This is a genomic window from Lentzea sp. NPDC020367, assembly GCF_044387305.1.
Lineage (GTDB): Bacteria > Actinomycetota > Actinomycetes > Mycobacteriales > Pseudonocardiaceae > Lentzea.
In genome coordinates this window covers 171040-286382 of the sequence record NZ_JBIRVV010000011.1, presented here as the reverse complement: position 1 = coordinate 286382, position 115343 = coordinate 171040, and the positions used below count along the sequence as shown (strand labels likewise).

Here is a 115343-nt window from a genome sequence, read left to right as displayed (position 1 = left end):
CGGTGAGCTGGGCGAAGCGTTCCGGGGTGTCCGGGCGGCCGGTGGGGTAGGGGAGGCCCACGGCGGAGGTGTCGCAGTAGATCGGGTTGCTGTCGCCGACGCCGCGAGGGTCGTAGCCGACGACGTCGAACCGGGCGAGCACCTCCTCGCTGAAGACCTTCGGCGCGTCCTTGGCGTACTGGGCGGCGGATCCGCCGGGGCCTCCGGGGTTGACCATCAGCACGCCGATGCGGCGGGCCGGGTCGGTCGCCTTGCGGCGCGCGACGGCCAGTGCAACCTGCGGGCCGTCTGGGTGGTCGCGGTCGACGGGCACGGTGAGCGTGGCGCAGTCGGCTTCGGGAACGTCAGGGCACGGCTGGAACCGCAACGCGGGAGTCGCTGACGCCGGGGTGATCGGGATCAGCGCCAGGGCGAGGGCCATCGCGAGAATCTTCATGTCCCGCAAGACGATCGGGGTCCCGGCCGAGGTTCTGAGATGTGACTCTAGTCACTATTGCTTCAGTGGTGACCGAATCAAAGCGTAGGCGGTCGTACCTGCCATGCCGAACGCCACCGCTGACCACATCGCCGCGACGGAACCAGTCGGGGCGAGCAGCCAGCTGTCGGCGAAGAACGTGACGGTGAACCACGCGAACGGCAGCGTCCACGCCAGATGGCCCCCGAACAACGCGGCACCCAGCGCCGCGAGTCCGGCCAGACCAACAGATCCGCGCAGCACGAACGGCAACGGCGCGATGGAGCAGACGAGTGCGGTCGTGACGGCGACGATCGCGACGACGTGCGCCGTGCGGTACACCGGCCACGGCCAGGCGGACGTGGCGTCGAGGTCGGCGTCCTGTCCGCTGAGTCCGACGGCGAAGGCGGAGACGGCGGTGGTGATCGCCAGCGCCGACCACCGGGCGTCCGCGACGGGAGCCACGACGTGCACCAGCAGGCAGCAGAGTGCTGCTACCGCAACGGATGCCGGGATCTGACGGGATCGCGCGAACAGCAGCAGCGCTCTCACCCCGCGCTGCCCGTGAGCACTGAGAGCTGGTCGCCCTGGCAGGACAGACCGACCTCGCGGGCGGCGTTCACCCGCGCCAGCTGCTCGTCGGCAGGCAGAGAACGCAAGGCCGCCAACGCACGACCGGCGGGCTCGGCCGCGCCCTCGCGGATGAAGCGGAAGTCCGGCAACGGCTTGAACTCGCCGGTGAACCAGGCGGCGACGGCTGTGCGCGCGGCTGCCTCGCGGATGACCCTCTCGTGGCCGTCGAGCCCGCTGAAGCAGGTGGGCGTGCCGCCGCCCGCCAGGAGTGATGCGAGCCAGTCGCCCGGTGTGGCGAGCGTGAACGTGTCCCCGTTGAAGTGCACCGGCACGACGTCGGCGGTGCGCGGAATGCCGCCCTGGTTCATTGCGGGATAAGGAACTTCGCGGACGGAGGTCGGTGCGTGAGGCAGTTTCGCGAGTAGCCGCAGAGCCTCCTCGGCCACCGGTGCGAACGCGTCCAGTGTGGACTCGCGCATCCGGCTCAGGCACACGTTTCCCCGGCACACGGCGGCGGACGCGGCCTCGTTGAGCACGAACGTCCTGGCCGGCAGGAGTGGAAGCGCGATGGCGGCGGAGACGACCACGGGCACCAACGCGAGCACTCGCAGGCGCGTCGTGGCGGCGGCGTACAGGCCGAAACCGGTGAGCGCGAGGCCGGTGAGCCAGATCGCCTGGCCTGTGTTCGCGGCCGTGGCGACCGTGTCGTAGACGTTGCGCATCGCGCCGAGCGCGGGGGAGAGCAGCGTGATCTGGTTCGGCACCACGACTTCCGGCTCGCTGACCGGGTCCTGGGAGAGGGTCAGGAACACGAGTGCGATCAGTGAGCTCAGGGCGAGCAGTGGCGGTGTGAGCACCGAGGGGAAGACGCGTGCGACACCCATGCCGAGCCAGCCGCCAGCGACGACGGCGAGTGCGCCGACCGCGGTGATCGGGAGCCAGGCGAGGTGGAAGTAGCCGCCGTGCGCCACGACGAGGGTGGCGCCCAGCGCGAACACCAGCAGGTACGCGGCGACGAGGCAGAACGCGAGCGCGCCCGCGGTGGCGGCGGCGCGCTGCCAGGCGGGGCGCGCGGTGGTGGCGAGGAGGTCCTCGGTGCCGGCGCGGTGGTCGCGCAGGCCCGCGATCGCGCCCGCTCCGACGACCATCGGCCACAGGAACACCAGCAGGAAGCGCACCCACTGGGCGGCCGAGTGCCACTGCTCGTCCCACGCCTCCAGGCCCTTCCACCACGGCGCACTCAGCGAGTAGAGCAACGTCACCGCGGCGCCGACCAGGACCATGCCCGCCCACGGCGCGACTGAGCGGCGCAGCTCGACGCGCAGTGCCCTCACCACGAACCCTGTCGCTTCGGGGCGGCGAGGAGCGCTGTGTAGCCGCGTTCGATGGAGCTGGCACCCGCGTGGTCGTCGGTTCCGGCGGCGGCGAGCTGGGTGGGCGTGCCCTGGAAGACGAGTTTGCCGTCGGCGAGCAGGACGACGTCGGTGCACGCGGTGGCGACGTCCTCGACGAGGTGGGTGGACACGATCACGCAGGCGTCGGTGCCGAGTTCGACGAGCAGTTCGCGGAACCGCATGCGCTGCGCGGGGTCGAGCCCGGCGGTCGGTTCGTCCAGCAGCAGGATCTCGGGGTCGTTGACGATGGCCTGGGCGATGCCGGCGCGCCGAACCATGCCGCCGGACAACGTCTTCAGGCGGTCGTCGGCGCGGTCGGCGAGGCCCACGCGTTCGACGGCGCGCTGGACGGCGGCGGGGATGTCGCGGGCAGGCATCTCCTTGAGCCAGGCCATGTACTCGACGAACTCGCGCACAGTGAACCGCCGGTAGTAGCCGAACTCCTGGGGCAGGTAGCCGATGCGGCGGCGCAGTTCGCGCTGGTCGAGGCCACCGAGCAGGGTGAGCGTGCCGGACGTGGGGCGCAGCACGGTGGCGAGGGTGCGGATCAGCGTCGTCTTGCCCGCGCCGTTGGGGCCGAGCAGTCCGTGCACGCCGCGGCCCATGGTGAGGGTGACGCCGTCGACGGCCATGCGCCTGCGCCCGACCCTGACCGCGAGGTCGTGGGCGGCGATCTCCCAGGCGTACGTGGTGGGGGTGGTCATGTCGTTCCTCATCGGTTGGCCCGCAGGCGGGTGAAGTCGGTCCTGCGCAGGGCGATCACGAGCAGGCCGAGCGCGAGCGCCGCGGCCCACACCGGGACGGCCGCGGGCGCGAACGCGACGGACGTGCGGCTCAGCACCACGGTCGGGGCGACGATCGCGACGGCCCACAGCGCGATCAGGGCGATCGCCGCGCGGGTCACGCCGACCAGCCCGCCGAGCGCGAGGGTGCCCGCGGTGAACGCCAGGCACGGCAGCAGCCATTGCGCGAGCGAGGCACCGCTGGACCACCCGGCCGCCAACAGGCCCGGCACCATCACGGCGAGCACGGCGGCGGTGCGGCGCAGGACCAGCGGCAGTCCGGCGCGGGGCGTGGCGGTGGCGAGCTCGTACGCCGGATCCAGCGCCCTGCTCCAGGACGCGGCGACGCCCAGCACCGGCAGCACCGGGGCGACGAGCAGCACCAATGAGACGCGATCGGGCGAGAGAGAGGTGAGCCGGTCGAGCAGCACGGCGATGAAGGTGACGACGAGGATCATCGCGAGCCACGGTCCGGCGGCGGGCGACACCCACGCGGCGAGGCGGCGGCGCCAAGGCCGTGTGGGGGCCATCTGCGGTGTGTGGTCGAGCAACGGCGCGAGGTCCAGCCACACCGCGTCGGCCACCGGTTCGGGTGCGAGGCGGCCCCGGCACGGCGCACAGGTCTCCAGGTGCGACTCGACGGCCCACAGCTCGTCGGCGGGGATGTCCTCGTCGCCCCGCGCGTAACGGAGCAGCAGGTGCTCTCCTGGGTGGTGCGCGGTCATGACAGGGCCTCCCGCATCGCGATCCTCGCCCGCCTGGCGCGGGTCTTGACGGTGCCTTCCGGCACCCCGAGCAGCACCGACGTCTCCCGGACGGTCAGTCCGTCGAGCACCATCGCCTGCAACACCTGCCGCAGTTCCGGGGCGAGCCTGCGCAACGCGTCGCCCACCTCGTCGCCGACCACGCCTTCGAGCACCTCGTCCTCGGCGGCACGGGCGGCGGGTTCGGCGGCTGCGGCGCTCGGCGGCTGGGCGTGGTGCGCGCGTCTGCGGAACGCGTCGATCAGCCTGCGGGCGGCGATGGTCCACAGCCAGCCGACCGCGGTGCCGTCGGTCGCGCTGCCCGCGAAGGCACTGGCCGCCCGCCACACCGCGAGGTAGGTCTCCTGAAGCACCTCGGCGACGATCTGCTCGTCGGAGCACCGCCGCCGCAGCCGCACCGTCAACCAGGGCGCGCTGCGGCGGTAGAGCTCCTCGAACGCAGCACGGTCACCTCGTGCGACACGGCGCACGAGCTGCTCCTCGTCGAGGTCGGCGGGCTTTCCCCGGATCGCTCTCACACTCCGCAAGACGTCGGTATCGCGCGCGAGGTTCTCACATCGCTGTGGCGTGCGTCACAAATCCGCTCCCGGAGAACCGGACCCGGCGGCGTCGCCGTCTGGCCGCTCGAACCCCGGAGAGAGCGGAGCCTGTGCGATGACAGTGTCCCCAGTGGAGGTTCGCGGGGCGGTTTCGTCCCACGAACTGGTGAAGGTGTACGGCAACGGCCCGGCCGCGGTGCGGGCGTTGAACGGGGTGAGCACGGAGTTCCGCGCCGGAGAGCTCACCGCGATCATGGGCCCGTCCGGGTCGGGTAAGTCGACGCTGCTGCACTGCCTGGCAGGCCTGGACACCGCCGACTCCGGGACCGTCCACCTCGGCCGCACCGAGCTGACGTCGCTGGGCGACAAGGCGCTCACCCGGCTGCGGCGGGACCGGATCGGCTTCGTGTTCCAGTCGTTCAACCTGCTGCCGACGCTCACGGCCGAGGACAACATCCTGCTCGCGTTGCGACTGGCCGGCCGCACCGCCGACCGCGAGTGGTTCGCACGGGTCGTCGACATGCTCGGCCTGCGGGACCGGCTGCGGCACAAGCCGAGTGAACTGTCCGGCGGCCAGCAGCAACGCGTGGCGTGCGCACGGGCGTTGGTCGGCAGGCCGGACGTGGTGTTCGCCGACGAACCGACCGGCAACCTCGACTCCCGCACCGGCGCGGACGTGCTGGCGTTCCTGCGCGCCTCGGTGAGCGAGCTGGGGCAGACCGTGGTGATGGTGACCCACGACCCGATCGCCGCGTCCTACGCCGACCGCGTGGTGCTGCTCGCCGACGGCGGGGTGGCGGGCGAGATCTACTGGCCGACGCAGGAGTCCGTGCTGGCCGCTCTCTCGACGTTGGGGGCGTGATGCTGCGAACGACACTGGCCGGAATCCGGGCGCGGTTCCTGCGCCTGGTGCTGTCGTCGATCGCCATCGTGGTCGGCGTGGCGTTCGTGTCCGGCACGATGGTGCTGGCCGACGCCCTGCAGGCCACCATGCGCGACGAGTTCGCACGATCGGCGCGCGGCGTCGACGCGGTGGTCGAGCCGGAACGCGAGGCGGTCCTGGACGTCGCGGCGATCGCGCGCGTCGACGGGGTCGCGGCCGCTGCTTTGCGGCAGCCCGTCGCGGTGCCGATCGTGGGCGCGCAGGGCCGTGCCGACGAGGCCGACCTGCTGGAACTGGCGGCCGATCCGTCGCTGCGTGCGCAGGAGGTCGTGCAGGGCGCGTTCCCCGCAGCCGGGCAGATCGCGGTGAGCGAGCAGACCGCCCGCGACCGGAACCTGAGCGTGGGCGCGGAGGTCGTGCTGCTCGGTCGGAACGAGGCGCCGGAGCGGTTCACGGTGAGCGGCGTCTACGACACGGGCACGGCGGAACGACCCGGCACGGCAGAGCTGCTGCTGCCCGGTATCGCACGGTTTGTCGACCCGGCCGAACCCCCGTACGGCGCGCACGTGGTCGTGCGTTCGTCCGGAGTGGACCAGTCCGTGCTGGTCGAACGCCTGCAAACGGCGCTAGGGCAAGACTTCTACGTGTCCACCGGTGCGACGTACACGGGGATGCTGCTCGCTGCTCAGGGCGGAGACGACATCGCCATGGCGATGAGCCTGTTCGCCGTGGTCGCGCTGGTGGTGGCGGCGATGGTCGTGATGAACACGTTCACGATCCTGATCGCCCAGCGCACCCGTGAGCTGGGGCTGCTGCGCAGCATCGGCGCGGGACGCGGGCAGGTCTTCCGCTCGGTGCTGCTCGAGGCGGCGGTCATCGGGCTGGTCGCGTCCGTGCTCGGCCTGGCCGCGGGCGTGGGGCTGGCGGCCGCGCTGCAGTCGGTGCTGGGGTCGTCGCCCGTGCGGCTGCCGGTGAGCGGCCTGGCGGTGGCCGCCGCGTTCGCCGTCGGGCTCGGCGTCACGCTGGTGGCGGCGTTCCTGCCGGCGCGCCGGGCGACGAGGGTCGCGCCGATGGAGGTGCTGCGGACGCAGGTGGACAGCCGCGAGGAGGTGGCGCGCACCGGACGGGCCCGCGTCGTCGTGACCGGGGTCCTCGGCTCGATCGCCGCGCTGTTCACCGTGCTGGCGCTGACCCAGTCGTCGGGGCCGAAGCTCGCGATGGCGTTCGCGATCGGCGCGGGCCTGTTCCTGCTCGGTGCCGTGGTGACGGCGGGCCCGCTGCTGGTCGGCCCCCTGATCCGGGGGCTGGGCGCGGTGCCCCGTGCGTTGTTCGGGGTCCCCGCCGCACTCGCCGCGGGCAACGCCGGGCGCAACCCCCGCCGCACCGCCGCCACCATGTCGGCGCTGCTGGTCGGTGTCGCGGTGGTGTCCATGCTGACGGTGCTGGCGACCTCCGTGAGGGACACCAGTGACAGCACGTTCGCCGAGCAGTTCCCCGCCGACTACGAGGTGAGCAGCTCGGTGCACGACCGGCCGCTGCCCGCGTCGTTGCTCGACCGCGTCACGGCGCGTCCAGGCGTCGAGGCGGCCGGTGCGGAACGGACGGAGCACCTGGTCGTCGCGGTGGGGGACAGGAAGCTCACGATCGGGCTGGCGGCGGTGACGCCGTCCTCGCTGGGCACCCTGATCCGCCCGGAGGTGGTGCGCGGGGACCTGGCCGCGGTGCGCGGCGACGGCATCGCGCTGACCGAGGAGGTCGCGCGCTCGCTCCGCGCCGACGTGGGCACGGTGGTCACCTCGACCGTCGGCACGGTCTCGCACGACCTGCGCGTGGTCGCGCTCACGAAGTCCGGACCGGGCCTGGACGCCTACAGCGACCTGGCGACGTGGCCGGGACAGGGCGTGCAGACGATCTCGGTGAAGATGGCTCCCGGCGTGGACGGCAGGACGGTGCTGAACTCGGTCGTCGAGTCCGTGCCGACCGCGAAGATCACCAGCTTCGCCGACACCCGGGCCGAGTTCACCGCCCAGATCGACCGGCTGCTCGCGTTCGTGTGGGCGATGATCGGGCTCGCGATGCTGACCGCGTTGCTCGGCATCGCCAGCACCATGACGTTGTCCGTGTTCGAACGCACCAGGGAATCGTCCTTGTTGCGCGCCTTGGGTTTCACGCGCGCGCAGCTGCGGCGGATGCTCGTGGTCGAGTCGATCCTGATCGCGTTGTCGGGCGCTGTGCTGGGCGCGGTGGCCGGAGCGGCGTCGGCGGCGTTGCTCGTCGTGGCGGTGTCGCGTGACGACGACCTGCGGATGACGGTGTCCGTGCCGTATGGACAGTTGGCGGCGTTGTTCGTGGCCGTCGCGGTCGCCGGGGTGCTCGCGGCGCTGTTGCCGGCCCGGCGCGCGGCTTCGGCATCGATCGTCGCGGGCATGTCCGACCGGTGAGGAGCCTGCCGGAATTGTCGGTGCTGTCTCGTATGCTCCCTGGCGACGAATGAATCGCCTGGGGGAGTACATCGTGAACAAGAAGCTGAGACCCTTCGTGCTGTCCGTGGCGCTGGCGGCGGGCGTCGCCACGGCGGTCACGACCGGTGCGGGCACCGCGTCCGCCGGGCTGTGCGGTGCCGTGTCGAACATCTTCACCATGCAGGCGGACGGCGACCTGTGGCTCTACCAGCACTCCGGTCCGAGCAGCGGTGCCGCCACCTGGGCCGGCGCCAGGCAGGTCGGCTGGGGCTGGGGCGGCAAGACGTTCGCCGGGCCGAACGGCTGGCTGTTCAACATCACCACCGGCGGTGAGCTGCGCCGGCTGCGGTACAACGGCAGCGGCTGGGACACGTTCCCCGGCGGCGGCCAGTACGACACCATCGGCTGGGGCTGGCAGAAGTTCGTCGAGACGGCGAACCGCGGCAAGATCACGGTCGACTCGGACGGCTCGATCTACACGCTCGAAGGCGACCACTTGCGCTGGTGGTTCTTCGACCAGCAGCAGCGGGCGTGGACGCCGGACAGCGGCCGCGTGATCGACAAGGGCTGGAGCCGGTTCACCACGATCGCCGCGAGCGGCCAGGGCGGACTCAAGGCCCGCGACAGCTCCGGCGTGCTGCACCACTTCCGCTACGACCGGGTGAGCGAGCGGTTCGCGCTCTACGAGACCTGGCAGCACAACCTGACGTGGCAGACGGGCACCAAGCTCTTCTCACCCGGCGGCGACATCTACTACACCGTCCGCCTCGGCACCGGTGAGCTGATGTGGAACGACTACTCCGAGTACTCGAGCGACGGCTGGCGGACCTCCGCGGGCGCGGTGATCGGCTACGACTGGGGCACCGACGTCGACATCACGGCGACCACCTCGGACTGCCGGCAGAACGGCTACTGGTTCCCGAGGAACCCGGTGGTCGAGGACCAGAGGGCCATGCCGGTCGCGTACGTGAGCCCACGCGGCGCCGCGCACCTGGTGCGGGTGCTGCCCGACGACCACCTCACCGACCTGCGCGACACCGGCCAGGGTTACTGGATGTTCGAGCCGTTCAGCGGCGAGTTCACCGGCGTCTCGAACGTCGTGCCCGGCGCAGAGCCCGGCACCGAGGTGTTCGGCAGCACCCGGCGGCCGAGCGGCGACGTCGCGCTGATGACGCTGGGCAACGACGGCCGGTGGAAGACCCAGTCGCTCAAGGGCGCGATGAGGGTGGCTCCCTCGCTGGTCCGGCGCCCCGACGGCACGCTGGTCGTCTACGCGATGGGGGACAAGGCGAGCGACGGCGGCCCGTGGGAGGGGCAGCTCTACTACCGGGAGCAGCTCGCCAACGGTGACTTCCTGGCGTGGAAGCGGTTCGGCGACGGGCTCCACACGGAGACGGTGAGCGTGATCAACCGGGGCGACGAGGTGACGATCGTCGGACGGACCGTCGGCGGCTTCACCAACTGGTACCGGACCGGGGCAGACGGCGTGCCCGTCGATCAGGGTCGGCTGCCCTACTTCGTGAGCCCGAGGCCGAAGCTCGTGGCGACCGCGCAGAGCCGCATCCTGCTCGTGGACGTCAGCGGGGTTCCGGGTGAAGGCGTCTTCGTGCTGCCGGAGTGGCCTGACCGCGCCGGTTTCGTGACGACCAGGACGAACTTGCCGGCACTGCCCGGCGCGCCTGCTTTGGAGGGCAGCCAGGTCGACGCGGTGGTGCTGCCGAACGGAGCGCTCGCTGTGTCGCTGACGGCCGCGGGCAAGGTCTACGTGACCACGTCGAAGGGCGCCGCGGACGGCACCGAGTTCCACCCGTGGCAGCAGGTGAGCGCCGAAGGGCTGGACATCGAGTTCACCGAGCCGACCAGCATGCGGATGGACACCGGGTATCTGTCGGTGGTGGCCGTGACGAGCACGGGCTCGTACTGGCGGTTCGCCGCCGGGGTCCCGCAGGACTCGGCCGCACCGCTGTCGTGGTTCACCGGCAGGCAGCTGGCCTGACCTGATGAGGCCCCCAGGTCTGACCTGGGGGCCTCCGCTTCGGTTATTCGGTGCCCTCGAAGGTCACCGCCGCGTCGGTGCGGGCGGGCGTGCCCCAGACGAAGTCACGGGCGGCCGCGTCGCCCGCCAGGTAGTGGCGGAACCACGAGGTGAGCACCCGCTTGGCGGCGACGAGCTGAGCCGCCCTGGTGACGGAACCGTTGTCGCAGAACAGCCCGGACGAGTCCATGAAGCCGCAGTGGAACCCGCCGGTGACGGTGCGGAGCTGCTTCGACGGTGGCTTCGCCGCGAACATCGGCTGCTGGTGCTCGCCGACCGGCGTGATGGTGTCCTGCGAACCGGCGAGGAACTGCGCGGGTGCCTTCAGAGTGGCCGCCGCCGCCTTCGCGGACGGGTTCGTCTCCGCCGCCGCGTAGGTCGAGATCGCCGTGATCTTCGGGTTGCGCGCGGCCGCGAGAACGGCGGCGCCTCCGCCCATGGAATGCCCCGAGACACCCAACGCCGTTGTGGTGATGTGGTTCTGGAAGCGGGAACCCGCGGTGCCGTCCTGCGCGACGAGCCAGGTGAGTCCGGTGTTGAGGTCGTCGGCGAAGGCGCTGTGACTGGGGCTCAGGCCGCCCTGGGTGGTGGGTACCACGACGACGAAGCCCCACGACGCCAGGTGGTTGCTGGTGCTGGTGTACTTCGACGGGGCCTGGAAGAAGCCGTGTCCGAACGCGATCGCGGGGAACCTGCCGGTGGCGACCGGCTGGTTCACGCCCGCCGCCGTCGCCGGGTAGTGCACTCGCGCCGGGACGGACCTGCCGCCCGCGACGGCCGTGACATCGCTGTACGCCACCGGAAGCGAGCCGGGCAGGCCGTAGTCCGGTGGCGCGGCTAACGCTGCCGGCGTGGCCAGGGTGGAGGCCATCAGGGCGAGCGTGATCGCGAGAACTCGCATGAGCTGCTCCTCGTGATATCGGTCCGCGCGGCACTTGTGGTGCCGCGTCGTCAGGGTGAGCCGAATCGCATGTGCAGGTCGGTGACGTACAGGTGCAGCCGCGGCTTGGCCGCGTTCAGCCAGCCGAGCGCGTTGCCCGGCGTGATGTGCCAGCGCAGCCGGGTCAGGCCGGCCCTGGCGGAGGTGCGCAGTTCGGTGCGCTTGCCACCGGACTGCCAGACCGAGGTGGTCAGCCGGACGGGAAACCTTCGTGACGACCGGCGGGTCTCGTCCGCGGCGGCGATGAGCTCGTCGTCGTGCGCTGTCGCCGCGAGCGGTTCGGTGGAGAAGGTGAAGCCCGCCAGCAGCTTCGGGATCGCCCACATCGCCCGCGCGCCCAGCTGGGACGTGACGTCGTCCACCCAGATGTCCAGAATGGACAGACCGGGACGGGCCTTGCGGCGCACCAGGACCGCGGCCATCAGCTCGTGGTAGGCCAGCACGCCGGGCGGCTGGTAGTCGACGAACGCCGACACCACGACCACCCTGCCGAACAGGGTCAACGGCACCACGTCCGGAGATGGCAGGGAGATCGCCGAACGTGGTGCCGTCCACACGGTGAGCCAGCCCCGCCCGTGCAGGTCCCACGGTTCAGCAGGCCACTCACTCGACATCGGACACCTCCAAGCGCAGCGCACCGGGCGCGGTGTGCGGAACGACCGGGCTCCACGGTGCCACGGCGGCCACGCGCCGGTACGCGGCACCGGGTTCCGGGCGTGGATCGGGCTCGCCCTTGTTGGGCCACAACGACATCGCCCGTTCCGCCAGCGCGGTGATGGTCAGCGCCGGGTTCACGCCGAGGTTGGCGGGAATCGCCGAGCCGTCCACGACGTGCAGGCCGGGGCAGCCGTGCACCCGCTGGTACGGGTCGACCACGCCGGTCGCGGGGGAGTCGCCGATCACGCAGCCGCCGATGAGGTGGCCGGTCAGCGGGATGTTCGCCAGGTCGGTCCACGCTCCTCTGGCGGCGCCGCCCGCCTTGGTCGCGAGCCGCCGCGCCACGTCGTGCCCGGCCGGGTTCCAGGACGGGTTCGGCGCGCCCTCACCCTGTCTCGTGGTCATCCGCCCGCGCCGGGACACGGTGGTCAACGAGTTGTCGAGGCTTTGCATCACCAGCAACGCGATCGTCTCCTCCGACCACGCGCGGGGAGTGTGCATCCGCAGCACCGAGCCGCGTTCCCGCACCAGCTGGGCGAGTCCGCGGCGCAGCCTCGCCGGGCCGCCGTCGACGAGCGTCGTCATGAGCAACCCCATCAGGTTGCTGCCCCTGCCGTACCGGACCACCTCGACGTGCGTGTCGGCGTCCGGGTGGATCGACGAGGTGATGGCGAGGCCGCGGGAGTTGTCCACCCGCCCACTGGGCACCCGTACCGCCACCACGGCCTCGGAGTTGGTGCGGCACAGGAAACCGAGCCGGGACGACAGGTTCGGCAGCCCGCCGCGATCGCGGATGCGGTGCAGCAGGCGCTGCGTGCCCAGCGAGGCTGCGGCGAACACGACCTGACCGCTGGTGAACGTGCGCGTCGCCCGTCCACCGGTGCGCCGGGCCACGACCCGGTAGCCGTGCAGGTGAGGCCGCACATCGACGACCGTGGTCAACGGCCACACCTGCGCGCCGGCCCGTTCTGCCAGGTGCAGGTAGTTCTTCGGCAGCGTGTTCTTCGCGTTGTGCCGGCACCCGGTCATGCACGCGCCACAGCCGACGCAGGTGCCCCGCCGCGGACCGGCGCCGCCGAAGTAGGGGTCCGCGCCGCTCGGTCCGAAGTGGACTCCCACGCGGGAGGACCGGAACGTCGCCCCGACACCGAGATCCGTCGCCACGTCGTGCAGGAGCCGGTCGCCGGGGGTCCGGCACGGGTTGTCGACCACCCCGAGCATCCTGCTCGCCTGGTCGTAGTGCGGTGCCAGTTCGTCCTCCCAGTCGGTGATGTGGCCCCACCGGGGGTCGCGGAAGAAGGGCGGCGGTGGCCGGTACAGGGTGTTGGCGTACACCAGGGATCCGCCGCCGACGCCCGCGCCGCTGAGCACGGCGACGTCGCGCAGCGGGGTGATCCGCTGGATGCCGGTGCAGCCGAGGCGTGGGGCGAACAGGTAGTCGCGCACCTGCCAGGACGTCTCCGGGAACTCGTCGTCCGCGAAGCGCCGCCCGGCCTCCAGCACGCCGACGCGGTAGCCCTTCTCGGTCAGCCGCAACGCGGTCACCGCGCCACCGAACCCCGACCCGATCACCAGCACGTCGTAGTCCACGGGTCACACCTCCGCTGCCGTGCGGGCCGATTCGTGGTCCGCCGGCCGCAGGCGGGTGCGGCGCAGGTACTCCAGGGTCCCGCCGGGCCAGTTGGTCGTGATCTCGCCGTCGTCCGTCCGGTACCACGACGAGCAGGTGCTCCACACGCTCTTGGTCAGCCTGGCGGTCATCTCCTCGTCGAACGCCGCCGCGACGTCGCGCCGCACCTCCAGCGTCGCCGCACCGGTCTCCGCGAGGTGGCGCACCGCCGACACCACGTACCGGCACTGCGCCTCGATCATGGTGATCACCGAGTTGCCCCCGAGGTTGGTGTTCGGGCCGTAGATCAGGAAGAGGTTCGGGAAACCGGGCACGGTGAGGCCCAGGTGGGCCCGCGGGCGTCCGGCCCACGCCGCGGTGAGGCCTCTGCCGTTCCTGCCGGTGATCCGCGCCGCCGTCCCGAAGCCGGAGACCGCGAACCCGGTGCCCCAGATCAGCACGTCCGCGGAGTGGTCGCGGCCGTCGGCGGTGCGCAGGCCGTGCTCGGTGACCTCGGTGATCGGCTCGGCCACCACGCCGACGTTCTGCCTGGTGAGAGCCGGGTACCAGGCGTTGCTGAACAGCACCCGCTTGCAGCCGGGCTGGGTGTCCGGCCGCAGTGCCGCCCTCAGCGCGGGGTCGCGGACCTGGAACCGCCGGTGCGTCGCCGCGATGGCCGAGACCAGGTGGCGCGAGAGGCGTCCGGCGGTGAGCAGGCCGGTCAGGAGTTCGCCGGCGAGCCACACACCGGCTCGGGCGGCACGCAGTCGTGCGGGGTGCGACAGGCCGGACAACCGGGCGTCGGGTTTCGGCAGCACGTGCGGGGCCGACCGCTGGAAGACCGTCAGGTGCCCGGCGAGAGGCGCGATCTCCGGCACGAACTGCGCCGCGCTCGCTCCCGTGCCGACCACGGCCACCCGCCTGCCGCGCAGGTCGAGGTCGTGCCGCCAGCGGGCGCTGTGGAACACCTCCCCGGTGAAGCGGCCGAGTCCGGGCAGTGCCGGGATCGACGGGGTGGTGAGCTGCCCGGACGCGCAGACCAGCACGTCGGCCTCGACGACCTCGCCGTCCGCCAGAGCGACGCTCCACCGGTGACGCGACTCGTCGAACGTCGCGGCCACCACCTCCGCGCCGAACCTGATCCGGTCGCGCACCACGGCAGCGGTGTCGCGCAGGTAGCGCAGGATGTCGGGCTGCGTCGCGTACCGGCGCGGCCACGAGGTGCTGGGCGCGAAGGAGTACGAGTAGAGCGACGACGGCACGTCGCACGCCGCGCCCGGATAGGTGTTGTCCCGCCACACCCCGCCGACCTCGTTGGCCCGCTCCAGCACGGTGAACCGCTCGAACCCGGCTCTGCGCAAGGACAACGCCACGCCCAGCCCGCCGAATCCGGCACCGATGACGACCACCTCGGGGTTCGCTGTCACCTCACCGAAGCTAGGAACAACCACCCGTTCGCACCAGGACAACACCGGCCGCGAAGTTGACAATCGCGGCCATGACGTCGTTGGCCGAGCCGGTCGTCCGGCACTGGGACTTCCCGCGCGGCATCGCGAGTGTCGCGCTGCTGGTGCGCTTCGGCGCCGAGCACGGGGTGCCGCTGGACGGCCTGCTCCAGGGCAGCGACCTCGACCCGGCCCTGCTCGCCGACCCGGTCGCCGAGATCGAGGCCCACCAGGAGCTCACGGTCGTGCGCAACCTCGCCGCCCGGCTGCCGCACGCGGGCGTCGCCGTCGGACGGCGTTACCACGCCACGACGTTCGGCGTGCTGGGCTACGCGTTCCTCAGCGCGGCGACCCTGCAGGACGCGATCACCACCGCCCTGCGCTACCTCGATCTCAGCTTCGCGTTCACCGCGCCGTCCGCCGTGATCGACGGCGACCGGCTGGTGCTGGCGCTCGACGCCGGCGCGGTGCCGGGCGACGTGGCCGCGTTCCTCGTCGAACGGGACCTCGCCGCGATCCACACCGTCGTGGGGGAGCTGATGACCGGTGCCGTGCCGGTGCTGGGCGTCGACTTCAGGCACGCACCACCCGAGGACGTGCGCGAGCACCAGGAGGTCTTCGGTGTCCGCCCGCGGTTCGGGGCGGACACCGATCGGTCCGTTGTGGACGTCGCCGTGCTGACCGAGGCGCTCCGGCTCGCGAGTCCGGAGACGACGGCGGCGTGCGAGGAGCAGTGCCGCGCGCTCGCCACCCGCCGCAGGGAGAGCCCCGGGGTCTCCCAGGAGGTGCGGCGGCTGCTCGAGTCCTCGGCGAGGTTCCAGGAGACGATGCCGGTCGTGGCCCGCGCGCTGGGCATCAGTCCGCGCACCCTGCGCCGCCGGCTGGCGACGTCCGGCACGAGCTACCAGGCACTGCTGGACGAGGTCCGGGCGAAGCGGGCCGTCCGGCTTCTCGCGCGCGGCGAGATGTCGGTCGAGGCGGTCGCCGACCAGCTCGGTTTCGCCGAGGCCGCGAGCTTCATCCACGCGTTCCGGCGCTGGTTCGGGGTGACTCCGAGCAGGTACGGCCGACCACGCCGTTAGACCATCGCCGGTGCGACGACGGGTTCCACCTTCTGCCGTTCGGCCCGGACCGACGCGATGCCGCCGAGGATCAGCAGGCCACCGAGCAGCTGCAACGGCGCGAGCCCCTCGCCCAGCAGGAGCCAGGCGAACAGCGAGGCCGAGACGACCTCCAGCAGGGCGATGAACGACGCGAGCCGCGACCCGAGGATCCCGGAGGCGGTGATGCCGCTCGCGTAGGCCAGCGCCGTGCCGACGACCGCGACGACGAGCAGCGGCACCCACCAGGCCGTGGGAGTGCCGAACAGGGGCACGTCGCCGAACGTGGCGGTGAACGGCAGCAGACCCGTCGCGCCCACGATGGCCAGGACGGGCGCGGCCAGCAGCAGTCCGGCCCCGGCCAGCGCCACCGGCGGTAGGCCGTTGTTGGGGCGCGCGGCGACCACGAAGTAGACGGAGCAGCCGATCGCGGCGCCGAACGCGGCCGCGAGGCCGATCGGGTCCACGGCCTGGATCGCGCCGGGGCCGATCACGAGCACGAGACCGCCGACCGCGAGCACCGAGCCGACCAGGACGACCGGCGCGGGCGTCTTCCGGCTGACCGCCCAGGTGAAGCCGACCAGGATGAGCGGCGCGAGGAACTCGATGAGCAGCGCCGTCGCGACCGGGATCCGCTGGATGGCGGCGAAGTAGAGGACCTGGGTGATCGCCACGCCGACCAGGCCCATGCCCAGCACGGGCCAGCGGGCCTGCCACAACAGAGCCCATCTGCCGCGCATCAGGACGATCACGAACGGCAGCAGCACCAGCCCGGCGGTGAGCGCGCGGGCCGTGACGGCGGCGGCGGGGGACCAGCCGGCCTCCAGCAGGGGTTTGACGAACGCGCCCGAGGTGCCGAACGAGATGAACGAGACCGCGGCCGCGATCAGGCCGGTGGACTTCGACGGACTCCCCATGGTTGCCTCCCGGCTCCGAACGATGTCATGGCCTAATCTGCCTGATACCCCTGACGCTAGGCCGGTCTCGGTAAGGAGTCAATTTGCGTTTTGCCCCTGACACGGAGGAGTCGCTGGCGTTCGTCGTAGCGCTGTGCAACACCGACCCGTCAGCGTCGCGGACCAGCGAGGACGAGCTCGGCACCGTCGCGCAGTTGCAGGCGCTGCTCGGCCAGTTCCACTACACGGGCCGCATCGACGGTGACGAGGCAGAGCTGAAGGACGTCCATCGGACCCGCGCGCTGCTCAGGCGCGTGTGGTCACTCGAGCGCGACGACGCCGTCGAAGCCGTCAACAAGATGCTGCGCGACGCCAAAGCGCTGCCCCACCTCGTGCGGCACGACGACCTCGACTGGCACATGCACGCCACCGAGCCCAGCTCGCCGCTCGCCGAACGGATGCGGGTGGAGGCCGCGCTCGCCCTCATCGACGTGATCCGCATGAACGAGACGGACCGCCTGCGGGTCTGCGCCGCGGACGACTGCGAAGGCCTCCTGCTCGACCTGTCCCGCAACGGCCTCAAGCGGTTCTGCAGCGTGCGGTGCGGCAACCGGATGAACATGATCGCGTTCCGCGAGCGGAAGGCGGATGGCCGGTGATGCAACCGGACATCGACGCCGGCGACAGGCTGATTTTGCGTCCGTGGCGGGAAAGCGACGCCGACGCCGTGCTGAAAGCCTTCAACTGCACCGAAATCCAACGGTGGCACGTGCGGCGGATGGACACGCGCGACGAAGCCCGTGACTGGATCGCGGGCTGGCCGGTGCGCTGGGACGACAGGACGGCCGCCAGCTGGGCGATCAGCCGCGACGACGAACCGGTCGGCCAGACCGGTCTGCGGAACCTCTCGCTGCACGAAGCGTCGGCGGCCCTGTCCTACTGGGTGTTGCCGGACGCCCGCGGCGCCGGGATCGCCGCTCGCGCCGCACAGGCCCTGACCGACTGGGCATTCGAAACCCTTGGCCTGCACCGGGTCTCGCTGGAGCACTCGACGGCCAACACGGCGTCGTGCCGCGTGGCCGGCAAGCTCGGGTTCCCGGCCGAGGGGACGTTGCGGGGGTCCGGACGGCACGCGGACGGCTGGCACGACATGCACCTGCACGCCCGCCTGCGGACCGACGTCAGCCCCGGCGCATCAGGCGTTGGGCGAGACGCGCGCCCAGGCCGGTGAACGGTGGCTGGGCCAGGCGGAGCGTGTCGAGCGCGAGCGGCTTGCGCAGCACGGGCTTGAGGTGCGAGAAGGCACGCCACGAGTAGGGGCCGTGGTACGCGCCGATTCCGCTGGCGCCGACCCCGCCGAACGGCAGGCCGGTCGCGGCCACGTGGATCAGGCCCGCGTCGTGGACCACCGCACCGGACGACGTTCGTCGCTCGAACAGGCGGCGGGTGCGGGCCGACGAGCTGAACACGTACAGCGCGAGGGGCTTGTCCCAGTCGTTGACGACGTCGATCGCCCGCTCGGCCGACTCGACCGCGACGATCGGCAGGATCGGGCCGAAGATCTCCTCGCGCAGCACCGGATGAGTCGCGTCCGGACCGACGGCACGGCCTTCGGTGACGACGACCGTGGGTGCGATGTACCGCTCGGAACGGTCGTGCTCGCCGCCGACCACGACGTCCGTGCCGTCCAAAAGGGACACGAGTCGGTCGAACTGCCGTTCGTTGACGATGCGGCCGTAGTTCTCGCTCGCCCTCGGATCGGAGCCCCACAGGTCCTCGATCGCCCTGCGGAACGCCTCGACGAGCGCGGGAACCCGGTCCGGCGTGGTCATCACGTAGTCGGGGGCGACGCAGGTCTGGCCGGCGTTGGTGAACTTCGCCCACACCAGGCGCCGTGCGGCCTGGTCGAGGTGGGCGTCGTCGTCGAACCAGGCAGGCGACTTGCCGCCCAGCTCCAGCGTCACCGGGGTCAGGTGCTCGGCCGCGGCCCGCATCACGATCCGGCCCACCGCGCCGCTGCCGGTGAAGACGATGTGGTCGAACCGCTGGGCCAGGAGTTCGGTGGTCTCCTCGACGCCGCCCTCGACCACGCGCACGGCGCCGTCGGGGAAGTACGCGGGCACGAGCCTCGCGATCAGCGCGGACGTCGCCGGCGCCAGTTCGCTCGGCTTGAGGACGGCCGTGTTGCCCGCGGCCAGGATGCCGACGAGCGGGTCGAGCAGGAGTTGCACCGGGTAGTTCCACGGCGCGATCACCAGCACCACGCCGAGCGGTTCGGACACCAGCCGCGCCCGCGCCGGCCACAGCGCGAGAGGCACCGGGCCGCGCCGGGAACGGGTCCACCTCCGCAGGTGGCGCAGCGTGTGGTTGATCTCCGCCAGCACCACGCCGATCTCGGTCAGCTGCGCCTCGCCGGCGCCCTTGTGCAGGTCGCTCCACAGGGCGGCCTCGAACTCCTGCTGGTTCTCGGTGACCAGCGCGCGCAACGTCTGGAGGGCGGCGGCGGGGGAGCGGGTGGCGCCGGACTCGAAGACCTTGCGTGCGTCGGACACGAGCGCGGGGATGGCACCTGTCGTCGTGGGCATGCCCCCACCCTAGCGCATTCCGAAACAGATCCTTTTCGTTTCTCGACCGGTACAGTGGACCGGGTGACGACGAAGGCCGCGCAGGGGCGCCCGAAGGACCCGAGGGTGGACGCGGCCCTGATCACCGCGGCGATCGAGGTCCTGAACGAGTCGGGCTGGGCCGCGTTCACGACCACCGAGGTCGCCCGGCGGGCCGGCGCCTCCACCGCGTCCCTCTACCGCCGCTGGCCGTCCAAGCAGGCACTGGCCGGAGCCGTGGCCCGGCACATCACCCAGGCCGAACTGAGCGGGATCGACACCGGCGCCCTCGAAGGCGACGTCCGGGAGCTCCTGGCGCGCAAGCGCAGGATCCTCGAAGCGGCCACCGGCCCCGCGCTGCTGTCGCTGATGGGCCAGGCCGCGCACGATCCGGAGCTGCGGCAGATCCTGCACGACGACGTCTACCTCGCGGTCCGCGAGCAGTTGGGCGCCCTCATCGCCGCAGCCGCTCGCCGCGGGGAGGTGGCCGGGAGCATCGACGCCGCGCAGGTCGACGTCCTCACGCTCGTGCTGATCGGCACCGCCCTGGCCCGATCGGTCTTCATCCAGACCGACGCCCCGCACGCCGCCGAAGCCGAGCTCCGCATGCTGCTCGCCGTGATCACCGGGGCCTGACCCTCAGCAGTTCGCCCGCAGCAGCACGCCGGTGGTGCCGGGCAGGCTGACCGAGGTGACGGACTTGCCGTCGTGGTCCTGGTAGGTGCGGTTGAGCGAGACCGCGGTCTCGGGGCTGCCGGTCGGGTTGGCGTTGACCAGCGCCATGCCGCAGGTGAAGTCCCTGCGGTAGACCTTGTCCGCGATCGCCCGGTAGGCGCCGGCCGGGTGCCCGAGGTTCCAGTCGTACTCGGGGTGCCACGGCGTCGGTCCCGCGTAGCCGTCGGTCTTGGCGATCTCGGCGATCGAGGCGTGTCCGTTGGTCGTCATGAACAGGCTGGCCAGCGCGTACCGGAAGGCCTTCGTGTCGCCCGCGTCGAAGTGCGGCTGCACCCAGGTCATCTTGCCGCTCGTCTCGTTGGCGGCGATCTCGGCGACCTGCCTGCGCCAGCCCTCCGGGTAGTCCTCCAGCAGCCGGTCGCTGGAGAACGTCAGCCACCACTCGTCGAACCCGCCGTCGAGGTAGGCGCCGTACGCTTCCCAGCCGCCCGCGTGCAGGCGTGCGTTGGTCAGGTTCGCGACCGAGAGCAGTCCCGCGGCCGTGAAGCCGGTCCGGATCTCGGCGAGCATGCCCTTGTAGGCCTCCTGGAACGACGCGTTGTCCGGATACTTCACCGGGCACACGCCGGGATGGTGGGCGTCGCAGGTGTACAGAGCGTTGTCGAGGAACACGCCGTCGAACCCCGTGGATTTGGCGCTCGTCACGACGCTGCTGACCCAGGCTTTGCGGTAGCCCGGATTTCCGACGTCCATCTGTTCGTGGCCTTCGTAGCCGGCGTAGGAGAGTTCCTCTCCGTCCGGTCCTTTGAGGAACCAGTCCGGATTGGACGCGCGGACGGCGCAATAACCCAGTCCGGTGGGCAGATCGGCGTCGTCCTTGCCCTGTTTGCACGCGTAGGACCGCGTGGACGAGAGGTCTTTGTAGACGTACACCCTGACGTTGGGATTCGCGGCTTTGAGCTTGCGCAGGAGATCGCCCTCCCACGCGTTCAGCACGACGTGCGCGCGGCGTTTGGCCTCGGTGGTGATCGTGGCGTCGTCCACCGGCGTGCTGTTGAGGTGCAGCCAGAAAGACCGGGTGCGTGCCACGGGTGCGGCCTCGCCCGTGGGGGCGGTGAGACCGAAGAGAAGCGCCACTATCGGCAGAATTCCCCGTACTTTGCCTGCTTTCTCCAGCATTGTTCCTCCCGCTCGGAAGATCTGCGGGTGGAGTACCCGTTCCGAGACGCGGTGGTGTCGCTGAAGCCGGAAATCACCTGTTGCGGTGCGAAGTGGTGAAGAAATGACACCGTGCGTGCGACCGTCCGACCTGGACGGGTGACCGTCAGCCGAGGAGTTCGGCGAACGTCCTCGCGAACAGGTACGCGTCGCCCGGCCAGCGCGCCGACACGTAGTCGCCGTCCCGCACCACGAACGCGGGCCCGTCGTCGGTGGCGGTGCCGCGCCTGCTCAGCTCGACCGGCCCGCGCTCGAACAGCGCGCCCGACGCCACGACCTCGTCCTGCACGTACGCGGGGTAGGTCCGGTAGTACCGCCCGCGCAGCCACGCCGTCGAGAAGTACGCGGCCCGTTCCATGTACTTCGGCAGACAGGTGGTGCGCCGCCCGTCCAGCACTCCGGCGCGGGCGAGCACCAGCACGCCGTGACAGATCGCGCCGACCGGCCGCCGCAACGCCCAGAACCGCGCGACGACCTGCTGGAGTTCCACGGACCCGAGGTACTGCCGCATGCCGGGCGCGTGCCCGCCGGGCAACACCAGCCCGTCGAACTCCTCCGGCACCACCGACCCCCACGCGACCGGCGCGCGGTAGGCGGGGGAGTCGAGCAGGTCGCGGTAGAACGCCTTCGGTTCGGCCTCGGCGCCGAGCTTGCCGAACACGACACCGCTCAGCAGCAACGGATCGGCCTGGGGCGCGGTGCCACCGCGTTCGGTCGCGAAGACGACCTCGTGCCCGGCGTCGGTGAGCACCCGCCACGGTACCGCCACCTCGGTGACGTCGAAGTCCTGGTCGGGCAAGGGAAGCAGCACGCGCATGGGCTGATCCTGCCAGTCGCCGGGTCAGGCCTCGGGGTTCACCTTCGTCGCGAGGAAGCCGAGGCCGGCCGTGGCAGCCAGAAATCCTCCGGCCAGTTCGCTGCTGCCCCGGAAGTAGATGACGATGGTCGCGACGAAGCTGGCGGCGGCGAGCACCGTCAGGACGACGCCGCCGATCCGATGGGACGGCGGCAGCGGAACCGTGCCCTCCGGAAACCCCCAGTAGGGGAACGGCCCTGGCCGGAACCGCCAGCCTTCCTCCCGGTGCCGCACGACGTCCGGGTGCTGCCGGGCGTACCGCAGGCGGCGAGGTGCGAGCCTGCCGAACGGCAACCAGGCCTGCCGGATCGCGATCCACGCGGCGGCGGGCAGCAACGCCACCGCCGCCCAGATCGCCGCGCCACTCTTCTCGCCGGACGTGATTACCAGCAGGTGGTCCAGCTGACCACTGGCCGCGTACGCGATCACCGCCGCGATGGCGAGCACCAGGGCGAGCTGTTCGATCATGTGGCCGGTGTGGCAGCGGGCGCAGCGTGGCACGAGCACGACGTCGCTCTGCCACCTCGTGCGGATCACCACGACCCAGCGGGTGAGGCCGGTGTCGACGTTCTTGTGGAACCCGATGGCGCGGTCGTGCCCCCGGTGGTGGGCGGTCCGCCCGCAGAACCAGCACTCCGGCGTCACTCGCTTCACCCTGGTCAGGGCAGGCTGGCGATCACGGCGCCGTGGTCGTCCAGCACGCGAATGCTCGGAACGTCCTGTGCGTCGACCGAGATCAGGATGCGAGGCCGGCCCTTCGAGTCGTTGAGCGCGAGCACCGCTCCGTCCGCCGTGGACCAGACCAGCTCGACCCTGGTCGGCATCGGCGGGGTCTGCTCGACGGGCAACCGGGGGTCCGGCATCTGCTTGAAGAACAACGCCGTCGCGCCGTGCTCGCCCTGCCACGTGGTGCCGAGCGTGAGTGCCTGCGCGTTGACGTAGTCGAGCGAGAAGCTGGCCGCCGACGCCCCGGCGACGACGCCGCCCCGTTCGTCGCCGTTCTCGTCGTTGAAGATCAGATAGGTGCCGCGCTCGGGTCCCTGGCGCTGATCGGCCGGGATCACCTTGCCACCGATGAGCACGGGCGGGCGCCTCGTGTCCGCGAGCACCCGTTGCCGGCCCCGGTTGTCGCGCACGGTGAAGGAGTCGCGGACTTCCTCGCCTCGGGACTCGGCGGCCTGCGAGGCGGCCGGAGTGGCGACGGTGGCCGCGGCGGCGATGGCGGCGCCGCGCAGGGCGGTGCGCCTGGACAACGGTGAGGTCATGCGGGCAGTCAACCGGCGTCGGCGCTGATGATCACTGGGGCGTACCCGAGTCGTCGTGGTGGGGCTGCCCCCAGTCAGGGATGAAGTCCCGGGCCGTGCTCCGCGTGGGGGGCGATGGGGGTGGGGCTGAGCGCGGTGTCGTCCTCGCCCTCCTCCAGCAACGTCGCGGCGGCGCCGACGACGCGCACGTCCGGGGTGCCGATCACGCCGGAGTCCTTGTCGGCGTAGTCGAAGCGGGCGAGGACGCTGCGCATGGCCTCGATGCGGGCCCGTTTCTTGTCGTTGCTCTTGACCACCGTCCACGGCGCGATCTCGGTGTCCGTGGAGCGGAACATGGCGACCTTGGCCTCGGTGTAGTCGTCCCAGCGGTCCAGCGACTTGATGTCGTTGGGGCTGAGCTTCCACTGCCGCACCGGGTCGATCTGGCGGATGACGAACCGGGTCCGCTGTTCCTGGCGCGACACCGAGAACCACAGCTTCACCAGCAGCATGCCGTCCTCGACGAGCATGCGTTCGAACTCCGGCGCCTGCTGCATGAACAGGTCGTACTCGGCCTTGGTGCAGTACCCCATGACGTGCTCGACGACGGCGCGGTTGTACCAGGACCGGTCGAACAGAACGATCTCTCCGGCGGTGGGCAGCTCACGGACGTAGCGCTGGAAGTACCACTCGCCGCGTTCCCGTTCGCCCGGCTTGTCGAGGGCGACCGTGCGCGCGCCGCGAGGGTCGAGGTGTTCGGTGAACCGCTTGATGGTGCCGCCCTTGCCGGCGGCGTCACGCCCCTCGAAGAGGATGACGAGGCGCTGCCCGGTCTCGGCGACCCAGTGCTGCAGCTTCAGCAACTCGATCTGCAGCAGCCGCTTGAGCCGCTCGTACTCGGGGCGGGGCATCCGTTCGGTGAAAGGGTAGTTCTCCCGCCAGGTGAGCACCTCGCGTCCGTGCGCGTCGCGCAGGACAGGCTCGTCGGCGTCCGGGAACTCGGCGGTGTAGCCCTCGGCGAGCAGTTCTGCGGAATCGACAGTCACGAATTCGTACATACCCGACGTAACGCCGGTGAAACTACGCGGCGCGGCGGCGGTGCCTGGCGGCGTACGAGCGCAGCGCGCGCAGGAAGTCGAGGTGCCGGAAGCCGGGCCAGTGGACGTCGCAGAAGTACAGCTCCGCGTAGGCCGCCTGCCACAGCAGGAAACCGGACATGCGCACCTCACCGCTGGTGCGGATCACCAGGTCGGGATCGGGCCGCCCGGTGCCGTGCAGGTGTCGCGAGATGTCGTCCGCGGTCAGCGACGAGGCCAGTTCCTCGAGGCTCGTCCCGGTGGTGGCCTTGTCGTCGAGCAGGGAGCGCACCGCGTCGACCAGTTCGTGACGGCCGTCGTAGCCCACGGCCATGGTCAGGTGGAACTCCGCGGCACGGTCCCGGGTGTCTTCGACGGCGAGCTTGAGCGCGTTCCTGGTGGAGTCCGGGAGCAGGTCCAGGCGGCCGGCGACGTGCACCTGCCAGCGGTCCGACTCGACGGCCCTGCGGACCACGATCCGCTCGATGACGTCCAGGAGGAACCGCGTCTCGTCGTCGTCGCGTTTGTGCAGGTTGTCGGCCGACGCGAGGTACACGGTCATGTGGTGGACGCCGATGTCCTCGCACCAGGCCATGACGTCCTGCACGTGCTCGGCGCCGTGCTGATGGCCCAGGCTCGCGTTGGCCAGGCCTTCCTGCCTGGCCCAGCGCCGGTTGCCGTCCATGATCATCCCGACGTGCCTCGGCAGCGGCGCGTGTCGCAGCTGCCTGCGGAGCCGGCGGGTGTAGAGATCCTGCAGCACGTCACGGATGATCTTCACGCGATTCAAGCTAGCACCGGGTGCGCCCGCGTCCAGTCGTCGACGTGGAAGGACGACGTGCCGTCCGGCGTGGCGGTCGACGCGTGCGCCACGATCTCGGCCGGCAGCTGTCCGTCGGTCATGGCGAGCCGGTCGCGGTAGTCCGCGACGAACGCCGCGGCGACGTCGTCGGCGGTCAGCGCGGGGACGTAGTCGGCCAGGCCCGCGATGGAGCTCTGCCGCAGGTCGTAGCCGAGCGCCTCCGACACGTCCGTGATCACCGCGCGCACCCGGTCCGAGACGGCAACCTGCACGACCGTGCTGAACAGGGAACCGGTGGCGGTGACGCGCTGCGCCGAGCCCACGACCTTCGTGTCGCCCTCGACGTTGATGCTGAACTCGCCGGGGCAGTACTCGCCGTCCACCTCACCGATGCGCGCGTCGACGTCGCCGAGTCCGCGCAGCACCCGGACGTGGCTGTCGGCGTTCGCGGCGAAGGTCGAGCGGCCGGCCTGGCGGATGTCCGTGGTGGCGTCGAGGTGGTCGATCACGACGGCGCCGCTGTCGTAGGCGACCATCCGCCCGCCCGGCGACCGGACCACCGGCTCGAAACCGGCTTCAAGGGCCAGCTCGGTGGCCTTGGCGATGCCGGGCGAGCGGAGGTCACGGCCGCTGAACGCGACGGTCGGGCTTCGCGGCACGTAGATGTGGACGAGCTGCGACCACGCCACGTTGGGTGTGCGCAGCAGCAGTGCCGGGATCACCAGTTCGGCGACGGCGCCTCCGGTGCTCCCGGAGACCAGCAGACGTGAGGTCACGCCGTGATTCTCGACCACGACCAGCTCAGCCCGCCTCGCGGTACGCCTTCCCCGCCTCGTTCGGGGTGCCGCCAGGGGCGTAGAGGCCGGTGCCGGGCTTCTCGGCGGGCAGCGCGAACCAGGCGTAGCGCTCGACGTACGGGAGGCCCTCCATCATCGCGCTGGAGCCGAGGGCGAACGCTGCGAGCTGGGCCTGGGTCGGAAAGCGAGCCGTGCCACCCGAGAAGTCGATGAGCGCGTACTCGGTGAGCCACACGGGTTTGCCGTACCGCGCGTGCACCGCTTCGAGGTAGTTCTTCAGGTGACCGACGGCCGCGTCGCTGAAGTCCGAGCCGTACCAGTGCACCGCGATGAAGTCGACGCGAAGACCACGCTGGGCCGCGCCGGTCATGAACCGGTCGAGCCAGCCACCCGCCTTGTCCCCGCTGTGCGCGACGGCGGGGCTGCCGAGCCGCAGACCGGTCGCCGCGAGCTTCGGCCACAGGTCCAGCGCCTGTTCCGGGGTCATGTTCGCCTGCTCGGGGAAGTCCGGCTCGTTGAACCCGAGCAGCACCTTGCCGTTCGCCTTGGCGCGGGCGAGGGTCGCGTCGTCGGTGAACTTCGTGCCCCAGATCATCGGCACGAACTCGACGTTCGGCGGCGTCGCGATGCCGTCGGTCTGCGCCGCCCAGTTGTAGTACCAGCCCGCGCGGACGTCCGTGAGCGCCTTGCCGACGCCGTCGAAGTTCCAGGTGCTGACGCCCTTCTTCACCGACGCCGTGACGGGAACGGCGGGCGGTGGGGGCTGCACGGCCGTCGACGTCGAGGGTGGCGCGGAGGACGAGGCCGACGACGGGGGAGCGCTGGTGGGAGACGGTGGTGTGGACGTGGTCTGGGTGACGGCCGGGATCGCCCGTGCGACCGGTTCCTCGCCGGACGGCAGCACGGCGACCACGACGCCTGCGATCAGAACCGTGGCCGCCGCGGCCGCGATCGACTTGGCCAGCGTGCCCTTGAGGAACAGGCCGATCTTGCCGCCGGTGGCCGGGGTCGTGCTGACCGGGGAGACGACGAGCGTGGACGGCTCGAACCCGAACCCGAACGCGGCGGGCAGCGGCACCAGCGGCAGCCGGGCGAGCAGCCCTTCGACCGCCGCCAGGTCGTACCCGCACCGCTCACAGCGGACGCACTCCCGGCTGTGCCGGGCGATCCGCTTGCGCCACAACGGGCTGGCGGCGCCGTCCCACTCGGCGACGACCTCGGCCAGGTCGGGACAGCGCGGCGTGCGTTCCAGCGTCCGCACGACGATGCGCGCGGCGTCGAGCTGGGCCTTGACCCGCTGCACCCGCACGGCGGTGTGCTGCGGCGTCAGTTCCAGCGCGTCGGCTACCTCCGTGCGGGTCAGCCGCCCGGCCGCCTCCAGCCACCACAGCGACAGCAGTTCGCGCTCGTCCTCGCTGAGCCACCGCGTGGCCGCGACGACCTCGCGGCGCTGCCCGGACAGCTGCAGGCGCATGATCGTGAGGTCGACGAAGTCCGCGCCGGGGTCGGCGACGTCCTGCGGGACCGGACCGGTGACCGGCACGCGCTGACTTTCGCGGTGCCGCAGGCGGATCTGGTTCATCGCGATCACGACGAGCCACGACCGGAACCCGGCGGGATCGCGCAGCCCCGGCAGCCCGTGCACGGCGCGCAGCATGGTCTCCTGGACCACGTCGTCGGTGTCCGCGTGCCCGCCGAGCGCGTGCCCGACGATGTTGTAGACCAGGGGCAGGTACCCGCTCACCAGGTCGTCCAACGCGCGCTGGTCGCCGTCGCGCGCGGCCACCACCGTCGCGACGCCGGGTTCCTCCGGTGCTGCCATGCCCACCTCACTTGCCGGTCCGGGGTCCTCTGACCAGGAGATGTCCCCTGCGTCCGGCGATAACAGAAACTTCCTGGGCTTTCTAGCCGACGGCGGTGGTTCGGACCAGTGCCGGGTCGCGGACGCCACCTCGTGCGGCCGCGGCGAATTGCCGGTTCCGTCCCACGATCAGCGCTGCCACCAGGCAATTGAGCGGGCTAACGTAACGCGATGTGCGGCGAACAGGTGGCGAGGTAAAGATCCTTGGGCCGGTCGAGGTGTGCGGCCCGCACGGCCGCGCGGTGCTGACCGGTGCCCGGCAGCGCAGCATCGTCGCGGTGCTCGCTTTGCACGCGGGCACGCCGGTCGCCGTCGACCGTCTCGTCGACGTGCTGTGGGGAGACGATCCGCCGCGCACGGCCGTGAGGTCGTTGCACAGCCACGTGGCGCGCGTGCGGCAGGCTCTCGCCGACTGCGGGATGCCCGGCGCGCTGATGACCAAGCCGGGCGGGTACCAGCTCGACGCGTCCGTCGACGCGGCGGCGTTCGACCGGACCAGGGACCTGAGCCTGTGGCGCGGCGAGCCGCTCGCGGGCACCGAGCTGTTCGGGTGGGGCCGCGCGGAGATCGATCGGTTGCGGGAGCAGCGGATCGCCGCGCTGGAGGCGTACTGGGGTGACCGGCTCGACCGGCCGAACGCGATCGAGGAGCTGGAACGGCTGGTGGTCGGCCATCCGACCAGGGAACGGCTCGTCGGCCTGCTGATGCGGGCGTTGCACCGCGACGGCAGGCACGCCGACGCGCTGGAGGTGTTCCGAAGACTCAGAGACCGGCTCGCCGACGAACTGGGCGTCGATCCCGGGCCTGACCTCCTCGCGCTGCACACCGCGATCCTGCGCCGCGATCCCGTGCTGCACAGCGCGAAACCCGCCCAGTTGCCGGCCCGCGCCGGGCACTTCACCGGCCGCGAGGCCGAGTTCGCCGCCCTCGCCGGCCTGCCGCCGATCGTCGTGGTGTCCGGTGTCGCGGGGGTCGGCAAGACCACGTTCGCCGTCGAGTGGGCGCGGCGCGTGGCCGACCGCTTCCCGGACGGGCAGGTGTTCCTGGACCTGCAACGCCTCACGCCCGCTCAGGCGCTGACCGAGATGCTGCACAGCCTCGGCGTTCCCGCGGACCGGGTCCCCGCCGATCCGGCCGCGCTGTACCGGACCCTGTTGCACGGCAAGCGTGTTCTCATTCTGCTCGACGACGTCCGCCGCGCACGGGACGTGCTGCCGCTCGTGCCCGGCGACCAGGGGAACCTGCTGCTGATCACGAGCCGCGACGCGCTCTCCGCGCTCGGCACGCGCCACGCCGTGCACACGGTGAGCCTCGACCTGCTCAGCGAACCGGAGGCGCGTGACCTGCTGGCCGACATCCTCGGCGAGCCCAGGGTGAGCGCGGAGTCCGCCGCGACCGCGGACCTGGTAGTCCACTGTGGACGGCTGCCGCTGGCGTTGCGCATCGCGGCCGCACGGCTCGCGATCCGGCCGGGCAGGCGGATCGCCGACCTCGTCCGCGAGCTGACCCGCAACGACCCGCTGGACGTGCTGACGGTCGACGGGGACGACCGCACGGTCCGCACCGTGTTCGCCAGCGCGCACCGCACGCTCAGTTCGCAGGCGGCCCGGCTGTTCCGCGTGCTCGGCGAACATCCCGGGGCGAACTTCCCCGCCGACCTCGCCGACGCGATGGGGCCGGGTCTCGACGAACTCGTGGCGTCGCACCTCGTCAGCGAGATGGGCAACGGCCGGTACGCGCTGCACGACCTGATCCGGCTGTTCGCCCGGCAGAGCGGCGACCTCGGTGACGGGGTGGAGCGCCTGCTCGACCGCTATCTCACGATCGCCCACGCGGCGGGGGAGGTCCTCAACCCGCGCCACGACCTCGTGACCCGGCCGCACTGCGACGACCTCCCGTTCGCCGCCGACCGCGTCGAGGTGCTCGCCTACCTAGACGCCGAACGCGACAACGTGCTGCACGTGATCCGGATGGCGGCACGGCTGGGCCTGCACCGCGAGACGTGGCAACTGGCATACCTGCTGACGAGTTACTTCGAGGCACGCGGCAACTGGGCGGCGCGCGTGGAACAGTGCGAGCACGCCGTGAAGGCCGCCCGCGCGATCGGTGACCAACGAGCCGAGGCCGAGATGCTGCGGGGACAGGGCATCGCGTTGCAGATGACCTCCCGCATCGCCGAAGCCATGGTGGTGCAACGGCAAGCGCTCGTCCTGGTGCGCGAGGCCGGCGACCTGCGCGGGGAAGCACGGCTGCACAACAACATCGCCAACGCGCACTCCGAGCTGCGGCAGTTCGACCTGGCGCTGGAGTCCTACCGCGCGGCGATGGAGGTGCACGGCGCGGCGGGGGACGAGGTGGGCGTGGCGCTGGCCCGCCGCAACCTCGGCTACACCTACGTCCGGATGGGCAAGGCGGACCTGGCGGCCTCACCGTTGTTCGCGGCCCTGGAAACGTTCCGCGCCAAGGAGAACCCGCGGCTGGAGGCGGCGACGCTGATGTCGCTCGGCAACGCCTTCCACCAGTTGGCCGACCTCGAACCGGCGCTGCGCTTCTTCGGTGACGCGCTGCGGATCAGCCGCGAGATCACCGACCACCGCTTCGAAGCCGACGCGTTGACAGGCCTCGGCGTGACGCAGCTGGCGCTCGGAGATCCCGCGGTGGCAAGGGAATGCCTGAGCGGCGCGCTCGTGGTGTGCCGCGCTCTCGGTGATGGGCACCGCGAGGCGTCGACGTTGCGCGAGCTGGCCGAGGCCGACCTCGCGCTCGGCGACCTCACCGCCGCCCGTGACCACCTCGCGGCCGCGCTGACGGCCAGGACCCAGGCGCCCGACGAGTTCGAGCTGGCCCAGGTCCACCGCACGTTCGCCGGCCTGGAGGGCCGGAGCGGGCGGTGGACCGAGGCCGCACGGCACTGGGCTCAGGCCGTCACCCTGTTCACTTCCTGCCGGCGATCGTGAACACGGCGACGCGCTTGCCGATCTGGCCAGGCTGCACCGACGTGATCTCCAGCGTGAACTTCTTCTGCTGCTCCGTCACGCGCAGCACCTTGTACGGCACGCCGGCCTGGCTCTCGCCCGCCTTGATGGTGACCGTTCCGCGTGGCGCGGCCTGGTAGTCCTCACCGAGCTTCGCGGTGCCGTCGACGAACCTGTACGTCACCTCGATGTTCTGCTTCGCCTTGCCGTCGCGCAGTTTCAGGACCGCCGTGTACGAGTCCGCCGACTCGTGCACGGGCCCGTCTATCGCGTCCACGACGTCCGGGCAGTCCGGCGGCTCGCAGTCCGCTGCTCCGTGTGCGGGCACGATCCCCAGCAGAAGCAGCAACAGCACCATGATGGTCTTCATTGACAACCCTTTCGGTGGGTCCGTCTCCGAACAACGGAGACGGACCCACCGCGGTTGATACTCAGTCCTTCTCGTTGATCAGGTATTGCGCTCCACCGAGATCCGTGCCCTGGACGTCGACCTGGCGCACGTGCAGCTCGGCCGGACCGGCCTCCCTGTCGGTCGCGAACGTCAGCGCCGTCTCGATCCGCTCGTCGCCCTTGAGCACCAGCCCGTCGATGCTCGCCTTGGTGTCGACGAGCTGGAACTGCGTCTCACCGACCTGCTTCACGCCGGTGAGCCTTCCGCCGGCGGCCTTCCAGCGTGCCGTGAGCTCCTGGCCGAGGTCGATCGTCGCGGTGCCGGCGAACGGCCGGGGCTGCTCGAAGATCAGGTTCTGCCTGGCGTCGGTGCGCTCCGGGTTGCCGATCGTGTACGGCACGCGGATGGGTTCGAACGGGCGGACCCGCACGGAGTCGACGTTGCGCCACGCGATGTTGTTGTTCCGCTGCGCGTTTTGCTGGGTGTTGGCGCCCTCGGCGAACGTCATCGGGTCGGCGTTCGACACCCAGCGGGCGAGCAGGCAGAAGTGCGCGGGGCCGGGCACGTTCCAGCCGGGCCAGGTGATCATGACGGTGGTACCGCCGACCGGCACGGACGAGCCGGCGGTGCCGATGTAGGTCCAGCCGCCCGGCCACGCCGTGCCGCCGCCGAGGTTGCTGCGGTACAGGTGGAGGTTGCCGTCCACGAAGCCGATGCCACCCGGCTTGCGTCTCAACGTGACGAACACGTAGTTGTTGACGCCCACGACCGGGTTCTGGGACACCGCGCAAAAGACCGGCGTCGAGCACACCCTGATGTCCGGACTGTAGTAGATGCTGCCGGCACTGGGCTCGTTGCCGACGTCGCTGACGTTGTCGCGCACGAAGACGTCACGTTGGTACGGCGTGGCGCTCGCGGCCGGTGCGATCAACGCCGCGATCGCCAGCAAGCCCGCCAGCGCCGTTGCCAGTTTGGCTTTCACCATGTCCTCCATCGGTTGTGGTCTGCCGATGAAGGAGTACCGCCGTGCTGTTGTGGCGAGGTTGTCGTGCTGTTGTCCGCGGATTCAGCCGACCAGGCGGCGGCGCCAGTCCAGCGGCGTGACCGTGATCGACCGGCCTGGGTCGCGGTCCCATCGAGTGTGCAGGCCGGCAGCTTCGAGGGCGGCCACGACCTCGTCGCCGATGGCTGTGGTGGTCTCGGACGAGCCGTCGAAGCCGCCGTAGAGGAGCGTCAGCCCGTGACCGGCCGCGGCGGACTCCGTGCACTGCGAGTGGAAGTAGACGAACCCGCGGGCGTCCGGCCCGGCCTCGGCGCCGATCTCCGCCTGGCCGCAACCGCGGCAGCAGGTGAAGTTCTCGCGGGCGGTGATGCCGTTGTGCTGCAGGGCGGTGAACGCGCGGGTGAGCCGCTCGGGGTCGGTCTCGCCCTGCCACGACCGCTGTTGCGCGACCCGTTCCAGCCACAACCGGTCGGCCAGCGCCTGTGCCTGCTCGCGGGACACCGGTCGGCGGTCCTCGGTGACCAGGTACTCCTCCGCGAGCTCGGCCAGTTCGGCACGGGAGCAGTAGCCACCGGCCAGCGACTCGCGGACGCGGGTCTCCAACTCCTCGTGCTCCTTGTCGTCGAGGTCGAGTGGCGGCGCCTCCTGTACGGGCGGCAGGTTCAGCGGCGACCAGGACAGACCGCTGTCCCACCCGGCTTCCCGGCGGGCCCAGCCGGTGAGCGCCGCGATCACGGTGGCGGGCTGTTCGGCCGTCGTCTCGAAGTGCCGGTCGGCGCTGCCGTCGCGGTGCTCCACCGAGTAGTCGCCGCCGGCCTCGTGCCAGATCTGGGCGAAGACGTCGGGCAGGTCCGGCACCCGCTGGATCACCAGGAACCGGTCTCCGTCGCCGCCGATGCGCTCGACCAGCCCGGCCAGTTCCTCGGCGGACACGCGGACGTGCCGTTCCCCGGTCTCCGTCCGCACCACGATCTCCAACAGCATGCGGAGACTCTAACGTGATCGGCTTTTCTTATCGGTCCGATTGGAAGTATTTATTTTAAGGCTATAGCACATTGTGGCGGCCAGGCGGCGTTCAGCGAGCGGCCATCTCATTTGGCCTTGAGTGGTGCAAAGCCCTGCGAAATGAAGTTGTCGTCGTGTAGTGGCCGAAAGTCGATGTATTTTTCTTCGGTGATCACTACGAGTGTCCGGTCGAGTGCGGGACGTGACGAAATGACCTGGTGGTTACCCGTGCGTGTATGTGTGGGTTGATGAAGTTTGTATGATCAAAATTGGACTGTTCGGCGGATTCGTGCTGGTTGTGGCCCTGGTTAATCTGCGTCAGTCCACTTCAGGTGGCACGGGGGTTCTTCGGGGTGGGTGCTTGCTGCGGTTGAACGAAAATGGTGCCTGGAATTCGCGGTAGGGCATCGCGTCGTTCAAGTCCGTGTTTCGGAGTGCTCCTCCGTTCGCTGTATCTACGACCTCAGTGTGTGCTCCGTGGTAGCGGGGCGGGTTCTTACTTCGGAGGAGCGGTTTCAGTGGTCGAGGGGGGTGCGCCTGGCGTTCGGCACTCGCTGACCGCGGCGCAGGTGGACATGTGGTTGTCGGCGGAGCTGTCGGGGGACGCTCCGGAGTTCAACCCTGCTCAGTACGTGGTGCTTCGCGGTCCTCTCGACGAGGAACTCCTGCGCGCGAGCGCCCGTGTCGTGGCCGGGGAGACCGATGCCTATCGGCTGTACTTCGGCGAGCACTCGGACGGTGCGCCATGGCAGGCATTCGCGGATGAACTGCCCGCCGACGTCATGCCGGTGGTGGATCTCCGCGGGCAGAACGATCCGGCGGCCGCGGCGCGGGCGTGGATGCACGCCGACGGCGCCCGGCCGATCGACCACCGGACGGCACCGCTCTGGCGGTGGACGCTGCTGCACCTCGCCGACGGCGAGAACTGGTGGTACCACCGGGCGCACCACCTGATCTCGGACATCTTCTCGTTCAACCTGCTCACGCAACGCGTGGCCGAGGTGTACTCCGGCGAGCACCGGCCGCGTTACTTCGGTGCCTGGGCCGATGTCGTGGCCGGGGACCAGGCGTACCGGCGGTCCGCAGACCGGGCCGCCGACGAGCGGTACTGGCTGGACTCGGTCGCGGACGTGATCGGTGACCGCCAGGACGAACGCCGCCCCGAACGGCAGCGGCCCTCACGGCGGCGCACGGTCGCGGTCGACGAGGCCCTGCGTGGCGCCGTTCTCGCGCGCTGCGCCGAACTGGGTCTGCGCGTCCCGCACTTCCTCGTGTCGGCGTTCGCCGCCTACCAGCGGCAGCTGACCGACCGCGACGACGTGGTGTTCAGCCTCCCCACGGCTTCCCGCCGCAGCCCGCTGACCCGCGCGACCCCTGGGCTGCTGGCCGGCGTCGCACCCGTGGTCCTGCATCTGCCGGACGGCATGACGATTCGGCGGCTCGCCGACGCGACCACCGCGCGGCTGGCCGAGATCACCGCCCACTCCCGGTACCGCGGCGAGGACCTGGCCCGGCAGCTCGGGGTCACCGGCACCGGCGCCTGGTTCGGTCCCACGCTCAACGTGGTCGACTTCAACCGGCCGCGCTCTTTCGGTGCCGCCGTGCACGCCGAGGCGCCTCGCAACCTGGCGGTCGGTCCCATCCGCGACCTGACCGTCACGACCTACGGCTGGTCACGTGGTGACCAGGCTTGGCTGGACGTCGACGTCGAGGACGGCGTGGCCGCCGACGCCGAACTGGCCCTGCACGAGGAACGGTTCCTGGACGTGCTCGACCGGCTCGCGCGCGGGCCGGTGGACAGTGCGGTTTATTCGTCCACTGTGGACCTGCGCCGCACCGGGCAGTGGGGAGCGGGGGTCGCTGCGGACCGCACCCCGAGCGTTCTCGACCTCATCGCGGGCCACGTCGCGGCACGGCCTGAGCAGCGTGCGGTCGTGTGCGGCGAAGACCAGATCTCCTTCGGCGAGCTCGGAGAACGGTCCGGCGCGCTCGCCGCCCGGCTCCAGCAGGCCGGAGTGACTGTGGCATCACCGGTTGCCGTGCTGGTGCCGCGCGGGCTTGAGCTGGCGGTGGCGTTCCACGGCGTGCTGCGTTCCGGTGGCGTGTACGTGCCGGTCAATCCGGGGCTTCCTGCTGAACGGCTGGCGTTCTTGCTTGCTGATGCCGGTGCGGTCGCCGCGGTCACGACGTCGGCCCTGGCTGGGGAGCTGACCGGGTTCGCCGGCGCCGTGCTGGTGCTGGACGACCTGTCTCCGGCTGATGCCTTGTCGGTGCCGATCGATCCCAGTGCGCTGGCGTACGTGGCTTACACGTCCGGTTCGACGGGGCGGCCCAAGGGTGTGGCGGTCACGCACGCCGCGTTGTCGTCGTACGTGGCCGGCTGGCGCCACGCGCTCGAACCGCTGGGCGGGCCCGGCACCGTTCTGTCGATGTCGGGTCCTGGGTTCGACGTCTCCATCGGCGACATGACGCGGGCGCTGGCGTTCGGTCAGACCGTGGTGTTCCTGCCGCACGACGAGGTCGTGTCCGTCGAGTCCCTGCACCGCACGTTGCTCGACCACGAGGTCGAGGTCGCCGAGATCGTGCCCGGCATGCTCCTGCGCGACCTCGCAGCCCACTGCCGGGAGGCGGGGCCGGTCGAGTCGCTGCGCCTGGTCATCTCCGGCACCGACATGTGGACGTACGACGCACTCGTGTCCGCCGTCGCGGACGTGGCGCCCAATGCCCTGCCGGGCAACGTGTTCGGTGTGACCGAGGCCGCGATCGACTCGATCTTCCACCCCGTGACGGCCCGGCCGGAGCACGAGGGCGAGATCGTCCCGGTCGGCGGGCCACTGGCCGGTGTCGACGCCTTCGTCGTGGACGGCCTGCTGCGGCCGGTGCCCGTCGGCGTCGAGGGCGAGTTGCTGGTCGGCGGCGCCGGTCTGGCGCAGGGTTACGTGGGGCGCCCGGATCTGACCGCGGAGCGGTTCCTGCCCGACGTGTTCGGCGGGTCCGGTGGACGGTTGTACCGCACCGGTGACCGGGCGCGGTGGCGTGCCGACGGAGTGCTGGAGTTCCTCGGCCGGGTCGACGAGCAGGTGAAGATCCGCGGCTATCGGGTCGAGCCGGGTGAGGTCGAGGTCGTCATCGGCGATCACCCCGGTGTGCGTGATGTCGTTGTGGTGGCAAGGGATGGCGGTCCGTACGGCGGTAAGCGTCTGGTCGCCTACGTGGTGGCCGAGGACGCCAGCGGTCTGGAGCTGCGCTCGTGGTTGCGGGAGCGGGTGCCGGATTACCTGGTGCCGTCGGTGTTCGTGGCCCTGGACAGGCTGCCGCTGACGCCGAACGGCAAGGTCGACCGCCGGGGTCTGCCCGACCCCGAACCCGAGACGACCGAGGCCTACGAGGCGCCGCGAACGTCCGTTGAGGACACTCTGGCGGCCGTGTGGTCGCAGGTGCTGGGCGTCGACCGCGTCGGTGTGCACGACAACTTCTTCGAACTGGGCGGCGACTCGATCCTGAGCCTGCAGATCGTGGCACGTGCCCGTGCCGCCGGTCTGGGGCTCGGCGTCGCCGAGGTGCTGTCCCACCAGACGGTCGCCGAACTGGCGGCCGTCGTGCGCGACACCCCTGTGGTGACGCTGGCGGAGCAGGGCGTGGTCACCGGACCGGTGCCACTGACGCCGATCCAGCACTGGTTCCTGGCGCAGGACGTCAAGGACCGGGATCACTGGAACTGGTCGGGCGTGTTCGAACTGGCGCCCGGCACCGACCCGGATCGACTGAGCCGGGCACTCGATGCCGTGGTGGCGCAGCACGATGCGCTGCGGATCCGGTTCACGCCGGAGAGCCAGTACAACGCGCCGGTCAGCGGCAGTTTCCTGCGTGTCGTCCAAGGTGATGTGGTCGCGGAGATGACCGCGGCGCAGAAGTCGTTGCGCCTGGCCGATGGACCGCTTATGGCGGCGGTGTTCTTCGATCGCGGTTCGGAGCCCGCGTTGCTGGGGCTCGTCGTTCACCACCTGGTGATGGACGGCGTGTCGTGGAACGTGCTGCTGGAGGATCTCGGCACCGTCTACCGAGGCGGAAAGCTGGGGCCGAAGACCACCTCGTTCCGGCAGTGGGCCGAGCAGCTCCAGACGTTCGATGCCAGCGGCGAACGGGACCACTGGGTCGCGGCGATGTCGGACGTGGTCGCGGTGCCGGTCGACGGCGACGGGCCCAACGACGAACCATCCGCCCGGATTCACACGACGTTGCTGGACGCCGGGACGACCGCCGCGTTGCTGGGCGACGCGCACAAGGCGTATCGCACGCAGGGCAACGATCTGCTGCTGGCGGCCCTGGTGCGCACGCTGGGCCCGTGGGCGGGCACTGACGAGCTCACCATCGACCTGGAGAGCCACGGTCGCGAGGGGATCGCCGACGGGATGGACCTGTCGCGCACGGTCGGCTGGTTCACGTCGATCTTCCCGGTGCGGCTGAGCCGGCACGAGGATCTCGGCGAGACGGTGAAGGCCGTCAAGGAACAGCTGCGCGCTGTGCCGCGCCGCGGTGTGGGTTATGGCGCTTTGCGTTGGCTGCAAGGCGAGCTGGCCGACGCGCCGGAACGGCCGGTGCTGTTCAACTACCTGGGATCGGCCGCGGGCACCGGGGATCTGCTGCGCCGTGAGCTGCCCGCGACCTTGCGAGGCGCCGCGAACGCCGGGCGTGGCACCCGGTCCCACGTGCTGAACCTCGAGGTGACGCGCACCGCCGACGGGCAGCTTCAGGTCGAGTGGCACTACAGCGCCGGCCTGCACGAGGCGGCGACGGTCGAGCGGTTGGCCTCGGCGTACCAGCGGGAACTGGAGGTGCTGGTCGCGCACTGCCGGTCCGGGGTCTCCGGTGTCACGCCGTCGGACTTCCCGCTGGCGTCGTTGGCACAACACGAGATCGATCGGCTGGCGACGCGGTTCCCGGGGCTGGTGGACGTGTACCGGTTGGCGCCGGTGCAGTCGGGCATGCTGTTCGGGGTCGTGGGCGCGCCGGTCGAGGAGGACGGGCTCTATTGGGGCCAAGGGATCTACGAGCTCACCGGCACCGTGGACGCCGACCGGCTGGCCGGCGCGTGGCGTTCGGTCGTCGCCCGGCAGGCGGCGTTGCGCAGTGGGTTCGTGTGGGAGGGCGTCAGCGAACCGGTGCAGGTCGTGCTGGCCGATGTCGACGTTCCGTTGGAACTGCGGGACTTCTCCGGGCTGGACTCGGACACCCAGCACGTCCGGCTGCGTGAGTTGCTGGCCGAGGATCGGGCGCTGGGCTTCGATCTGGCCGCGCCGCCGCTGACGCGCCTGTACCTCGTCGATCGCGGTCTGGGGCAGTACTGGCTCGTCTGGGGGCTGTACCAGGGGTTGTGCGACGGGTGGAGTCTGCCGGTCGTCCTGGACGAGGTGCTGGGCGCCTACGACGGCTCACCGCTTGCTCCGGTGCGGTCGTACCGGGAGTTCATCTCGTGGCTGGACCGGCGTGATCCGGACGAGTCCGAAGCGTTCTGGCGGTCCTGTTTGGACGGTTTCGAGGCGCCGACGCCGTTGCCGGTGGATCGCTTGGCGACCAACCACTACGCGCAGGACCGGCGGCGGACCGCACTGACCGCGGACGTCACGGCCAAGATCGTCGACCTGGCTCGTAGCGAGCGCGTGACCTTGTCCGCGGTGGTGCAGGCGGCGTGGGCGAAGGTGCTGTCGGCGACCTCGGGTGAGGACGACGTGGTCTTCGGCCTCACGGTGTCGGGCCGCCCGCCCGAGCTGGCCGGTGTCGAGTCGACCGTGGGCCTGTTCATCAACACGTTGCCGGTGCGGGTCGTGGTGCCTTCGGACGTGCCGTTCACGTCGTGGCTGCGCGAGTTGCGGGACAACCAGGGTGCCCTGCAACGGTTCGAGTACACGCCGCTGGTCGACGCGCAGCGCTGGTCGTCCGTGCCGGGCGGCCGTGCGTTGTTCGACAGCATCGTCGTGCTGCGCAACTATCCCGGCGGCCAGACGCGCGTGGCCGACTTCGAGTTGTCGCCGTTGCTCGACTCGGTGGAGCAGGGCAACTACCCGCTCACCTTCGCGGTCGACGTGGACACCACGCTCAAGATCGAGGCCGAGTTCTCCACCGCCGCGTTCGACGCCGCGACCGTCGAACGCGTCCTCGACCAACTGATGGTCGTGCTCACGGCCGTGGCGGAGCGGCCTGACCTGGCCGTGCGGGACGTCCCGTTGCAGCGTCCGGAGCAGGCCGCCGAGTTGGTGGCGTGGGGAGAGACTCCCGAGCCCGCCACCGAACGGCCGGTGCCGGACCTGATCGACGACTGGGCCCGCATCTCGCCCGAGGTCGCCGTGGTGTGCGGTGCGGAGAGCCTGACGTTCTCCGACCTGGGTTTCCGGGCCGAAGCGCTGGCCGGTCGGCTCCAGGACGCCGGGGTGACGGTCGGTTCGAAGGTCGCCGTGCTGGTGCCACGGGGGATCGAGCTGGCGGTCGCCTTTCAGGGCGTGCTGCGCAGCGGTGGCGTGTACGTGCCGATCAACCTCGGGCTTCCCGCCGAACGGCTGGCGTTCCTGCTGGCCGACGTCGGCGCTACGGTGGCGGTCACAACTTCGGCCCTGGCCGGTGAGCTGGCCGGGTTCGCCCAGGTGCTGCTGCTGGACGACGGGTCTCCCGGTTTCGGTGCGTTGCCCGTGCGGATCGACCCCGATGCGTTGGCGTACGTGGCTTACACGTCCGGTTCGACGGGACGGCCCAAGGGTGTGGCGGTGACGCACGCCGCGTTGTCGTCGTACGTGGCGGGATGGCGGGAAGGGCTCGCCGACCTGGGCGGTCCGGGCACGGTGCTGTCGATGTCCGGTCCTGGGTTCGACGTCTCGATCGGGGACATGACGCGGGCGCTGGCGTTCGGCCGGACGTTGGTGTTCCTGCCGCACGACACGCACGTGACGGTGGAGTCGTTGCACGAGACCTTGGTGGATCACGAGGTCGAGGTCGCGGAGATCGTGCCGGGCATGCTGTTGCGCGACCTGGCCGCGCACTGCCGGGAGGCCGGGCCGGTCAAGTCGCTGCGGCTGGTGATCTCCGGTACGGACATGTGGACGCACGACGCGTTGACGACAGCCGTGGCCGAGGTGGCGCCGAACGCGGTGCCGGGCAACGTGTTCGGTGTGACCGAGGCGGCGATCGACTCGATCTTCCACCCGGTCGGTGAGGATCATCCTGCCGCCGTCGTGCCGATCGGTACGCCGCTGGCCGGGGCTCGGGCCGTCGTGGTCGATTCCACGATGCGGCCGGTGCCGGTGGGTGTTCCCGGTGAGCTGCTGGTCGGTGGTTCCGGTGTGGCCCAGGGATATGTGGGCCGGCCGGATCTGACGGCGGAGCGGTTCGTTCCGGATGTGTTCGGCTCGGCTGGTGGCCGGTTGTACCGGACCGGTGACCGGGCTCGGTGGCGTGCCGACGGAACCATCGAGTTCCTCGGCCGGGTGGACGAGCAGGTGAAGATCCGTGGTTATCGGGTCGAGCCGGGCGAGGTCGAAGTCGTCATCGGTGATCACCCTGACGTGCGTGATGTCGTGGTGGTGGCTCGTGATGGCGGTCCGCACGGAGGTAAGCGCCTTGTCGCGTATGTCGTCGCGGAGGGTGAGTTCAGCGGGTCGGTTCTGCGGTCGTGGTTGCGGGAGCGGGTGCCGGATTACCTGGTCCCGTCGGTGTTCGTGGCCCTGGAACGGTTGCCGCTGACGCCGAACGGGAAGGTCGATCGGCGAGGTCTGCCCGACCCCGAGCCCGAGACTCTCGCCGAGACGTATGTCGCGCCCCGGACCGCTGTCGAGGAAACTCTGGCGGCCGTGTGGAGTGGTGTGCTGGGCGTCGAACGTGTTGGTGTGCATGACAACTTCTTCGAGCTGGGTGGCGACTCGATTCTGAGTCTGCAGATCGTGGCTCGTGTTCGCGCGACTGGGTTGGGTGTCGACGTGGCGGACGTGTTCGCCCACCAGACGGTCGCCGAACTCGCTCTCGCCGTGCGTGAGACGCCTGTGGTCTCGTTGGCGGAGCAGGGAGTGGTTACCGGACCGGTTCCGCTGACGCCGATCCAGCACTGGTTCCTGGCGCAGGACATCCCAGATCGCGATCACTGGAACTGGTCGGGCATGTTCGAACTGGCTCCCGGCACCGATCCTGCCCGGTTGGAGCAGGCGCTCGACGTCCTCGTCGCGCACCACGACGCGCTGCGGATCCGGTTCGGTGCCGACCAGCACAACGCTCCCGTCGGCGGCGGTGGGTTCCTGCGTGTCGTTGCCGGGGACGAGAACGTTGTTGCGGAGATGATCGCAGCGCAGAAGTCGTTGCGGTTGGCCGATGGTCCGCTTCTGGCGGCAGTGTTCTTCGATCGCGGGTCGGAACCTGCGTGGTTCGGTTTGACCGTGCATCACCTGGTGATGGACGGCGTGTCGTGGAACGTGTTGCTGGAGGACCTCGACACCGCGTACCGCTCGGAAGCCTTGGAGCCCAAGACGACCTCGTTCCAGCAGTGGGCCGAACACCTGCTGGAGCTGGAGGCCGGCGGGGAACGGGACCACTGGGCCGCGGCGACGTCGGACGTGGTCGCGCTGCCGGTCGACGGCGACGGCCCGAACACCGAGGCGTCCGGTGCCGTGGTGAGCACCTGGCTGGACGCCGACACCACCGCCGCGCTGTTCGGCGAGGCGCACAAGGCGTATCGGACGCAGGCCAACGACCTGCTGCTCGCCGCACTGGCGAACGTGCTGGGAGAGTGGGCGGGCACCGATCACGTCACGGTCGACCTGGAGAGCCACGGTCGGGAAGACCTGGACCTGTCCCGCACGGTCGGCTGGTTCACGTCGATCTTCCCGGTGCGGCTCAGCCGGTACGCGGACGTCGGTGCGACCGTGAAGGTGGTCAAGGAGCAGCTGCGTGCGGTGCCGCGCCGTGGTGTGGGTTACGGCGCTTTGCGCTGGTTGCAGGGTGAGTTGGCCGATGCTGTGGATCGGCCGGTGTTGTTCAACTACCTGGGCGCGTTCGACGCCGTCGACTCCGTCGGGCTGATCTGCCGAGAGCTTCCCGCCGAACTGGCCGGCCCGATGCAGGGGCCTGGCGGGACGCGGGCCTACCCGCTGCAGGTGGAGGTCGTCCGCGCGGACGACGGCCGGTTGCGGATCGACTGGCTGCACAGCACGAACCTGCACGACTCGAGCACCGTGGAGCGGGTCGCTGCCCGGTACGTCGAGGCGTTGCGCGTGTTGGTGGCGCACTGCCAGTCCGGGGTTTCCGGAGTCACGCCGTCGGACTTCCCGTTGGCTTCGTTGACGCAGAACGAGTTCGACGGACTGGCCGGGCGTTATCCGCTGACGGACGTGTACCGGTTGTCGCCGGTGCAGTCGGGCATGTTGTTCGGTGTGGTCGGCTCTCCTGTCGACGGCCTCTACTGGGGGCAGAGCGTCTACGACCTGGCCGGTCCGGTCGATGCCGAGCGATTGGCGCAGGCGTGGCGTTCGGTGGTCGGCCGGCATGCCGCTCTGCGCAGCGGGTTCGTGTGGGAGGGTGTCAGCGAACCGGTGCAGGTCGTGCTGGCCGATGTCGACGTTCCGTTGGAACTGCGCGACTTCTCCGGGTTGGATCTAGACGCTCAACACGTCCGGCTGCGTGAGTTGTTGGCCGAGGATCGGGCGTTGGGCTTCGATCTGGCTGCTCCGCCGTTGATGCGGTTGTACCTGGTGGATCGCGGCGAGGGCCGGTTGTGGCTGGTCTGGGGGCTGTACCAGGGTTTGTGCGACGGGTGGAGTCTGCCCGTCGTCATGGACGAGGTGCTCGCGGCGTACGACGGTGCGTCGCTCGCTCCGGTGCGGTCCTACCGCGAGTTCATCGCGTGGCTCGACGGACGCGATCCGGACGAGTCCGAGGGGTTCTGGCGGAAGAACCTGGACGGGTTCGAGGCGCCGACGCCGTTGCCGGTGGATCGGTTGGCGGCCAGCCACTACGCGCAGGACCGCCGCAAGACCGTGCTGGACGAGGGCGTCACCACCAAGCTGGTGGAGCTGGCACGGCGTGAGCGCGTGACGTTGTCGACGGTCGTGCAGGCGGCGTGGGCCAAAGTCCTGTCCGCGTCGTCCGGTGAGGACGACGTGCTGTTCGGCCTGACCGTCTCCGGACGTCCGGGTGAGCTGGCCGGCGTGGAGTCGATCGTCGGGTTGTTCATCAACACGCTGCCGGTGCGGACCGTGGTGCCTTCGGACGTGCCGTTCACGTCGTGGCTGCGCGAGCTTCGGGACAACCAGGTCGCGCTGCAACGCTTCGAGTACACGCCGTTGGTGGACGTGCAGCGCTGGTCGGCGGTGCCGGGTGGTCGCGCGCTGTTCGACTCGATCGTCGTGTTCGGCAACTACCCCCACCGGGAACTGCCGGACGACCTGTCCGCTGTCCCCGACGGCTACGCCAGCGTCGACTCGGTGGAGCAGGGCAACTACCCGCTGACCTTCGCGGTCGACCTGGAACGCACGTTGCGGGTCGAGGCGGAGTTCTCGACGGCCGCTTTCGACGCTGTGACGGTGGAACGGATCCTCGACCAGTTGGTGGTCGTGCTCACGGCCGTTGCGGAACGGCCGGAGCTGGTGGTCGCGGACGTGCCGTTGCAGCGCCCGTCGCAGGCCGCGGAGTTGGTGGCGTGGGGCGAGACCCCAATCCCGGTCGCCGAGGCGCCCGTGCCCGAGCTGATCGCCGGGTGGGCCTCGGATGAGGTCGCGGTGGTCTGCGGTTCGGAGAGCTTGACGTTCGCCGAGCTGAGCACGCGGGCCGATGCGTTGGCCGCTCGGCTTCAGCAGGCCGGTGTTGCGGTGGAGTCGCCGGTCGCCGTGCTGGTGCCGCGCGGGCTTGAGTTGGCTGTTGCGTTCCACGGCGTGTTGCGTTCTGGTGGCGTGTACGTGCCGGTGAATCCTGGGCTTCCTGCTGAACGGCTGGCGTTCCTGCTGGCTGATGCAGGTGTGGTGGCACTGGTCACCACGTCGGCTCTGGTGGGGGAGTTGGCCGGCTTCGGCGGGGAAGTGCTGCTGGTGGACGGTGCGGCCGCAGACTCCGACTGGTCACCCACCCCGATTGATCCCTCCGCACTGGCGTACATCGCCTACACCTCCGGCTCGACCGGCCGTCCCAAGGGGGTGGCCGTCACCCATGCCGCTCTTTCCTCCTACGTGGCGGGGTGGCGCGATGGCCTGGCCGCGTTGGGCGGGCCTGGTCCGGTGTTGTCGATGTCCGGTCCTGGATTCGACGTGTCCATTGGGGACATGACGCGTGCCTTGGCGTTCGGTCAGCGGGTGGTGTTCCTGCCGCACGACGAGCACGTGTCGGTGGAGTCGCTGCACGCGACGCTGCTGGAGCACCGCATCGAGGTCGCCGAGATCGTGCCGGGCATGCTCCTGCGTGACCTGGCGGCGTACTGCCGGACCGCAGGTGCGGTGGAGAGCCTGCGTCTGGTGATCTCGGGTACGGACATGTGGACGCATGACGCGTTGACGAGCGCGGTTGCCGAGGTGGCGCCGAACGCGGTGCCGGGCAACGTGTTCGGTGTGACCGAGGCGGCCATCGACTCGATCTTCCACGCCGTCACGGAGGACCATCCTGCCGCGGTCGTGCCGATCGGTACTCCGCTGGCCGGCGCTCGCGCGGTCGTGGTCGACTCCGCGCTGAGGCCGGTTCCCGTCGGGGTTCCCGGCGAACTGCTGGTCGGCGGTGCCGGTGTCGCGCGTGGCTACCTGGGACGTCCTGACCTCACGGCCGCGCGGTTCGTGCCCGACGTGTTCGGCGCCGGAGGCCGGTTGTACCGGACCGGTGACCGGGCTCGGTGGCGTGCGGACGGGACAATCGAGTTCCTCGGCCGCGTGGACGAGCAGGTGAAGATCCGTGGCTATCGGGTCGAGCCGGGCGAGGTCGAGGTTGTTATCGGTGACCATCCCGGCGTGCGTGATGTCGTTGTGGTGGCTCGCGATGGCGGGCCGCACGGCGGTAAGCGCCTGGTCGCCTACGTGGTGGCTGAGGACGCCAGCGGTCTGGAGCTGCGCTCGTGGTTGCGGGAGCGGGTGCCGGACTACTTGGTGCCGTCGGTGTTCGTGTCGCTGGACCGGCTGCCGCTGACGCCGAACGGGAAGGTCGATCGGCGTGGCCTGCCCGACCCGGAACCTGAGGTGACGGGGGAGGCTTATGTCGCGCCGCGGACCGCCGTCGAGGAGACGCTTGCCGCGGTGTGGAGTGGCGTGCTGGGCGTCGAACGTGTTGGCGTGTACGACAACTTCTTCGAGCTCGGTGGCGACTCGATCTTGAGTTTGCAGATCGTGGCCCGTGTTCGTGCGGCTGGTCTGGGTGTCGAGGTGGCGGACGTGTTCGCGCACCAGACGGTCGCCGCGCTGGCGGGCGTCGTGCGTGACACACCTGCGGTGACCCTGGCCGAACAGGGTGTGGTCACCGGACCGGTTCCGCTGACGCCGATCCAGCACTGGTTCCTGGCGCAGGACATCCCGAACCGCGACCACTGGAACTGGTCGGGCATCTTCGAACTGGCTCCCGGAACGGATCCCGTCCGGCTTGGCCGGGCGCTCGATGCCGTTGTCTCCCATCACGACGCGTTGCGGATCCGGTTCGGCGCCGACCAGTACAACGCGCCGGTCGGCGGTGGCGGGCTCCTGCGAGTCGTCCAAGGAGACGTGGTCGCGGAGATGACCGCGGCCCAGAAGTCGTTGCGGCTGGCGGACGGACCGCTCCTCGCCGCCGTGTTCTTCGATCGCGGGTCGGAGCCCGCGTGGTTCGGGTTGACCGTGCATCACCTGGTGATGGACGGCGTGTCGTGGAACGTGTTGCTGGAAGACCTCGACACGGTTTATCGCGGCGGCAAGCTCGGGCCGAAGACGACCTCGTTCCAGCAGTGGGCCGAGGTCCTGCAGGACCTGGACGCACGGGCCGAGCGGGAGATCTGGCAGGCCCAGACCGCTGACGTCGTGGAACTGCCCCAAGACCGCCAGGGCCTCAACACCGAGGCGTCGGCCGGCGTCGTGCGGACGTGGCTGGATGCCGGCACCACCGCGGCGTTGCTGAGCGACGCCCACCGCGCCTACCGCACCCAGGGCAACGACCTGCTGCTGACCGCTCTCGCCCAGGCGTTGGGGGAGTGGGCGGGCACCGACCACGTGACGGTGGATCTGGAGAGCCACGGCCGTGAGGCGGTGGCGGACGGCGTGGACCTGTCGCGCACCGTCGGGTACTTCACGTCGATCTTCCCGGTCCGCCTCACGCACGAGAGCACTCCGGCGGCTGCGATCAAGGCCGTGAAGGAGGAGCTGCGTGCGGTGCCGCGCCGCGGTGTCGGCTACGGCGCTTTGCGTTGGTTGCAGGGCGAGTTGTCTGATGCCGTGGATCGGCCGGTGTTGTTCAACTACCTCGGTGCGTTCGACGCCGTCGACTCGGTCGGGCTGATCCGCCGGGAACTTCCCGCCGACCTGGCCGGTCCGAGCGAGGGACCGGGCGGGACGCGGTCGCACGTCCTGCAGATCGAGGCCCAGCAGGACGAGGACGGACGCCTGCAGTTCGAGTGGCACTTCAGCCACAACCTGCACGACACCGCCACCGTTGAACGGGTTGCGGCTCGGTACGTCGAGGCGTTGCGCGCGTTGGTCGAGCATTGCCGTTCTGGGGCTGCGGGCTTCACGCCGTCGGACTTCCCGTTGGCGTCGCTGGCTCAGCCCGAGATCGATCGGCTGGCCGAGCGGTATCCGCTGGTGGACGTGCACCGGTTGGCACCCGTGCAGTCGGGCATGTTGTTCGGTGTCGCGGGTTCTCCCGTCGACGGCCTCTACTGGGGCCAAGGGGTCTACGACCTGACCGGTCCGCTGGACTTCGCGCGTCTCGCCGATGCCTGGCGGTCGGTGATCGCTCGGCATGCGGCGTTGCGCAGCGGGTTCGTGTGGGAGGGCGTCGGCGAACCGGTGCAGGTCGTGCTCGCGGATGTCGACGTTCCGTTGGACCTGCGCGACTGGTCTTGTCTCGAGGACGTTGAACAGCAGGAACGACTGCGTGAGCTGCTGGCCGAGGATCGGGCGCTGGGCTTCGATCTGGCCGCTCCGCCGTTGATGCGGTTGTACGTGGTGGATCGCGGCGAGGGCCGGTTGTGGCTGGTCTGGGGGCTGTACCAGGGTTTGTGCGACGGGTGGAGTCTGCCCGTCGTGATGGACGAGGTGTCCGCCGTTTACCAGGGCAAGTCGCTTGAGCCAGTGCGGTCCTACCGGGACTTCATCGCGTGGCTGGGCCGGCGTGACTCGGCCGAGTCCGAAGGGTTCTGGCGCACCTACCTGAGCGGTTTTGAGGCTCCTACGGCACTTCCGGTCGATCGGCTGGCCGCGAGCCACTACGACCAGGACCGGCGGCGCACGCACCTGGACGAGACCGTCACCGCCAGGCTCGTCGAGTTGGCCCGCCGCGAGCGCGTGACGTTGTCGACGGTCGTGCAGGCGGCGTGGGCGTTGCTGCTGTCGACGTACTCGGGTGACGAAGACGTGGTCTTCGGCTTGACCGTGTCGGGTCGTCCGGCTGATCTGGCCGGGGTCGAGTCGATGGTCGGGTTGTTCATCAACACCCTGCCGGTGCGGGCCGTCGTGCCGACGGACACGCCGTTCTGCGCGTGGCTGCCCGAACTGCAGGACAATCAGGTTGCGCTGCAACGCTTCGAGTACACGCCGCTGGTAAACGTGCAGCGGTGGTCCGCCGTACCGCACGGCCGGGCGTTGTTCGACTCCATCGTGGTGTTCGGCAACTACCCGCAGGAGGAACTGCCGGAAGACCTGGGCGGGGTGCAGGCCGCGGACTCGGTGGAGCAGGGCAACTACCCGCTGACCTTCGCCGTGGACCTGGAGCGCACGTTGCGGGTCGAGGCGGAGTTCTCGACGGCCGCTTTCGACGCTGTGACGGTCGAACGGATCCTCGACCAGCTCACGGTGGTGCTGACCGCGGTGGCGGAACGGCCTGAGCTGGCTGTGCGGGACGTGCCGGTGCAGCGTCCCGAGCGGGCGGCGGAGTTGGTGGCGTGGGGCGCTACCCCCGTGCCTGCCGCCGAACGGCCGGTGCCTGAGCTGATCGCCGGATGGGCCTCGGATGAGGTCGCGGTGGTGTGCGGGGATGAGCAGCTGACGTTCGCCGAGCTGGGTGCTCGGGCGGATGGTCTGGCTGCTCGGCTTCAGCGGGCCGGTGTGGCGGTCGGTTCGTCGGTTGCCGTGCTCGTGCCGCGTGGGCTCGAGCTGGCGGTGGCGTTCCAGGGTGTGATGCGTTCTGGTGGCGTGTACGTGCCGGTCAATCCTGGGCTTCCTGCTGAACGGCTGGCGTTCTTGCTGGCTGATGCCGGGGTGGTGGCGGTGGTCACGACTTCGGCTTTGGCGGGGGAGCTGGCCGGGTTCGGCGGGGACGTGCTGCTGGTGGACGACGTGTCCGCTAACGCCAGCTTGCCGCCCACCCCGATCTCCCCGTCCTCGCTGGCGTACATCGCGTACACGTCGGGTTCGACCGGCCGCCCGAAGGGTGTGGCCGTCACCCATGCCGCTCTCTCGTCCTACGTCGCTGGTTGGCGTGACGGGCTGGCGGAATTGGGCGGGCCCGGCACCGTTCTGTCGATGTCCGGCCCCGGTTTCGACGTGTCCATCGGGGACATGACGCGTGCCTTGGCGTTCGGCCAGCGGGTGGTGTTCCTGCCGCACGACGAGCACGTGACCGTGGAGTCGTTGCACCGCACGTTGCTCGACCACGAGGTCGAGGTCGCGGAGATCGTGCCCGGCATGTTGTTGCGCGACTTGGCCGCGTACAGCCGGATTGCCGGCCCCGTGGAGAGCCTGCGTCTGGTGATTTCGGGTACGGACATGTGGACGCACGACGCGTTGACGAGCGCCGTTGCGGAAGTGGCGCCGAATGCGGTTCCGGGCAACGTGTTCGGTGTGACCGAGGCGGCCATCGACTCGATCTTCCACGCCGTGACCGACGATCATCCGGCGGCGGTCGTGCCGATCGGTACTCCTTTGGCCGGCGCACAGGCGTTCGTGGTGGATGGCTCGTTGCGGCCGGTTCCGGTGGGTGTGCCCGGTGAGCTGCTGGTGGGTGGTTCCGGTGTGGCCCAGGGGTATGTGGGCCGGCCGGATCTGACCGCGGAGCGGTTCGTTCCCGACGTGTTCACCGGCTCCGGCGATCGTCTGTACCGGACGGGTGACCGGGCTCGGTGGCGTGCGGACGGGACGATCGAGTTCCTGGGACGTGTGGACGAGCAGGTCAAGATCCGTGGCTATCGGGTCGAGCCTGGCGAGGTCGAAGTTGTCATCGGCGATCACCCCGGTGTGCGCGATGTGGTTGTGGTGGCACGGGATGGTGGACCGCACGGCGGTAAGCGGCTTGTCGCTTATGTCGTGGCCGAGGACGCGAGTGGTCTGGAGCTGCGCTCGTGGTTGCGCGAGCGGGTGCCGGATTACCTGGTGCCGTCGGTGTTCGTGTCGCTGGATCGGTTGCCGCTGACGCCGAACGGCAAGGTCGACCGGCGAGGTCTGCCCGACCCCGAACCCGAGACGGCCGAGGCTTACATCGCGCCTCGTACTGCTGCGGAAGAGGTCCTGGCGGCTGTCTGGTCGCAGGTGCTGGGTGCGGAACGCGTTGGTGTGCATGACAACTTCTTCGAGCTGGGTGGCGACTCGATTCTGAGTCTGCAGATCGTGGCTCGCGTTCGGGCGGCTGGGTTGGGCGTGGACGTGGCGGACGTGTTCGCCCACCAGACCATTGCCGAGCTGGCTCTTGCGGTGCGTGACGCTCCTGCGGTGACGTTGGCCGAACAAGGTGTGGTCACCGGTCCGGTGCCGTTCACACCGATTCAGCGGTGGTTCCTGGCGCAGGACATCCCTAACCGCGACCACTGGAACTGGTCGGGCGTGTTCGAACTGGCCCCCGGCACCGATCCCGAACGCCTCAGCAAGGCACTCGATGCCGTTGTGGCGCACCACGACGCGTTGCGCATCCGGTTCACGCCGGAGAGCCAGTACAACGCGCCGGTCGATGGCGGCGGGTTCCTGCGGGTTGTCCAAGGGGACGTGGTCGCGGAGATGACCGCGGCGCAGAAGTCGTTGCGGCTGGCGGATGGTCCGCTTCTGGCGGCCGTGTTCTTCGATCGGGGTTCTGAGCCTGCTTGGCTTGGTTTGACCGTGCATCACCTGGTGATGGACGGCGTGTCGTGGAACGTGCTGCTGGAGGACCTCGACACGGTCTATCGAGGTGGAGAGCTCGCGCCGAAGACGACGTCGTTCCAGCAGTGGGCGTTGCAGCCGCAGGACGATGACGGCGAACGCGGCCACTGGATCGCGGCGACCGCGGACGTGGTCGAGCTTCCTGCTGACGGGGACGGCCCGAACAGCGCTGCGTCCGAGGCGATCGTGCAGTCGTGGCTGGATGCCGAGACGACCGCGTCGTTGCTGGGTGAGGTGCACAAGGCGTATCGCACGCAGGGCCACGACCTGCTGCTGACCGCTCTCGCCCAGACGCTGGGCGAGTGGGCCGGCACCGGCCACGTCACGGTCGACCTGGAGAGCCACGGTCGTGAGGGCGCGGATCTGTCACGCACGGTCGGGTGGTTCACGTCGATCTTCCCGGTGCGACTGAGCCACCACACCGATCCGGGTGCGGCGATCAAGTCGGTGAAGGAAGAGCTGCGGGCGGTGCCGCGTCTCGGTGTCGGCTACGGCGCTTTGCGGTGGCTGAAGGGCGATCTGGCCGAGGCGCGGCCCAGGCCGGTGTTGTTCAACTACCTCGGCGCGCACGACACGAACGACTCCACCGGCCTGATCCGCCGGGAGTTGGACGGCGACCTGGCCGGGCCGATCGAGGGCGAGGGCGGGACCCGGTCGCACCTGTTGCAGCTCGAGGTGCAGCAGACCGCTGACGGGCGGTTGTCGATCGAGTGGTTCCACTCGACCAACCGGCATGACACCGCCACCGTCGAACGGGTCGCGGCTCGGTACGTCGAGGCGTTGCGCGCCTTGGTGGCGCATTGCCGTTCCGGCGTCTCGGGCTTCACGCCGTCGGACTTCCCTCTGGCGTCGCTGGCACAGGGCGAGATCGACGGGCTCGCGGGGCGTTATCCGCTGACGGACGTGTACCGGTTGGCACCGGTGCAGTCGGGCATGTTGTTCGGCGTCGTGGGCTCTCCTGTCGACGGCCTCTACTGGGCGCAGAGCGTCTACGACCTGGCCGGTCCGATCGACGCGGAGCGGTTCGCGGCGGCGTGGCGTCAGGTGGTCGTCCGGCACGCGTCTCTGCGCAGCGGGTTCGTGTGGGAAGGCGTGGCCGAGCCGGTGCAGGTCGTGCTCGGCGACGTCGAGGTGCCGTTGACGGCCCACGACTGGTCGGGTCTCGACGATGCCGCGCAACAGGTGCGGTTGCAGGAGTTGCTGGCGGACGATCGCGCGCTCGGCTTCGATCTTGCGCGGCCGCCGTTGATGCGTCTGCGCCTCGTCGATCGGGGCGATGGGCGGAACTGGCTGGTCTGGGGCCTGTACCAGGGTTTGTGCGACGGGTGGAGTCTGCCCGTCGTGATGGACGAGGTGTCCGCCGCCTACCAGGGCAGCGCCCTCGAACCCACCAGGCCCTACCGGGACTTCATCGCGTGGCTGGACGGACGTGACCCGGCCGAGCCGGAAGCGTTCTGGCGCAACTACCTGGAGGGGTTCGAGGCGCCGACGCCGCTGCCCGCCGACCGGTTGGCCGCGAGCCACTACGACCAGGACCGCCGCCGCACGCACCTCGACGACGACGTGACGGCCGAGTTGGTGGCACTGGCCCGGCGCGAGCGCGTCACGTTGTCGACGGTCGTGCAGGCCGCGTGGGCCAAGGTTTTGGCGGACACGTCCGGCGAGGACGACGTGGTGTTCGGTCTGACCGTGTCGGGTCGTCCGGCTGATCTGGCCGGGGTCGAGTCGATGGTCGGGCTGTTCATCAACACGCTGCCGGTGCGGGCCACCGTGCTCGCGGACGTGCCGTTCACCTCGTGGTTGCACGATCTGAGGGACAACCAGGTCGCGGTGCAACGCTTCGAGTGGACGCCGCTGGTGGACGTGCAGCGGTGGTCTGCCGTGCCGCACGGCCGGGCGTTGTTCGACAGCATCGTGGTGTTCGGCAACTATCCCCAGGAGGAGTTGCCGGAAGACCTCGGTGGCCTGCAGGCCGTCGACTCGGTCGAGCAGGGCAACTACCCGCTCACCTTCGCGGTCGACCTGGAGGCGACGCTCAAGATCGAGGCGGAGTTCTCCACAGCCGCTTTCGACGCTGCGACGGTCGAACGAATCCTCGACCAGCTCGCGGTCGTGCTGACGGCGATCGCGCGACGGCCGGACCTGCTCGTCCGGGACGTCCCGCTGCACCGCCCGGCCCAGGCCGCCGAGGTCGTCGGATGGGGCACCACGGTCTCGCCTGCGGTCGAACGGCCGGTGCCGGACCTGATCGCCGGATGGGCCTCCTCCGAGGTTGCGGTGATCTGTGGCGACGAACGGCTGACGTTCGCCGAACTGAGCACTCGGGCCGACGCCCTCGCTGCTCGGCTTCACCAGGCCGGGGTGGCAGCGGGGTCGTCGGTCGCTGTGCTGGTGCCGCGTGGGCTTGAGTTGGCGGTTGCCTTCCAGGGTGTGTTGCGCAGTGGTGGCGTGTACGTGCCGGTCAACCTTGGGCTTCCTGCTGAACGGCTGGCGTTCCTGCTGGCTGATGCCGGGGTGGCGGCGGTGGTCACGACGTCGGCTTTGGTGGAGGAGCTGGCCGGGTTCGACGGGGAAGTACTGCTGGTGGATGGGGTAGCCGCGAACGCCGGCTCGCCGCCCGTCCTGATCTCCTCGTCCTCGCTGGCGTACATCGCGTACACCTCGGGTTCGACGGGCCGGCCCAAGGGTGTGGCCGTCACCCATGCCGCCCTTTCCTCTTACGTCGCTGGCTGGCGTGACGGGCTGGCTGAGTTGGGCGGTCCAGGCACGGTCTTGTCGATGTCGGGTCCGGGTTTCGACGTGTCCATTGGGGACATGACGCGGGCGTTGGCGTTCGGTCAGACGGTGGTGTTCCTGCCGCACGACGAGCACGTGTCTGTCGAGTCGCTGCATCACACGCTGCGCACGCATGACGTGGCGATCGCGGAGATCGTGCCGGGCATGCTGCTGCGTGATCTGGCGGCGCACTGCCGCACTGCCGGGCCGATCGAGAGCCTGCGTCTGGTGATCTCCGGTACGGACATGTGGACGCACGACGCGTTGACGACGGCGGTGGCTGAGGTTGCGCCGAACGCCGTTCCAGGCAACGTGTTCGGGGTGACCGAGGCGGCGATCGACTCGATCTTCCACCCGGTGGGCGAGGACCATCCTGCCGCCGTGGTCCCGATCGGTACTCCGCTTGCGGGCGCGCAGGCGTTCGTGGTGGATGGCTCGTTGCGGCCGGTGCCGGTGGGAGTGCCGGGCGAGTTGCTGGTCGGTGGTTCCGGTGTGGCCCAGGGGTATGTGGGCCGGCCCGACCTGACCGCGGAACGGTTCGTGCCGGACGTGTTCGGCGCGAGCGGTGGCCGGCTCTACCGCACGGGTGACCGGGCTCGGTGGCGTGCGGACGGGACGATCGAGTTCCTCGGCCGGGTGGACGAGCAGGTGAAGATCCGTGGTTATCGGGTCGAGCCGGGCGAGGTCGAGGTCGTCATCGGTGACCACCCCGGTGTGCGTGATGTGGTTGTGGTGGCGCGTGATGGCGGTCCGCACGGGGGCAAGCGTCTGGTCGCCTACGTGGTGGCCGAGGACGCCAGTGGTCTGGAGCTGCGTTCTTGGTTGCGGGAGCGGGTGCCGGACTACCTGGTGCCGTCGGTGTTCGTATCACTGGATCGGTTGCCGCTGACACCGAACGGCAAGGTCGACCGGCGAGGACTGCCCGATCCCGAGCCCGAGCAGGGCAAGGCCTATGCGGCACCGACGACCGCTGTAGAGGAGACCCTCGCCGCGGTGTGGAGTGGCGTGCTGGGTCTGGAACGCGTTGGCGTGCACGACAACTTCTTCGAACTCGGTGGCGACTCGATCCTGAGTCTGCAGATCGTGGCCCGGGCCCGCGCCGCCGGACTCGGCATCGACGTGGCCGACGTGTTCGCCCATCAGTCGGTGGCCGAGCTGGCACCGGTCGTGCGCAGCGCCCCGGAGGCGCCCCTTGCCGAGCAGGGTGTGGTCACCGGACCGGTGCCGTTCACACCGATCCAGCACTGGTTCCTGGCGCAGGACATCCCTGATCGCGACCACTGGAACTGGTCGGGCATGTTCGAACTGGCCCCCGGCACCGACCCGGATCGGCTGAGCCGGGCGCTCGACGCCCTTGTCTCCCACCACGACGCACTGCGCATCCGGTTCACGCCGGAGAGCCAGTACAACGCGCCGGTCGCCGGCGGGTTCCTGCGCGTCGCCCAAGGGGACGTGGTGGCGGAGATGACCGCGGCGCAGAAGTCGTTGCGGCTGGCGAATGGACCGCTACTTGCTGCGGTGTTCTTCGATCGCGGGTCGGAGCCCGCGTGGTTCGGGTTGACCGTGCATCACCTGGTGATGGACGGCGTGTCGTGGAACGTGCTGCTCGAAGACCTGGACACCGCCTACAACGGCGGCAAGCTCGGGCCGAAGACGACCTCGTTCCAGCAGTGGGCGTTGCAGCTGCAGGAAGATGACGCCAGCGGCGAACGCGAGCACTGGGTTGCGGCGACCGCGGACGTCGTGACGCTCCCGGCCGATGGCAGCGGTCCGAACACGGACACGTCCGAGGCGATCGTGCAGTCGTGGCTGGACGCCGACACGACCGCGACCCTGCTCGGCGACGCGCACAAGGCATATCGCACGCAAGGCAACGACCTGCTGCTGGCGGCCCTGGCCCAGGCGCTGGGGGAGTGGGCCGGCAGCGATCACGTCACCGTGGACCTGGAGAGCCACGGGCGTGAGGGTGCGGACTTGTCGCGCACGGTCGGGTGGTTCACGTCGATCTTCCCGGTGCGACTGACCACCGAGCGCGACCCGGCGAAGGCGATCAAGTCGGTCAAGGAACAGCTGCGGGCGGTGCCGCGTCGTGGCGTCGGCTACGGCGTGTTGCGCTGGCTGCGGAACGAACTGACCGAAGCACCGGCCAGGCCGGTGTTGTTCAACTACCTCGGGGCGCACGACGCAAGCGACGACGCAGGACTGATCCGCCGCGAACTGGACGGCGACCTGGCCGGGCCGACCGAAGGCGAAGGTGGAACCCGCTCGCACCTGTTGCAGCTCGAGGTGCAGCAGACCGCTGACGGGCGGCTGTCCATCGAGTGGTTCCACTCGACCAACCGCCACGACACGGCGACTGTCGAACGGGTCGCGGCCCGGTACGTCGAGGCGTTGCGCGACCTGGTCGAGCACTGCCGGTCCGCGGCAGGTGGGTTCACGCCGTCGGACTTCCCGCTGGCCACCCTCACCCAGGCCGAGGTCGACGGGCTGACGAGGACTCGTCCGTCCCTTGTGGACGTCTACCGGCTGGCTCCGGTGCAGTCGGGCATGTTGTTCGGTGTCGTCGGCGCCCCGGAAGAAGGCGACGGGCTGTACTGGGGTCAGGGCGTCTACGACCTGGCCGGTCCGATCGACGCCGGACGGCTGGCCGAGGCGTGGCGTCAGGTGATCAGCCGGCACGCCGCGCTCCGCAGCGGGTTCGTGTGGGAGGGCGTCAGCGAACCCGTGCAGATCGTGCTGGCCGACGTCGAGGTGCCGTTGATCACCCACGACTGGTCGGAGCTGGACGAGGCCGCGCAACAGGAACGGCTCCAACGCCTCTTGTCCGACGACCGTGCGCTCGGGTTCGACCTGGCGCGGCCGCCACTCACACGCCTGTACCTGGTCGACCGGGGTGACGGGCGGAACTGGCTGGTCTGGGGCCTGTACCAGGGTTTGTGCGACGGGTGGAGCCTGCCCGTCGTGATGGACGAGGTGTCCGCCGCCTACCAGCGGCAGGCGTTGGCGCCGGTGCGTCCGTACCGCGACTACATCGCCTGGCTCGGCCGGCGTGAGCCCGCTGCCACCGAAGGGTTCTGGCGCACCTACCTGGACGGGTTCGAGGCGCCCACGGCGTTGCCGGTGGACCGCCTGGCCGCGAGCCACTACGCCCAGGACCGGCGGCGCACGGACCTCACCGAGGACGTCACCGCGAGGCTCGTGGAACTGGCCCGGCGCGAGCGCGTCACGTTGTCGACGGTCGTGCAGGCCGCGTGGGCCAAGGTGCTCTCCGCGAGTTCGGGTGAGGACGACGTGGTGTTCGGCCTGACCGTGTCCGGCCGTCCGGCTGATCTGGCCGGGGTCGAGTCGATGGTCGGGTTGTTCATCAACACGCTGCCGGTGCGCGCCGCGATCCCCGGCAGGACGCCGTTCGCCACGTGGTTGCACGAGCTGCGGGACAACCAGGTCGCGCTGCAACGGTTCGAGTTCACGCCGTTGGTCGACGTGCAGCGGTGGTCCGCCGTGCCGCACGGCCGCGGGTTGTTCGACAGCATCGTGGTGTTCGGCAACTACCCGCAGGAGGAGGCACCCGCCGACGCCGGCGAGGACTGGGCCGACGCCGTCGAGTCCGTCGAGCAGGGCAACTACCCGCTCACCTTCGCGGTCGACCTGGAGGCCACGCTCAAGATCGAGGCCGAGTTCTCCACGGCGGCGTTCGACGCCGCCACGGTCGAACGCGTTCTCGACCAACTGGTCGTCGTCCTCACCGCCGTCGCCCACGAGCCGGAACTGCCCGTCGCCGAGCTGCCGTTGCAGCGTCCGGAGCAGGCCGCCGCGCTCGTGGCACAGGGCGAGACCTCCGTGCCGGTCGCCGAACTGCCGGTGCCCGAGCTGATCCACGGCTGGACGCTCACCGATGCCGTGGCCGCGAAGTGCGGCGACGAACGCCTGACGTTCGCGGAACTGGGTGCGCGGGCGGACGCGTTGGCTGCCCGGCTCCAACAGGTCGGCGTGGTGGTGGAGTCTCCGGTCGCGGTGCTGGTGCCGCGCGGGATCGATCTCGCGGTGGCGTTCCAGGGTGTGTTGCGCAGCGGCGGCGTGTACGTGCCGGTCAACCCCGGCTTGCCCGCCGAACGTCTCGCGTTCCTGCTCGACGACGTCGGTGCGGTCGCCGCGGTCACGACCACGGAGCTCGCCGGGGAACTGGCCGGGTTCGCCGGCGAGGTGCTGGTGCTCGACGGTGCCACGGCTACGGTTTCGTTCGATGCCCCGAGCCCTGACGCGCTGGCGTACATCGCTTACACCTCAGGCTCTACCGGGCGACCCAAGGGCGTGGCCGTCACTCACGCCGCTCTCTCGTCCTACGTCGCGGGCTGGCGTGACGGCCTGGCCGAGCTCGGCGGACCGGGCCCGGTGTTGTCGATGTCCGGTCCAGGCTTCGACGTCTCGATCGGCGACATGACCCGTGCGCTGGCGTTCGGGCAGACGGTGGTTTTTCTGCCGCACGACGAGCACGTGTCCGTGGAATCGTTGCACAGCACGCTTTCCGACGATCGCGTGGCGATCGCGGAGATCGTTCCCGGCATGCTCCTGCGTGATCTGGCGGCGCACTGCCGCACCGCCGGGCCGGTCGAGAGCCTGCGTCTGGTGATCTCGGGTACGGACATGTGGACGCACGACGCGCTGACCACCGCAGTTGCCGAGGTGGCACCGAACGCCGTTCCAGGCAACGTGTTCGGGGTGACCGAGGCGGCGATCGACTCGATCTTCCACCCGGTTGGCGACGACCACCCGCAGGCGATCGTGCCCATCGGCACGCCGCTCGCCGGAGCTCGCGCCGTCATCGTCGACGACGCGATGCGCCCGGCACCCGTCGGCGTCCCGGGCGAGTTGCTGGTCGGTGGCCCGGGCGTGGCCCGCGGCTATGTGAATCGGCCCGACCTGACCGCCGAACGGTTCGTGCCCGATGTGTTCGGCGCGACTGGCGGTCGGCTCTACCGCACGGGAGACCGGGCGAGGTGGCGTGCGGACGGCACGATCGAGTTCCTCGGTCGCGTCGACGAGCAGGTCAAGATCCGCGGCTACCGGGTCGAACCGGGTGAGGTGGAGGTCGTCATCGGTGACCACCCTGACGTGCGCGATGTCGTTGTGGTGGCAAGGGATGGCGGTCCGCACGGAGGCAAGCGGCTCGTTGCGTACGTCGTCGCGGAAGGCGAGTTCAGCTCGAAAGACCTGCGGTCCTGGTTGTGCGAGCGAGTGCCGGACTACCTGGTGCCGTCGGTGTTCGTGGCACTCGAAAGACTGCCGCTCACGCCGAACGGCAAGGTCGACCGCAACGGCCTGCCCGACCCCGAGCCGGAGACGACCGCCGAGGTCTTCGAGGCGCCGCGAACGTCCAATGAGGACGTTCTGGCCGAGGTGTGGTCGCAGGTGCTGGGTCTGGACCGCGTCGGCGTGCACGACAACTTCTTCGAACTGGGCGGCGACTCGATCCTGAGCCTGCAGATCGTGGCGCGGGCCCGTGCGGCCGGTCTGGGGGTGGACGTGGCGGACGTGTTCGCCCACCAGACCATCGCCGAGCTCGCACCCGTCGTGCGCGACACCCCGCAGGTCATGCTCGCCGAACAGGGGGTCGTCGCCGGTCCCGTTCCGCTCACGCCGATCCAGCACTGGTTCGTGGAGCAGGACATCCCCGATCGCGACCACTGGAACTGGTCGGGTGTGTTCGAGCTGGCCGCCGGCACCGATCCGGCGAAGCTCGCGCGGGCGCTCGACACCGTGCTCGCCCACCACGACGCCCTGCGGATGAGGTTCCGTCAGGACGGGGACACCTGGGTGCAGGACAACGACGGTGTGCTGGAAGGAGTTCTGCGCGTCGTCACCGCCCAGGACGACGACGAGGTCATCGCGCACATGACGGCGGCGCAGACGTCGTTGAGCCTGGCGGACGGTCCGCTGGTGGCGGCGCTCTACTTCGACCGCGGCGCCGGTCCGGCGTGGCTGGGGCTGACAGCGCACCACTTCGTCATGGACGGCGTGGCGTGGAACGTGCTGCTGGAAGACCTGGACACCGCCTACCGAAACGGATCGCTCGGGCCGAAGACGACCTCGTTCCAGCAATGGGCCGAGGTGCTGCACGCCGACGATCCATCAGCCGAGCGTGATCACTGGGCCGCGCAGACCGAGCGGGTCACCGCGATGCCCGTCGACAGCCGCGGCGCCAACACCGAGGCGTCGGCCGACACCGTGCGCACCTGGCTCGACGCGAAGTCCACCGAGGTGTTGCTGGGCGAGGCCCACAAGGCCTATCGCACGCAGATCAACGACCTGCTGCTCGCCGCCCTGTTCAAGACCCTGGGCGAGTGGGCAGGCAGCGCCGACGTCACGATCGACCTCGAGAGCCACGGCCGTGAGGCGATCGCCGACGGCGTCGACCTGTCCCGCACCGTCGGGTGGTTCACGTCGATCTTCCCGGTGCGCCTGCGGCACAGCCGGCTGTCCGACAGCGGTGAGCTGATCAAGGCGGTCAAGGAACAGCTGCGCACCGTGCCGCGCCGCGGGGTCGGATACGGGATTCTCCGTTATCTGGAACGCGACGAACGAGTGGTCTCGGCATCCGAACGACCCGTGTTGTTCAACTACCTCGGCGCATTCGACGCGGCGGGCGACGACGCGGTCGGGCTGATCCGCCGGGAACTGCCCGCCGATCTCTGCGGACCGACGGAGAACGAACAGGGAAACCGTTCGCATCTGTTGCAGATCGAAGCCGAACAGACATCGGACGGCCGTCTGCTGGTCGAGTGGTATTTCAGCGCCAACGTGCACAGGCCGGCGACCGTCGAACGGCTCGCAGCGCGTTATGTGGACGTGCTGCGGGAGTTGGTGGAGCACTGCCAGTCAGGGGCCGGCGGCGTCACCCCGTCCGACTTCCCGCTGGCCAACATCGATCAGGCGAGTCTCGCCGCCGTGCTCAAGCAGATGGGTGGGTGATCGGCAAGACCTCGGGGGGCATCCAGCGCACTGGTTCGCCGCAATTGGGCCAGTGAATTGCACTGAGTTCGAAAGCTCTATTTGGCGTGCCATTTTAAATGCGCGATGACCCTTGTTGATGACCCTCATGCGGATGTCCTATGGGCTGCATATCCGAATTCCTTGTCCTTTAAATGTCCGTTGTGTAAAAAGTATGTCAGGGGAGGGGCGAGCATCTGTGATCGAAGACATGTATCCGTTGGCGCCTGTTCAGCAGGGCATGCTTTTCCATGTCCTGGAGGCGCAATCGGAAAAGGGCGTCTACTGGGCGCAGGGGCTTTACGAGTTCGACGGGGTTCTTGACGTCGGTGCGATGCGGCGCGCCTGGGAGCTGGTGGTCGACCGCCACGCCGTGCTGCGCACCGGTTTCGTGTGGGAGGGCGTGCCCGAGCCGCTCCAGGTCGTCATGAGCGGCGTCGAGGTGCCCTTCGAGGTGCACGACTGGGCCGCCGTGACCGACCGGAAGGCCGCGCTCGACGACCTGCTCGCCCGCGACCGCGCCCAGGGCTTCGACCTCACCAAGCCGCCGCTCATGCGCGTGCACCTCATCCACGACGGCACCGGCCACCACCGCATGGTGTGGGCGCTCTACTCCGGGCTCTGCGACGGCTGGAGCGTGCCCGTCGTCCTGGAAGAGGTCGGCGCCACCTACGACGCACTGTGCCGCGGCACGACGCCGGCCCTCGAACCCGTGCGGCCGTACCGGGACTTCATCGCCTGGCTCGGCAAGCGCGACCGCGCCGAGGCCGAGTCGTTCTGGCGCGGCTACCTGGCCGGCATCGACGCCCCGACGGCGCTGCCCGTCGACCGCTCCGTGCGTGACCACTGGGCGCAGGGCCGCCGCCACGCCGAACTGCCGGAAGCCCTGACCACCTCGATCATGGACCTCGCCCGGCGCCGGCGCGTCACGCCGTCGACGGTGATCCAGGCGGCGTGGGCGCTGCTGCTGTCCGCCTACTCCGGCGACGACGAGGTCGTCTACGGCCTCACCGTGTCCGGCCGCCCGGCCGACCTGCCCGGCGTCGAGTCGATGGTGGGCGTCTTCATCAACACGCTGCCGGTGCGCGTGCGGATCTCGTGGGAACGCTCGTTCGCCGACTGGCTGGGCGAGCTGCAGGAGAACCAGATCGCGGTGCAGCGCTACGAGTTCACCGCGCTGCCGGACATCAAGCGGTGGTCGGACCTGCCGCGCGGCAGCGGTGTCTTCGACAGCATCGTGGTCTTCGGCAACTACCCGCAGGCCCTGCTGTCCGAAGAGGAAGAGGAGAGCGACGACGAGGACCGCTTCGGCGCGGTCGACTCGATCGAGCAGATCAACTACCCGATCGGTCTCGCGATCGACCTGGAGGACACGCTCAAGATCGAGGCCGAGTTCTCCACCGGCGCGTTCGACGAGACCACGGTCGACCGGCTGCTCGACCAGCTGCAGGCGTTGCTGGCCACCGCCGTGGCCCGTCCCGACCAGCTCGTCCGCGAGGTGACGCCGACGGCCGTCAGCTGGAGTGCGGGGCCTCGGTTCGACGAGCCGTTCGTCGGCTTGGCCGAGCGCTTCCGCCTGGCTGTCAACGACTTCGGCGACCGGGTGGCCGTCCGCGGTGACGTTGAGCTGACCTATGCCGAACTGGGCGAACGAGTTGCGCGGGTGGCGTCCGGTCTGCGTGCCGCCGGTGTCGGCGTGGAGACGCGGGTCGGTCTGTGGTTCGAACGCTCGGTGGACCTGGTCGTGGCGATCCTGGGTGTGGTGCAGGCAGGTGGCACGTACGTGCCGCTGGATCCCGCGTTGCCGCACGGCCGGTTGCGTGACGTGCAGGCCGCTGCCGGTGTCGAGCTGGTCGTTTCTCGTGGCGATTATGCCCTGGACGGTCCGCGGGTCGTCGAGTTCGCGGAGTTGACCGGGTCCGTCGAGTGGCCCGAAGTCGTTGCCACGCCTGAACGTCTGGTCTACGTGATGTTCACGTCGGGCTCGACCGGCGTGCCCAAGGGCGTGGAGGTCACCGAAGAAGGTGTCGTGCGCGTCGTGCTCGACCCCGCCGTGGCCGCGATGCCCGGTGACGTGGTCGCGCACATGGCGGCGGTCTCGTTCGACGCTTCCACCTGGGAGATCTGGACGGCGTTGCTGAGCGGCGCGACGCTCGCGGTGGCTCCCGCGAACCTGGCCGAGCGACTGGACGTCGCGAAGCTCTACGCGCGGCACGGCATCACGTTGTCGTTCATGACCACCGGTTTGTTCCACCAGCTGGCCGACACCGATCCCACCGTGTTCGCCGGACATCGCCTGGTGCTGGCCGGTGGCGAGGCGATGTCGCCCCTTCAGGCGCGCAAGGTGCTCGACGCCAACCCGGCCGTGGCGATCTACAACATGTACGGCCCGACGGAATCCACGGTGTACGCGTCGTTCCACGACATGCATACCGGCCGACTTGGTCCGTCCTCGGTTCCGATCGGAACCGCGTTGCGGGGCTTGCATTTCTACGTGCTGGACCGCTGGCTTCAGCCGACGCCCGTTGGCGTGCCGGGGGAGCTGTACATCGGCGGAACCGGCTTGGCACGCGGCTATGCGGGTCGAGCTGACTTGGCTGCGGAGAGATTCGTCGCTGACCCGTACGTGCCCGGCGCCCGCATGTACCGCACCGGCGACCTGGTGCGGTGGGGTGCGGACGGCGCGGTCGACTTCGTCGGCAGAACTGACAACCAGGTGAAGATCCGCGGGTTCCGGGTCGAGCCGGGCGAGGTCGAGCACGTGCTCGTCGGCCACTCCGAGGTCGCCAACGCCGCGGTGATCGTCACCGACAAGCGTTTGATCGCCTACTTCGTGGGCACCGCCGACTCGGCCGACCTGCGGCGCTTCCTCGCCGAACGTCTGCCCGAGTTCCTGGTGCCGTCCGCGATCGTGCCGCTCGACGAGTTGCCGTTGAACGCCAACGGAAAGCTCGACGTGCGCGCGTTGCCGGACCCCGGTGCGCCCGAGACCACGACCGCGTACCAGGCGCCCAGCACGGAGGCCGAGCGCACGCTGGCCGAGGTGTGGTCGCAGGTGCTCGGCGTCGAACGGGTCGGTGTCCACGACAACTTCTTCGAACTGGGTGGCGACTCGATCGTCAGCCTGCAGATCGTCGCGCGGTCCCGTGCCGCGGGTCTGCGGCTGGAGATCGCGGACCTCTTCACGCACCAGACCGTGCACGCCCTTGCCGCCGGCAGCACCACGTCCGAGCCGACTGCGGTCGACCAGGGCGCCGTCACCGGACCCGTGGCCTTCACGCCGATCCAGCGCTGGTTCCTGCGCGAGGACCTGCCGCAACGCGACCACTTCAACTGGTCCGGCATGTTCGAGCTGGCACCGGGCACGGACGCGGACGTGATGCGGGCCGCGCTCGGCACCGTCGTCGCCCACCACGACGCCCTGCGGCTGCGTCTGCGCGGTGACACCCAGGAGAACGCGCCGGCCGAGACGGCTGACCTGGTGACCGTGCTCAGGACGGACCTCGACGAGGACGTCATCGCGGCCATGACCACCGCGCAGACGTCGTTGAGCCTCACGGACGGCCCGTTGCTGCGCGCCGTGTACGTCGACCGCGGCGATCAGCCGGCGTGGTTCGGCCTCACCGTGCACCACTACGTCGTGGACGCGGTCTCGTGGAACGTCCTGCTGGAGGACCTCGACACCGCGTACTCCGCCGGAGTTCTCGCGCCGAAGACCACCTCGTACCAGGAGTGGGCCGCCGCGCTGGAGGCGTTCGACCCTCAGGACGAGCTGCCCTGGTGGCGGGAGGTCGTGCGGACGACCACGGCCGTGCCCACCGACCTCGCCGGACCGAACACCGAGGACTCGACCGAGTCCGTGCGCGTCTCGCTCGACGAGGCACGCACCTCGGTCCTGCTCACCCAGGCTCACCGCGCCTACCGCACCCAGGGCCACGAACTCCTGCTCGCCGCACTGCTGCAGGTGCTCGGGCGGTGGACCGGTGTCAACGCCGCCGCCATCGACCTGGAGAGCCACGGCCGCGAGCCGATCGCCGACGGCATCGATCTGAGCCGCACCGTCGGCTGGTTCACCGCCATCCACCCCGTCGGGCTGCACCACAGCGACCTCGGCGACATCGCCGGCGTCGTCAAGGCGGTCAAGGAACAGCTGCGGGCGGTGCCTCGTCGTGGCGTCGGCTACACCGTGCTGCGCGAGCGGGACGAGCAGTTGCGTTCCGCGCTGGACCGGCCGGTCGTCTTCAACTACCTCGGTGGCGTCGACGCCGTGGAGGACTCGGACGGGGGCCTGTTCGCCCGTGAACTCTCCGAGGACCTGTGCGGCCCTGCCGAGGGCGATGGCGGGCTGCGCTCGCACGTGCTCGGCGTCGAGGTGGCCCAGGCCGCCGACGGGACGCTGTCCGTGGAATGGCAGTACAGCACCAATCTCCACGACCGCTCGACGATCGAACGGCTCGCCGTCGCGTACGTGGAGGCGTTGGCTGACCTCGTCGATCACTGCCGATCGGGCGCGCACGGGTTGACGCCGTCGGACGTCCCGCTGGCGGCGCTGGAGCAGTCCTCTTTGGACGCTCTGGTCGCCCGCACGCCTGGACTGGCCGACGTCTACCCGTTGTCGCCGCTGCAGCAGGGCATGCTCTTCCACGCCGTCGAGTCGCCGGACAAGGGCGTCTACTGGACGCAGGACGTGCGTGAGCTGACCGGCCCGCTCGACGTCGACGCGATGCGTGCGGCCTGGCAGCTCGTGCTCGACCGGCATTCCGCGTTGCGCACCGGGTTCGTGTGGGAGGGCGTGCGCGAACCGCTCCAGGTCGTCGTCGGTGACGTCGACGTGCCGTTCGAGGTGCACGACTGGACGTCGGTCACCGATCCCGACGCCGCCATCGAGGAACTGCTGGCCGCCGACCGCGCCCGCGGCTGCGATCTCGCCACCGCACCACTGCTGCGGGTCGTGGTCGCGAGTGGACGTGACCGGCACTGGATCTTGCTGGCGTTCCACCACCTCTACGCCGACGGGTGGAGCATTCCTCTGCTCTGGGACGAGGTCACCGCCGCCTACCAGCGCGAGCCTTTGCCGCCGGTGCGGCCGTACCGGGACTTCATCGCCTGGCTCGGACAGCGTGATTCCGCCGAGGCCGAGTCGTTCTGGCGCGAGTACCTCGCCGGGTTCGACTCGCCGACCCCGCTACCGGTCGACCGCGTGGTGCGCGAGCACTGGGCCCAGGACCGGCGCGAACTGGCGCTGCCCCGCGACGTCACCGGAGCGCTGGTCTCGTTGGCCCGTGACCAGCGGGTCACCCTGTCGACGGTCGTGCAGGCGGCGTGGGCCGTGCTGCTGTCCGCCTACTCGGGCGAGGACGACGTCGTGTTCGGCCTGACCGTCTCCGGGCGCCCGGCCGACCTGCCCGGCGTGGAGTCGATCGTCGGCCTGTTCATCAACACCCTGCCGGTGCGCGTGCGGGTGGCGTGGGAGACGTCGTTCGCCGACTGGCTCGGCGAACTGCAGGAGAACCAGGTCGCCGTGCAGCGACACGAACACACGCCGCTCGCCGACATCCAGCGCGTCGCCACGGGCGGCCTGTTCGACAGCATGCTCGTCTTCGGCAACTACCCGCAGGGCGCGGCGCCGGAGGAGGGCGAGGAGAACCCCGAGGAGCTGTTCGCCTCGACCGACTCCGTCGAGCAAATGCACTACCCGATCATCCTGGCCGTCGACCTGGAAGCGACGCTGAAAGTCGAGGCCAACTTCTCCAGCGGCGCGTTCGACCCGTCCACTGTGGAGCGGCTGCTCGGGCAGCTCGCCGAGGTGCTGACCGCGGTCGCCCGCCGGCCCTCCGCCGTGGTGCGGGAGGTGACGCCTTTGCCCGTGACCGGGTGGGGTGTCGGGGCTGCTGTGGACGAGCCGTTCGCGGGCCTGGCGGAGCGGTTCCGGCTGGCTGTCGACGAGTTCGGTGACCGGGTGGCCATCCGGGGTGGCTCTGAGCTGACCTATGCCGAGCTGGGCGAACGGGTGGCGCGGGTCGCGTCCGGCCTGCGCGCTGCCGGTGTCGGTGTCGAGACGCGGGTCGGCCTGTGGTTCGAGCGCTCGGTGGACCTGGTCGTGGCAATCCTGGGTGTGGTGCAGGCGGGTGGTACTTATGTGCCGCTGGATCCTGCGTTGCCGCACGGCCGGTTGCGCGATGTGCAGACGGCTGCCGGAGTCGAGCTGGTCGTGTCGCGTGGCGACTACGCCCTGGACGGTCCGCGGGTCGTCGAGTTCGCGGAGTTGACGGGGCCTGCCGAGTGGCCCGAAGTCGTTGCCACGCCTGAACGTCTGGTCTACACGATGTTCACGTCGGGCTCGACCGGCGTGCCCAAGGGCGTGGAGGTCACCGAGGAAGGCGTGCTGCGGGTCGTGCTCGACTCCGCGGTGGCCGCAGAACCCGGCGATGTCGTGGCACACATGGCCGCGGTGTCGTTCGACGCGTCGACTTGGGAGATCTGGACGGCGTTGCTGACCGGCGCCACCCTCGCCGTCGCTCCGGCCGACCTGGCCGAACGGCTGGACGTCGCCAAGGTCTTCACCCAGCACGGCGTCACGTTGTCGTTCATGACCACCGGCTTGTTCCACCAGCTGGCGGACACCGATCCGGCCGTGTTCTCCGGGCACCGGCTGGTGCTCGCCGGTGGCGAGGGGATGTCGCCCGTCCAGGCCCGCAAGGTCCTCGACGCCAACCCCGCCGTCGCGATCTTCAACATGTACGGCCCCACCGAGTCCACGGTGTACGCGTCGTTCCACGACATGCACACCGGACGGCTCGGGCCGGCCACCGTGCCCATCGGCACCGCGTTGCGTGGCTTGCGTTTCTACGTGCTGGACCGCTGGCTCCAGCCGACTCCGGTCGGCGTGCCGGGAGAGCTGTACATCGGAGGCACCGGCTTGGCCCGTGGTTACGCGGGCCGCCCGGACCTGGCCGCGGAACGGTTCGTCGCAGACCCGTACGTGCCTGGTGCCCGGATGTACCGCACCGGTGACCTGGTGCGATGGGGCGCGGACGGCGTGGTCGACTTCGTCGGTCGCACCGACGACCAGGTGAAGATTCGCGGGTTCCGCGTCGAGCCGGGCGAGGTCGAGCACGTGCTCGCCGGCCATCCCGATGTCGCCAACGCTGCTGTGATCGTTCGGGAGTTGCAGCAGGGCAAGCGGCTCGTCGCCTACGTCGTGGGCACCGCCGACGCTGCTGATCTTCGCGGATTCCTCGCCGAACGGCTGCCCGAGTTCCTGGTGCCGTCGGCGATCGTGCTGCTCGACGAGTTGCCGTTGAACGCCAACGGAAAGCTCGACAAGCGCGCGCTGCCGTTGCCCGAGGCGCCGGACAGCGGCTACGAGGCGCCGACAACCGATGCCGAGCGCACGCTCGCGGAGGTGTGGTCGGAGGTGCTCGGCGTCGAGCGCGTCGGCCTGCACGACAACTACTTCGAGCTGGGCGGCGACTCGATCATCAGCCTCCAGATCGTCGCCAGGGCACGGGAAGCCGGTCTGGAACTGAGGATCGCCGACCTCTTCACACACCAGACCGTCCAGCAGATCGCCCTGCACACGGGGGTGGCCGCCAGCTCGCAGGTCACCGCGAAGCCGTTGGCCGACCTGGAGCCGCTCAGGGCACGGGTGCCGGGGCTGGTCGACGCGTATCCGTTGTCGCCCATGCAACAGGGCATGCTCTTCCACGTCCTGGAAGCGCCCGCAGACACCGCGGTGTACTGGGCGCAGGACGTGCGCGAGGTGCGCGGACCGCTCGACGTGGCGGCCATGCGGGACGCCTGGCGGACCGTCGTGGGACGGCATCCCGCGTTGCGCAGCGCGTTCGTGTGGGAAGGCGTCGAGGAACCGCTGCAGGTCGTCCTCGGCGAGGTCGACGTGCCGTTCGAGGTGCTCGACTGGACTTCCGTCGCCGACCCCGGTGCCGCGTTGGACGAACTGCTCGACGCCGACCAGCGGCGTGGGTTCGACGTCACCACGGCGCCGTTGCTGCGCGTGTACGTGGCGGACCGGGGCGACCGCCAGTGGGTCGCGTTCACGTTCCACCACCTGTACCTCGACGGCTGGAGCATCCCGCTGGTCTGGGACGAGGTGTTCGCGGCCTACCAGCGGAAATCGTTGCCGCCCGTGCGTCCGTACCGCGACTACATCGCGTGGCTGCAGGAACAGCCGCCCGCAGACGACTTCTGGCGCGAGTACCTGGACGGCTTCACCTCGCCCACGGCCCTGCCCGTCGACCGCACCACCCGCGTGCACTGGGAGCAGGGCAGGCGGCTGCGCGAGCTGCCGGAGAACGTCGCTCTCGAACTCGAGGGCCTGGCACGGCGTGAGCACGTCACGATCAGTGCCGTCGTGCAGGCGGCGTGGGCGTTGTTGCTGGCGTCGCACAGCGGCGAGGACGACGTCGTCTTCGGCCTCACGGTGTCTGGACGCCCGGCCGAGCTGGCCGGTGTGGAGTCCATCGTCGGCCTGTTCATCAACACGCTGCCCGTGCGGATCAAGGTCCCCGGCGACCGCACCCCGTTCGACCGGTGGCTGCGGACCGTCCAAGACGGACAGGTTGCCGCCCAGCGGTTCGAGCACTCGCCGTTGGTCGACATCCAGCGAACGGCGGGCGTGCCGAGGCTGTTCGACAGCATCGTCGCCGTCCAGAACCTGCCCGGTGGTTTCGACGACGGCGACGACACGGACGAGTTCGACTCGCCGGCGCTGCTGGAACAGGGCCGCTACCCGCTGAAGCTCGTCGTGGACGTCGACGGTCAGCTCGCGCTGCTGTGCGAGTACTCCACCGGAGCGTTCGACGACGCGACCGTCGAGGCGTTGCTGGACCAGCTCGAACGCATCCTCACCACCGTCGCCGTCCTGCCCGGCACGCCGGTGCGGGAGATCGCCCTGCTCGACTCCGCTCAGCGCGCCGAGGTGCTCCGGTGGAGCTCGCCGGAGTCCCGCGAGATGCCGGAAGCGCACCTGGCCGCGCTGTTCGGACGCCAGGTCGTGGCCCACCCGGACCGACCGGCGCTGCGCGGTGGCACCGAACTCACCTACGCCCAGCTCGACCGCAGGGCCTCAGGTGTCGCGGAGTGGTTGCGCGCCAACGGTGTCGGCACGGGCACGCGCGTCGGACTCCACCTCGACCGCAGCCCCGAGCTGATCATCGCCATGCTCGGTGTGATCGGCGCGGGCGGCACCTACGTCCCGCTCGACCCCTCCCAGGGCACGGCGCGCCTCGCCCAGATGATCGAGACTGCAGGCGTCACCCTCGTTGTCACGACGGGGGAGTGGCCGCTCGACATTCCTCGCGTCCGCGTCCTGGAACTGACCGGGGCCGAGGCCGCAGGACCGCTGCCGGTCGTCGGCGGTCCGGCCAGCGAGCTGTACGTGCTGTTCACGTCGGGTTCGACGGGCGTGCCCAAGGGCGTCTCGCTGACCCACGAGGGCGTGGCCAGGGTGTGCACCGACCCGGCCGTGCGCGTTGAACCCGGCGACGTCGTGTCGCACCTCGCGGGCATCGGGTTCGACACCGGCGCGTTCGAGATCTGGCTGGCGCTGCTCAACGGCGCCACGCTCGTCGTCGGTCCCGCGGAGCTGGCCGAACGGATGGACGTCGGCAAGTTCCTGCGCGAGAACGAGATCACCGCGTCCCTGCTCACCACCGGCCTCTTCCACCAGCTCGTCGAGACCTCACCGGACGTGCTCGACGGCCTGCGCCTGCTCGTCGTGGGCGGCGACGCCCTGCAGGCCCAGCACGCCCGCACGGCCCGCGAACGCCGGCCGGACCTGCGGATCGTCAACGCCTACGGGCCCACCGAGACCACCATGACGTGCACCGTCCACACCCTCGACGCGATCGGCGCGCAGGTGCCCATCGGCCGGCCGTTCGCGGGGATGCGGGCCTTCGTGCTCGACTCGTGGCTGCAGGTGCTGCCACCCGGTGTGGCGGGCGAGCTGTTCGTCGGTGGCCCCGGCGTGGCACGTGGCTACGTCGGCCGCGCGGACCTCACCGCCGAGCGGTTCGTCCCCGACCCCACCACGCCTGGGGAACGCCTGTACCGCACCGGTGATCGGGCCCGCTGGCGTGCCGACGGCACGCTGGAGTTCCTCGGCAGGGCCGACGACCAGGTCAAGATCCGGGGCTTCCGGGTCGAGCCCGGCGAGGTCGAGGCACTGCTGGCGAGCCACGCGAACGTGCGGGCCGCGGCTGTCGTCGCCACGACGTCCGGTATCGGCAAGCGGCTGGTGGCCTACGTGGTCACCGACGCCGACACCGCCGACCTGAGGACGTTCCTGCGCGAACGGCTGCCCGACTACCTGGTGCCGTCGGCGTTCGTGACCCTCGATGCGCTTCCCCTGACCCCCAACGGCAAGCTCGACCGCCGAGCCCTGCCTGAACCCGCTGCACCGGAGTCGGACGCGTACGTCGCCCCGAGCACCGACGCGGAACGGGCACTGGCAGGCATCTGGGCGAAGCTACTGCAGATCGACCGGGTCGGCGTGCACGACAACTTCTTCGACCTGGGCGGCGACTCGATCGCCTGCCTGCAGGTGGTGGCACGGGCTCGCGCCGCAGGTCTCGGACTCGCGGTGGCCGACCTGTTCACCCACCAGACGATCGCCGAACTGGCGGCCGTCGCCACGGTTCCCGTTCTCGTGCACCAAGGTCCGGCGACCGGACCGGTGCCGCTGACGCCCATCCAGCAGTGGTTCACCAACGCCACCATCGACGACCGCAACCACTGGAACTGGTCGGGCCTTTACGAACTCGAACCGAACGTCGACGCCACCCGGCTCCAAGCCGCGCTCAACACCCTGGTGACCCACCACGACGCCCTGCGCACCCGCCTGCACGACGGGCGTCAGCAGATCGTCGAGCCGGGCGAGACGGTCACACTGACCGTCGTCCAGGGTGACGTCCAGCAGCACATGGACGCACTGCACCGGTCGCTCGACCTCGCCGACGGGCCGCTCGTGGCCGCGATTCTGGTGGACCGCGGCGCCGAACCCGCGTGGCTCGGCCTGGTCGCACACCACCTGGTGGTCGACGGCGTGTCGTGGAACATCCTGCTGGAGGACCTCGACGCGGCCTACCGCGGCGAACCCCTCCCGCCGAAGACGACGTCGTTCCGGCAGTGGGCGGAGTCCGTTGTGGACTTCGCGGGCAGTGACGAGGTCCGCGCGGAGCTGCCGTACTGGCTTGAGCAGACCGAGACCGGGTTCACGCTGCCGGTCAACGCCACCGGTGCCAACACCGAGGACTCCGCCGCCGTCGTGGAGGTCGCGATCGACGCCGCGGGCCTGCCGAACACGCAGGTCCTCGACGTGGTCCTGGCCGCGCTGCACCAGACGCTGGGGGAGTGGGCCGGCACCGACACCGTCGTCGTCGACCTCGAACACCACGGCCGCGAAAGCCTGGCACCGGGCACCGACCTGTCGCGCACGGTCGGCTGGTTCACCTCGGTTCACCCGCTGGTGCTCCAGCACGACGACCTGAGCGACGGCACAGGTGTCATCGACGCAGCACGCGAAAGCCGGAAAGCCGTGCCGCGCAACGGAGTCGGCTACGGCGCACTGCGTCACCTCGCGGCCGACGACCCGGACGTGCGCCGCCTGCGGGCCGCACCGGACCGGCAGATCAACATCAACTTCACGGCGTCGCTCGACGCCGTGAACGACGACGAGCAGGGGCTGGTTGTCGCGGAACTACCGGGTGACCTGTGCGGTGAGAGCACAAGTGGGGGCTTGCGCCCGTACGCACTGCACCTGGAGATCGAGCGCACCGGCGAGGGAGAGCTCCTCGTCGAGTGGCACCACAGCACGAACCTCCACCGGACCGAGACCGTGCGGCGGGTCGCCACCCGGTTCCGGCACGCCGTGGAGGGCTTGCTCGAAGACATGAACAGGAATTGAGGGGAGCAGTCCTTGTCCACGCCCAAGAGGACCTACCACCTGTCGGCTGAAGAGGCCGCCGAGGTCGAGAACCTGACGTTGCGGATAGCCAAGGAGTACACGGGTCCGGAGGACGAACAGCTGCTGCGCGACCTGCCGCTGCTCGCCACCGAACTGCCCGTGGGCCAGCGCCGTTTCCTGCGCGACTTCGCGCTGGAGGACGAGCTGGGCTACTGCGTGGTCCGCGGTCACGTCTTCGACGACGCGCGCATCGGCCCGACGCCGCAGCACTGGCGCGGCCGGCCGACGCCGACCCCGGAGTTCGCCGAGGAGATCCTCCTGCTGCTGCACGGGTCCCTGCTCGGCGAGCCGTTCGGCTGGAAGACCCAGCAGGACGCCCGGCTGGTGCACGACATCTTCCCCATCAAGGGCTTCGAGACCGAGCAGATGGGGATCGGCAGCACCGACACGCTCACGCTGCACACCGAGGACGCGTTCCACCCGTGGCGCGCCGACTACCTGCTGCTGGAGTGCCTGCGCAACCCCGACGGGATCGCCACGATCGTCTCGGAACCGGACCTCAGGCTGCTCTCCGCCGAGCACCTGGAGCTGCTGCACGAGCCGAACTTCCTGATCCGGCCGGACGACTCGCACCTGGCGAAGCACAACGTCACCCTGGGCGTCGACGCCGAGTTCTCCGAGATCGCCGAGATGAAGGCCGACGACAACCGCGTCGCCGTCCTCTACGGGTCGCGCAAGCACCCGTACATGCGTCTCGACCCGTACTTCATGGAGACGCCGAAGGACCCCGCCGCGGCGGCCGCCCTGAACGCGGTCAACGAGCTGCTGGAGGCGTCCTGCCTGGACGTCGCCCTGGAGCCCGGTGACGTGCTCATCATCAACAACCACCGGCTCGCGCACGGACGGCAGGCGTTCCAGGCCCGTTACGACGGCACGGACCGTTGGCTCAAGCGGGTCAGCATCACCACCGACCTGCGCAAGTCCCACGAGCGGCGCGCCTCGGCGACCGCCCGGCTCATCTGACGGATGCGGAACCCATGCTGAACCCGCTCCACAACCTCCCGCCCACCGCCAAGGGCATCGTCGCCGTCCTCAGAGTCCTGCCGCGAGTCAGCCGGCCGCGCACGGCGCTCCTGGCGGGCGGGGTGGTGGTGAGCGCTGTTCTGCCCATCGGGATCGCCGTCGTCACCGGTCTGCTGATCGGCGCCATCCCCGTCGCCGCAAGGGAAGGCGCTGACTCACCGGCCGCCGGCCGGGTGGGCGCACTGCTGGTCGCCGTGGGGATCGCGATCCTGGTCGAGCGTCTGACTTCGCCGTTGCTGCGGGCCGCCGTGTCGACGCTCGGTCGCGACGTCGACCGGTACCTGCAGGAGGTCGTGCTGAACGCGCTGGCCCGGCCGCGGGGCATCGCCCATCTCGAAGACCCCGGCGTGATCGACGAGGTCCGCATCGTGCGGGGCCTCGGCATGAGCGCGCACCGGCCGGGACAGACCGTCGAGGCACTGCCCGAGGTGCTCACGTCGTGGCTGCGGGCCATCGGCTCGGCGGCCGTGCTCACCTGGTTCCACTGGTGGCTCGGCCTGCTGTGGCTCGTGGTCTGGCCGATCATCGTCTACCGCATGCAGCGCGACTACCTGCGCGTCGGCGAGGAGGGCTTCGGGCAGAGCGCCCAGCTGCGTCAGGCCGAGTACGTCCGGGACCTGGCACTCGATCCACCGCCTGCCAAGGAAGTACGTCTGTGGGGCGTGCTCGACTGGCTCGTCACCCGCTTCGACACGTTGTGGCAAGCGGGAATCGGACCGATCCGGAAAGCCCGCCGTCCCCGGCCCGGCATGGTGCTCGGCTCCGCGTCCGCGATCCTCGTGATCAACGTGCTGTCGTACGGGCTGCTGGCCTACGCGGCGGTGCGAGGTGATCTGACGCTCGCCGCCCTCGCCGTGTTCGTGGGGGCACTGGCCGACGCCAACGAGTACGCCGTCGGCGACGAGCACCTGTACCTGTCGAACGCCGCCGTCACTGTGCCCAAGGTGCTCTCGCTGGAGAAGCGGCTGGCCGGCGACTCCGCGGAGCCCGGTCTCCCGGTCGGTGCGGACGTGCCGGCGCAGGAGATCCGGTACGACGGAGTGCACTTCCGCTATCCCGGCACCGAACGGGACGTCCTCACCGGACTGGACCTGGTCATCCCCGCCGGTCAGTCGCTGGCGATCGTCGGCGACAACGGCGCGGGCAAGACGTCGCTGGTGAAGCTGCTCGCCGGTTTCTACGAACCGACCGGCGGCAAGATCGGCGTCGACGGCACCGACCTCGCGAGCCTCGACCCCGAGGCGTGGCGCAGGCGGGTGGCCGTGCTGTTCCAGGACTTCACCCGCTACCACCTGCCGGTGCGCGACAACATCGGCCTCGGCGCTCCCGAGCACGCGGGCGACGAGGACATGCTGCGCCGCGCCGCCGCACGGGCCGGGATCGGTGACCTGGTCGAGTCGCTGCCGAACGGCTGGGACACCGTGCTGTCGCAGGCCTACACCGACGGCGTGGACCTGTCGGGCGGGCAGTGGCAGCGCGTCGCACTGGCCCGCGCGATGTTCGCCGTCGAGGCGGGCGCCAAGGTCCTCGTGCTCGACGAACCCGCCGCCGCACTCGACGTGCGGGCGGAAGCCGAGCTGTACGAACGGTTCCTGGACCTCACCCAGGGGCTCACCACGATCCTGATCTCGCACCGCTTCTCCACCGTGCGGCGCGCGGACCGGATCGCGGTCGTGTCCGGCGGCCGCGTCATCGAGACCGGCGGCCACGACGAGCTGATGGAGCAGGACGGCCGCTACGCCCACCTGTTCCGTCTGCAGGCGGAGCGGTTCCAGCCGGTCGGAGGCACCGATGCGTGACACCTGGCGAGCCTTCGTCACCACCATCAGCTTCGGGTTCCGCGCGGCGCGCTGGTACGCGGTCTTCCAGATCGTCACGGAGATTGCGCTCGCGCTGACCGGGCCCCTGATCGCATACGGCGCCAAGGTTCTCGTCGACTCCGCCTCCGCGGGCGATCTGAACCGCGCGCTCACGGCCGGGCTCGGCATCGCCGCCGCCACCGGGGTGCTCATCGTCGGCCAGTACTACAACGCCCACTGCGTGTTCGCCGTGCTCGAACGCACCCAGGCGTTGTCGGACCGGACGTTGATGCGTCTGCTCAGCGGGATCGACAGCCTGGCCCCGCACGAGAACCCCAAGTACCTCGACCAGATCCAACTGTTGCGCGAGGAACGCGAGAGCCTCGCCGAGATGACCAACGCCACGGCGGGGCTGATCAGCGCGTTCGTCGGCTTCGGCACGACGGCGCTGCTGCTCGCGGACGTGCATCCGGCGCTGATCTCGCTGGCACTGCTGGCGTTCATCTCGCTGTGGATCACCAGCCGTGCCAACGACCTCGCCGTCGACGCCCAGGAGGACACCGGCGAACCCGAACGGCTGCGCCGCCACCTGTTCGACATCGGCACGACCGCCGGTGCGGGCAAGGAACTGCGCGTCTTCGGACTCACCCGTGAGCTGGTCCGCCGGCACCACGAGGTGTCCGACGAGGTGCTCGACACGCGCAACCGGGCCGCCTGGCGTGGTGCGGCGCTCAAGAGCATCGACGCCGTGATCAACGCGGCCGGGTTCGTCGGCGCCATCGCACTGGTGGTCTGGCTCGCCGTGAAGGGTCAGGCCACGCCCGGTGACGTCGTCATGGTCGTCGCGCTCACCATCGAGATGGCCGCGGTCGTCGCCACGTCCGTCGGCTACAGCGGCGACTTCCTGTGGTGCCTCAAGCAGGCCCGGCGCTACGTCTGGCTGGAGCGCTTCGCCGCTGCGGCCGGAAAACGCGTGGAGGAGCCCGCCGCGCCGCCCGCGTCGCTGAGCCACGGCATCGACCTGATCGACGTCACCTACCGGTATCCGGGCAGTGAGCACGCCGTGCTCGACGGCGTGTCCATGCACCTGCCCGCCGGGTCCGTGGTGGCGCTGGTGGGGGAGAACGGCGCGGGCAAGTCCACGCTCGTGAAGCTGCTGTGCGACTTCTACGAACCGGACGGCGGCGAGATCCAGATCGACGGCGTCGGCCTGAACCGCATCCCCACCCGCGAGTGGCGGACCCGGCTCAGCGGCGCTTTCCAGGACTTCGTGGAACTACAGCTCGCGGCCCGCGAAACCGTTGGCGTGGCGGACATTCCGCGAATCAACGACGACGCGGCGCTCAACGGTGCTCTCGGCCGGGCGGGCGCGACGTCCGTTGTGGACGGTCTACCGCGAGGCCTCGACACCCAGCTGGGCCGGGCGTGGGACGGCGGTGCCGAGCTGTCCGGCGGCCAGTGGCAGAAGCTGGCACTGGCCCGCGGCCTGCTGCGCACCGACCCGTTGCTGGCGGTGTTCGACGAGCCCACCGCCGCGCTCGACCCGCAGACCGAGCACGCGTTGTTCGAACGGTTCGCGGACGCAGCCCGTGCCGGAAAGTCGAGAGGCACGGTGACTCTCCTTGTGTCGCACCGCTTCTCGACCGTGCGGATGGCCGACCTGATCGTCGTCCTCGACGGCGGCCGCATCCGCGAGATGGGCAGCCACGAGCACCTGATGGCCCACCCCGACCTCTACGCCGAGCTGTACGACCTGCAGTCCTCGGCCTACCGCTGAAAGGAGTCGCCCTGATGAAGTTCGAACCAGCGCCCCTAGAGGACTGGATGCGTCTGTACTACTTCGCCGTGGACGACGACATCGGCAGCAGCGGGGTCGAGGACTACTCGCTCGCCGACCTGCGGGCCATGCTCGGCATCAGCCACGACGAGCTCGACGCCGTGGTGTTCCGCGACAGCACGTCGTTCGGCAGCGAGGAAGTGCGCACGGCCATTGCCCAGCAGTGGGGGACCGGCGACCCCGACAAGGTCATGGTCACGCACGGCGGCAGCGAGGCGATCTACCTCGTGCTCAGCACGTTGCTCGACCCGAGCGACGCCGTCGTGGTCACCGAGCCGACCTATCACACGCACACGTCCATCGCCCGGTCCATGGGTTGCGACCTGCGCGTGTGGCCGTTGCGGCCGGAGAACGGCTTCCGCCCCGACCTGGACGACCTGCGCGCGGTCATCGACGGCGCCAAGGCCGTCGTCGTGAACTTCCCGCACAACCCGACCGGCGCGTCGCTCACCCCGGCCCAGCGCGACGAGTTCGTCGCGATCTGCGCCGAGGCCGGCACGTACCTGGTGTGGGACCAGGCCTTCCGCGAGATGGTCGTCGAGGGCGAGCCGCTCGTGGATCCCGTGCACGACTACGACAAGGCCATCTCCATCGGCACCCTGTCGAAGGGCTACGGCCTGCCGGGTCTGCGCGTCGGCTGGGCGATCGGGCCTGAGGACGTCCTGCGCGGCACGCTCGACCTGCGCGACCGCATGACGTTGCACCTCTCGCCGTTGGTCGAGCTGCTCGCCACGCGCGTCGCGCAGCACGCCGACCTCCTGGTCGGCCCGCGGATGGCCAACGCCCGCAACAACCTGAGCCTGCTGCGCAAGTGGGCCGCCGAGCACCCGGAACTGATCGACCTGCCGGAGCCGATGGGCGGCGTCACCACGTTCCCGCAGCTGATCGGCCAAACCGACACCACCGATTTCTGCCACGACCTGGCCCGTGAACACCGCACGCTGCTCGTCCCCGGCTCGTGCTTCGGGGACCCGACCCGCGTCCGGCTCGGCTATGGCGGTGCACCCGCCGCGTTCACCCGCGGCCTCGACACGCTCGCACTCGTAGGGGAGAAGGCCCGTGTTCAGAGTTGACCTGTCCGCATCAGACCTGGCCGAGGCCGACGCCCTCGTCGCCGGCTTGGCCGAGCAGTACCAGTCGGTCGAGAACCCGGCGTTCGTGCGCGAGGCCACCGTCATCGCCCACGAACTGCCCCGCGCCCTGCGTGCGGGCCTGCTGGAGTTCCGCCTCACCGAGCCGCACCCGCTGTGCGTCGTCGGCGGTTACGTGATCGACAACGACCGCATCGGCCCGACGCCGGCGCACTGGAAGGACTGCGGCGGCGAGGGCAGGCCCACGCTCGCCGAGGACCTGTTCTTCTACCTGTGCGCGTCGCTGCTGGGCGACCCCATCGCGTGGTCCACCCAGCAGGACGGCCGGCTGCTGCACGACGTGTTCCCGATCAAGGAACACCAGTACGAGCAGCTCGGCTCGGGCAGCGAGGAACTCCTCACCTGGCACATCGAGGACGCGTTCCACCCGATGCGCACCGACTACGTGGGCCTGATGTGCCTGCGCAACCCCGACGGCGTCAACACCACGTACGGCTCGTTGGAGGGCATCGACCTCCCGGCCGACGTCGTCGAGGTGCTGCGCCAGGACCGCTTCCCGATCCGCCCGGACCGCTCCCACCTCGCCGCCAACCGCCAGAACGACGAGGGCGACGAACAGCTGCGCCGCCTGCGCGACCGCAGCTACGAGTGGATCTCCGGCCTGGACGCGAACCCGGAGCCCATCGCGGTGCTGTTCGGCCCGCAGGAGGACCCGTACCTGCGCCTCGACCCGTACTTCATGGAGGTCCCGGCTTCCGACCCCGAGGCCGCCGCTGCGCTGGACACGATCGTCAAGGCGATCGACGCCAACATCGCGGGCTACGCCCTGAAGCCGGGCGAGGTCCTGTTCCTCGACAACTACCGGGGCACGCACGGCCGTGAGCCGTTCACCGCCCGTTTCGACGGCACCGACCGCTGGCTGACCCGCCTGAACATCGCCCGCGACCTCCGCAAGTCGCGCGCCCACCGCCGCACCGCGAACGACCGCACCATCTACTGAAAAGAGCGAACCGATGCGCACGAGCCCTTTTGACGACGAGGACGGCCGCTTCTTCGTGGTCGTCAACGACGAGGGTCAGCACTCCCTCTGGCCGGCGACGCTGGCCGCCGTCCCCGACGGCTGGACCGTGGCCCACGGCGAGGACACCCGCCAGTCCTGCCTCGACTACGTGAACCAGAACTGGACCGACATGCGGCCGCGCAGCGTGCGCGAGCAGCTGGACCGGCAGGCCGCCGGCAGGTGACGGGACAGCGCGGCCCCGGGCGGGGCCGCGCGTAGCCCGCGAATGCATCCCTCATAAGTGACCTGGGTCACTTATGGGCCCGGTTTCTGTGACCTGAGGTGAGACTCGCCGGTCTCCCATGGCGTGCAGGACAAGTCGGCGAAGGGTGCGGAAGTGACGGGTCGGGAGTGGCTGGGGCAGGTGGACGCGGAGCAGGTGGAGGCCGCGCGGGCCGGTGATCGGGCGGCGCTCGACGCCGTGGTCGCGGGTTGCCTGCCGCTGGTCTACAACGTCGCCGGTCGGGCGCTGCACGCCGACGCCGACGTCGACGACGTGGTCCAGGAGACGATGGTCCGCGTGATCCGCGGCATCGACGCGCTGCGGGAGCCGGACAGGTTCCGGTCCTGGCTGGTGGCCGTCACGATCAACCAGGTCCGCGAGCACTACCGCCGCCGCGACCTGGCCCCCGCCCCGCTGGAGGAGTACGACCGCGCCGATCCGGGGGCCGAGTTCGTCGAGGTCGCCTTGTCGCGGCTGCACTTCGCCCAGCAGCGCCGGGAGGTCGACGAGGCCGCGCGGTGGCTGGACCCCGGTGACCGCGAACTGCTGGCGCTGTGGACGCTCGAACGCGTCGGGCAGCTGACCAGGGCCGAGGTGACCGACGCGCTCGACCTCGGCGCGCACACGGTCACGGTGCGGGTCAGCAGGCTCAAGGGCCGCCTGGAGACGATCCGGCACCTGGTGCGCGCGTTGTCGATGGAACCGCGCTGCGCCGGGCTCGACCGGGCCGCGCAGGGCTGGAACGGCGAGCCGAACCCGTTGTGGCGCAAGCGGCTCCTGCGGCACGTCGACGAGTGCGGCCGGTGCCGGCGTGGCGTGGACGACGCGATGCCGGTCGAGCGCATCCTGACCGGTGCCGCGCTGCTCGTGGTCCCGGCCTCCTACCTGCCGCGACTGCTGGAGAGCCTGCGGGACGTCACGCCGGAGGCCGTCGCGTACGGGACCGACCTCGGGCCCGATCCCACCCACGCCGCCCACCTCGCGGAACCGACCGGCGTGTTCGGCAAGCTCGCGGGCATCGCCAGTGGCAAGCCCCTCCTCGTGGCGGCGGGTGCGGCCGCCGTGTGCGCGCTCGTCGGCGTGGTCGGCACCGTGGTGCTGCTGCCGTCCGATCCGCCCGCCGCCGTGGCCGGGCCGAACACCACCCAGGGGCTCGCTCTCTCCACGTCCTCGTCGCAGGCACCGGGAACGACGTCGAGCGCGCCCTCGTCGTCGGCTGCCGCCACCACGACAACGACCACCACCACGACCACGACGACGCCGCCACCCGAGCCTCCTCGCGCCGCCACCCCGGAGGAACGCGTCCTCGCGCTGATCAACGAGACCAGGGCGAAGGAGGGCCTGCCCCCGCTGTCGGTCGACCCGGCGCTGGTCACCGCCGCCGACCGCCACACCAGGGCGATGATGAGCAACGGCTGCGGCCTGTCGCACCAGTGCCCCGGCGAGAGCGGCCTCGGCGAACGCAGCACCGCGGCGGGCGTGAAGTGGAGCTCCATCGCGGAGAACGTCGGCATGGGCGGCCCGGTCAAGGACAACGTCGAGGCGATCTCCAAGATGGCGCTCGGCCTCACCCAGGGCATGATCGACGAGAAGCCGCCGAACGACGGCCACCGCAAGAACATCCTGAGCAAGTCGTCCACCCGCATCGGCATCGTCGTGATCCGCGACGCCAAGGGAACCGTGTGGATGACGCACGACCTCGCCGGAAGTTGACCCGCAACAGACATTTAAAAAAGATCATCCTGAAGTCGTACGTGGGAACGCGACCACAGTCGGACGCGTGACGATCCGTCCGGAAAGCACTGTCTCTCCCGTGCAGACCGTCACCTACCGCTGGCCCACCGCGGTCACCACGGACACCCCGGAACTGTTGCGCTGGACGGGTTTCGGCGGCGCGCTCCTGCTCATCGCAGGTGCGTGGGCCGTGAGCGCCAGAGCAGGGGGACTGGCGCTGGGTGTCGCGATCGCGGGTGCCGGACTGGTCGTGCTGGCGTGGACGCTGCTCGGCCGCACCAGGCCGGACGCCTCGTGGCTGCGCCGGACGCTCGCGTGGTGGTGCGGGCCGCTGCTGGTGGCCCCGCCGCTGTTCAGCGGCGACGTCTTCAGCTACCTCGCCCAGGGCGAGGTAGCGGCGAACGGCCTCGACCCGAACGTCGTCAGCCCGGCCGTCGGCGCGAGCGCGGAGGCGGTGGCCCGGGTCGGCGTCTACTGGCGCGAGACGCCGTCGCCGTACGGGCCGCTGTTCACCACGGTCGAACGCTCGATCACCCAGGTCACCGGCGGGGATCCGGTGGCGGGCATCGTGGCGTACCGCCTGGTCGCCGTGCTGGGCCTGCTGCTCGTCGTGTGGGCGGTGCCGCGGCTCGCGGCCATGACGGGTGTGCCGGAGCGCATGGCGTTGTGGCTGGGTGTGATGAACCCGTTGGTGCTGTGGCATCTCATCGGTGGCGTCCACAACGACGCGTTGATGCTCGGCCTCATGCTGTCGGGCACCGTCATCGCGTTGCAGGCACTGCCCGAACTGAAGTGGTGGCCGTTCACGGCCGGTGTCGTGCTCATCGGGCTGGGCGCTCAGGTCAAGCTGCCGGCTTTGGTCGCGCTCGCGGTCGTCGGCACCGCGCTGGCCCGCAGGCTGGGCGGTGGCTGGGTGCGGTTCGTCGCCGCGGGACTCGGCATGGTCGTGGCCGCCGTGGTGGTGTCGGTCGTGACGTCGCTCGCGGGCATGTCCGGTTTCGGCTGGGTGCAGGCGCTCGGCACGCCGTCGAAGGTCAACAGCTGGATGGCGCCGACCAACTGGCCGGGCTATCTGGCGGGTGCGGTGTTCGGCCAGGAAAGCGGTCAGGCGATGATTTCCTCGGCACGGATCGCGGGGCTCGTGCTGATCCTGTGCGGGGTGGCGGTGGTGATCGACCGGCAGCTGCGCGGCAGGGTCTCCGAGGTGACGGCGCTGGGGATGATGATGAGCCTGATCGTGGTGCTGGGGCCGGTGATCCAGCCGTGGTACCTGCTGTGGGCGGTGCTGCCGCTGGCCGCGTGCCTGCCGGTGGGGAAGTGGCGGACCAGGGTCGCCGTGCTCGCCGGGGTCTTCGCGCTGCTGGTGCCGCCGCTCGCGGGCAACTTCGCGGGCCGCGTGCCCGAGCTGATCGGCGCCTATGTCCTCGGGATCGCCCTGGTCGGTGGCGCGTACCTCGTCCTGCGCCGGGCGAGGGTGTCCGTTGCGCAAGCCTGATCTCGTTCGCTACGGCGCCGCCGCGCTGGCCGGCGGCGCGCTGTCCCTGAGCTTTCCCCCGCGCACGCTCTGGTGGCTCGCCGTGCCCGCGTTCGTGGTGCTGTGGCTTGCTTTGAAGGGCGCGGGCGCCCGGCGCGGCGCGGGCCTCGGGTTCACGTTCGGGCTGACCTTCTTCCTGCCGCACCTGTGGTGGATCCAGCACTTCCTCGGCGACGACTTCGGGCCGTGGCCGTGGCTGGTGCTCAGCGCGTTGATGGCGTTGTTCATCTGCGCCGTCTGCGCGCTGTTCCCGCTGGTCTCCCGGCTGCCCGCGCCACCGGTGTGGGCCGCGCTGCTGTTCGTGCTGCAGGAGACCGCGCGCGGGCTGATCCCGTTCAACGGCTTCCCGTGGGGCCGCGTCGCGTTCGGCCAGGTCGACGGCCCGTTCGCGCGGCTCGCCGTGATCGGTGGCGCGCCGCTGGTGACGTTCGCGGTGGTCTTCACCGGATTCGGCCTGGCCGCCTGGTTCCCCAGGTGGACCCGCGCCTGGGCGTTGGTGCCGATCGTCGCCGCGCTCGCCGTCAGCCCGTTGATCTCGATCGAGGCCCAGACCGGGCAGCGGACCGTCGGCGTCGTGCAGGGCAACGCCCCCGACGTCGGCCTCGGTCTGCTCACCGAGGGCGCCACCCTGCGCGCCAACCACCTGCGCAAGACCGCCGAACTGGCCGCGCTGGTCCGCGGCGGCGCGCTGCCGAAGCCGGACCTCGTGGTGTGGCCGGAGAGCGCGACCAGGACCGGTGACCGGGACCCGGTGCTCGACGGCGCCATCGCCGACCTCGGCGTGCCGACGCTGGTGAGCGCGTTGCGCCACGGGCAGAACTCGGTCATCGCGTGGGACCCGGAGACCGGGGCGGGCAAGTCGTACGCGAAGCAGGAGCTCGTCCCGTTCGCCGAGCACATCCCGCTGCGCCCGCTCGCCCGGATCTTCACGCCGTTCGCCGACCAGCCGGACCTCGACGCGGGCACCGAACCCGGCGTGCTGGACATCGCGGGCACGCGCGTGGGCGTCGGCATCTGCTACGAGGTCGCGTACGACTACGTGCTGCGCGAGAGTGCGGCCGAAGGCGCGCAGTTGCTGGTGGTACCGACGAACAACGCCTGGTACGGCCGCGGCGAGATGACCTACCAGCAGCTGGGGATGGCCCGGCTGCGCGCCATCGAACACGGCCGCGCGGTCGTCGTCGCGGCGATCAGCGGCGTGAGCGCGGTGGTGCGCCCGGACGGCAGCGTGGTGCAGTCGACCGGGATGTTCACCGACGACCTGATGGTCGACACCGTGCCGTTGCGCACGGACCTGACGTTCGCGACGAGGTTCGGCGGCGCGATCCACGTCCTGCTCACGGGTGCGGCACTGGCCGCGTGCGTGATCGGGTTGTGGAGGCGCCGCCGTTCCTCAGTTCTTGCCGAGCAGGGCTGACCCCAGCAGTGTTCGCTGGTGCAGTACGGACAGCCCCTGTCGTTCCGTCGTCAGCAGCCCCGCCTCCCGCAGCACGGTCGTGTGCCGGCTGACCGAGGACGGGGACGCCCCGAGGCGTTCCGCCAGTTCGGTCGTCGTCGCCCCGGCACCGACCGCCGCCAGCACCGCTGATCTGGTGCTGCCGAGCAACGCCGCGAGCGCGCCCTGCTCACGTCGTCCGCTGTCGAGCTGCCGCTGCCAGGTCCAGTCGTGGTGCAACGGGTACACCACGGTCGGGGGGAGCCCCGGATCAGCGAACGCGACAGGGGTTCGGCGGCAGAAGTACGACGGCACCAGCCGCAGCCCACGCCCGTTGAGATGCAGGTCGCGGTCGTGCGCGTACTGGACCTCCAGCACCGGCGCCCGCCAGTTCATCAGCGGGAACATGCCCCGCAGCAATCCCTCCACGTTGCACGCGACACCGTTGCGGTGCACCCGATCGGTCTCGACGGCCTCCTCGATCAGATCGCTGTACGGCTCGATCACCGCGCGGTGGTAGCGGGTGAACGCCTCGGTGAGCTCCAGAAGGGACTCCCCGTCGCCCGCCGCGAGTGGACGCGTCCACTCCGGAACCGGCCGCACGTCCTCCAACAGCCCGAACTCCTCTCGCAACCGGTGCCGCGGCGTGGACCGGATCGCGGCGAGCGCGCTCCCCAGGCCTTGCGCGCCCTCCGGCGGCGTCAGGAAGTCAGGGAAGTACGGCCCCAGCGGGGCGAGCACGGACAGCATTCGGACGCCGGACGTGATCACCTGCCGGTCGCCGTTGCGGCGGATGTGACGCAGCCACGGCTGCAGCAACAACCCGCTGTCCAGTTCGGTCAGCCGAAGCCAGCTGAACACCATTTCCCAGAGTGGATCCACCCTTTCCGCTACCTGCGTACGCTCCAGATCGCCAGGCGAAAAATGGATGCGCAACACAGCAACCTCCCCAGGCCAGGTCACCGCGCACAACAATACTGGGCGTGTCACTCCGCCGAATTGCGCAACGAAAACCGGACGCGGGACCAGGGGCCCGCGCCCGGTTCTGTGCTATCTGGTCGGATCAGCCGCAGCTGGTGCTGACCCACTGGTGCGAGCGCACCTGGTAGGTGCCGGCGAGGTCACCCTTCTGACCTTGCCGCGTGCAACCGATCGAGTTGTTGTACCCGGTGTTGCGGTAGAACCTGACGCCCGTGGCGGACGACGTCCCCCTGTTGTAGACGGACTTGACCTCCTTGGTCGTGGCCCAGGAACACTTGTAGGTTCCCGCGGTCCAGTCCGAGTCCGCCACGTCCCACATGCACCGGCCACCGGTTCCGCCGAAGCCGTTCCAGAAGCAGATGTTGCCGGTGTTGCAGTCCCAGGCCGCGAGCGCCTGACCGGTCTCGGAGTCGAACGCCGCGCCCACAGCGGCGGCCTCAGCGACCGGAGCCTCCGCCTGCGCACTCGGGGCAGCGAGAGCGACGGAGAAGAGCATGGCGAGCGGCATCAACGCCAGCAAAATACGCCGAACGAACCTCAAAGGATTCCTCCCTAAACCCGAAATGAATTCGGCCGTCGTCACCATAGGCAGAGAGAGGATCGGGAAGAAAGCTATTGCTCCGTGGCGCAAAAGCACATTTCAGGGTCGTCGGGTGTATCTGTGTTTCACGCCGGCCGGGAAGTACTCCGGATCTCCCGCCGGGCGCAGCACGACCTCGGGCAGCTGCCGTTCGGCCGGGACGTAGTGCGCGAACTCGCTGTTGAGCCGCAGCAGCTGGGTCCGCACCGCCTCCGCGATCACCGCCGCGTCCGCCGTCGCTCCCGGCGCGGTCTCGACGGTGATCCGCAACAGCCGATCGCGATCTTCGTTCTCGACCGACTCGATCACGAACTTTCCCGTCACCACGTCGCTGATGCCGGGCTGTTCCAATCCGACGGTCACGTTCTCCGGATAGACGTTCGCGCCGAAGAACGACACGGTGAACAGCGACCGCCCGAACAGGTAGACGAACGGCAGCGCCGGGCCCGGCGGGGGAGTGAAGCCGTTGCGGGCGCAGTACTCCAGCAGGTCGTCGTGCTCCAGGATCCCGCCCTCGTCGGCGATCCGGTAGCGGAGCAGCGGGATCCCGCCGTCCGCGGTGAACACCAGCGTGCCGTCGTGCACCTCGAAGAACCGGCTCGCCGGGTCGTACTGCACGAGCGTGGGCAGCCGCGAGTCGCCGAAGACCTCCCGCGCCTTCTCCGGGTGGCCGGCGAAGAACCGGCGGATGCCGGCGGAAAGCGCTGTCTCGTTGCCGAGCACACCGGAATCCGCTGTGCCGTAAAGAGAAGCGACGTCGCTGATCGGGTCCGCGATTCCAGCCCGCCGGGAAACCAGGTCGCGCCACTGCTCGCTGAACACCTCGCCCGCGAGCACGAGCTTGATCCGGTACGCGGGCCAGTCGACGCCCTGCGCGAGCCCGGTGTCGACGACGTCCTTCACGAACGGCGGGTAGCCCAGCAGCACGACCTGCTCGAAGTGCGGCGCCAGTTCCGGCAGCACCCGCAGGATCTCGGTCTTGTTGTTGCCCGGCGCCACGACCGTGATCGGGCAGCCCTTCGCGGCGAGGTGCCGCACGCAGGCCTGGGTGAACAGCCCGCCGACCCACGTGCCGAGCGGGAAGCACACCACCGCCAGCGTCCTGCGCTCGTCCGCGTGGAATCCGTCCACCAGCACCTGCTCGAACCGCCGCGCCACGTGCAGTTCGTCCTCCAGCGACCGCGGCCAGATCGTCGGCCTGCCACTGGATCCCGACGACACGGCGATCATGTCGCAGTCCTCGAGCCGCCCGCCGCGGCACAGCTCCGGCAACGGGTACCGCTCGTGGTAGTTCGCCTTCTCGAGCAACGGCAACCGCTGGAAGTCCTCGAACGTCTCGATGCCCGCGGGCTCGATCCCGTGCTCCTGCAAGAGCTTCTGATACGCGGGCACGGTCGCGGCCGTGTGCTGGAACAGGTCGAGCACCCAGCTCGCGGACTTCGGCTCCGCGGGAGCGAAGAAGTCGTCGAACGCCTGGCGCACACGGGTCTGCCGGCTGCTGTCCATCGCCCGAGCGTATCGATCTGATCCACATTCCACCCGAACCAGACGAACGACGGTTCACGGGCAGTGCCCACCGCTTCTACCGTCTGTGTCTGACCGGGAACCCCTGCATCCCCGGTCGTGAGGAGTACAACTACATGAAATCCCTGCGCACGGGGGCGCTGGCCGTCTTGACGGCCTCAGTGGTCGCCCTCTCGATGACGGGCGCCTCCGCCCACGACCCGAACACCGCAGAAGGACAGGCGGCGGCCAGAACGTTCCTGGCCGACCACCTCCCCGCGGACCGGCACGCGGTCACCGGCCAGGCCGCCGGAGTCCCGTGTGTCGACGGCAAGGCCGACATCTACCCCTGCAAGAACGTCGACCTGCTCAGCGTGCTGCCGCTGTCCGCGATGGGCGGTGGCAACGGCAACGACGTCTGGGGCTGGACCGACCCGTCCTCCGGCAAGGAGTACGCGATCGTCGGCCGCACCAACGGCACGGCGTTCGTCGACGTCAGCACGCCCACGGCGCCCAAGTTCCTGGGCAACCTGCCGTCCAACGGCGGCAGCAGCTCGTGGCGTGACATGAAGGTCTACAAGGACCACGCGTTCATCGTCGCCGACTTCATCACCGGCCACGGGATGCAGGTGTTCGACCTGACCCGGCTGCGGACGATCACGACGCCGCAGACGTTCACGGCCGACACCCTGTACAAGGACTTCGGCCCCGCGCACAACATCGCCATCAACGAGGAGACCGGGTACGCGTACGCGATCGGCTCCAACACGTGCAGCGGCGGCCCGCACATGGTCGACATCCGCACGCCGAAGTCGCCGAAGAACGCCGGCTGCGTCGCGCAGGACGGCTAGTGCGTGATCTACCGCGGCCCGGACACGACCTACCGGGGCCGGGAGATCTGCTTCAACTCCAACGAGGACACGCTGACGATCGTCGACGTGACCGACAAGGCCAACCCGGTCCAGATCGTGCGCAAGGCCTACTCCGGCGCCCAGTACTCGCACCAGGGCTGGCTCACCGAGGACCAGCGCTACTTCCTGCTCGACGACGAGCTGGACGAGTCGCGCGGCACCGACAAGCGCACCAAGACCTACATCTGGGACCTCGCGTCGCTGGCCAACCCCGTGCACACCGGCGTCTACAACTCGCCCGCCACGGCCATCGACCACAACCAGTACATCAAGGGCAAGTACTCCTACCAGGCCAACTACCAGGCCGGGCTGCGCATCCTCGACGTCAGCGGCATCGCCTCGGCACAGCTGACGGAGGCCGGGTACTTCGACATCTACCCGGCGGCGAACGAGGCGAAGTTCAACGGCGCGTGGAGCAACTACCCGTACTTCGCGAGCGGCATCGTGCTGGTCAACGGCATCGAGCAGGGCCTGGTCGTGGTCAAGCCCAACCTCGGCGCCGTCGAACCGCCGCCCACCGGCGGCAAGTTCGAGAACACGGCCGACGTGTCCATTCCGGACGCGGGTGCCGCGGTCACGTCACCGGTCACCGTGACCGGTGTCCCCGGCAAGGCGCCGGGAGCCCTCAAGGTGAACGTTGACATCAAGCACCCGTACCGCGGTGACCTGGTGATCGACCTCGTCGCGCCGGACGGCACTGCGTTCCGGCTCAAGGGTTCCAGCAACGACTCCGGTGACAACGTCGTGGCCACCTACGAGGTGAACGCCTCCGCCGAGGACGCCGCGGGCACGTGGCAGCTCAAGGTGCAGGACCTCTACCGCTCCGACGTCGGCTACGTCGACGCGTGGAGCCTTCAGTTCTGAGACGAGGCCGTGGGTGGCCTTCGCCGGCCACCCACGGCTCAGGAGTGGTCATGCGCAAACTGAGCTTCGCCGACTGGTTCTTCGCCCTGCTCGCCGTCACCGTGGTGGCGGGTGGCGGGGTCATGCTGTTCGCCCGGTCCGCTTCGCCCGTGCAGCACCAGAACATGGGCCCGGTCATGCCCGCCGCGCACAGCGACGGTCTGTCCGAAGTGGAGAGCGGCTACCGCTTCGACCGCGTCACCATGCCCGAGTCGCGGGGCACGGCGGTGCCCGTGGCGTTCCGGATCCTCGACGGCGCGGGCAAACCCGTCACCAGGTTCCTGGACAACCAGACCAAGCAGATGCACTTCTTCGCCGTCCGCGAGGACATGAACGTGTTCGAGCACCTGCACCCCGTGCTGGACGGCGACACCTGGCACACCACCCTCTCGCTGCCCGACGGCGGTGCCTACCGGATGTTCGCGGAGTTCGTGCCGCTCGACACCGCCGACGCGCGGCACCCGGTCGTGCTCGGCGTGCCGTTCAGCGTCCCCGGCGACACGACGCTGGCCCCGGTGCCCGCCCCTTCGGACGGAGCCACGACCACCGACGGCTACACCGTGGTGCGGGTGGACTCCCCGGCGCAGCCGACGCCGATGAACCCGCACGTGCTGCGCCTGTCGATCCGCGGGCCGGACGGCAAGCCGGTCAGTTCCCTGGAGCCGCACCTCGGCGCCAACGGGCACATGACCGGCTTCCACACCATGCTGCTGTCGGCGACGCACCTGCACCCGGTCGAACTGGCGGGCATTCCGCTGAACAACGGCGAACTGAGCTTCCAGGCGGTCTTCGCCGACCGGGGCGAGTACCGGTTGTTCCTGGAGTTCGCCCACGGCGGCAAGGTGCACCGGACGGCCTTCACGGTCGACGTCGGCTGACCCCCGGAGCGACGTCAGTTCATCGGCACGTGCCGCGCCGGACGGAGCTGTACGCGTCGTTGTGCGGGAAGTACCCCCACGTCCCGCTGTCGGACTGGTAGCGCTCGCCCTGGTAGTTGGGCTCGGTGAACCAGCAGAACGAGGCGCCGCTCCTGTTCCAGCCGGACGTGATCCGGTTGTCCAGGTAGCCGCCGTTGAACTGCGCCAGGTCGGGAATGCGCTGCTGGAGGGCCACGTACCGGCCCCCGCCCTTCTCGTGCTCGAAGCCGCACATGTGCGACGGCGGACAGTCCGAGTACGCGGTGACGCCGATCTCGCCCGCCTGCGCGGTTCCCCCGGTCAGCATCGCCGCGGCGGCCAGGGCGACTGCGACCCCGGCGATCGTCTTCCTGGTTCCGAACACCATTCCTGTTCCCCCTCAACGGTTTTCGCTTGCGAGAACCATGATCCGGGGGAGTGCGGACGAGGAACAGGTCACCAACCGGTCACCTGTGGCTGCTCGCCGTCGCGAACGCACCACCGTTCGCCGCGGTCGCCAGCGCGATCAGGCCCGCGAACAACGACAGCACCCCGGTGAACCCCCATCCGGCGATCACGCCGACCAGCACGGGCCCCAGGCTCGCACCGACGAAGAGCAGGAACGCGTACAGCGCCACGGCCGCGCCCTTGGCCGGACCGGCCTGTCCGGCGATGACCTCGATGAGCGCGGGTGAGGTGGCGGCCACCGCGGCCACGAAGAACAGCAGCGAGACGCCCAGCGCGACCACGTTCGTGCTCCACAGCGCCGCCACCAGCACGGCCGCGAGCGCCAGCACGCCACCACCGACCACCCGCACCGGCTGGGACAACCGCACCAGCCGAGGAGTGAGCAGCGGCACGGCGACCACGGCGGGCAACGCACTCGCCCGCAGGATCAGCAGAGCGGCGGGATCACCGGCGACCGCCGAGGGGCCGGCGAGGGTGACCATCGTGTAGATCCCGACGAAACTGCCCATCAGCACCATCGCCAGCACGTAGCCCACGAGCAGCCGCGGCCGCGCGAGCAGGCCCGCCATCGCGGCGAAAGCGGCGCCCGGACTCGGCACGGCCCCCGGCGTCGCGGGGCGCAGCACAGTGCGCACGACGGGCACGCACGCCGCCATCGCCACCGCGCTCACCAGGAACACCGCCTGCCAGTTCAGCGCGGAGGTGATGAGCTGCGCGGTGATCTGCATCAGCACGGTCGCCGCGATGGAACCGCCGGTGATCCACGTCAGGGCCACCGCACGGCGCGAAGGCTCGATCCGGTCGGTCACGTAGGCGAAGGCCGCCGGCACGAAGCACGCGGCGGTCGCGCCCTGCAGCACACGCAGCACGCCGACGAACACGAGGTTCGGGGCGAGGGGCACCAACGCGGTGGCGACCGCCGTCGCGACCAGGCCCGCGGTGATGACCGCACGCGGTCCGTACGAGTCCGTGGCCGGGCCGGCGACCAGGAACCCCGCCGCGTAGGCGATCCCGAAAGCGGACGCCAGCCAGGCGAGACCACCGGCTGTCGTGCCGTACGAGGCCGCCATCGGGGGCAGCATCGCGATCACCGTGTACATCTGGCCGACCACGAGGATCCCCAGTGGCGCGAGCAGCCACACGGTGGGCGCGAAGGGCGCCCACGACGGGTTCTGATGCGTGTCGGTCTCCGTGGTCGTCACGCGCCCAGAGTGCCCAACCAACTTGTTGGTTGTCAAATGTGGCGCACCTCCCGACCGTTAGGCCGAAACTGTCTAGAATATGCCGGGTGAGTACTCGAATTCCCTTGTCCACACGCCAGAAACTGCTGGTCGCAGCCCGTGACGAGTTCGCGGAGCACGGGATCGCGGGCGCACGTGTGGAGCGGATCGCCACTCAGGCGGGCGTCAACAAAGAACGCCTCTACAGCAATTTCGGCAACAAGGAAAAACTGTTCGAGGCAGTGGTCACGTCAGCACTCGCCGAACACACCGAAGCGGTCGGCCTGCCCGGCGGCGACCTCCTCGCCTACGTCGAGCGGCTCTACGACTTCCACCAGGACAACCCGAAGGTGCTGCGCCTGATGCTCTGGGAGGCGTTGCACTACAGCGACAGCCCCCTGCCCGACGAGGAGATCAGGAAGAGCCACTACGCGGAGAAGGTCGAGAGCCTCGCCCAGACCATGGGCACGGAGTCGCACACCCGCGCCGCCGTCACGATGCTGTTCCTGATCGGTCTCGCCGCGTGGCCCGCCGCCGTTCCGCAGCTCACCAGGACGATCTTCCCCGACCCCGAGGACCGGTCCGAGGTGCGGGCGCAGGTGCTCGACCTGGCCCGCAGGATGCTGCAGAACGAGGGCTGAGCGCACCCAGCCCTCGTTCGCCCTTCTCAGCTCAGCAGCTGCCGCACCGTGTCCGCGAGCACCTCCACGTGCTCGCGCTGCAGCACGGTGTAGTGGTCACCCGGCACGACGTGGTGCTCGAACTGGCCGTCGCACAGCGCCCGCCACTCCCGCACGACGTCCGGGTCGGCCCCGGACGCCGCCTGCACGAAGTGGACGACGCCGCCGAACCGGTCCGGCCGGTACGCGTACAACGCGCGGGCGTTCGCCTCGAACCGTTCGCACACCGCCTCGAACTCGCTGAACGCGACGTCCCGCGGCAGGACTCCCGCCGTGCGCAGCGCGTCGAACAACTCCCGCGCCGAACCGAGGTTCTCCCCGTGCCACGGCACTCCGGCGAGACCGGCGAGATCCCGGCCGAGCCATGACCACAGCACGGCCTGGTCGATCACCGCGGCGGCGAGCCCCGACGGCGATTCGGCGACGTCGAGCGCTAGGACGAAGTCGACCTCGCACCCGGCGGCCTCGAGTTCGCGGGCGATCTCGATCGCCAGCACCCCGCCCATCGACCAGCCGCCGATCCGGTACCGCGTGCCGGGCACCTCCTCGCGCACCGCCCGCGCGTACTCGGCGGCGAGCTCACGCAGGCTCAACGCGTGCCCGTCCGGGCAGCGCAGGCCGTGGACCGGCTGATCCGGTCCGAGCCGCGCGGCGAGGTCGGCGTAGGACAGCACCTCCCCGCCGATCGGGTGCGCGAGCACCAGCGGCACCGCCGAACCCCGCGGCTGGATGGGCACCACCACACCGGAGGGGACCGCGTCGGACAGCCAGCGGGCGAGTTCGCGGACCGTCGGCGCCGCGAACAACGTCGACACCCGCATCTCCACCCCGGTCGCCTGCCGCACCAGCGACACGAGTCGCACCGCCTGCAGCGAGTCACCGCCGAGGTCGAAGAAGTCGTCCGTCACGCACAGTTCGCCGGTCCCGAAGAACTCACGCCACAGGCCGAGCAGCAGTTCCTCCTCGGCGTCGGCCGGTTTCACCGGCTCCGCCTCCTGCGCGGCCGGCAGCGCGCTCAACGCGGCGCGGTCGACCTTCCCGTTGGCCGTCAACGGGAACTCGTCGAGCACTGCGATCGCCGACGGCACCATGTACCCCGGTAGCGCGTCCGCCGCGGCGGTCCGCACCGAGGCAGCGGTGGTGCCCTGGTCCGCCAGCACGTGCGCCGCCAGCCTGCCGGTCCGGACGGTCGCGACGGCCGCACGCACCCCGGTGCAGGCTTCCAGCGCCGCCTCGACGTCACCGAGTTCGATGCGGTGCCCGCCGATCTTGACCTGGGTGTCCTCCCGGCCGAGGAACTCGATCTCCCCACTGGGCAGCGTCCGGCCGAGGTCGCCGGTGCGGTACCAGCGGCCACCGGTCGCCGGGTCGATCACGAAGCTGCTCGCCGTGCGTTCGGCGTCGCCGAGATATCCCCGCGCGACACCGACACCGCCGATGTAGATGTCGCCCACGGCCCACACCGGCCGTGCGCGCAGTTCCGCATCGCCGACGTACACGTGCTGGTTGCGCATGGACAGGCCGTACGGGATCGACGCCAGTTCGGCGTCCTCCGGCCGGATCCGGTGCCAGATTGACCAGATCGACGCCTCGGTGGCTCCACCCAGACCCCACACGGCCGCGTCCGGGAACAGCCGCTGGACGTCGGCGGGCAACGTGACCGGAATCCAGTCACCGCTGAGCAGCACCGCTCGCAGCGGTATCTCCGCCGACCGGGCGTGTTCGCAGAGCATGGCCATCAGCGCGGGAACGCTGTTCCACACCGTCACGCCGTGCTCGGTCATCTGCCGCAACCACGCCGCCGGCTCGCGTTCGTCGCCGGCCGCGGGCAGGACCACGGCCCCACCTGCCGACAGGGGACCGAACAGGTCGTACACCGAGAGGTCGAAGTTCAGCGCGGACAACGCGAGCACGCGGTCCGAGGCGGTCAGCGCCAGCTCGTCGTTCACGTCGCGGATCGTGTTCACCGCCGCTCCGTGCTCGATCATCACGCCCTTCGGCACACCGGTCGACCCCGACGTGTAGATCACGTACGCCAGGTCCTCCGGTCCGACCGCGGGGTCCGGCAGCCCTTCGGCCAGTGCGTCCGGCCGGGGCCGGATCTCCCGCACCCACACGCTTTCCGGCCACTCGACGCGGTGCCACGGCTGCGTCAGCGCCGCCGTGATCCCGGCTGATTCCAGCACGCCCCGCAGGCGCTTCGCGGGCCACCGGGCGTCGATCGGGACGTAGGCGGCGCCCGCGCGCAACACGCCGAGGCATGCCACGACCTGTTCCCAGCCCTTGTCCATCACCACCCCGACCAGCGATCCGGGTCCGTGCCCGCGCCGGACCAGTTCGGCCGCCACCGCCGACGCCTCGGCCGCGAGCTCGCCGTAGGTCAGCGTCCGCGCGGCGGAGATCACCGCGACGGCGTCGGGGGTCTTCTCCGCCTGTTCGAAGAATCCCTTGTGCAGCAGGGAATCTCCGTCGAACTCGGGGATCTCGACGGTCGGTGCCGAGGCGATCGCCCTGGCATTCCACGCATCGGCGTCGCACAACGCCAGAACCGCGCGCTCGTACTCGGCGAGCATCGCGTCGACCAGCCCGTCCGGGAAGACCTCCTCGACGACGTCCCAGTTCAGCCGCAGCGCACCGGCCTCCTCCACGGCCTGGTGGTCGAGCGTGACCTGGGGCGTCCGCACGCCGCTGGCCACGGTCGTGCCGCTGTCGCCCAGCCGGGAGAGCGCGCCGATCAGGCCCGCCGCGCCGTCGTGCGTGGCCTGGACTCCGCCGAGCGTGGAGGTGAAGACGACCGGCATCCGCGCGCGGCCGGCACCACCGTCGAGGCGGTTGAGCTCGCGCATCACGTCGACGCCGGTCCACGCCGCGTGCTCCATGTCCTGCGCCAGTTGCCGTTGCACCGCGCGGGCGCGCTCGGCGAAGGGCGACGCCGCGTCGGCGCGCACCTCCAGCAGCGACGTCGAGGAGAAGTTGCCGACGACCTGGGACAGGTCCTCGCCCGCGAAACCCCGCCGGTTGGACACCAGCACGTTCACCGCGAAGTGCGGGCTCTTCGCCCACATCGCCAGCACGTCGCAGTACGCGGCGCAGATCGCCGCGGAGGGCGTCACACCGAACGCGGCGGCGTGCTGCTTGAGCCTCGTCCACAACGGGGTGGGGAGGACGATCGACCGGTGGCCGAACACCGGCGCGGTCACCTCGCTCAGCCGCACCGCGAGCGGCAGGTCGGGTGCGGCCGGCAGCGTCGCCAGCCGGTCCCGCCAGTACTGCCGGGCGGTGGCGATCCGGTCCGACGAGCGGAACTCGCGCAGCCGTCCGGTGTACTCGCGGAAGGTGGCCCGCGGAGCCTCTCGAACGCCTGCGGGGTCGTGGTAGAGATCGGCCCACTCGTTGAACAACGCGGCCGCGCTGGTGCCGTCGGAGATCAGCACGTCCACTCCGAAGTGGAGCCGGGTCACCCGGTCGTCCAGCCTCGTGGCGGTGGCGCGGAACAACGGCCATCGAGTCCGGTCGAACTCGTGCGTCTCGAGGTCCGCGCGCACCGCCTCCAGGCGCGCGGCCCGGTCCGCTCGGCCTCGCAGGTCCTCGACCTCGATCGAGTAGTCCGGCACCGCGTCGAGCACGCGGAAGTGACCCTCCTCGGAGAACACCGCGCGCAGCATCTCGTGGCGCCGCACCATCAACCGGAGCGCGCGTTCGGCCGCCGCCACGTCGAACCCGGTGAGGTCCGCCTCGATGTGGATGTAGGTCGACACGTCACCGAGCTCGAACTCCGGCGAACGGCCCGCGACGTACGCCTCCTGCAACGGGGTGAGCGCGTACCTGCCGTCGTCGACCGCCTCGGGCACGGCGGTGTCGCCGGCTTCCGGCTCCGGTTCGCCGACGAGTTCGGCGACGTGCGCGGTGAGCGCCTCCGGGGTCGGGTGGTCGAACACGGCGGTCGCGCCCACCCGGACACCGAGCCGCTTGCCGACCCGGCCGCGCAGTTCGGTCGACGTGAGCGAGTCGAAGCCCATCTCGAAGAAGGAACGGCGCACGTCCACCTTGTGCGGTTCGACGCCGAGCAGCCCGCCGACACACCCGGTCACCACGTTCCGCACCACCGCGAGCCGGTCCTGCGCCGTCACCGCTGCGGCGAGCGAGGCCTTCGCGTCGTCGGTCACCGCGACCGGGGCGGGTTCCTGGCGTCGTGGCCGCAGACCCGTCAGGAGCGGCGGCACGTCGGTCAGGCCGGACACGTCGAGCTCCGCCGCCACCACGAGCGAGGCGTCCACGGTGAGCGCGGCGTCGAACATCGCCAGGCCGGCCGAGACGGGGAACGGCACGATCCCGTTGCGCCGCAACCGCTGCAGGTCGGCGTCGCGGAGATGTCCGGTCATCCCGGAAGCCTGTTCCCACAGTCCCCACGCGATCGAGATCGCCGGACGGCCCCGCTGCCGGCGCCACGCCGCGAGCTGGTCGAGGAACGTGTTGGCGGCGGCGTAGTTCGCCTGCCCCGGCCCTCCCAGCACGCCGTAGACAGACGAGAACAGCACGAAGAAGGCGAGCGGATCCTGAGCGGTCAGCGCGTCGAGCACCACCGCCGAGCCGGCCTTGCCGCGCAACACCTCGTGCAGCTGGTCGTCGGTCATCGTGGCGATGGTCGAGTCGCGCAGCACACCGGCCGCGTGCACGACGCCGACGATCGGTCCGCCGGCGCGGATCTCGGCGAGCGCCCTGGCAGTCTGTCCCGCGTCGGCGACGTCGGCGGTGGCGACCTGGACACGTGCGCCCAGCGCCGTCAGCTCGTCGCGGAGTCCGGTGATCCCGGCGGACTTCCCGCCGCTGCGGCTGACCAGCGCGATCGAGGTCGCGCCCCGTTCGGTCACCAGGTGGCGGGCGATCTCCCGGCCGATCGTGCCGGTGCCACCGGTGATCACGACGGTGCCTTCCGGGCACGCGCCGGGGTCCCCAGCCACCGAGAAGGGCACGATCCTCGGTTCGAGAACTCCGTCGGCACGGACCGCCAGCTGCGGTTCGTCGCGCCGCAACGCGTCGGCGAGCGCCGCGGTCCCGTCGCCGGCGTCGACGATCCGGAACACGCCGGGGTGTTCGGACTGCGCGGACCTGACGATGCCCCACACCGGGCTCGTGCCGAGGTTCAGCTCCGTGTCACCGGGGACGGCGACCGCCGCCCGCGTGACGAAGACCAGCCGGCCGGGGTTCTCGCGAGCCAGCCACTCCCGCACCAGACCCAGCACCCGCGCGGCCGCGGCGTGCGACTCGTCCTCCGGGCACGGCACGACGACCTGCCAGTCGTCCGGGGTGGCGGCGGTGATCATCGCGGCCTCGGTGAGCGTGGCGACCGAGACCTGCGCGTGCTCGCGCACCGCGGCGCACAGCGGGTCGTCTCCGGCACCGACGACGCAGAGGCGCGCCGTCGTCTCCGCGGCCTCGGGCTCTGACCAGTCCAGCCGGTGCAACCGGGTGGACCGGCCACCGAGCCGGCGGACCACCACCCGGTCGATCGACAGCACGACGGCGCCGGTGGAGTCGAGCAGTGCCAAGGAGATCTCGTCCGCGCCACCGCGCCGCGCGACGACGGTGCAGGCGTCGCCGAGATGGTCTCGGTGCGTCCGCACCCCGGCGAAGAGGAACGGCACGACCAGACCCTTGCGAACGTCACCGAAGAGCCCGCAGCCGAGCGCGGCGTGCAGTGCCGAGTCGGCCAGCGCGGGGTGCACGACGAAACCGCCGTGGTTCACCAATGCCGACTCGGGCAGCCGGACCTCGGACGTGACGACGTCACCGCCGTCGCAGACCGTCCGGACGGCTCGGAACGCTTCGCCATAGCCATATCCGGCGCCGGCGAGGGCGGTGTACATCTGGTCCGGAACGACCCCGCGGCCCTCCAGCGGCGCCGCGGCCGACGCCGGACCGGGAACGGTGAGCACCGCCTCGCCGTGCTTCACCCAGTCACCGCCCGCGGTGCGCGAGTGGAACGTCGCGACGCGGTCGGGGGTCACGGCCACCTGCACCTCGGCCGGTGAGCCGTCGCACGGCACCACGAGCGGGTCGTTGAGCACGAACTCATCGATCGCCGCGTACCCGGCATGCGCGCCCGCGTGCAGAAGCATCTCCACGAACGCCGTGCCGGGTAAGAAGATCGCGTCGTTCACCCGGTGGTCCATCAACCAGGGATGGCTGCGCAACGACAGGTGCCCGGACAGCAGCCTCGTGTCGTCGGGCAGGACGACGACGGACCCGAGCCACGGGTGCGGGGCCGGTGCGGACCTTCGGGCCGGCGCGACGGGCTGTTCCGGTGCGGACAGCCAGAACCGCCTGCGCTCGAACCGGTAGGTGGGCAGGTCGACCCGTCCGGCCGGAGGCAGCAGCCTCGGCCAGTCGATCTCGTGTCCCTGGACGTGCGCCCGCCCGGCCGCCTCCAGGAAGCGTGCGACACCACCGCGGTCGCGGCGCAACGTCGCGCACACCGGGGCGTCGCTGCCCTCGGCGGCCAGCACGGCCTCGATCGCGCCCGTCACCACCGGATGCGGGCTGATCTCCAGGAACGCGTCGTACCCGCGTTCGGCCAGCAGCGCCACCGTGTCCGCGAACCGGACCTGACTCCGCAGGTTGCGGTACCAGTAGCCGGCGTCGAGTTCGTCGCCACGCACCGGTGCGGCGTCCACAGTGGAGTAGATGGCCACGGAGGAGGCGACCGGTTCGATCTCCCGCAACGCCTCGACGATCTCCGCACGCAACGGTTCCACCGCCGGCGAGTGCGAGGCGTAGCGCACCGGCACGCGCCGTGCGTACACGTCCTTGGCCTCACACAGCGCCAGCACGCGTTCCGCGCCCTGCTCGTCGGCACCGGCGAGCACGAGCGACCGGGGTGCGTTGACCGCGGCCACGACGAGGTCCGCGTTCGCCTCGGCGATGATGGCCGCCGCCTCGGACTCGGTCGCGGCGACGACCATCATGCCGCCGCTGCCGCAGGCCCGTTCGATCGCCTGACTGCGGCCGGCCACGATCCGGGCGGCGTCCCGCAGGCTGAGCGCGCCCGCCACGTGCGCCGCGGCCACCTCGCCCTGGGAATGACCGATGACGGCGGCGGGTTCGACACCGGCGTCGCGCCACATCGCGGCCAGGCCGACCATCACCGTGAAGATCATCGGCTGCACGACGTCCGTCGCCTCGGTGTCGAGACCGTCGGCGAGCGCGTCGCACAGGGAGAAGCCCAGGTGCGGTGCGAACTCCGCCGCGCACTCCCGGACCTTCGCCAGGAATACCGGCGAGGTGGTGAGCAGTTCGGTGGCCATGCCGGCCCATTGCGAACCCTGACCGGGGAAGACGAAGACGGGCCTGCGCACCCGCCGCGCCTCACCGGTCACGACGGCCTCGTTCGGCGTGCCGGCGACCAGGTCGCGCAGGCCCGCCAGCAGTTCTTCGCGGTCACCGCCCACCACGACGGCGCGGTGCGCGAAGTGCTCGCGCTCGGACGCGAGCGACCTGGCCACCGCCGCGGGCGGATGGTGCAGCACGTCGGCCACCGAGGCGGCCTGGGCGCAGAGCGCCTCGGTGGTCTTCGCCGACAGCGTCAGCGCGACCGCACCGGCCGCGGGAGACCCGGCTTCTGGTTGCTCCTCGGCGCTTTCGAGGATCACGTGCGAGTTCGTGCCGCTCACCGCGAACGCCGACACCGCGCACCGGCGCACACCCGCGCGGGCGGGCCACTCACGCGCCTCCGAGAGCACGTCCACGGTGCCGGGCCACGGAACGTGCGAGTTGAGCTCTTCCACGTGCAGCGTCTTCGGCATCACGCCCGCCCGCATGGCGAGCAGGCACTTGATGACGCCGCCGACGCCCGCCGCGGCCATGGAGTGGCCGATGTTGGACTTCAGCGACCCCAGCCACACCCGGTCGGAACGGTCGCGGCCGTAGGTGGCGATGATCGCGCCCGCCTCGACCGGGTCACCGAGCTTGGTGCCGGTGCCGTGCGCCTCGACGAGGTCGACGTCCTGCGGCCGCAGGCGTGCGTCGGCCAGCGCCTGCTCGATGACCTTCGCCTGGGCCTTGCCACTGGGCGCGCTCAGTCCGTTGCTCGCACCGTCCTGGTTGACGGCGGTTCCCCTGATGACGCCGAGGATCCGGCGGCCGAGCCGGCGGGCCTTCGCCAGCGGCTCCAGCACGAGCACACCCGTGCCCTCGGCCCACGACGTGCCGTTCGCGGTGTCGGAGAACGTGCGACATCGGCCGTCGGGGGACAGGGCGCGCTGCCGGGAGAAGTCCAGGAACATGCCCGGCCCCGCCTGCACGGTGCTGCCCGCTGCCAGCGCCAGATCGGTCTCCCCGGTGCGCAACGAGCGCACGGCGGTGTGGATCGCGACCAACGACGACGAGCACGCCGTGTCGATGGTGATCGCCGGTCCCTCCAGGCCGAGCAGGTAGGAGATCCGGCCGGACGCGACGCTCGGTGAGGTGCCGGTCGCCATGTAGCCGGACGTCTCGCCCTGCCAGCGGCCCAGCGGCATGCCGTACTCGTTCGGCATCAGGCCGACGAACACGCCGGTGCGCGAACCCTTGAGCGAGGACGGCACGATGCCCGCGCGTTCGATCGCCTCCCACGCGACCTCGAGCAGGACGCGGTGCTGCGGGTCCATGCCCAGCGCCTCGGCGGGCCTGATGCCGAAGAACGCCGCGTCGAACGTGTCGGCGTCGTGCAGGAAACCGCCCTGTCGCACGTAGGTGGTGCCGGGGCCGCCGTCTGGGTGGTGGATCGCCTCCAGGTCCCACCCGCGGTTCTTCGGGAAGTCACCGATGGCGTCACGTCCTTCGGCGACGAGTTCCCAGAGATGTTCCGGTGTGTCGGCGCCGCCGGGATAGCGGCACGCCATGCCGACCACTGCGATCGCGTCGTCCACGTCAGGCACAGCTCGCCTCCATCATGGTGTTCACGTGCGTTGTCAGGTCGTCGATCGTCGGACAGTCGAAGATGTCCGTGTCGGCCAGCGCGAGGCCGGTCGAGGTGTTGATGCGGTCCACCAGTTCCATCTGGGCCTGGGAGTCCACGCCGAGGTCGCGGAACGCCACTCCGCTCGTGCCCCTGGGCAGAGGCTCTCCGAGCAGGTCGCCGAGTTCGCGTTCCACCAGCGAGCGCACCCGCCACGAGCGGTCCGGTGCGTTCCGCCACTCGTCGGCGAACGCCGGCTCCGCGTCCGGTTCCGGCGTGCTCGCCACCGGCAGGTCCGGGAGAACGGGAAACTCCGTGCGGTCGAAGGGATGTGTGGGCAGCGAGGGAACCTTGCGCGCGGCGCCGAGCAGGGCCAGCACCGCGGCGGGATCGCCGGTGGCCAGGTGTTCGCCGGCGGCGCGGAGGACCCCGGCGTCAGCCTCCCAGCCCAGGGGCACCGCGAAGCTGTTGCCCGCCAGCACACTCGCGAGCCCCTGGCGGAGTTCGTCCCAGGTGGACCCGACGACCACCGCGCGGTGCTCCCAGCGGGTGCGGTGCAGCAGCGTCCAGGCCACGTCGGCCGGGGTGTGGTCGCCGGGGTCGTGGTCGTTCAGCCTGCGTGCCAGCTCGCCGAGCGCGTGCGGAGAACGCGCGGACAGGCACCACACGACGTTGCCGGACCACGCGTCCTGGTCGACGACGGGAGGGGGACCGACGACCACGTGAGCGTTCGTTCCCCCCATGCCGAACGAACTGACGCCGATCACCTCGTGCGGCCGCAGCACGAGATCCTCTTGCTGTGCAACGACTTCGAGGTTCAGCTCGTCCAGCGGAAGGGAGGACCTCGTGAAGTTCAGGCTCGGTGGCAGCACGGCGTGACGGATCATCAGGCACGCCTTGAGCAGTCCCGTGACACCCGCCGCCGACTCGAGGTGCCCGACGTTCGTCTTCACCGAGCCGACCTTGACCCGCCTGGCCCGCCCGATCGCCGCACCGAGCGCCTGGGCCTCGACGGGGTCGCCGGCCGGGGTGCCGGTACCGTGCAGCTCGACGTAGGCCACGTCCTCCGGAGACACCCCGGCGGCCTTGTGCGCGGCTTCGACGAGGTCCTGCTGCGCGTCCGCGGACGGCGTTCCGAGCAGCTCCGGTCCGCCGTCGTGGGCGGTGGCGCTGCCGCGGATCACGGCGTGCACGGCGTCGCCGTCGCGCAGCGCCGCCTCCAGCGGCTTGAGGACGACGAGACCGCCGCCCTCGCCGCGAACGTAACCGTTGGCGCGCTCGTCGAAGGTGTGGCAACGGCCGTCGGGGGACAGGCCGCCCCACAGCGCGATCTGCTCGGTGACCTCGCCCAGCAGGTTGAGGTTCACCCCGCCGGCGATCGCCGCGTCGCACTCACCGGTGCGAATGGCCGACACCGCCCGATGCACGGCGACCAGCGACGAGGACTGTCCGGTGTCCACGACCTCGCTCGGCCCGCGCAGGCCGAAGAAGTAGGAGACGCGGTTCGCCAGCATCGAGCGGCTGGTGCCCATGTGCCCGTGGCGGTCCAACGCCCCGGAGGCGAGGTAGCGCTGGCGGAAGTCGTCCGCGCACGCACCGACGAACACGCCCCAGCGCGAGGCTTTGACGTCCGCGGTGCTGACGGCGGCGTCCTCGACGCACTCCCACGCCAGCTCCAGCAGCAACCGCTGCTGCGGGTCCGTCCAGGTCGCCTCCCTGCGGGACATGCCGAAGAAGCCCGAGTCGAAGGCGTCGAGCCCGTCGACGAACCCGCCGAACCCCCGGCGGCCCTGCCACCGGCCCTCCGGCACCTCGGTGACGCTGGACCGGCCGGCGACGAGGTTGCGCAGGAACTCCGCGGGATCGGCCGCACCCGGCACCCGGCAGGACATCCCGATCACGGCGATCGCGCTCATCGGGTCACCTCGGCCGGGCCCGGTCCGACGAGCAGGTGCCGCACGCCGCGGAACGTGGGGCTCGGTTTCCACTCCAGGTCCGCGCGGGAGGTCCGGATCTCCAGGGCGGGACAGCGTTCGATCAACGCCTCGAACGCGACCTCGGCCTCGACCCTCGCGAGGTGCTTGCCGATGCAGTTGTGCACACCGCCGCCGAAGGCGATGTGGTCGCCACCGGGCCGGTCGAGGTCGAACGCGTCCGGTGCGGCGAACCTCTCGTCGTCCCGGTTCGCCGCCGCGAACGCGAGGAACACGATCGAGCCCGCCGGGATCCGCGTGCCGCCGACCTCGACGTCCTCGCTCACGTAGCGGTAGAGCGACAGGTTGAACGGCGACTGGTGGCGCAACATCTCCTGCACCGCACCGGGAACGAGCGCCGGATCGGCCCAGAGACGTGCGTGCACAGCGGGGTCGGCGTCGAGCGCGAGCAGACCCGCCGCGAGCAGGTTCGCCGTCGTCTCGTACCCGGCGACCAGCAACGCGTAGGCCTGGGAGACGGCTTCGCGCTCGGTGACGCCGGGATGCCCGGCCAGCAGGGCCAGCACGTCCTCGTCGCCGGAGTTCCGCTTGGCCGCCATGAGATCGCGCAGGTAGCTGGCCATCAGCCCGGCGTCGCGCTGGATTGCGTCCCGCGACGCCGCACTCGTGATCGTCTGGGCCCACGACGAGAACGTGTGCCGATCGGCCACGGGCACACCGAGGAGCCCGCAGATCACCTCGATCGAGAACGGCAGCGCGAAGTCCTCGACCAGATCGAACTCCGGCTTGCCGGCCACCCGGTCCAGCACTCGGTGTGCAACCGCGCGCACGTCTTCACGCCGTGCCGTCGCCGCCCGCGCGGTGAACGCGCCGTTGAGCGGCTTGCGCAGCCGGGTGTGCTCAGGCGGGTCGTTGTTCGCCATGTTGTCGTAGAGCACGGAGTCCTGGCCGGCGTGGCCGAACACCGCCATCGCCTTGTCCAGCTCCTTGCGGAACCGGGGATCGCCCAGCGCGAACTCGATGTCGTCGTACGAGGTCAGCAGCCACGCCCGCAGACCGGGCGGCAGGTAGGCCATGCCGGTCTCCAGCACCACCTCGACGGGCCTGTTGCCCGCCTTCCTGATGGCGGCGTACACCGGATACGGATTTCCGAAGAACTCGCCGTCCAGCACCAGCGGGTGTGTACGGCTTTGCACAGGCAGAATCACGGTCCCCCGATCATTCGGGCATGACGGTGAGGACCTGCGTCAAATGAACGGGGACGCATCCGTGGAACTCGACCACGAAGTGCGCAACCCCATGCCCGCCCCCACCGGCATGCAGAAATGAAGAACTATCACCAGCCGCACAACGGCGGCACCCCGAACCCAGCGGACCCTACCACTCGATTCCTGTCGCGACCAAGAATGACGAAGGTCACGGTAGGACGTTCCGGTCGAACAGCAGAAATCCTATTTCAGCTCACACCGCCGGTCCGACGACCAGCGACACATTGTGACCACCGAAGCCGAACGAGTTGGCGAGCGCGCATTTCCATTCACCGCGCCGTTGCTCGCCGGTCACCACGTCCAGGTCGATCTCCGGGTCCAGCTGCTCGAGGTTGCGCGTCGGCGGCACGACCCCGTCGCGCAACGCCAGGATCGACACGATCGCCCCGAGCGCGCCGGACGCGCCGAGCAGGTGCCCGGTCATCGACTTGGTGGCCGTCACCACCGGGTGGGTGCCGACGGCCTTCGCGATCGCCTGCGCCTCCGCGAGGTCACCCTGCGGCGTCGACGTCGCGTGCGCGTGCACGTGCCCGATGTCCGCGGGCTGCAGACCGCCGTCCGCCATCGCCTTGGTGATGGCGCGCACCTGACCGTCGGTGTCGGACGCGGTGATGTGCACCGCGCTCGAACTGATCCCCGCGCCGAGCACGGCACCGTGCGCCCTGGCTCCACGCGCCTTGGCGTGGTCGGCCCGCTCCAGCACCATCACCGCGGCGCCTTCGCCGAGCACGAAGCCACTCCGGGTGACGTCGAACGGCCGGCAGGCCTTCTCCGGCGTGGCGTTCTCCGTGGACAGCGCCCTCATCTGCGCGAAGCTGGTGATCGGGAACGGGTGCACGCTCGCCTCGGACCCGCCCACGACGACCACGTCCGCCCGGCCGGAGCGGATCAGGTCGAGTCCGAGCGCGACCGCCTCCGCACCGGAGGCACAGGCGCTGACCGGCGTGTGCGCGCCGCCGCGGGCGTTGAGCTCCATGCTCACCCACGACGCGGGACCGTTGGCCATCAGCATGGGAACCGTGTTCGGCGACACCTTCCGCGGCCCGGTCGTCTCCAGCACGCGGTTCTGCCCGAGCAGTGACAGGACGCCCCCGATGCCGGTGCCGATCACCACGGCGAGCCGCTCCGGGTCGACCTCGGGCGATCCGGCGTCCGCCCACGCCTCCTTCGCCGCGACGATCGCCATCTGCTCGCAGCGGTCCAGCTTGCGGGCGTGCACTCGCGGCAACGCCTCGGCCGGATCCGCCTTCACCGCCGCCGCGATCCGCACCGGCAGTGACTCGGGCCAGTCGTCGCCGCTCAGCGTGCCGATTCCGTTCTCGCCGGCACGCATCGCCGTCCACGTGCTGGCAACGTCATTCCCCAACGGCGTCGTGGCCCCCAGGCCGGTGACCCACACGCCCGCGTTCGTCGGCATGGCCGGGACGATACCCAACCATCCGGTTGGTTGGCAACCTCAAGCAATCCTCAAGTGATTTCCGCGTGGAAATGTTGAATTCGCGTCGGTCTTTATCGATGCGGTTCACGCTGCGCTTTGCTTCCGCGTGTTCAGGGAATCTTCACCGGTCGCGAATTCGTGGTTTGAAGTACGCCGGGATTCCACTTCGTGCGGAACCCCGGCGGGAGTCCTTTGTGGACGGCGGTGTCCGCTTGGTCGTTCGGCTGTTCAGCGGACTGCGGGGTTCATCAAGCAATCTGGGGGATTGCATGTTCTCGTGTCACAGACGGTTTTGGCATGCCGTTTTGACGGTGACCGAGGTGGGGGTTCTGGCGGCTCCCGCGAGCAGGGCGGGGAGATCGCTCGCCTCCCTGGAAGTGGTGACGTCACCGCGCCCGTTGGCGAGCGCGTGCACGGCGTCGAGGACCGTAGGCTGAACTGTGGACCGAATCGCGGGATCGTTGTACGGGTTGGCCTTCGGGGATGCGCTCGGCCGGCCGACGGAGTTCCTGACCGTCGCCGAGATCGACCGGGAGTTCGGTCCTGCCGGGCCGGACGACCTGGCGGGTGATCCGGCGTTGGTCACCGACGACACGCAGATGGCACTGGCCGTCGCGTGGGCGCTGCACGGCGTCGACCAGTACACCGCTGACGTGCTGGAGCCGCGGCTGCGGGAGCGGTTCGTGGCGTGGGCGCACAGTCCGGAGAACGACCGTGCGCCCGGCATGACGTGTCTGCGCGCGTGCGGCGGACTGGCGGAAGGCGCGCCGTGGGTGGAGGCGACCATCGCGGGGTCCAAGGGATGCGGCGCGAACATGCGGGTGACACCGGTGGGTTTGCTGCCCGGCCTCGATCTCGACGTGCTGGCCGGGGTGTCGCAACTGCAGGCCGCGATGACCCACGGCCATCCCACCGCGCTGGCCGCGTCCGAGCTCACCGCCTACGCGACCCGCCTGCTGGTCGACGGCCTCGCCCTGGCCGACGTGCCCGCCGCGCTGCTGGCCCGCTGTCGTGCACGGCGCTCGATCTACCTGGAGGAGTGGCTGGGATCGCTCTGGGAGATGCCGGGGGCGACCACGCCCGCCGACTTCATCGCCCGCGGCTGGGACGAGTGTGCCGCGGCCCTGGACGTGTTGGTGGCCGCCCTCGCCCGGCCCGACGACGGCCAGGACGCGTGCCTGGCCACGGGTGAGGCCTGGATCGCCGAGGAGGCACTGGCGACGGGGCTGTACTGCGCGATCCGGCACGCCGACGACCCGGTGCGAGGCCTGGTGCGGGCCGCGCGCACCAGCGGCGACTCCGACTCGATCGCCGCGCTGGCCGGAGCGTTCACGGGCGCCGCGCACGGTCTGGCCGCCTGGCCGGCGGACTGGGTCGCCCGCATCGAGTACGCGGACCAGCTGGCCGCGCTCAGTTCAGGCTCTCGAGCCAGCGGAGCCACGTCTTCCGCGTGACGTTGTGCTCGGGGCGGTCGGCGAGGTGGAGGAGGAATCGGGCGCGGAGCACGACGAGAGGATCGTCCGCGCCTGCGAGAGTCGTCAGCCGGCCACGGAATTCCGCGTCAACAACATGGCGAACCAGGAGCGCGTACATCCAGTCCTTGCACCGATATGGGCGGTGCAGCGCGTCGACCAGCAGATCGGCGGCCTCCGGCCTCGCTTCCGCCGGCACTCCCTTACGCCCCAGGCGCTCGAGCACTCCTTTCTTGACCGACCACGGTGACCACCCGCCCGCCGTACGCCATTCGTCGGGGAACCGTCCCTCCCACCGCAGGTACAGCGCCACGAACGGCCATTGGTCGAAGGTGATGGTGCCCCACGGTTCCCTGTACCAATGGGCGGTGAGGTACCAGTAGATCGTCCGCTCACCGTCGGACCCGTAGGACAGACCCGACTCTCGTGCCATCAGGTCCCGGTACCGTGCCAGAGCCCGGCCGCGGAGGACGTCGTCCTGAGCGATCAGGTCGAACATCCAGGCGTCAGCGTCAGGTACGTCGAGCTTCATCGGCGTTCAGCGGCCGGTGGTGAGCTCGTCCGGCGGATCGCATTCCCGCACCACCCACTGGGCCTTCGCGTTGTCCCACGAGATCCGGAACCACTCGGAACCGCGCGGGGGAAGCCGGACCTGCTTCAGCCGCTCGGTCATCTCGGGCGTCATCCGGGACGGCATCCGCAGCACGACCCGCGTGTCGTCGGAGAACAGGGTGACCGTGCCCGCCTCCTTGATCTCGTTCCTGGTCTTCTTCTGGTCGGGCCTGGACAGCAGCTCCTTGATCTTGGCGTAGACGTCCTCGCCGCTCTTGGTGACGATCGCCTGGACGAACGGCAGCAGCACCGAGCCCGCGGCCGCTCCCATCAGGGCGTCCAGGAAGCCGCGATCGGACTCGTGTTCGGTCATGTCGACCATGATGCCGGAGATCAACCTCCCACGTGGACGAACGGCGCCCACCGCGCGGCGGGGTGGGTGGCGCGGATCTTCAGCACGGCCGTGTGCAGGGCGATCGCGGGGGACGGGGTCTCGGCCAGTGCGTCGTAGTAGTGGCTCGCGACCAGTTGGGAGGTGCGGTCGCCGACCCGCCAGAGCGTTCCGATGACGTGCTGGAAGCCCGCCATGTGGAAGGCGCCGGTGATGTGCTGGGACTCGTCGGTCAGCTCCGGTGGCGCCGCGCTGGTCTCGCACGCCGACAGGAACGCGATCTCCGCACCGGCCAGGCGCAGGCGGGCGATGTCGTTGACGCTCAGGGGTTTCTCGAGGTGGTCCCAGAGCACGAGGCGACCTTCGCCGCCGATGTCGGCGCTCCTGGCGTGACACGCGAAATGCACCCAGCGGTGGCGTGGCAGGGCTTTCAGGACGGACCGCCGCAGGGCGCGGTCCGCGGTGAGGACGTGCGGCCTGGCGAACCGGGTCGCGACGTCGTCCGCCTCGTCCTGGGCGGCGGGAAGGTCGGGCACGCCCGGCGCCGACGGCACGGCCACGATCAGCGGGGAGTCCGGCCGGCTGATCGCGGCCGTCTGCCACACCGTCATGAGGCTGCGCAGTGTCGGTGTGTAGGACGAGACGAACCTGTCCATGAGGTCACCGGCGGCGTGCAGCGGCAGCGCGGTCAACGGGCCCGTCGGCATCCACCACAACCGGGCCGGAGCGTCGTGCAGCGGCAGCCGGTCGACGATCACCTGCCGCAGCCAGGACAGGACGGAGTCGATCTCGTCGGCCGGGCTGAGGCGGAACCGCTCCGCGCGGTCCGCGAGGTCGGTGAGTTCCAGTTCCGGCAGGGCGACCGGCTCGATGGTCCGTCCGGCGATCAGCAGAGCGTCGCACCGCAACGCGCTCACGTTCACGATGACGACCAGGCCGCGGTCGGCCGAGTCCGCGAACTCCTCCACTGCGGGAGGCCGCAGGAACCGCGCGAAACCCGGGAGCGACCGGATGGAATCGACCAGGTCGTGCCACTCCTCGGTCAGCGCGTGCCGGCGTTCCCCGCTCAGCCCGGCGGCCTGGACGAACGCACCGCTCGGGGCGTCGAGCGCGGTCCGCAGCTCGTCGAACCGCCGCGCGAGATCGGGGTGCTGCTCCTCGAGATCGGTCACCTCGGTCCTGGCGTCGAGCGCGTGGCCGATCATCACGCCGCGGCCCTGTTCCAGCAGCGCCACCGCGAGCGACGGGTCACCGGCCTGGATCGCGCAGGCCGCGGCGTCGGACGCGAGCCCGGCGAACGCGGCGAGCGCCTGCTCCCGGTCGGCCTGGGTGACGTGCCTGGGTGCGGTGCGCGGCAACAGTTCCACGGCCAGCCGGAACGCTTCCAGCGCCGCCGGCCAGTTCCGTCGCGCCACCATTTCGTACGCCCACAGCCGGGCCGCCTCCACTCGCACGCGAGGCGGGAAATCGGGTTCCTCCGCGACCTGCCGGTACAGCGCGAGTGCCGCGACACGATCATCGACGAACGCGAGCGCGAGGCCGTGTTTCAGCAACGCGTCGGCACGGGTGGGATGTCCGTGCGGTGTGGACCGGACCGCGTCCTCGGTGGCACGGGCCAGCCGCTTTCCTTTGCGGCGCAACAGGAACGGCAGGCCGGACGCCCGATCGGTACCGAGCCGGTGTGGCGCCCGTGCACCGCGGTGCGACGACACCAGCGCCAGCCGTTGGCACTCCGCGAGTACGGCCGAGCGTTCGGCGCGGTTGGGATGACCGGCCGGACTTTCCTTCAGCGCCTGGTGAACGAGGTCGGTCGCGGCGCGCAGGTCCTGATCGCGTCCGGTCGCGCTGTGGCGGGCGAGCAGGACGAGCGCGAGGTTGGACTGGAACCGGGCCCGCAGCGCACGCGTCCGCGCCCGTGGCACCACGGTGCCGGCCAGCACCGCGGCTTCGTCGATCAGGCCGATGTCGCGGGTGGACTGGAACCGCAACCGCAACGCCTCCGCCAGGTTGGACTTGGCGTTGACCAGGTCGTCGCTGCCCGCGTCGGCGGCGTCGACGGCCTGGCGGAACAACGAGATCGCGCGGTCGAGCGCGGAGCTGTCGCCGGAATGCAGGTGCACGGTGAGCAGGCCGTCGGCGTGGTTGTTCAGCCGCGCGGAACGCCGCCGGTGGTGCGCGGGCGTCACCTCCACCGCGCGACGGCCGGCCTCGGCCGCCTCCACGACGTCGTCACCCGACCCCGTCGCCCTCCACCGCACCCGCAACGCTCCCGCGAGGTTCGCCAGGTACGAAGGCAGGCGCTCGGCGTCGTCGGGATGCCGGCCGATCGCCTGCCGCAGCCCGGTCACCGCCTCGTCGAGGTCACCTCGATCGCCGAGCACCTCGTAGCGCGACCACAGCGCGATGGCGAGACCGTTCGCGACGGCCCCGTCCAGGCGGGTGGACGCCAACGCGCGGAACCCGCTGATCGCGGCCTCGAGCTCGGACAGCTGTCCCGTCCGTTCGAAGGTCCGGAAGTGGTCGCAGGCACTCTCGTAGCCGCCGTCGTCCCACAAGATCATGCGCGCTGGTGCCGGGCGCAGTCCGCCTCCGTGGCCGGGTCGCCGTGCCCCACGTGGCACTCGGCCATCCACCTGCCGACGCCGATGATCAGCGGCATGGTCCCGAAGGGAGTGTCGAGCGACGGCGACCGGCCGATCGCGGGACAGGGCAGCATTCCCTGGTCCAGCACCGACAGGTACTCGCGGCGGACCCGTTCCACCCTCTCGTCACCGAGCGGGAGCACGTCACCGATCTTCGAGACGGCGAGCAGGACGGCGCAGTGCGGGCAGGCGTTGCCGTCCTCGTCCGGCACGATCCGGAACGGCTTCCTGCGGTCGCCGCGGGGTTCCTCCCACTTGACGATCACGGTGCCGCCCACCTGGTACATCAGGTAGAGGTGCGTCATGTCGGGGCGGATTCCTCGCGTCACCTCGTCCGCGAAGCCGCGCACGGTGACCTTCCGCGTTCCCCGTCCGAACATCGGCCCACCCCTCTCGACACCGGTCGATCACACTACGTGAACACCCGGATCGTGTGGGACGAAACAGCCCAGTCCGTGCCTACTATCCGGGTGAACGGCCGATCTCCCGGAGGAGGAACCTTGACGCGCCACACGTTCACCACGCTGGTCGAGCTCAACGGCAAGACCGCGACCGGGCTCCGCGTCCCCGCGGACGTGGTCGAGGCGCTCGGGCAGGGCAAGAAGCCCAGGGTCGCGGTGACCATCGGCGTCCACACCTACCGCAGCACGGTGGCGGTGTACGGCGGCGACTTCATGCTGCCGTTGAGTGCCGCCAACCGGGAGGCCGCGGGCGTCGCCGCCGGGGACACCGTCGAGGTGACGCTCGAACCGGACCTGGCGGAACGCACCGTCGAGGTGCCCGGCGACCTCGCGGCGGCGCTCGACCGGGATCCCGCGGTTCGTGCCGCGTTCACCGCGCTGTCCTACAGCAACCAGCGGCAGCGGGCCGAAGCCGTCGCGGCGGCGAAACAACCGGAGACCCGCGCGCGACGGATCGAGAAGATCATCGCCGAACTGTCCTGACGTGGCCTAGAAAGCGTCCTCGGTGAAGTCGCTGGGCGCGTCGTCGTCGTAGTCGCCGCGCGACGGCCGGGCACGTTGCTGACCCGCCACGATGATCTCGTCGAGGTCCTGGCCCTCCTTGATCGCCGTGTACGCCCGCTTCAGCGACGGCGTGCTGGTCTGCATCGCCCGTTGCACGTCGGGATCGTGGACGGCCCTGCCGGACGCGATGTCCCGCCAGCTCAGCTGACCCGCGTCGACCTTGCGCTGCAGGTCTTTCAGCGCGTTCGGCGCGTCCTTCGACCGGGCGTGCTTCTCGATCGCGGCGATGTCCGCGGGGGACAGGTCGGCGCCGCGGGTCTGCACCCGTGAGGCTTCCAGCGCGACCTTCTCCAGTTGCGAGCCCTTGGCGTCGAGATCCTTCTGCCACGCCTGCAACTGCTGACGAGCGCTGTCGTACGGGAACGTCATTCCGCACCACCCGAACTCGACGTACTGGGCTCCGCCCAGCGTTCTTCCTTCAACGCGTCGGTGTACTTGCCGTGCGCCTTGAACCCGCTCTTGGCCATGCCCCACGCGCCGCTGCCGACGGCGGCCGTGCCGTCGCCGAACTTCTCCGTGCCGTCCTGCCAGGTGTCGACCACGTCGAAGAAGTCGTTGACGTCGCGCACGTCGGGGATCTTGGCCAGCGCGGTGCCCCACAGCTTGATGCCGTTGATCATGCCCTTGACGCCCTCGATGAGCGTCTGCATGGACTGGATGAGCTTGCGCACCTGGTCGACGATGTTGACGACGTCGTAGACCATCCACACGGCACGACCCCAGCCGACGAGCGGGATCCACGCGGTCATCGCGGCCTTCATCAGCTTGTCGCAGATCTTGTCGAGCAGGGTCAGCGCGAGCTTCGCGGCCGACCGGCAGGAGCTCGCCATGTTCTTGAAGCGGTCACCGATGAACTTCGCGACCTGCGAGTCCCACTCGATCGCCGTGGTCCACGTGCGGCGCATGCGGTTCTCGAAGCTCTGCGCGGCACCGCCGTCCCAGCTCGGCGAGAGCTCGTCGATGCCGCTGTTCACGTTGTGCCGCACGTTGTCCAGCGCCTTGGCGACCCGGTCCCACGCGGCGGCGTTGGCGTCGATCTTCTCGAAGTCGCCCGCCAGCGGCATGACCAGGTCGCGCACCAGGTCGTCGCCGGTGACCTGCTGGTAGATCCAGTTGACGCCCTGGATCTTCCACCCGGCGGCCTCGATGAGCTCCTTGACGGTCTGCCGTCCCGGCCGGTCGTCGGGCGCGGCGCGCAGCGCGACGTTCGGATCCTCGACGTCCTGATATCCGTTGCACACCGGGCCGGTCATTCGCCCACCCCCAGGTACCGCGCCAGCCAGGACGGCGGTTCCGACCTGCCGCCCGCGGTGTCGATCAGGCAGACCCCGATCTCGTCCGCCTTCTCGTAGGCGCGAGCCGACTTCACCAACGACTCGGCGTCCTGGTTCATCTTCTCGTTGGCTGCCTCGAGCGTCTCGCCGTAGAGCTGCGCGACCCCGGTCACGACGGGGTCGAGCAGCGACAGCAGCCCGGTGAACCCGGACGTGTCCCCACCCTTGACGATCGCGTGCTCCCGGATCGTCAGGAAGTGCTCGGCCTGACGTTCGAGCAGTCCGCTGTAGCCGCGCAGCTCATCCGGCACGACGTGGAACTTCTCTCCCATGGCGGTCATGATGCATGCCGCAATGTGCGGGTCCGTCGCATTTGACGAAAAAACCCCATTTACATCATGAATGACCGCGCCTCCGCCGGAAGCACCTCCGCAAGTTCACGAAGCAGCGGCAGCGGAACCTTGGAGTACTCCGGGAAACGGTGGTACGGCTTGATCATCGGGTGGAAGCGCGCCGGCAGCTCGCCGGACCGGGCCAGCGCCGCCAGCGCCGTGCCGATGCGTTGGGCGGGGACGCCGAACGCGAGGTCGTAACCGTCCACTTCGGACACCTTCGGCAGCCACTCGTCGAGGAACGCCTCCGCCTGGTGGCGATGACCGGCGAGTGCGTCGGCGAAGATCGAGCACAGTGCGAGTGTCACGGCGTTCTCGCGTTCGTCGCCCTGGAAGTGGCGCACGGTCAAGGTGATCGACTCCGCCGTTCCGTCCGGTTGCCGGGCGGCGAACACCTCGCCGAGTGCGGCCCACGCGTCCACCTCGGCCAGGGCGGCGAGCGCGGACGCCCTGTCGTCCTGGGCGAGCAGCCCGTCCTCCAGTACGAACCACAGCGGACCCCGGGACGTGCGCCGGCTCAGTTCGCCGCTCGCGGTGCCGAGCAACCGATGTGCCGCGGCCACCGTTCCGGGCACGTCGATCCACAGGTAATCCGCGTCCACGCCGCTGATCGCGTCCGGCGCGGCCCGCAGCGCGGTCTCCAGGGTCGTGCGCTGAGCCGCCGTCAGCTCCTCCGGCGACAACGGCCGGTAGACCGCGCCGCTGGGACGGAACTGCCGCGCCATCCGCTCCAGCAACCGGCTGTGCAGGTTCGGCCGGCTGTTCCCGGGCGCCGCCAGCAGCCCGTCGTCGTCCGTGCCGAAGGTCCACGCGGACGTGGCCAGCTCGGCGAGGTCCGCCGTCCACGCGTCCCGCACCGGATACTCGCCCTGCGCGAGGTGGTGCAGCAACGCCAGCGAGTCGTCGTCGGCGAATCCGGAGTAGACCAAGCACGCCGCGGCGGCGCCCCGCACATGCAGCGATGGGCTGCCGGTCATCAGATCCCGTGCTGCGGCAACATGATCCACCCTCGCGCTGCCGCGCTTCGCGCCGCCAGGGGTGACGCCGTTGTCCCGCGCGCCGAGGAAACCGTGGGCCAGGCACAGACCCGCGGTCGCGTCCGGTGTGAGCGCGGGAAGTCCTTTCGGTTCCCGGCCCAGCAACACCAGCAGCCGCAACGCCTCGTCGTCACCGGTCCGGGTCCACATCGCCTCGACGTCGCCGGCGAACTCCGCGACCACTCCCGCGTACTCGCTGGTGGCCTTGCCGACGTCGTCGGGCCGCGCCACGAAGTGCGTCTCGCCGACGGCGATCCGGGCCAGGAACGCCAACGCCATCGCGTTGTCCCGGCGAACCAGGTCGGCCAGGAACGGGATCGCGGCCTCGGACGCCGAGTAGACCGAACCCTGGTGCGTGGTGGCCGAATACAGGCCGTACACACCGAAGTTCCGATCGCCGTCGTCGTCACTCGTGAGCGCCTCGATGAACAACGGCGTCTCGTCGGCCGTGCCGTACGCGTCTTCGAGAGCCGCCCAGTTCACGTCGTGCAGTCCGGCGGGCGGTGCCGTGCGGCCGCGCAACGGAGGCCGTTCCCCGTCGCTCTCGTCCTGGGACTCGTCGTCGAACTCCGGCGGCTCGAAGGCAGGCAGGTCATCAGCGTCGAACACGGTTCATCCCACCAGGTCGAGGAAAGTGGCGTGGACGCTAGCAGGGTCCGCCCCGCGCTGAACAGCGACGTTCGTCAGGCAGCGAAGCAACCTGAACGCTTTCGGCCCGCGTTGGCAAAGACGGGGTGCAAGGGCGAAGCGAAACCCGAGGAGCTTCATGTCGTCAGACGCGGAACTGATCGGCAGATCGCTGCGCGGAGACACCAATGCCTTCGTGGAAGTGATCAGTCGCCACGAGACCGCGATCGGGAACTACCTCGCGCGCCGGGTGGGGAGGCAGGCCGCCGAGGACGTGCTCGGCGACGTGTGGGTGGCGGCCTACGAATCCCGTGCCACCTATGACCGTTCCTACCCGGAAGCCAGGCCTTGGTTGTACGGCGTCGCACTGAACAGGTTGCGGCGGTACTGGCGGTCGGAACCGGCGGAGGAACCGGCACCGGACCTGACCCGTCTGGCG

General features: G+C 70.3%; 65 protein-coding genes and 1 pseudogene (2 of these 66 only partly in view). 26 read left to right on the top strand and 40 right to left on the bottom strand.

All coding sequences use genetic code 11. The features are described 5' to 3' along the window. The 6 genes in view from ACH413_RS35845 to ACH413_RS35820 are tightly spaced (at most 54 nt apart) and all read right to left on the bottom strand, a layout consistent with a single transcriptional unit that may run on beyond the window. A protein-coding gene (locus ACH413_RS35845; RefSeq protein WP_360038713.1) for an alpha/beta hydrolase crosses the window boundary here: on the bottom strand, positions 1-436 show its 5' end (the start). The gene continues 962 nt to the left of window position 1, outside the view; only the first 436 of its 1398 coding nucleotides appear in the window; it begins with the start codon at positions 434-436; its stop codon lies off the left edge, out of view. Positions 437-490: 54 nt separating this feature from the next. Continuing rightward, positions 491-1006, bottom strand: a complete 516-nt coding sequence (locus ACH413_RS35840; protein ID WP_360038710.1) for a hypothetical protein — start codon at positions 1004-1006, stop codon at positions 491-493. Next, complete coding sequence (locus ACH413_RS35835) at positions 1003-2361, bottom strand: hypothetical protein (protein ID WP_360038707.1); 1359 nt, start codon at positions 2359-2361, stop codon at positions 1003-1005. The genes ACH413_RS35840 and ACH413_RS35835 overlap by 4 nt, the downstream gene beginning before the upstream one ends. Beyond that, positions 2358-3125, bottom strand: a complete 768-nt coding sequence (locus ACH413_RS35830) for an ABC transporter ATP-binding protein (protein ID WP_360038704.1) — start codon at positions 3123-3125, stop codon at positions 2358-2360. The genes ACH413_RS35835 and ACH413_RS35830 overlap by 4 nt, the downstream gene beginning before the upstream one ends. Before the next feature lie 8 nt (positions 3126-3133). Next, positions 3134-3928 carry a zf-HC2 domain-containing protein gene (locus ACH413_RS35825; protein WP_360038701.1) on the bottom strand — a complete coding sequence of 265 codons (795 nt, stop codon included), beginning with the start codon at positions 3926-3928 and terminating at the stop codon, positions 3134-3136. After that, positions 3925-4476 carry an RNA polymerase sigma factor gene (locus ACH413_RS35820; RefSeq protein ID WP_360038806.1) on the bottom strand — a complete coding sequence of 184 codons (552 nt, stop codon included), beginning with the start codon at positions 4474-4476 and terminating at the stop codon, positions 3925-3927. Before ACH413_RS35820 ends, ACH413_RS35825 begins: the two co-directional genes overlap by 4 nt. Positions 4477-4621: 145 nt before the next feature. Here ACH413_RS35820 and ACH413_RS35815 point away from each other — a divergent pair, with 145 nt between their 5' ends. From ACH413_RS35815 to ACH413_RS35805, 3 genes are all read left to right on the top strand, one after another. Beyond that, entirely contained in the window at positions 4622-5368 is a 747-nt protein-coding gene (locus ACH413_RS35815; protein ID WP_360038698.1) for an ABC transporter ATP-binding protein, read from the top strand. Further along, entirely contained in the window at positions 5368-7830 is a 2463-nt protein-coding gene (locus ACH413_RS35810; protein WP_360038695.1) for an FtsX-like permease family protein, read from the top strand. Before ACH413_RS35815 ends, ACH413_RS35810 begins: the two co-directional genes overlap by 1 nt. A 73-nt stretch (positions 7831-7903) precedes the next feature. Next, the gene (locus ACH413_RS35805) at positions 7904-9847 is read left to right on the top strand and encodes a tachylectin-related carbohydrate-binding protein (protein WP_360038692.1); all 1944 of its coding nucleotides are present in this window, start codon (positions 7904-7906) and stop codon (positions 9845-9847) included. A gap of 43 nt (positions 9848-9890) precedes the next feature. Here ACH413_RS35805 and ACH413_RS35800 read toward each other — a convergent pair whose 3' ends face one another. From ACH413_RS35800 to ACH413_RS35785, 4 genes are read right to left on the bottom strand one after another with little or no spacing between them, the layout of a single operon-like run. Then, on the bottom strand, positions 9891-10787 hold the full coding sequence (locus ACH413_RS35800; RefSeq protein ID WP_360038689.1) for a dienelactone hydrolase family protein: 897 nt from the start codon (positions 10785-10787) through the stop codon (positions 9891-9893). Between the two features lie 50 nt (positions 10788-10837). Further along, positions 10838-11440, bottom strand: coding sequence for an acetoacetate decarboxylase family protein (locus ACH413_RS35795; protein WP_360038686.1), 603 nt, complete (start codon positions 11438-11440; stop codon positions 10838-10840). Beyond that, positions 11430-13073: a GMC family oxidoreductase gene (locus tag ACH413_RS35790; RefSeq protein ID WP_360038683.1), complete on the bottom strand. Its 1644-nt coding sequence runs from the start codon at positions 13071-13073 to the stop codon at positions 11430-11432. Before ACH413_RS35790 ends, ACH413_RS35795 begins: the two co-directional genes overlap by 11 nt. 3 nt (positions 13074-13076) lie before the next feature. Next, entirely contained in the window at positions 13077-14519 is a 1443-nt protein-coding gene (locus ACH413_RS35785) for an NAD(P)/FAD-dependent oxidoreductase (RefSeq protein WP_360038680.1), read from the bottom strand. Positions 14520-14590: 71 nt separating this feature from the next. Here ACH413_RS35785 and ACH413_RS35780 point away from each other — a divergent pair, with 71 nt between their 5' ends. After that, entirely contained in the window at positions 14591-15619 is a 1029-nt protein-coding gene (locus tag ACH413_RS35780) for an AraC family transcriptional regulator (protein WP_360038677.1), read from the top strand. On the opposite strand, the gene ACH413_RS35775 is transcribed toward ACH413_RS35780, so the two are convergent. After that, entirely contained in the window at positions 15616-16554 is a 939-nt protein-coding gene (locus ACH413_RS35775; protein WP_360038674.1) for an EamA family transporter, read from the bottom strand. The genes ACH413_RS35780 and ACH413_RS35775 overlap by 4 nt on opposite strands. Positions 16555-16637: 83 nt before the next feature. Here ACH413_RS35775 and ACH413_RS35770 point away from each other — a divergent pair, with 83 nt between their 5' ends. Further along, entirely contained in the window at positions 16638-17192 is a 555-nt protein-coding gene (locus tag ACH413_RS35770; RefSeq protein ID WP_360038671.1) for a CGNR zinc finger domain-containing protein, read from the top strand. Next, a complete protein-coding gene (locus ACH413_RS35765) occupies positions 17192-17764 on the top strand; it encodes a GNAT family N-acetyltransferase (protein ID WP_360038803.1) in 573 nt (190 codons plus the stop codon). Before ACH413_RS35770 ends, ACH413_RS35765 begins: the two co-directional genes overlap by 1 nt. On the opposite strand, the gene ACH413_RS35760 is transcribed toward ACH413_RS35765, so the two are convergent. Further along, complete coding sequence (locus ACH413_RS35760; RefSeq protein WP_360038668.1) at positions 17715-19118, bottom strand: aldehyde dehydrogenase family protein; 1404 nt, start codon at positions 19116-19118, stop codon at positions 17715-17717. The genes ACH413_RS35765 and ACH413_RS35760 overlap by 50 nt on opposite strands. 63 nt (positions 19119-19181) lie before the next feature. Here ACH413_RS35760 and ACH413_RS35755 point away from each other — a divergent pair, with 63 nt between their 5' ends. Beyond that, positions 19182-19772, top strand: coding sequence for a TetR/AcrR family transcriptional regulator (locus ACH413_RS35755; protein WP_360038666.1), 591 nt, complete (start codon positions 19182-19184; stop codon positions 19770-19772). Between the two features lie 3 nt (positions 19773-19775). On the opposite strand, the gene ACH413_RS35750 is transcribed toward ACH413_RS35755, so the two are convergent. The 8 genes from ACH413_RS35750 to ACH413_RS35715 form a co-directional block, all read right to left on the bottom strand. Beyond that, entirely contained in the window at positions 19776-20948 is a 1173-nt protein-coding gene (locus ACH413_RS35750; RefSeq protein ID WP_360038663.1) for a putative glycoside hydrolase, read from the bottom strand. 187 nt (positions 20949-21135) lie between these two features. Beyond that, entirely contained in the window at positions 21136-21846 is a 711-nt protein-coding gene (locus tag ACH413_RS35745) for a type 1 glutamine amidotransferase domain-containing protein (protein WP_360038660.1), read from the bottom strand. 24 nt (positions 21847-21870) lie between these two features. Then, a complete protein-coding gene (locus ACH413_RS35740; protein WP_360038657.1) occupies positions 21871-22539 on the bottom strand; it encodes a hypothetical protein in 669 nt (222 codons plus the stop codon). A 5-nt stretch (positions 22540-22544) separates the two neighbouring features. Continuing rightward, complete coding sequence (locus ACH413_RS35735) at positions 22545-23150, bottom strand: hypothetical protein (RefSeq protein WP_360038654.1); 606 nt, start codon at positions 23148-23150, stop codon at positions 22545-22547. A gap of 74 nt (positions 23151-23224) precedes the next feature. Next, the gene (gene ppk2 / locus ACH413_RS35730; RefSeq protein WP_396425430.1) at positions 23225-24175 is read right to left on the bottom strand and encodes a polyphosphate kinase 2; all 951 of its coding nucleotides are present in this window, start codon (positions 24173-24175) and stop codon (positions 23225-23227) included. Between the two features lie 34 nt (positions 24176-24209). Then, positions 24210-24986 carry a polyprenyl diphosphate synthase gene (gene uppS / locus ACH413_RS35725; RefSeq protein ID WP_360038648.1) on the bottom strand — a complete coding sequence of 259 codons (777 nt, stop codon included), beginning with the start codon at positions 24984-24986 and terminating at the stop codon, positions 24210-24212. 5 nt (positions 24987-24991) lie between these two features. Further along, entirely contained in the window at positions 24992-25783 is a 792-nt protein-coding gene (locus tag ACH413_RS35720; RefSeq protein WP_360038645.1) for a lipoyl protein ligase domain-containing protein, read from the bottom strand. Between the two features lie 25 nt (positions 25784-25808). Beyond that, a complete protein-coding gene (locus ACH413_RS35715; RefSeq protein ID WP_360038642.1) occupies positions 25809-27626 on the bottom strand; it encodes a sigma-70 family RNA polymerase sigma factor in 1818 nt (605 codons plus the stop codon). A gap of 212 nt (positions 27627-27838) precedes the next feature. On the opposite strand from ACH413_RS35715, the gene ACH413_RS35710 reads away from it, so the two are divergent. Beyond that, a complete protein-coding gene (locus ACH413_RS35710; protein WP_360038639.1) occupies positions 27839-30622 on the top strand; it encodes a BTAD domain-containing putative transcriptional regulator in 2784 nt (927 codons plus the stop codon). Here ACH413_RS35710 and ACH413_RS35705 read toward each other — a convergent pair. The 3 genes from ACH413_RS35705 to ACH413_RS35695 all read right to left on the bottom strand — a co-directional run bounded on the left by ACH413_RS35705 (position 30600) and on the right by ACH413_RS35695 (position 33018). Continuing rightward, a complete protein-coding gene (locus ACH413_RS35705) occupies positions 30600-31010 on the bottom strand; it encodes a Calx-beta domain-containing protein (protein WP_360038636.1) in 411 nt (136 codons plus the stop codon). The genes ACH413_RS35710 and ACH413_RS35705 overlap by 23 nt on opposite strands. A 61-nt stretch (positions 31011-31071) precedes the next feature. Further along, a complete protein-coding gene (locus tag ACH413_RS35700) occupies positions 31072-32013 on the bottom strand; it encodes a hypothetical protein (RefSeq protein ID WP_360038633.1) in 942 nt (313 codons plus the stop codon). An 84-nt stretch (positions 32014-32097) separates the two neighbouring features. Beyond that, positions 32098-33018 (bottom strand): DUF6891 domain-containing protein, encoded by a 921-nt coding sequence (locus ACH413_RS35695; RefSeq protein WP_360038630.1) that lies wholly within the window; start codon positions 33016-33018, stop codon positions 32098-32100. Between the two features lie 539 nt (positions 33019-33557). Here ACH413_RS35695 and ACH413_RS35690 point away from each other — a divergent pair. The 11 genes from ACH413_RS35690 (at position 33558) to lnt (ending at position 83757) form a co-directional block, all read left to right on the top strand. Then, a complete protein-coding gene (locus ACH413_RS35690; RefSeq protein WP_360038627.1) occupies positions 33558-60038 on the top strand; it encodes a non-ribosomal peptide synthase/polyketide synthase in 26481 nt (8826 codons plus the stop codon). A 118-nt stretch (positions 60039-60156) separates the two neighbouring features. Beyond that, positions 60157-71979, top strand: a complete 11823-nt coding sequence (locus tag ACH413_RS35685) for an amino acid adenylation domain-containing protein (protein ID WP_360038624.1) — start codon at positions 60157-60159, stop codon at positions 71977-71979. Between the two features lie 12 nt (positions 71980-71991). Continuing rightward, entirely contained in the window at positions 71992-73002 is a 1011-nt protein-coding gene (gntD, locus tag ACH413_RS35680) for a guanitoxin biosynthesis L-enduracididine beta-hydroxylase GntD (RefSeq protein ID WP_360038621.1), read from the top strand. Positions 73003-73016: 14 nt separating this feature from the next. After that, a complete protein-coding gene (locus ACH413_RS35675; protein ID WP_360038618.1) occupies positions 73017-74861 on the top strand; it encodes an ABC transporter ATP-binding protein in 1845 nt (614 codons plus the stop codon). Further along, positions 74854-76638, top strand: a complete 1785-nt coding sequence (locus ACH413_RS35670; protein ID WP_360038616.1) for an ABC transporter ATP-binding protein — start codon at positions 74854-74856, stop codon at positions 76636-76638. The genes ACH413_RS35675 and ACH413_RS35670 overlap by 8 nt, the downstream gene beginning before the upstream one ends. A gap of 14 nt (positions 76639-76652) precedes the next feature. Beyond that, a complete protein-coding gene (vioD, locus tag ACH413_RS35665) occupies positions 76653-77771 on the top strand; it encodes a capreomycidine synthase (protein ID WP_360038613.1) in 1119 nt (372 codons plus the stop codon). Further along, positions 77758-78789: a guanitoxin biosynthesis L-enduracididine beta-hydroxylase GntD gene (gntD, locus tag ACH413_RS35660; protein WP_360038611.1), complete on the top strand. Its 1032-nt coding sequence runs from the start codon at positions 77758-77760 to the stop codon at positions 78787-78789. Before vioD ends, gntD (ACH413_RS35660) begins: the two co-directional genes overlap by 14 nt. Before the next feature lie 13 nt (positions 78790-78802). After that, positions 78803-79033 (top strand): MbtH family protein, encoded by a 231-nt coding sequence (locus tag ACH413_RS35655; protein WP_360038608.1) that lies wholly within the window; start codon positions 78803-78805, stop codon positions 79031-79033. A gap of 153 nt (positions 79034-79186) precedes the next feature. Beyond that, positions 79187-80785, top strand: a complete 1599-nt coding sequence (locus tag ACH413_RS35650) for a sigma-70 family RNA polymerase sigma factor (RefSeq protein WP_360038606.1) — start codon at positions 79187-79189, stop codon at positions 80783-80785. A gap of 67 nt (positions 80786-80852) precedes the next feature. After that, entirely contained in the window at positions 80853-82301 is a 1449-nt protein-coding gene (gene mptB, locus ACH413_RS35645) for a polyprenol phosphomannose-dependent alpha 1,6 mannosyltransferase MptB (protein ID WP_360038603.1), read from the top strand. Continuing rightward, positions 82288-83757 carry an apolipoprotein N-acyltransferase gene (lnt, locus tag ACH413_RS35640; RefSeq protein ID WP_360038600.1) on the top strand — a complete coding sequence of 490 codons (1470 nt, stop codon included), beginning with the start codon at positions 82288-82290 and terminating at the stop codon, positions 83755-83757. The genes mptB and lnt overlap by 14 nt, the downstream gene beginning before the upstream one ends. Here lnt and ACH413_RS35635 read toward each other — a convergent pair. The 3 genes from ACH413_RS35635 to ACH413_RS35625 all read right to left on the bottom strand — a co-directional run bounded on the left by ACH413_RS35635 (position 83734) and on the right by ACH413_RS35625 (position 86842). Next, positions 83734-84639 (bottom strand): helix-turn-helix domain-containing protein, encoded by a 906-nt coding sequence (locus ACH413_RS35635; RefSeq protein ID WP_360038597.1) that lies wholly within the window; start codon positions 84637-84639, stop codon positions 83734-83736. The two genes, lnt and ACH413_RS35635, sit on opposite strands and share 24 nt — an antisense overlap. A 199-nt stretch (positions 84640-84838) precedes the next feature. Beyond that, on the bottom strand, positions 84839-85297 hold the full coding sequence (locus ACH413_RS35630) for a peptidase inhibitor family I36 protein (protein ID WP_360038595.1): 459 nt from the start codon (positions 85295-85297) through the stop codon (positions 84839-84841). A 99-nt stretch (positions 85298-85396) separates the two neighbouring features. Then, positions 85397-86842, bottom strand: coding sequence for a phenylacetate--CoA ligase family protein (locus ACH413_RS35625; protein ID WP_360038592.1), 1446 nt, complete (start codon positions 86840-86842; stop codon positions 85397-85399). A 134-nt stretch (positions 86843-86976) separates the two neighbouring features. On the opposite strand from ACH413_RS35625, the pseudogene ACH413_RS35620 reads away from it, so the two are divergent. From ACH413_RS35620 to ACH413_RS35610, 3 genes and pseudogenes are all read left to right on the top strand, one after another. After that, a pseudogene (locus ACH413_RS35620) lies at positions 86977-88224 on the top strand (choice-of-anchor B family protein); the annotation flags it as partial. 3 nt (positions 88225-88227) lie between these two features. Further along, a complete protein-coding gene (locus ACH413_RS35615) occupies positions 88228-88614 on the top strand; it encodes a proprotein convertase P-domain-containing protein (protein WP_360038800.1) in 387 nt (128 codons plus the stop codon). 50 nt (positions 88615-88664) lie between these two features. Further along, on the top strand, positions 88665-89531 hold the full coding sequence (locus tag ACH413_RS35610; RefSeq protein WP_360038589.1) for a hypothetical protein: 867 nt from the start codon (positions 88665-88667) through the stop codon (positions 89529-89531). Positions 89532-89550: 19 nt separating this feature from the next. Here the strand turns inward: ACH413_RS35610 and ACH413_RS35605 are convergent, their stop codons facing one another. Both ACH413_RS35605 and ACH413_RS35600 read right to left on the bottom strand, forming a co-directional pair. After that, positions 89551-89934, bottom strand: a complete 384-nt coding sequence (locus ACH413_RS35605) for a peptidase inhibitor family I36 protein (protein WP_396425429.1) — start codon at positions 89932-89934, stop codon at positions 89551-89553. 82 nt (positions 89935-90016) lie between these two features. Further along, entirely contained in the window at positions 90017-91219 is a 1203-nt protein-coding gene (locus ACH413_RS35600) for an MFS transporter (RefSeq protein WP_360038583.1), read from the bottom strand. 86 nt (positions 91220-91305) lie between these two features. Between ACH413_RS35600 and ACH413_RS35595 the strand changes: the two genes are divergently transcribed. Then, a complete protein-coding gene (locus tag ACH413_RS35595) occupies positions 91306-91878 on the top strand; it encodes a TetR family transcriptional regulator (protein ID WP_360038580.1) in 573 nt (190 codons plus the stop codon). Positions 91879-91904: 26 nt separating this feature from the next. On the opposite strand, the gene ACH413_RS35590 is transcribed toward ACH413_RS35595, so the two are convergent. From ACH413_RS35590 to ACH413_RS35575, 4 genes are all read right to left on the bottom strand, one after another. Continuing rightward, positions 91905-100832, bottom strand: coding sequence for a non-ribosomal peptide synthetase/type I polyketide synthase (locus ACH413_RS35590; RefSeq protein WP_360038577.1), 8928 nt, complete (start codon positions 100830-100832; stop codon positions 91905-91907). Then, the gene (locus ACH413_RS35585) at positions 100825-102768 is read right to left on the bottom strand and encodes a beta-ketoacyl synthase N-terminal-like domain-containing protein (protein WP_360038574.1); all 1944 of its coding nucleotides are present in this window, start codon (positions 102766-102768) and stop codon (positions 100825-100827) included. The genes ACH413_RS35590 and ACH413_RS35585 overlap by 8 nt, the downstream gene beginning before the upstream one ends. Continuing rightward, positions 102765-103994, bottom strand: coding sequence for a cytochrome P450 (locus ACH413_RS35580; RefSeq protein ID WP_360038571.1), 1230 nt, complete (start codon positions 103992-103994; stop codon positions 102765-102767). The genes ACH413_RS35585 and ACH413_RS35580 overlap by 4 nt, the downstream gene beginning before the upstream one ends. Positions 103995-104247: 253 nt before the next feature. Then, a complete protein-coding gene (locus ACH413_RS35575; RefSeq protein WP_360038568.1) occupies positions 104248-105471 on the bottom strand; it encodes a beta-ketoacyl synthase in 1224 nt (407 codons plus the stop codon). A 461-nt stretch (positions 105472-105932) separates the two neighbouring features. On the opposite strand from ACH413_RS35575, the gene ACH413_RS35570 reads away from it, so the two are divergent. After that, positions 105933-106946: an ADP-ribosylglycohydrolase family protein gene (locus tag ACH413_RS35570; protein WP_360038565.1), complete on the top strand. Its 1014-nt coding sequence runs from the start codon at positions 105933-105935 to the stop codon at positions 106944-106946. Here the strand turns inward: ACH413_RS35570 and ACH413_RS35565 are convergent. From ACH413_RS35565 to ACH413_RS35550, 4 genes are read right to left on the bottom strand one after another with little or no spacing between them, the layout of a single operon-like run. Beyond that, positions 106903-107496 carry a hypothetical protein gene (locus tag ACH413_RS35565; protein ID WP_360038562.1) on the bottom strand — a complete coding sequence of 198 codons (594 nt, stop codon included), beginning with the start codon at positions 107494-107496 and terminating at the stop codon, positions 106903-106905. The two genes, ACH413_RS35570 and ACH413_RS35565, sit on opposite strands and share 44 nt — an antisense overlap. Positions 107497-107502: 6 nt before the next feature. Continuing rightward, positions 107503-107889, bottom strand: coding sequence for a hypothetical protein (locus ACH413_RS35560; RefSeq protein ID WP_360038559.1), 387 nt, complete (start codon positions 107887-107889; stop codon positions 107503-107505). 20 nt (positions 107890-107909) lie between these two features. Then, positions 107910-110468: a CHAT domain-containing protein gene (locus ACH413_RS35555; RefSeq protein ID WP_360038557.1), complete on the bottom strand. Its 2559-nt coding sequence runs from the start codon at positions 110466-110468 to the stop codon at positions 107910-107912. Further along, entirely contained in the window at positions 110465-110929 is a 465-nt protein-coding gene (locus ACH413_RS35550; protein ID WP_360038554.1) for a hypothetical protein, read from the bottom strand. Before ACH413_RS35550 ends, ACH413_RS35555 begins: the two co-directional genes overlap by 4 nt. A gap of 120 nt (positions 110930-111049) precedes the next feature. Between ACH413_RS35550 and ACH413_RS35545 the strand changes: the two genes are divergently transcribed. Next, the gene (locus ACH413_RS35545) at positions 111050-111493 is read left to right on the top strand and encodes a YdeI/OmpD-associated family protein (RefSeq protein ID WP_360038551.1); all 444 of its coding nucleotides are present in this window, start codon (positions 111050-111052) and stop codon (positions 111491-111493) included. 6 nt (positions 111494-111499) lie between these two features. On the opposite strand, the gene ACH413_RS35540 is transcribed toward ACH413_RS35545, so the two are convergent. From ACH413_RS35540 to ACH413_RS35525, 4 genes are read right to left on the bottom strand one after another with little or no spacing between them, the layout of a single operon-like run. Beyond that, positions 111500-111943 carry a hypothetical protein gene (locus tag ACH413_RS35540; protein ID WP_360038548.1) on the bottom strand — a complete coding sequence of 148 codons (444 nt, stop codon included), beginning with the start codon at positions 111941-111943 and terminating at the stop codon, positions 111500-111502. Continuing rightward, the gene (locus tag ACH413_RS35535) at positions 111940-112827 is read right to left on the bottom strand and encodes a hypothetical protein (RefSeq protein ID WP_360038546.1); all 888 of its coding nucleotides are present in this window, start codon (positions 112825-112827) and stop codon (positions 111940-111942) included. Before ACH413_RS35535 ends, ACH413_RS35540 begins: the two co-directional genes overlap by 4 nt. After that, positions 112824-113180, bottom strand: coding sequence for a hypothetical protein (locus tag ACH413_RS35530; RefSeq protein WP_360038543.1), 357 nt, complete (start codon positions 113178-113180; stop codon positions 112824-112826). The genes ACH413_RS35535 and ACH413_RS35530 overlap by 4 nt, the downstream gene beginning before the upstream one ends. Before the next feature lie 59 nt (positions 113181-113239). Beyond that, complete coding sequence (locus ACH413_RS35525; protein WP_360038540.1) at positions 113240-114886, bottom strand: hypothetical protein; 1647 nt, start codon at positions 114884-114886, stop codon at positions 113240-113242. 157 nt (positions 114887-115043) lie between these two features. Between ACH413_RS35525 and ACH413_RS35520 the strand changes: the two genes are divergently transcribed. Further along, positions 115044-115343 carry the 5' portion of a sigma-70 family RNA polymerase sigma factor gene (locus tag ACH413_RS35520; RefSeq protein WP_360038537.1) on the top strand. Its footprint extends 255 nt past the window's final position, so the window shows 300 of its 555 coding nt (coding positions 1-300); it begins with the start codon at positions 115044-115046; its stop codon lies beyond the right edge, outside the window.

Excerpts from the sequence above, each read along its gene's own strand:
- ACH413_RS35830 (WP_360038704.1), bottom strand. The coding sequence starts at position 3,125 with ATGACCACCCCCACCACGTACGCCTGGGAGATCGCCGCCCACGACCTC.
- ACH413_RS35825 (WP_360038701.1), bottom strand. The coding sequence starts at position 3,928 with ATGACCGCGCACCACCCAGGAGAGCACCTGCTGCTCCGTTACGCGCGG.
- ACH413_RS35815 (WP_360038698.1), top strand. The coding sequence starts at position 4,622 with ATGACAGTGTCCCCAGTGGAGGTTCGCGGGGCGGTTTCGTCCCACGAA.
- ACH413_RS35810 (WP_360038695.1), top strand. The coding sequence starts at position 5,368 with ATGCTGCGAACGACACTGGCCGGAATCCGGGCGCGGTTCCTGCGCCTG.
- ACH413_RS35800 (WP_360038689.1), bottom strand. The coding sequence starts at position 10,787 with ATGCGAGTTCTCGCGATCACGCTCGCCCTGATGGCCTCCACCCTGGCC.
- ACH413_RS35795 (WP_360038686.1), bottom strand. The coding sequence starts at position 11,440 with ATGTCGAGTGAGTGGCCTGCTGAACCGTGGGACCTGCACGGGCGGGGC.
- ACH413_RS35780 (WP_360038677.1), top strand. The coding sequence starts at position 14,591 with ATGACGTCGTTGGCCGAGCCGGTCGTCCGGCACTGGGACTTCCCGCGC.
- ACH413_RS35775 (WP_360038674.1), bottom strand. The coding sequence starts at position 16,554 with ATGGGGAGTCCGTCGAAGTCCACCGGCCTGATCGCGGCCGCGGTCTCG.
- ACH413_RS35765 (WP_360038803.1), top strand. The coding sequence starts at position 17,192 with ATGCAACCGGACATCGACGCCGGCGACAGGCTGATTTTGCGTCCGTGG.
- ACH413_RS35760 (WP_360038668.1), bottom strand. The coding sequence starts at position 19,118 with ATGCCCACGACGACAGGTGCCATCCCCGCGCTCGTGTCCGACGCACGC.
- ACH413_RS35745 (WP_360038660.1), bottom strand. The coding sequence starts at position 21,846 with ATGCGCGTGCTGCTTCCCTTGCCCGACCAGGACTTCGACGTCACCGAG.
- ACH413_RS35735 (WP_360038654.1), bottom strand. The coding sequence starts at position 23,150 with ATGACCTCACCGTTGTCCAGGCGCACCGCCCTGCGCGGCGCCGCCATC.
- ACH413_RS35715 (WP_360038642.1), bottom strand. The coding sequence starts at position 27,626 with ATGGCAGCACCGGAGGAACCCGGCGTCGCGACGGTGGTGGCCGCGCGC.
- ACH413_RS35705 (WP_360038636.1), bottom strand. The coding sequence starts at position 31,010 with ATGAAGACCATCATGGTGCTGTTGCTGCTTCTGCTGGGGATCGTGCCC.
- ACH413_RS35695 (WP_360038630.1), bottom strand. The coding sequence starts at position 33,018 with ATGCTGTTGGAGATCGTGGTGCGGACGGAGACCGGGGAACGGCACGTC.
- ACH413_RS35685 (WP_360038624.1), top strand. The coding sequence starts at position 60,157 with ATGACCCTCATGCGGATGTCCTATGGGCTGCATATCCGAATTCCTTGT.
- ACH413_RS35675 (WP_360038618.1), top strand. The coding sequence starts at position 73,017 with ATGCTGAACCCGCTCCACAACCTCCCGCCCACCGCCAAGGGCATCGTC.
- ACH413_RS35670 (WP_360038616.1), top strand. The coding sequence starts at position 74,854 with ATGCGTGACACCTGGCGAGCCTTCGTCACCACCATCAGCTTCGGGTTC.
- vioD (WP_360038613.1), top strand. The coding sequence starts at position 76,653 with ATGAAGTTCGAACCAGCGCCCCTAGAGGACTGGATGCGTCTGTACTAC.
- ACH413_RS35655 (WP_360038608.1), top strand. The coding sequence starts at position 78,803 with ATGCGCACGAGCCCTTTTGACGACGAGGACGGCCGCTTCTTCGTGGTC.
- ACH413_RS35635 (WP_360038597.1), bottom strand. The coding sequence starts at position 84,639 with ATGGTGTTCAGCTGGCTTCGGCTGACCGAACTGGACAGCGGGTTGTTG.
- ACH413_RS35625 (WP_360038592.1), bottom strand. The coding sequence starts at position 86,842 with ATGGACAGCAGCCGGCAGACCCGTGTGCGCCAGGCGTTCGACGACTTC.
- ACH413_RS35610 (WP_360038589.1), top strand. The coding sequence starts at position 88,665 with ATGCGCAAACTGAGCTTCGCCGACTGGTTCTTCGCCCTGCTCGCCGTC.
- ACH413_RS35585 (WP_360038574.1), bottom strand. The coding sequence starts at position 102,768 with ATGAGCGCGATCGCCGTGATCGGGATGTCCTGCCGGGTGCCGGGTGCG.
- ACH413_RS35575 (WP_360038568.1), bottom strand. The coding sequence starts at position 105,471 with ATGCCGACGAACGCGGGCGTGTGGGTCACCGGCCTGGGGGCCACGACG.
- ACH413_RS35565 (WP_360038562.1), bottom strand. The coding sequence starts at position 107,496 with ATGAAGCTCGACGTACCTGACGCTGACGCCTGGATGTTCGACCTGATC.
- ACH413_RS35560 (WP_360038559.1), bottom strand. The coding sequence starts at position 107,889 with ATGACCGAACACGAGTCCGATCGCGGCTTCCTGGACGCCCTGATGGGA.
- ACH413_RS35555 (WP_360038557.1), bottom strand. The coding sequence starts at position 110,468 with ATGATCTTGTGGGACGACGGCGGCTACGAGAGTGCCTGCGACCACTTC.
- ACH413_RS35550 (WP_360038554.1), bottom strand. The coding sequence starts at position 110,929 with ATGTTCGGACGGGGAACGCGGAAGGTCACCGTGCGCGGCTTCGCGGAC.
- ACH413_RS35540 (WP_360038548.1), bottom strand. The coding sequence starts at position 111,943 with ATGACGTTCCCGTACGACAGCGCTCGTCAGCAGTTGCAGGCGTGGCAG.
- ACH413_RS35535 (WP_360038546.1), bottom strand. The coding sequence starts at position 112,827 with ATGACCGGCCCGGTGTGCAACGGATATCAGGACGTCGAGGATCCGAAC.
- ACH413_RS35530 (WP_360038543.1), bottom strand. The coding sequence starts at position 113,180 with ATGGGAGAGAAGTTCCACGTCGTGCCGGATGAGCTGCGCGGCTACAGC.